The sequence below is a fragment of the Roseovarius azorensis genome, from assembly GCF_900109455.1.
GTDB lineage: Bacteria > Pseudomonadota > Alphaproteobacteria > Rhodobacterales > Rhodobacteraceae > Roseovarius > Roseovarius azorensis.
The window spans coordinates 109027-218213 of record NZ_FOAG01000002.1 but is presented as its reverse complement, the minus strand read 5'-3'; the positions used below and the strand labels follow the sequence as shown (position 1 = coordinate 218213).

The 109187-nt window shown below is 63.9% G+C and carries 114 protein-coding genes and 1 pseudogene (2 of these 115 only partly in view); 68 read left to right on the top strand and 47 right to left on the bottom strand.

All coding sequences use genetic code 11. The features are described from left to right. The 3 genes from BSG08_RS04335 to BSG08_RS04325 form a co-directional block, all read right to left on the bottom strand. Positions 1–674, bottom strand: partial view of an acyl-CoA dehydrogenase C-terminal domain-containing protein gene (locus BSG08_RS04335; protein WP_093032619.1) — the start only. It extends 1105 nt beyond the left edge of the window; 674 of the gene's 1779 nt are visible here — the first part of the coding sequence; it begins with the start codon at positions 672–674; its stop codon lies beyond the left edge, outside the window. Between the two features lie 33 nt (positions 675–707). After that, entirely contained in the window at positions 708–1109 is a 402-nt protein-coding gene (locus BSG08_RS04330; protein WP_093033301.1) for a MerR family transcriptional regulator, read from the bottom strand. A 171-nt stretch (positions 1110–1280) separates the two neighbouring features. Then, the gene (locus tag BSG08_RS04325; protein WP_093032617.1) at positions 1281–1649 is read right to left on the bottom strand and encodes a MerR family transcriptional regulator; all 369 of its coding nucleotides are present in this window, start codon (positions 1647–1649) and stop codon (positions 1281–1283) included. Between the two features lie 118 nt (positions 1650–1767). Between BSG08_RS04325 and BSG08_RS04320 the strand changes: the two genes are divergently transcribed. Genes BSG08_RS04320 through BSG08_RS04310 form a run of 3 tightly spaced genes read left to right on the top strand, consistent with a single transcriptional unit; the run spans position 1768 to position 4011 of the window. Continuing rightward, positions 1768–2190 (top strand): PaaI family thioesterase, encoded by a 423-nt coding sequence (locus BSG08_RS04320; protein WP_093032615.1) that lies wholly within the window; start codon positions 1768–1770, stop codon positions 2188–2190. Continuing rightward, positions 2190–2699: a PaaI family thioesterase gene (locus BSG08_RS04315; RefSeq protein WP_093032612.1), complete on the top strand. Its 510-nt coding sequence runs from the start codon at positions 2190–2192 to the stop codon at positions 2697–2699. The genes BSG08_RS04320 and BSG08_RS04315 overlap by 1 nt, the downstream gene beginning before the upstream one ends. Next, positions 2692–4011, top strand: coding sequence for an MATE family efflux transporter (locus tag BSG08_RS04310; protein WP_093032609.1), 1320 nt, complete (start codon positions 2692–2694; stop codon positions 4009–4011). Before BSG08_RS04315 ends, BSG08_RS04310 begins: the two co-directional genes overlap by 8 nt. Before the next feature lie 25 nt (positions 4012–4036). Here the strand turns inward: BSG08_RS04310 and BSG08_RS04305 are convergent, their stop codons facing one another. Both BSG08_RS04305 and BSG08_RS04300 read right to left on the bottom strand, forming a co-directional pair. Beyond that, the gene (locus BSG08_RS04305) at positions 4037–5671 is read right to left on the bottom strand and encodes an MFS transporter (protein ID WP_093033298.1); all 1635 of its coding nucleotides are present in this window, start codon (positions 5669–5671) and stop codon (positions 4037–4039) included. A 13-nt stretch (positions 5672–5684) separates the two neighbouring features. Next, the gene (locus BSG08_RS04300; protein ID WP_093032606.1) at positions 5685–6368 is read right to left on the bottom strand and encodes a thiamine diphosphokinase; all 684 of its coding nucleotides are present in this window, start codon (positions 6366–6368) and stop codon (positions 5685–5687) included. A gap of 233 nt (positions 6369–6601) precedes the next feature. Between BSG08_RS04300 and BSG08_RS04295 the strand changes: the two genes are divergently transcribed. The 8 genes from BSG08_RS04295 (at position 6602) to BSG08_RS04260 (ending at position 15530) form a co-directional block, all read left to right on the top strand. Next, the gene (locus tag BSG08_RS04295) at positions 6602–8461 is read left to right on the top strand and encodes an MSCRAMM family adhesin (protein ID WP_093032600.1); all 1860 of its coding nucleotides are present in this window, start codon (positions 6602–6604) and stop codon (positions 8459–8461) included. Between the two features lie 361 nt (positions 8462–8822). Further along, positions 8823–10250 (top strand): hypothetical protein, encoded by a 1428-nt coding sequence (locus BSG08_RS04290; protein WP_245770590.1) that lies wholly within the window; start codon positions 8823–8825, stop codon positions 10248–10250. A gap of 96 nt (positions 10251–10346) precedes the next feature. Beyond that, complete coding sequence (locus BSG08_RS04285; protein WP_093032596.1) at positions 10347–11639, top strand: ABC transporter substrate-binding protein; 1293 nt, start codon at positions 10347–10349, stop codon at positions 11637–11639. 1 nt (position 11640) lies between these two features. Further along, entirely contained in the window at positions 11641–12258 is a 618-nt protein-coding gene (locus tag BSG08_RS04280; RefSeq protein WP_093032594.1) for a hypothetical protein, read from the top strand. Between the two features lie 15 nt (positions 12259–12273). Beyond that, positions 12274–13200, top strand: a complete 927-nt coding sequence (locus BSG08_RS04275) for a branched-chain amino acid ABC transporter permease (protein WP_093032592.1) — start codon at positions 12274–12276, stop codon at positions 13198–13200. Then, positions 13197–14129 (top strand): branched-chain amino acid ABC transporter permease, encoded by a 933-nt coding sequence (locus tag BSG08_RS04270; protein WP_093032589.1) that lies wholly within the window; start codon positions 13197–13199, stop codon positions 14127–14129. The genes BSG08_RS04275 and BSG08_RS04270 overlap by 4 nt, the downstream gene beginning before the upstream one ends. Further along, complete coding sequence (locus BSG08_RS04265) at positions 14126–14851, top strand: ABC transporter ATP-binding protein (protein WP_245770589.1); 726 nt, start codon at positions 14126–14128, stop codon at positions 14849–14851. Before BSG08_RS04270 ends, BSG08_RS04265 begins: the two co-directional genes overlap by 4 nt. After that, positions 14835–15530 (top strand): ABC transporter ATP-binding protein, encoded by a 696-nt coding sequence (locus BSG08_RS04260; RefSeq protein ID WP_093032584.1) that lies wholly within the window; start codon positions 14835–14837, stop codon positions 15528–15530. Before BSG08_RS04265 ends, BSG08_RS04260 begins: the two co-directional genes overlap by 17 nt. A 219-nt stretch (positions 15531–15749) precedes the next feature. On the opposite strand, the gene BSG08_RS04255 is transcribed toward BSG08_RS04260, so the two are convergent. Both BSG08_RS04255 and BSG08_RS04250 read right to left on the bottom strand, forming a co-directional pair. Further along, positions 15750–16196: a GNAT family N-acetyltransferase gene (locus tag BSG08_RS04255; protein ID WP_093032576.1), complete on the bottom strand. Its 447-nt coding sequence runs from the start codon at positions 16194–16196 to the stop codon at positions 15750–15752. After that, positions 16193–18172 carry a protein meaA gene (locus BSG08_RS04250; RefSeq protein WP_093032575.1) on the bottom strand — a complete coding sequence of 660 codons (1980 nt, stop codon included), beginning with the start codon at positions 18170–18172 and terminating at the stop codon, positions 16193–16195. Before BSG08_RS04250 ends, BSG08_RS04255 begins: the two co-directional genes overlap by 4 nt. 137 nt (positions 18173–18309) lie before the next feature. Between BSG08_RS04250 and BSG08_RS04245 the strand changes: the two genes are divergently transcribed. The 3 genes from BSG08_RS04245 to BSG08_RS04235 all read left to right on the top strand — a co-directional run bounded on the left by BSG08_RS04245 (position 18310) and on the right by BSG08_RS04235 (position 22188). Next, a complete protein-coding gene (locus BSG08_RS04245; protein ID WP_093032574.1) occupies positions 18310–19683 on the top strand; it encodes a 1-acyl-sn-glycerol-3-phosphate acyltransferase in 1374 nt (457 codons plus the stop codon). Between the two features lie 136 nt (positions 19684–19819). Then, a complete protein-coding gene (gene ccrA, locus BSG08_RS04240; protein WP_093032573.1) occupies positions 19820–21106 on the top strand; it encodes a crotonyl-CoA carboxylase/reductase in 1287 nt (428 codons plus the stop codon). A gap of 356 nt (positions 21107–21462) precedes the next feature. Then, on the top strand, positions 21463–22188 hold the full coding sequence (locus BSG08_RS04235) for a helix-turn-helix transcriptional regulator (protein ID WP_093032572.1): 726 nt from the start codon (positions 21463–21465) through the stop codon (positions 22186–22188). A 67-nt stretch (positions 22189–22255) separates the two neighbouring features. On the opposite strand, the gene BSG08_RS04230 is transcribed toward BSG08_RS04235, so the two are convergent. Continuing rightward, complete coding sequence (locus tag BSG08_RS04230; RefSeq protein WP_093032571.1) at positions 22256–23176, bottom strand: manganese-dependent inorganic pyrophosphatase; 921 nt, start codon at positions 23174–23176, stop codon at positions 22256–22258. Between the two features lie 256 nt (positions 23177–23432). On the opposite strand from BSG08_RS04230, the gene groES reads away from it, so the two are divergent. The 3 genes from groES (at position 23433) to BSG08_RS04215 (ending at position 26473) form a co-directional block, all read left to right on the top strand. Next, positions 23433–23744, top strand: coding sequence for a co-chaperone GroES (gene groES / locus BSG08_RS04225; RefSeq protein WP_093032570.1), 312 nt, complete (start codon positions 23433–23435; stop codon positions 23742–23744). 55 nt (positions 23745–23799) lie between these two features. Then, positions 23800–25443, top strand: coding sequence for a chaperonin GroEL (gene groL / locus BSG08_RS04220; RefSeq protein ID WP_093032569.1), 1644 nt, complete (start codon positions 23800–23802; stop codon positions 25441–25443). Between the two features lie 166 nt (positions 25444–25609). Then, positions 25610–26473, top strand: coding sequence for a DMT family transporter (locus tag BSG08_RS04215; RefSeq protein WP_139274531.1), 864 nt, complete (start codon positions 25610–25612; stop codon positions 26471–26473). Here the strand turns inward: BSG08_RS04215 and BSG08_RS04210 are convergent. Further along, entirely contained in the window at positions 26457–26900 is a 444-nt protein-coding gene (locus tag BSG08_RS04210) for an NUDIX domain-containing protein (protein ID WP_093032567.1), read from the bottom strand. The two genes, BSG08_RS04215 and BSG08_RS04210, sit on opposite strands and share 17 nt — an antisense overlap. Before the next feature lie 139 nt (positions 26901–27039). Here BSG08_RS04210 and BSG08_RS04205 point away from each other — a divergent pair, with 139 nt between their 5' ends. Beyond that, entirely contained in the window at positions 27040–28725 is a 1686-nt protein-coding gene (locus tag BSG08_RS04205; RefSeq protein ID WP_093033295.1) for a thiamine pyrophosphate-dependent enzyme, read from the top strand. Between the two features lie 100 nt (positions 28726–28825). Here the strand turns inward: BSG08_RS04205 and BSG08_RS04200 are convergent, their stop codons facing one another. Beyond that, positions 28826–30376, bottom strand: coding sequence for a winged helix-turn-helix domain-containing tetratricopeptide repeat protein (locus tag BSG08_RS04200; RefSeq protein ID WP_093032540.1), 1551 nt, complete (start codon positions 30374–30376; stop codon positions 28826–28828). 239 nt (positions 30377–30615) lie between these two features. Between BSG08_RS04200 and BSG08_RS04195 the strand changes: the two genes are divergently transcribed. Genes BSG08_RS04195 through BSG08_RS04185 form a run of 3 tightly spaced genes read left to right on the top strand, consistent with a single transcriptional unit; the run spans position 30616 to position 32628 of the window. Then, complete coding sequence (locus tag BSG08_RS04195) at positions 30616–31704, top strand: PLP-dependent cysteine synthase family protein (RefSeq protein WP_093032538.1); 1089 nt, start codon at positions 30616–30618, stop codon at positions 31702–31704. A 38-nt stretch (positions 31705–31742) separates the two neighbouring features. Continuing rightward, a complete protein-coding gene (locus tag BSG08_RS04190) occupies positions 31743–32300 on the top strand; it encodes a hypothetical protein (protein WP_093032537.1) in 558 nt (185 codons plus the stop codon). A 43-nt stretch (positions 32301–32343) separates the two neighbouring features. Then, a complete protein-coding gene (locus BSG08_RS04185; protein ID WP_093032536.1) occupies positions 32344–32628 on the top strand; it encodes a nickel-binding protein in 285 nt (94 codons plus the stop codon). Between the two features lie 202 nt (positions 32629–32830). Here the strand turns inward: BSG08_RS04185 and BSG08_RS04180 are convergent, their stop codons facing one another. After that, positions 32831–33283, bottom strand: coding sequence for an Rrf2 family transcriptional regulator (locus BSG08_RS04180; RefSeq protein WP_093032535.1), 453 nt, complete (start codon positions 33281–33283; stop codon positions 32831–32833). A gap of 219 nt (positions 33284–33502) precedes the next feature. Between BSG08_RS04180 and ubiT the strand changes: the two genes are divergently transcribed. Genes ubiT through ubiV form a run of 3 tightly spaced genes read left to right on the top strand, consistent with a single transcriptional unit; the run spans position 33503 to position 35926 of the window. After that, complete coding sequence (gene ubiT / locus BSG08_RS04175; protein WP_093032534.1) at positions 33503–34003, top strand: ubiquinone anaerobic biosynthesis accessory factor UbiT; 501 nt, start codon at positions 33503–33505, stop codon at positions 34001–34003. Continuing rightward, a complete protein-coding gene (ubiU, locus tag BSG08_RS04170) occupies positions 34000–35010 on the top strand; it encodes a ubiquinone anaerobic biosynthesis protein UbiU (protein WP_093032527.1) in 1011 nt (336 codons plus the stop codon). Before ubiT ends, ubiU begins: the two co-directional genes overlap by 4 nt. A gap of 4 nt (positions 35011–35014) precedes the next feature. Next, positions 35015–35926, top strand: a complete 912-nt coding sequence (ubiV, locus tag BSG08_RS04165) for a ubiquinone anaerobic biosynthesis protein UbiV (RefSeq protein WP_093032524.1) — start codon at positions 35015–35017, stop codon at positions 35924–35926. Between the two features lie 22 nt (positions 35927–35948). Here the strand turns inward: ubiV and BSG08_RS04160 are convergent, their stop codons facing one another. Beyond that, the gene (locus BSG08_RS04160; protein WP_093032521.1) at positions 35949–36647 is read right to left on the bottom strand and encodes a cyclic nucleotide-binding domain-containing protein; all 699 of its coding nucleotides are present in this window, start codon (positions 36645–36647) and stop codon (positions 35949–35951) included. A gap of 258 nt (positions 36648–36905) precedes the next feature. Here BSG08_RS04160 and BSG08_RS04155 point away from each other — a divergent pair, with 258 nt between their 5' ends. From BSG08_RS04155 to BSG08_RS04115, 9 genes are all read left to right on the top strand, one after another. Then, entirely contained in the window at positions 36906–39629 is a 2724-nt protein-coding gene (locus tag BSG08_RS04155; protein ID WP_093032511.1) for a nitrate/nitrite transporter, read from the top strand. Between the two features lie 64 nt (positions 39630–39693). Beyond that, positions 39694–43428 carry a nitrate reductase subunit alpha gene (locus BSG08_RS04150; protein WP_093032509.1) on the top strand — a complete coding sequence of 1245 codons (3735 nt, stop codon included), beginning with the start codon at positions 39694–39696 and terminating at the stop codon, positions 43426–43428. Positions 43429–43431: 3 nt separating this feature from the next. After that, the gene (narH, locus tag BSG08_RS04145; protein ID WP_093032507.1) at positions 43432–44955 is read left to right on the top strand and encodes a nitrate reductase subunit beta; all 1524 of its coding nucleotides are present in this window, start codon (positions 43432–43434) and stop codon (positions 44953–44955) included. Further along, entirely contained in the window at positions 44955–45659 is a 705-nt protein-coding gene (gene narJ, locus BSG08_RS04140) for a nitrate reductase molybdenum cofactor assembly chaperone (RefSeq protein WP_093032502.1), read from the top strand. Before narH ends, narJ begins: the two co-directional genes overlap by 1 nt. Before the next feature lie 11 nt (positions 45660–45670). Further along, positions 45671–46471 (top strand): respiratory nitrate reductase subunit gamma, encoded by an 801-nt coding sequence (narI, locus tag BSG08_RS04135; RefSeq protein ID WP_093032498.1) that lies wholly within the window; start codon positions 45671–45673, stop codon positions 46469–46471. 5 nt (positions 46472–46476) lie between these two features. Next, on the top strand, positions 46477–47304 hold the full coding sequence (locus tag BSG08_RS04130; RefSeq protein ID WP_093032496.1) for a peptidylprolyl isomerase: 828 nt from the start codon (positions 46477–46479) through the stop codon (positions 47302–47304). Next, complete coding sequence (locus BSG08_RS04125; protein WP_093032495.1) at positions 47301–48581, top strand: molybdopterin molybdotransferase MoeA; 1281 nt, start codon at positions 47301–47303, stop codon at positions 48579–48581. The genes BSG08_RS04130 and BSG08_RS04125 overlap by 4 nt, the downstream gene beginning before the upstream one ends. A gap of 81 nt (positions 48582–48662) precedes the next feature. Next, a complete protein-coding gene (locus BSG08_RS04120) occupies positions 48663–49397 on the top strand; it encodes an esterase/lipase family protein (protein ID WP_139274530.1) in 735 nt (244 codons plus the stop codon). Beyond that, positions 49394–50566 carry an alpha-D-ribose 1-methylphosphonate 5-triphosphate diphosphatase gene (locus BSG08_RS04115; RefSeq protein ID WP_093032494.1) on the top strand — a complete coding sequence of 391 codons (1173 nt, stop codon included), beginning with the start codon at positions 49394–49396 and terminating at the stop codon, positions 50564–50566. Before BSG08_RS04120 ends, BSG08_RS04115 begins: the two co-directional genes overlap by 4 nt. A gap of 33 nt (positions 50567–50599) precedes the next feature. On the opposite strand, the gene BSG08_RS04110 is transcribed toward BSG08_RS04115, so the two are convergent. The 3 genes from BSG08_RS04110 to BSG08_RS04100 are packed head-to-tail and all read right to left on the bottom strand — an operon-like array spanning position 50600 to position 52431. Continuing rightward, entirely contained in the window at positions 50600–51679 is a 1080-nt protein-coding gene (locus BSG08_RS04110) for a 5-(carboxyamino)imidazole ribonucleotide synthase (protein WP_093032493.1), read from the bottom strand. Continuing rightward, a complete protein-coding gene (gene purE / locus BSG08_RS04105) occupies positions 51672–52160 on the bottom strand; it encodes a 5-(carboxyamino)imidazole ribonucleotide mutase (RefSeq protein ID WP_093032492.1) in 489 nt (162 codons plus the stop codon). The genes BSG08_RS04110 and purE overlap by 8 nt, the downstream gene beginning before the upstream one ends. A gap of 46 nt (positions 52161–52206) precedes the next feature. After that, positions 52207–52431, bottom strand: a complete 225-nt coding sequence (locus tag BSG08_RS04100; protein ID WP_093032491.1) for a YdcH family protein — start codon at positions 52429–52431, stop codon at positions 52207–52209. A gap of 160 nt (positions 52432–52591) precedes the next feature. On the opposite strand from BSG08_RS04100, the gene BSG08_RS04095 reads away from it, so the two are divergent. Both BSG08_RS04095 and BSG08_RS04090 read left to right on the top strand, forming a co-directional pair. Continuing rightward, a complete protein-coding gene (locus BSG08_RS04095) occupies positions 52592–53005 on the top strand; it encodes an Hsp20 family protein (protein ID WP_093032490.1) in 414 nt (137 codons plus the stop codon). A gap of 5 nt (positions 53006–53010) precedes the next feature. Further along, entirely contained in the window at positions 53011–53238 is a 228-nt protein-coding gene (locus BSG08_RS04090; RefSeq protein ID WP_093032487.1) for a DUF1150 family protein, read from the top strand. A gap of 69 nt (positions 53239–53307) precedes the next feature. On the opposite strand, the pseudogene BSG08_RS04085 reads toward BSG08_RS04090, so the two are convergent. After that, positions 53308–55014 (bottom strand): annotated as a pseudogene (locus tag BSG08_RS04085) (bifunctional sulfate adenylyltransferase/adenylylsulfate kinase). Between the two features lie 178 nt (positions 55015–55192). Next, entirely contained in the window at positions 55193–56137 is a 945-nt protein-coding gene (gene trxB / locus BSG08_RS04080; RefSeq protein ID WP_093032463.1) for a thioredoxin-disulfide reductase, read from the bottom strand. Between the two features lie 194 nt (positions 56138–56331). On the opposite strand from trxB, the gene BSG08_RS04075 reads away from it, so the two are divergent. Then, positions 56332–56832 carry an Lrp/AsnC family transcriptional regulator gene (locus BSG08_RS04075; protein ID WP_093032462.1) on the top strand — a complete coding sequence of 167 codons (501 nt, stop codon included), beginning with the start codon at positions 56332–56334 and terminating at the stop codon, positions 56830–56832. Between the two features lie 16 nt (positions 56833–56848). Here BSG08_RS04075 and BSG08_RS04070 read toward each other — a convergent pair whose 3' ends face one another. From BSG08_RS04070 to lgt, 5 genes are all read right to left on the bottom strand, one after another. Then, on the bottom strand, positions 56849–57613 hold the full coding sequence (locus BSG08_RS04070) for a Hint domain-containing protein (RefSeq protein ID WP_093032460.1): 765 nt from the start codon (positions 57611–57613) through the stop codon (positions 56849–56851). A gap of 270 nt (positions 57614–57883) precedes the next feature. Further along, on the bottom strand, positions 57884–58021 hold the full coding sequence (locus BSG08_RS19415; protein WP_175544684.1) for a hypothetical protein: 138 nt from the start codon (positions 58019–58021) through the stop codon (positions 57884–57886). Between the two features lie 168 nt (positions 58022–58189). Beyond that, on the bottom strand, positions 58190–58945 hold the full coding sequence (gene pgeF / locus BSG08_RS04065; RefSeq protein WP_093032458.1) for a peptidoglycan editing factor PgeF: 756 nt from the start codon (positions 58943–58945) through the stop codon (positions 58190–58192). Continuing rightward, positions 58942–60003, bottom strand: coding sequence for a class I SAM-dependent methyltransferase (locus tag BSG08_RS04060; RefSeq protein ID WP_093032456.1), 1062 nt, complete (start codon positions 60001–60003; stop codon positions 58942–58944). The genes pgeF and BSG08_RS04060 overlap by 4 nt, the downstream gene beginning before the upstream one ends. Then, on the bottom strand, positions 60000–60890 hold the full coding sequence (gene lgt, locus BSG08_RS04055; protein ID WP_093032454.1) for a prolipoprotein diacylglyceryl transferase: 891 nt from the start codon (positions 60888–60890) through the stop codon (positions 60000–60002). The genes BSG08_RS04060 and lgt overlap by 4 nt, the downstream gene beginning before the upstream one ends. A 96-nt stretch (positions 60891–60986) precedes the next feature. On the opposite strand from lgt, the gene BSG08_RS04050 reads away from it, so the two are divergent. Continuing rightward, positions 60987–61238 (top strand): accessory factor UbiK family protein, encoded by a 252-nt coding sequence (locus tag BSG08_RS04050; protein WP_093032452.1) that lies wholly within the window; start codon positions 60987–60989, stop codon positions 61236–61238. Positions 61239–61475: 237 nt separating this feature from the next. Here the strand turns inward: BSG08_RS04050 and rpmE are convergent, their stop codons facing one another. The 11 genes from rpmE to ffh form a co-directional block, all read right to left on the bottom strand. Then, positions 61476–61697, bottom strand: a complete 222-nt coding sequence (gene rpmE, locus BSG08_RS04045; protein WP_093032450.1) for a 50S ribosomal protein L31 — start codon at positions 61695–61697, stop codon at positions 61476–61478. Between the two features lie 11 nt (positions 61698–61708). Then, positions 61709–62092 carry a 50S ribosomal protein L19 gene (rplS, locus tag BSG08_RS04040; RefSeq protein ID WP_093032448.1) on the bottom strand — a complete coding sequence of 128 codons (384 nt, stop codon included), beginning with the start codon at positions 62090–62092 and terminating at the stop codon, positions 61709–61711. 249 nt (positions 62093–62341) lie between these two features. Continuing rightward, positions 62342–63145, bottom strand: a complete 804-nt coding sequence (trmD, locus tag BSG08_RS04035) for a tRNA (guanosine(37)-N1)-methyltransferase TrmD (protein ID WP_093032445.1) — start codon at positions 63143–63145, stop codon at positions 62342–62344. Positions 63146–63202: 57 nt separating this feature from the next. Then, positions 63203–63997: a hypothetical protein gene (locus tag BSG08_RS04030; protein ID WP_093032443.1), complete on the bottom strand. Its 795-nt coding sequence runs from the start codon at positions 63995–63997 to the stop codon at positions 63203–63205. 3 nt (positions 63998–64000) lie between these two features. Beyond that, positions 64001–64504: a ribosome maturation factor RimM gene (gene rimM / locus BSG08_RS04025; RefSeq protein ID WP_093032441.1), complete on the bottom strand. Its 504-nt coding sequence runs from the start codon at positions 64502–64504 to the stop codon at positions 64001–64003. Further along, positions 64497–64643 carry a hypothetical protein gene (locus BSG08_RS19410; RefSeq protein WP_175544683.1) on the bottom strand — a complete coding sequence of 49 codons (147 nt, stop codon included), beginning with the start codon at positions 64641–64643 and terminating at the stop codon, positions 64497–64499. The genes rimM and BSG08_RS19410 overlap by 8 nt, the downstream gene beginning before the upstream one ends. A 1-nt stretch (position 64644) precedes the next feature. Then, positions 64645–65274, bottom strand: coding sequence for a 5,6-dimethylbenzimidazole synthase (bluB, locus tag BSG08_RS04020; RefSeq protein ID WP_093032439.1), 630 nt, complete (start codon positions 65272–65274; stop codon positions 64645–64647). An 18-nt stretch (positions 65275–65292) separates the two neighbouring features. Beyond that, positions 65293–65694, bottom strand: coding sequence for a 30S ribosomal protein S16 (gene rpsP / locus BSG08_RS04015; RefSeq protein ID WP_093032437.1), 402 nt, complete (start codon positions 65692–65694; stop codon positions 65293–65295). 48 nt (positions 65695–65742) lie between these two features. Further along, complete coding sequence (locus BSG08_RS04010; RefSeq protein ID WP_093032434.1) at positions 65743–66039, bottom strand: chorismate mutase; 297 nt, start codon at positions 66037–66039, stop codon at positions 65743–65745. Positions 66040–66144: 105 nt separating this feature from the next. Beyond that, on the bottom strand, positions 66145–66708 hold the full coding sequence (locus BSG08_RS04005) for a GNAT family N-acetyltransferase (RefSeq protein ID WP_093032431.1): 564 nt from the start codon (positions 66706–66708) through the stop codon (positions 66145–66147). 73 nt (positions 66709–66781) lie between these two features. Further along, entirely contained in the window at positions 66782–68287 is a 1506-nt protein-coding gene (gene ffh / locus BSG08_RS04000) for a signal recognition particle protein (protein WP_093032428.1), read from the bottom strand. A gap of 262 nt (positions 68288–68549) precedes the next feature. Here ffh and BSG08_RS03995 point away from each other — a divergent pair, with 262 nt between their 5' ends. Together BSG08_RS03995 and BSG08_RS03990 are read left to right on the top strand one after the other, a co-directional pair. Next, positions 68550–69431 carry a LysR family transcriptional regulator gene (locus tag BSG08_RS03995; protein ID WP_093033289.1) on the top strand — a complete coding sequence of 294 codons (882 nt, stop codon included), beginning with the start codon at positions 68550–68552 and terminating at the stop codon, positions 69429–69431. Beyond that, the gene (locus BSG08_RS03990) at positions 69428–70321 is read left to right on the top strand and encodes a DMT family transporter (RefSeq protein WP_093032425.1); all 894 of its coding nucleotides are present in this window, start codon (positions 69428–69430) and stop codon (positions 70319–70321) included. The genes BSG08_RS03995 and BSG08_RS03990 overlap by 4 nt, the downstream gene beginning before the upstream one ends. On the opposite strand, the gene BSG08_RS03985 is transcribed toward BSG08_RS03990, so the two are convergent. Continuing rightward, positions 70314–71297: a glycosyltransferase family 61 protein gene (locus BSG08_RS03985; RefSeq protein ID WP_175544682.1), complete on the bottom strand. Its 984-nt coding sequence runs from the start codon at positions 71295–71297 to the stop codon at positions 70314–70316. The two genes, BSG08_RS03990 and BSG08_RS03985, sit on opposite strands and share 8 nt — an antisense overlap. Then, positions 71287–71622 (bottom strand): ArsR/SmtB family transcription factor, encoded by a 336-nt coding sequence (locus BSG08_RS03980; RefSeq protein WP_093032422.1) that lies wholly within the window; start codon positions 71620–71622, stop codon positions 71287–71289. The genes BSG08_RS03985 and BSG08_RS03980 overlap by 11 nt, the downstream gene beginning before the upstream one ends. 304 nt (positions 71623–71926) lie before the next feature. On the opposite strand from BSG08_RS03980, the gene BSG08_RS03975 reads away from it, so the two are divergent. The 14 genes from BSG08_RS03975 (at position 71927) to BSG08_RS03910 (ending at position 81600) form a co-directional block, all read left to right on the top strand. Further along, complete coding sequence (locus BSG08_RS03975) at positions 71927–72268, top strand: AtpZ/AtpI family protein (protein ID WP_093033283.1); 342 nt, start codon at positions 71927–71929, stop codon at positions 72266–72268. After that, positions 72258–73040 (top strand): F0F1 ATP synthase subunit A, encoded by a 783-nt coding sequence (locus BSG08_RS03970; RefSeq protein ID WP_093032419.1) that lies wholly within the window; start codon positions 72258–72260, stop codon positions 73038–73040. Before BSG08_RS03975 ends, BSG08_RS03970 begins: the two co-directional genes overlap by 11 nt. 79 nt (positions 73041–73119) lie before the next feature. Continuing rightward, positions 73120–73356 carry a F0F1 ATP synthase subunit C gene (locus tag BSG08_RS03965; RefSeq protein ID WP_093032417.1) on the top strand — a complete coding sequence of 79 codons (237 nt, stop codon included), beginning with the start codon at positions 73120–73122 and terminating at the stop codon, positions 73354–73356. Between the two features lie 86 nt (positions 73357–73442). Continuing rightward, entirely contained in the window at positions 73443–73964 is a 522-nt protein-coding gene (locus BSG08_RS03960) for a F0F1 ATP synthase subunit B' (protein ID WP_093032415.1), read from the top strand. 5 nt (positions 73965–73969) lie between these two features. Further along, positions 73970–74530: a F0F1 ATP synthase subunit B gene (locus BSG08_RS03955; RefSeq protein WP_093033280.1), complete on the top strand. Its 561-nt coding sequence runs from the start codon at positions 73970–73972 to the stop codon at positions 74528–74530. Between the two features lie 356 nt (positions 74531–74886). After that, positions 74887–75270 carry a succinate dehydrogenase, cytochrome b556 subunit gene (gene sdhC, locus BSG08_RS03950; protein ID WP_093032412.1) on the top strand — a complete coding sequence of 128 codons (384 nt, stop codon included), beginning with the start codon at positions 74887–74889 and terminating at the stop codon, positions 75268–75270. Positions 75271–75280: 10 nt separating this feature from the next. After that, on the top strand, positions 75281–75652 hold the full coding sequence (gene sdhD / locus BSG08_RS03945; protein WP_093032409.1) for a succinate dehydrogenase, hydrophobic membrane anchor protein: 372 nt from the start codon (positions 75281–75283) through the stop codon (positions 75650–75652). Positions 75653–75664: 12 nt separating this feature from the next. Beyond that, positions 75665–77467: a succinate dehydrogenase flavoprotein subunit gene (gene sdhA, locus BSG08_RS03940; RefSeq protein WP_093032406.1), complete on the top strand. Its 1803-nt coding sequence runs from the start codon at positions 75665–75667 to the stop codon at positions 77465–77467. Next, entirely contained in the window at positions 77467–77787 is a 321-nt protein-coding gene (locus BSG08_RS03935; RefSeq protein ID WP_093032403.1) for a succinate dehydrogenase, read from the top strand. Before sdhA ends, BSG08_RS03935 begins: the two co-directional genes overlap by 1 nt. Positions 77788–77801: 14 nt before the next feature. Then, entirely contained in the window at positions 77802–78581 is a 780-nt protein-coding gene (locus BSG08_RS03930; protein ID WP_093032400.1) for a succinate dehydrogenase iron-sulfur subunit, read from the top strand. Between the two features lie 88 nt (positions 78582–78669). Beyond that, on the top strand, positions 78670–79821 hold the full coding sequence (locus BSG08_RS03925; protein WP_093032397.1) for a beta propeller repeat protein: 1152 nt from the start codon (positions 78670–78672) through the stop codon (positions 79819–79821). Between the two features lie 136 nt (positions 79822–79957). Beyond that, positions 79958–80533, top strand: a complete 576-nt coding sequence (locus BSG08_RS03920; RefSeq protein ID WP_093032394.1) for a carboxymuconolactone decarboxylase family protein — start codon at positions 79958–79960, stop codon at positions 80531–80533. Between the two features lie 4 nt (positions 80534–80537). Next, the gene (locus tag BSG08_RS03915) at positions 80538–80753 is read left to right on the top strand and encodes a hypothetical protein (RefSeq protein ID WP_093032391.1); all 216 of its coding nucleotides are present in this window, start codon (positions 80538–80540) and stop codon (positions 80751–80753) included. A gap of 1 nt (position 80754) precedes the next feature. Beyond that, positions 80755–81600 carry an urea carboxylase-associated family protein gene (locus BSG08_RS03910; RefSeq protein ID WP_093032389.1) on the top strand — a complete coding sequence of 282 codons (846 nt, stop codon included), beginning with the start codon at positions 80755–80757 and terminating at the stop codon, positions 81598–81600. Positions 81601–81720: 120 nt separating this feature from the next. Here BSG08_RS03910 and BSG08_RS03905 read toward each other — a convergent pair whose 3' ends face one another. The 4 genes from BSG08_RS03905 to BSG08_RS03890 are packed head-to-tail and all read right to left on the bottom strand — an operon-like array spanning position 81721 to position 88409. Next, a complete protein-coding gene (locus BSG08_RS03905) occupies positions 81721–83769 on the bottom strand; it encodes a hypothetical protein (RefSeq protein ID WP_093032386.1) in 2049 nt (682 codons plus the stop codon). Beyond that, positions 83766–86522 (bottom strand): DUF4159 domain-containing protein, encoded by a 2757-nt coding sequence (locus BSG08_RS03900; RefSeq protein WP_175544681.1) that lies wholly within the window; start codon positions 86520–86522, stop codon positions 83766–83768. Before BSG08_RS03900 ends, BSG08_RS03905 begins: the two co-directional genes overlap by 4 nt. Further along, on the bottom strand, positions 86519–87400 hold the full coding sequence (locus BSG08_RS03895; RefSeq protein ID WP_093032380.1) for a DUF58 domain-containing protein: 882 nt from the start codon (positions 87398–87400) through the stop codon (positions 86519–86521). Before BSG08_RS03895 ends, BSG08_RS03900 begins: the two co-directional genes overlap by 4 nt. Position 87401: 1 nt before the next feature. Beyond that, positions 87402–88409 (bottom strand): AAA family ATPase, encoded by a 1008-nt coding sequence (locus BSG08_RS03890; RefSeq protein ID WP_093032377.1) that lies wholly within the window; start codon positions 88407–88409, stop codon positions 87402–87404. Between the two features lie 69 nt (positions 88410–88478). Between BSG08_RS03890 and BSG08_RS03885 the strand changes: the two genes are divergently transcribed. Then, the gene (locus BSG08_RS03885; protein ID WP_093032374.1) at positions 88479–89066 is read left to right on the top strand and encodes a DUF1285 domain-containing protein; all 588 of its coding nucleotides are present in this window, start codon (positions 88479–88481) and stop codon (positions 89064–89066) included. A 3-nt stretch (positions 89067–89069) separates the two neighbouring features. Continuing rightward, entirely contained in the window at positions 89070–89768 is a 699-nt protein-coding gene (locus BSG08_RS03880) for an SDR family NAD(P)-dependent oxidoreductase (RefSeq protein WP_093032372.1), read from the top strand. Here BSG08_RS03880 and BSG08_RS03875 read toward each other — a convergent pair whose 3' ends face one another. Beyond that, on the bottom strand, positions 89769–90701 hold the full coding sequence (locus BSG08_RS03875) for a DMT family transporter (protein ID WP_093032369.1): 933 nt from the start codon (positions 90699–90701) through the stop codon (positions 89769–89771). Further along, positions 90698–91507: an alpha/beta fold hydrolase gene (locus BSG08_RS03870; protein ID WP_093032366.1), complete on the bottom strand. Its 810-nt coding sequence runs from the start codon at positions 91505–91507 to the stop codon at positions 90698–90700. Before BSG08_RS03870 ends, BSG08_RS03875 begins: the two co-directional genes overlap by 4 nt. Before the next feature lie 202 nt (positions 91508–91709). Between BSG08_RS03870 and mscL the strand changes: the two genes are divergently transcribed. Then, positions 91710–92120, top strand: coding sequence for a large conductance mechanosensitive channel protein MscL (gene mscL, locus BSG08_RS03865; protein ID WP_093032363.1), 411 nt, complete (start codon positions 91710–91712; stop codon positions 92118–92120). An 88-nt stretch (positions 92121–92208) separates the two neighbouring features. Continuing rightward, positions 92209–93015: a mechanosensitive ion channel family protein gene (locus tag BSG08_RS03860; protein ID WP_093032361.1), complete on the top strand. Its 807-nt coding sequence runs from the start codon at positions 92209–92211 to the stop codon at positions 93013–93015. Between the two features lie 12 nt (positions 93016–93027). Here the strand turns inward: BSG08_RS03860 and rlmH are convergent, their stop codons facing one another. Together rlmH and rsfS are read right to left on the bottom strand one after the other, a co-directional pair. Then, on the bottom strand, positions 93028–93498 hold the full coding sequence (gene rlmH / locus BSG08_RS03855; protein ID WP_093032358.1) for a 23S rRNA (pseudouridine(1915)-N(3))-methyltransferase RlmH: 471 nt from the start codon (positions 93496–93498) through the stop codon (positions 93028–93030). After that, a complete protein-coding gene (gene rsfS, locus BSG08_RS03850; RefSeq protein WP_093032355.1) occupies positions 93499–93864 on the bottom strand; it encodes a ribosome silencing factor in 366 nt (121 codons plus the stop codon). A gap of 284 nt (positions 93865–94148) precedes the next feature. On the opposite strand from rsfS, the gene BSG08_RS03845 reads away from it, so the two are divergent. The 4 genes from BSG08_RS03845 to BSG08_RS03830 all read left to right on the top strand — a co-directional run bounded on the left by BSG08_RS03845 (position 94149) and on the right by BSG08_RS03830 (position 99099). Then, a complete protein-coding gene (locus BSG08_RS03845) occupies positions 94149–95078 on the top strand; it encodes a histone deacetylase family protein (RefSeq protein ID WP_093032352.1) in 930 nt (309 codons plus the stop codon). Positions 95079–95104: 26 nt separating this feature from the next. Beyond that, positions 95105–96277, top strand: a complete 1173-nt coding sequence (locus tag BSG08_RS03840; protein WP_093032349.1) for an MFS transporter — start codon at positions 95105–95107, stop codon at positions 96275–96277. Between the two features lie 72 nt (positions 96278–96349). After that, positions 96350–97372, top strand: a complete 1023-nt coding sequence (locus BSG08_RS03835) for an aspartate-semialdehyde dehydrogenase (protein ID WP_093032346.1) — start codon at positions 96350–96352, stop codon at positions 97370–97372. Positions 97373–97479: 107 nt separating this feature from the next. Next, on the top strand, positions 97480–99099 hold the full coding sequence (locus BSG08_RS03830) for a DUF4139 domain-containing protein (RefSeq protein WP_093032343.1): 1620 nt from the start codon (positions 97480–97482) through the stop codon (positions 99097–99099). A gap of 65 nt (positions 99100–99164) precedes the next feature. On the opposite strand, the gene BSG08_RS03825 is transcribed toward BSG08_RS03830, so the two are convergent. Next, positions 99165–99692 (bottom strand): invasion associated locus B family protein, encoded by a 528-nt coding sequence (locus tag BSG08_RS03825; RefSeq protein ID WP_175544680.1) that lies wholly within the window; start codon positions 99690–99692, stop codon positions 99165–99167. A 193-nt stretch (positions 99693–99885) separates the two neighbouring features. Between BSG08_RS03825 and BSG08_RS03820 the strand changes: the two genes are divergently transcribed. Together BSG08_RS03820 and BSG08_RS03815 are read left to right on the top strand one after the other, a co-directional pair. Further along, positions 99886–100881, top strand: a complete 996-nt coding sequence (locus tag BSG08_RS03820; protein ID WP_093032340.1) for an asparaginase — start codon at positions 99886–99888, stop codon at positions 100879–100881. 277 nt (positions 100882–101158) lie between these two features. Then, positions 101159–101410, top strand: a complete 252-nt coding sequence (locus BSG08_RS03815) for an EF-hand domain-containing protein (protein ID WP_093032337.1) — start codon at positions 101159–101161, stop codon at positions 101408–101410. Between the two features lie 64 nt (positions 101411–101474). Here the strand turns inward: BSG08_RS03815 and serB are convergent, their stop codons facing one another. Next, complete coding sequence (serB, locus tag BSG08_RS03810; RefSeq protein ID WP_093032334.1) at positions 101475–102359, bottom strand: phosphoserine phosphatase SerB; 885 nt, start codon at positions 102357–102359, stop codon at positions 101475–101477. A 158-nt stretch (positions 102360–102517) separates the two neighbouring features. On the opposite strand from serB, the gene BSG08_RS03805 reads away from it, so the two are divergent. From BSG08_RS03805 to BSG08_RS03785, 5 genes are all read left to right on the top strand, one after another. Next, positions 102518–103672 (top strand): phosphoserine transaminase, encoded by a 1155-nt coding sequence (locus BSG08_RS03805; RefSeq protein ID WP_093032331.1) that lies wholly within the window; start codon positions 102518–102520, stop codon positions 103670–103672. An 84-nt stretch (positions 103673–103756) separates the two neighbouring features. Further along, positions 103757–105355 carry a phosphoglycerate dehydrogenase gene (gene serA, locus BSG08_RS03800; RefSeq protein WP_093032328.1) on the top strand — a complete coding sequence of 533 codons (1599 nt, stop codon included), beginning with the start codon at positions 103757–103759 and terminating at the stop codon, positions 105353–105355. Positions 105356–105461: 106 nt separating this feature from the next. After that, positions 105462–106181 carry a metallophosphoesterase gene (locus tag BSG08_RS03795; RefSeq protein WP_093032325.1) on the top strand — a complete coding sequence of 240 codons (720 nt, stop codon included), beginning with the start codon at positions 105462–105464 and terminating at the stop codon, positions 106179–106181. A 71-nt stretch (positions 106182–106252) separates the two neighbouring features. Then, positions 106253–107428: an acetyl-CoA C-acyltransferase family protein gene (locus tag BSG08_RS03790; protein ID WP_093032321.1), complete on the top strand. Its 1176-nt coding sequence runs from the start codon at positions 106253–106255 to the stop codon at positions 107426–107428. Between the two features lie 90 nt (positions 107429–107518). After that, positions 107519–108223 (top strand): PAS-domain containing protein, encoded by a 705-nt coding sequence (locus BSG08_RS03785; RefSeq protein ID WP_093032318.1) that lies wholly within the window; start codon positions 107519–107521, stop codon positions 108221–108223. Here the strand turns inward: BSG08_RS03785 and yaaA are convergent. Together yaaA and recQ are read right to left on the bottom strand one after the other, a co-directional pair. Beyond that, a complete protein-coding gene (gene yaaA / locus BSG08_RS03780) occupies positions 108160–108924 on the bottom strand; it encodes a peroxide stress protein YaaA (protein WP_093032315.1) in 765 nt (254 codons plus the stop codon). The genes BSG08_RS03785 and yaaA overlap by 64 nt on opposite strands. Before the next feature lie 33 nt (positions 108925–108957). Next, positions 108958–109187 carry the 3' portion of a DNA helicase RecQ gene (gene recQ, locus BSG08_RS03775; protein WP_093032312.1) on the bottom strand. 1807 nt of this gene lie beyond the right edge of the window, so only the last 230 of its 2037 coding nucleotides appear in the window; its start codon lies off the right edge, out of view; the stop codon is at positions 108958–108960.

Genomic DNA, 109187 nt, shown 5'->3' with positions numbered 1-109187 from the left:
ACGCCCTTGATGCCCTCAGGCCCGCCGGGGATCCTGGCCAATACAAGATGGATGATGTTCTCGGCCATGTCATGTTCGCCCGCCGAGATAAAGATCTTCTGCCCGGTGATCCTGTAGCTGCTGTCGCCCTGCGGTTCGGCCTTGGTGCGCATCAGCCCCAGATCGGTGCCGCAATGCGGCTCGGTCAGGTTCATCGTGCCGGTCCAGTCGCAATTGGCCATCTTCGGCAGATAGGTTTGCTTTTGCTCTTCGGTGCCGTGCACGAGGATCGCCGAGGCCGCGCCATGGGTCAGACCCTGATACATGGTGAACGCCTGATTGGCGCCCGAGAACATCTCGCCCACCGCCGTGCCGAGGATATAGGGCATGTTCTGCCCGCCGAATTCCTCGGGCAGGTCGAGCGCGGTCCAGCCGCCCATCCGCACCTGATCGAAGGCCGCCTTGAAACCCCTGGGCGTGCGCACCACACCGTTTTCCAGATGACAACCCTCGGAATCGCCCACCGGGTTGAGCGGCGACAGCACCTCTGACGCGAGCTTGCCCGCCTCTTCCAGAACGGCCCTGGTGAAATCGGACTCCAACTCGGCATAGCCAGGGGTGTCCGAGGCCGATACGTTCAGAACCTCATGCAGAATGAATTGCATGTCGCGGGTCGGGGCGGTGTAGACAGGCATATATCTCTCCCTGAAATCAATTGTCGCGCCGGATCATTCGGCTGCGTTCCGGCTGGTCCTGAGCGAGGCCAGCATGCGCTCGCCCCATATCATCTGTTCGCGCAACTCCTTGATTGCGGCATCGAGTTCGTCACGCTGCCTTTCCATGTCGGCCAGGCGTTCCTGCGCCACCTCGTAGGCACGGGACATCTGGGTGAATTGCTGGTCGCCCTTGTCGTAGAGGTCGAGCAGCTGGCGCAGTTCTTCAAGGCTGAAGCCAAAGCGCTTGCCCCGCAGGATGAGCTTGAGGCGGGCCCGGTCGCGCCGGGTAAAGAGCCGCCGCTGCCCGATTCGCCGGGGCGAGAGCAGTTCCTTGGCCTCGTAGAACCGCAAGGTGCGGGGGGTTACGTCGAATGCCTCGCACATCTGGCGGATTGTCATTGTATCGTCGGTCATCGGTTTGCCCTTTGTCGCAGGTTTTGCGGACAATCTGCGGATCATGACGTTTGGTTACAACAATCGGATTGCTTTACGTAACTGCTACGTCACGTCACTTTCAGGTTGACGTAAGATCAGGCAAGGTCAGTGGGGGCTGCGGACAACTTTGTTTCCCCGGCGGGCAGACGATCAGTCGAGACCGGCCTCGGTCTCGTCGCGCAGCTGTTTCAGTTCGGCCATTGCCTGATCCAGCTGCGCGCGCTGCTCTGCCAGTTCCTCAAGCTGCCGGTCGGCAAGTGCGATCCAGCTGCGCATCTGCGCGTCGGTGCCCTCGTTTTCATAGATCAGCAGCCACTGGCGGATTTCCTCGAGCGCGAAACCGAATTTCCGGCCGCGCAAAATCAGGGTCATGCGGGCACGCTCGCGCGGGCCATAGTAACGCGCGCGGCCCTCGCGCTCGGGCTGGAGCAGTTCGATGTATTCGTAATAGCGGAGCGTACGCGGCGTGACATCGTATGCCGCGCACATTTCCTTGAAGGACAGTCGTTTTTCCGTCATGGGCGCGCCCCCTTCGGTTCAGAGGTTAGGAGCAAGCCGGAAAGAGCGCAACTGCCGCTCTTGCAGGTCCGGTAAAATCCGGCTCATAAAGGGCAGGAGGTGACCTGCGGGGACAAGGATGAGCGACCAGAAGAGCAAGATCGCCAAGCAGTTCATGGAGGCGATTCCGCATTCCCGCGCGCTTGGCATGCGGCTTACGCATGTGAGCGAGGGCAGGGCGGATATCGAGATGGATTATGACGCCCGGTTCATTGGTGATCCCGAGACGGGGGTGATTCATGGCGGGGCGATCTCGGCCCTGATGGACACCTGCTGCGGGGCGGCGGCGATGAGCCATCCGGCCTCGCCCGGCGGGACGGCGACAATCGACCTGCGTATCGACTACATGCGCCCGGCGACGCCGGGGCAGATGATTCGCGCGCATGCGGAATGCTATCACATCACCCGGTCCGTGGCCTTTGTGCGGGCGCGGGCGACCGATGACGACGACACGCTGCCGGTGGCGACCGCGACCGGCACCTTCACCGTGGAGGGCAAGTGATGGCGCGGCCCCGTCCCGAACCCGTACAGGTGATCAAGCAGCGGCGCGACGCGGCGCTCAATGCGCTGGTGCAGGGTGTGCCCTATATCCGTTTTCTGGGGGTCGCGTTCGACCGGCGCGGCGATGAGCTGACCGCGATCATGCCTTATGACGACAAGCTGATTGGCAATCCACTGCTGCCTGCGCTGCATGGCGGCGCGACGGCGGCGTTTCTCGAGATCACGGCGATCATCGGCCTCAGTTGGGGGATGCTCTGGGAAGAGATCGAAAGCGGCGCGTTCGATCCCGAGGCGATTGTCGGCGGCGCCCTGCCGCGCCTGCCGAAAACCATTGATTTCACCGTGGATTACCTGCGTTCCGGCCTACCGCGCGATGCCTATGCGCGGGCGCAGGTCAACCGATCCGGCCGCCGCTACGCCAGCGTGCATGTCGAGGCCTGGCAGGACAATCGCGGGCGGCCCTTTGCACAGGCGACGGGGCATTTCCTGATGCCGCGCCGGGATGGCTGAGGCGGTCCGGTCGATCACGCATGGCAGGGTTCTGAAAATAGCGCTGCCCATCGTGATCTCGAACGCCACGGTGCCGATCCTGGGCGCTGTGGATACCGGGGTTGTCGGACAGCTGGGTCTTGCCGCGCCGATCGGTGCGGTGGGGATCGGTGCGGTGATCCTGACCGGAATCTACTGGATCTTCGGCTTTCTGCGGATGGGCACGACCGGGCTGACCAGTCAGGCGCATGGGGCCGGGCAGGTGGGCGAGGTGGCGGCCCTGCTCACGCGCGCGCTGATGATCGGGTTTGCCGGGGGGCTGGTCATCATCATCCTGCAGGCTCCGGTTTTCTGGGCCGCCTTTCAGCTTGCCCCGGCCAGCGACGAGGTCGAGACGCTTGCCCGGCAGTATATGGCCATCCGGGTGTGGAGCGCGCCGGCGATGATCGCGCTTTTCGGCATGACCGGCTGGCTGATCGCGCAGGAGCGCACGCGCGCGGTGCTGGCCATTCAGGTGTTGATGAACGGTATCAACATCCTGCTGGACCTGTGGTTCGTGCTGGGGCTGGACTGGGGCGTGGCGGGGGTTGCGCGGGCGACGGTTCTGGCGGAATGGGGCGGTCTGGCGCTGGGTTTCTGGTTCTGCCGGGATGCCTTTGGGGTTCCTGCATGGCGGGACTGGCCACGGGTGTTCGATCCGGAGCGGCTTAGAAACATGGCCTCGGTCAATACCGATATTCTGCTCAGATCATTGATGCTGGAGGGCATTGTCATCTCGTTCCTGTTTCTGGGCAGCGATTTCGGCGATGTGACCCTGGCGGCCAATCAGGTGCTGTTGCAGTTCCTGCACATCACTGCGCATGCGCTCGACGGTTTTGCCTTTGCCGCCGAGGCGCTGGTTGGGCAGGCGGTGGGGGCAAGGAACCGCGCGGCCCTGCGGCAGGGCGCGTTGCGGACGAGCCAGTGGGGACTTGGCATCATCGTGCTGCTGGCGGTGGCATTCGCGCTCTGGGGTGGGGCATTGATCGACCTCATGGCCAAAGCGCATGAGGTTCAACAAGAGGCGCGCGTCTATCTGATCTACATGGTTTTCGCGCCCATCCTTGGGCTGGCAGCATGGATGTTCGACGGCATCTTCATCGGCGCCACACGCACACGGGACATGCGCAACATGATGGCGGTCAGCCTTGTGATCTATGTGATTTCGGTGATCGCTCTGGTGCCGTTGATCGGCAATCACGGGCTGTGGGTGGCGCTGCTGATCAGCTATGTAGCGCGCGGCATGACGCTGGCCCTGCGCTATCCCGCGCTGGAGCGGGCGACGGTGCGATAGGCGTCCCGCAGGGATGCCGCGCAGGTCAGTCGCGGCTTCGGAGACGGGAATTCTGCACGGCGTAAACCGCAAGGAGCGGCAGGCCAACGGTGATCAGCGTCACCAGGATCAGCAGGATCCCGAGATCGGTGTAATCGGCGGGCGTGGTGATCTGACCGCTGGCGGGATCGGTCACCTCGCGGGTGATGACAAGGATCTCGTTGAGATACCTGGTAAAGAGCGAACTGGCCGACAGCGCCAGGTTTGTAAACGAAGCCATGACGGCAAAGAACGTGGCCTTGAGATTGCCGGGCGCATTGCGCGCGATCCAGGCCAGCATCGGGATCATCGCGATCTGCCCGAGAGGCGATTCGAGCGCCGTATCCATGATCGCGATGAAGCGTGCATCGACCACGCCCCCGGTCAGCGGCGCGGTTACATCCTGAATTCCGTAATACAGCCCGATATTCGGCAGCGACAGCACAGCCCCCGCCACCGTCAGGATCACGATGATAAAGACGATCGTGTGATTGGCGATGAGCGGGCGCAGGATCATCATGCCGACAAGCGTCAGCACCGAGGCGATGAGCGAGAGCACCGAGAGGAATTGCTGGTCAAACCCCAGAACGTCAATGGAAAACCAGGTATAGCCATCCCCTACCCGTGGCGTGGCGCGAAAGATGAAGATGATGATTGCGGTGCCGATCAGGGCGCGGGCCTGCGCCGGGTCAAGCACCGACAGCAATTGACGCATGAGCAGCAGCACGATCAGCATGGACCCGGCAAAGATCATCTCTTGCCCGAAGGCGATATTGCTGAGGCCGATGGTGAGCGAGAGCGCGACAAACCCCGCCCCGCCGATGAAATACCATGGGTTCGGTGTGGTCTTCTCGTCCGGGCGTTCAAACAGGGTGTTGGCCTCGGCCGCCGACAGGCCGCGCGTCAGCAGGCCAAGGCGCAGGCGGTATTTCTGCACGGCGGCAAGAACCACGCCCGAAACCGAAACGAGAGGGATCAGAAGCGCGGTGAGATAGATCGTGGCGTAGGTCGCGCGCTTGGCCTCTGCGTCGAGAGCCTCGATCCCCGAAAACATGTAGATGTTGAGCATCGCCACCGCTACGGTGCCGGAGATCAATGCAAAGCGGCCAAGGGTCTGCATGGTGGTGTGCATGGCGCGGGACTGTTCGGGCGGGATCGCTCGGCCCGCTTCGTCAAAGCGCGGGACCGCCTCGACTGACATTGCGTCGGCCACGGCATCCTGGATCACAAGGCCGGAGGGCGCGAGCAGGTAGGAGGTGATGTACCACGCGCTCATCGGCATGATCGCGGTCATCATTTCGGTCTGCGTCAGAAGCAGATACATGATAAACACCGACAGGCCGATCAGCCCCGCCCCAAGGTAGACCAACAGCCATTTCCAGCGCCAGACGATATCGACCAGGTGCCCCAGCGGCATCTTGAGCGCCCAGGGCAACCCGGCCCAGAAGGCGAGACCGGCGAGAAAGGCGGCGGAAAGATCGAGGTATTCCTTTACGAAGAACGTGCCGACGATCATCGTCAGGCCCGAGAAACCGGCGGCGAAATAGACCATCAGCGGCGGCAGGAAGGTCCAGCGCATTTGCCGCCCGAGATCGAACACAACCGCGTCGAACCAGGTGGCGAAGAGTTTTGCCGGGGTCATCGGGGTATGCATTCTAGGGCGTGGCGGTTCCCGGCCAGCGGGCCGGTGTGTCGATCAGGGCGCGGGCGGCCAGTTCGAGAGTGGTTTCAGGCAGGATCACCAGCATCTTGGGCGCGGTGAGCGACAGGGATATCGGCCCGAGCGCCGCGTTCGAGGTGCCGCTGCGCCCGTCGGGAGCAAAGTTCACCCCGCCTATCGGCCATCTCAGCCCATCCGAGATACCCTCGACCGCGCCCATGGGAAAGAGCGAGACGGGACAGCCGGACTCCAGCGGCAGGCTGAGCGAGGGCGGGCAGAGAAACACCAGTTCTTCGCGCCCCAGAAGGATGCAGCGCTGCCAGGGGTGGCGTATGAGGCTGTTGCAGGCCGCCAGCTGGTGATCGAGCCGGTCGCCCGAAAAGCCCACACCGATGATCAGGGGGGCCGAGACATTTGCAAGGCATTTGTCGAAGTCGGTCGTGTCCTGATCGGACATCGGATGCTGGGCCGAGTAGGGGATGCGCGCCCGCGCGTGATCTGATATGCTGTCGAAGTCACCGATCACCGCGCCGGGCATGGTATCATGCGCCAGCGCGGCATCGGCACCGCCATCTGCGGCGATAATCACGGGGGCGAGTCTGCGAGCGCGTTCGAGGGCCGCGGGGCAGACTGTGGCACCACCAATCAGGGTGACTGGTTCCGTTTCGCGAACAATCATGATCCCCCGCCTCTTATCGTTGCCTTAACCAAGTAGATGTCACATTCTAACCATGAAATGATACGGTAAAATTCCAAGAATCGGGCCTCTTTCGACGTGGGTGTCATGGTAAACCCAGTTGTTGCAGATTGGCAAAGCGAGCATTGAATATGGTTGGTTCAAGTAAGATCCTGACGGTCTCATACGGTACGTTTTCATGTACGCTGGAAGGGTTTGATGATTCTTTCGAGACGATGAAGGCAATTGCGGAATACTTCCGCGATCTGGCCGCGGATGACCGCTATTTCGGAGCCGAACCGCCAACCCCCGACGCCGACATGCTGGCCCGGATCGCCGAGCGAGAGATCTCCCGGCGCGTTCAGGCGCATGAAGAGCATGGCCGGATTGTCCTGCGCGCGGAAACAACACAGGCGCTGATGAACGCCGCGCAGGCCGCCACCGAGACCAGGCAGGCAGAGCAGTCCCCCGAGGCCGGACCCGATGAACCCGACGAGACGGAGCGGGAAGCGGCGGCGGAGGCTGCGGCCGCACCCGCCAAGCCCGCTGAGTCCCCGGCAGAACCCGAGTTGCATGAAACTGCTGCAGAAGCCGAGAATGAGCCGGTTGAGACGGCATCGGACGAGGGAGAGAGCGACGCGGAATCCGAGATGGAGGGCACGCCGGAGCCAATAGCGGTTGTGGCCGAGGATGAGGCCCCGGAACCGATCACGGAAGACGAAGCTGACACGGCGGAGGCTGATGCGCAGGACGCGGCAGAGGACCATCCGGACCTGGTCGACGACAGCGACAGCATCGCCGCCAAGCTGAGTCTTATCCGCTCGGTCGCGCCAGAAAGCGCGCAGGACGAGACCGAGGAATATTCCGAGGACGAACATGCGCAGGATTTCCTCGACAGTGCGGCCGACGATCTGGATGCGGCGCTGGCCGCGGATGATCTGGCCGAGCGGTTTCGTGCCGATGCGGATCTGGAGGATGAGGCGCAAGAGGCTGATATCTCTGAGGATTATACCTCCGCTGCCGCAGCGCCCCCAGAACGTGACGATTTCGAGGATTCGCTGGCCGAGCTGTTGGCGGACGCCATGCCCGACACCGGGGCGGACGAGGCTATGACCGCCGTCGAGGAAAACGAGTTTGAGGCCAGACTGGCGAGCGAGTTGTTCGATGAGGACGAGACCGAGACAACGAATGCGCTCCGCAATCTCTTCAGCACTGGTCAGGCCGGGCTTGAGCCCGAGGATGAAGATGCGCTGCAGCGCGAACTGGCCGAGATTGAGGCTGATCTGAAGTCGGAATTGGACGATCTTTCCGAAGATGATGCCGATTTCGAAGAAGAGACGGATGCGGACGAACTGGTCAAGGATATAGACAACACTGAGGCAGCGGAGGCTGAAATATCTTCTCCGGATCGGCAAAAGTTCGGGCAGTCCGAAGAGTCCGGGGATCTGATGCGGTTTTTTGATGAGGCTGACACGCAGCTGGAGGCACCTGCCTCGAGCTTGCGGCGCAACGCGATTCAGCATCTGCGGGCGGCAGTGGCGGCGACACGGGCCGAACACAAGGCCGGCTCCGAATTGCGCCGCGATGTGGACGACAAACCCTATCGCAGCGATCTTGCCAATGTGGTGCGTCCGCGCCGACCGCAGGTGTCGTCAGACGGCGAACGCAGCATGCGACCCGAAGAGGCACGCCCTGCGCCACTCAAGCTGGTTGCGGAACAGCGTATCGACACCCCCCGCGAGCCGATCCGGCCCCGGCGCGTCGCAGGATCGGGAATGCGCGGCGATGTAGAAAGCGTGCAGATCGACAGCGGCTTTTCGGCCTTTGCCGAGGAGGTGGGAGCCGCGCGCCTGCCCGACCTGCTGGAAGCGGCCGCCGCCTATCTCGCGGATGTGGAAGGACGCCCGCAATTTTCGCGTCCGATGCTGATGGGCAAACTCAGGGAAGTCGAGGCGGAATCGTATTCGCGCGAGGATGGGCTGCGTTCGTTCGGACAACTGTTGCGCGAAGGCAAGCTGCAAAAGCTATCGGGCGGGCGGTTTTCCGTGACCGAGCTGACCGAATTCCGCGGGCAGGGCAAGCGGCAGGCGGGCTGAGTGGATCCCTGGCAGTAAAAGAAAGCCCCCGGTCAGGGACCGGGGGGCGGAGTAAACACGCCGATAGAATCGCGCCCGATCCCCTATCGGACTCTGGAGCGTTCAGCGACGCCTCTCCGGTGATTCCCTGTCCCGACCCTTGGTGCCTGACCGCCATGACATGTCATGTATTACATGTCATCCGGAAGTGGTCATAATCCTCCATCGCCTTCGACATAGAAGCTGGCGCGCCAGAACTCCGCCGCCTGTTTCCTGCCTGGTACCCTCTCGGGTTCCGGAGCGTTCGGCGACTCCTGCCCGGAGTTTTTCGGCCTTGCCCTTTGTCGGCAGTCTGGCGCACGGTTCTTTCGTTGCGGGAGCGATGATTGCCTCCCGCCTGGCGAGGGCGGGTCAGGATCGGGCGGGCACTGGCGAGAGGGGCGGGCGCATGCGGGTGATCGCGCTGAGCGGGATATGTCTGGCGCTGATGGCGGGGACGCTCTGGGCGCATGCGTCCGAGCAGGGCTTTGTGCTGTTGTTGCCGACGGATGTATATATCGCTGCCGGGGGCGTCACGGTGGCGCTGACGGTGGTCTTGCTGGCGGTTCTGCCCGGCGGCTTGGCGGAGGCGCTGTTCCGCCCCGCGCCGGTGCCATGGATGCGCCCGAGGGTGCGGCATGCGGCAAGCGTTCTGGCGGCGCTGCTGCTGGGCTGGCTGGTCTGGCGCGGGCTGGCGGGCACGCGCGATCCGCTGGTCAACCCCTTGCCCCTGGTGATCTGGGTGGTGTTCTGGATCGGGCTGGTCAGCGCGCAGGGGCTCTGGGGCGATCTCTGGCGCGGGATCAACCCATGGACCGGGCCTGCCGCGATAATGCGTCGGATCACGGGATGGCGCGCACCGTTGCGGTATCCGCGCAGGGCAGGCCACTGGTCGGGGGTTTTGGGGCTGTTGGGATTCGCCGGGTTTTTGCTGGCCGATCCCGCCCCTGCCGATCCGGGGCGACTGGCAATGGCGGTCGGGCTTTACTGGTGTGCGATGCTGGTCGGGCTGCTGGCGTTCGGCCCCGCCTGGCTGTTGCGCGCCGAAGCTGTGACGGTGCTGATGCGCGCCTATGCCCGGATGGGCATCGCCGGGCGCGCGGGCGGCAGGCTGGCGCTGGGGCTGCCCGGTTGGCAGGTGCTGGCGGCGCCAAAGGCGGGTGCCGGGCTGGCGGTGTTCATTCTCGTGATGCTGGGCAGCGGCAGCTTTGACGGACTCAACGAGACCTTCTGGTGGCTGGGCGTGCTGGGGCTCAACCCGCTGGAATTTCCCGGACGCTCGGCGGTTGTGCTGCCCAATCTGCTGGGCCTCATGGCCGCTAATGCAGCCCTGGTCGCCGCCTTTGCTGCGTGCCTGTGGCTGGGCGAGCGGATCGCCGGTGGGCAGGCATCGCTGCGCGCGCTGTTCTGTTTTTATGCACCTACCATCCTGCCGATCGCGCTGGCCTATCACATCGCGCATTACCTAACGGCGTTTCTGGTGGACGGGCAATATGTGCTCGCGGCGCTGAGCAATGCGCTGGGACTGGGGCATGTGCATGTTACCACAGGGTTTCTCAACACGCCCGGCCCGGTGCGGCTGATCTGGCTGGGGCAGGCCGGTGTGGTGGTGGCGGGGCATGTCATCGCGATCCTTCTGGCGCATGCGCTGGCGATGCGCACGGGGCGTGGTGCCCGGCGGGCGGTGCTGGGACAGGCACCGCTTGCGGCTTTCATGATCGCCTATACGGTGTTCGGTCTGTGGCTTCTGGCCGCGCCGCGCGGGGCATGAGGCGCAAAATGCTGGACAAGGCATCGGGGCTTGCGCAGACTGCGCGCACCCGGCACGCTGAGACCGTGGTGCAACGATCTGTTGGAGGATGTCCCGATGATCACCCCGAAATCCGGCCTCAAGGGCACAACCCGGCGCGCTGCGCTGAAAACGCTGGCGGGCGCTGCCGCAGGGGCGAGCCTGCCGCTCTGGGCGCGCTATACCCATGCGCAGACCGCAGCACCGATCAAGGTTGGCTTTCAGGTGCATCGTACCGGTATCGGCGCGGCCTATGGGCGCTGGTATGATCGCACCACGCAGGCGGCGGTAAAGCTGATCAACGAGGGTGGCGGCATCAATGGCCGGATGGTCGAGATTGTGGCCGAGGATGACGGCACTGATCCCAAGCGCGGCGCCGAGGTGGTCGAGAAATTCGCCAACCAGCATGGCTGTGACATCGGGTTCGGTACACTTTTCAGCCATGTGGTAATCGGTTCTGCCCCGCGCGCGGGCGAACTGAAACTGCCCTATTTCGTGGTCTCCGAGGGACATCACGTGGCGAGCGGAAAGCTCAACCGCTACACTTTGCAGCCGGGCATCACCGACGTGAAGAGTCAGGTTCAGGCAATGGCCCCCTATGTAGCGCAGAACCTGGGCAGGAAGGTCACGATGGTGTTCCCGGATTTTGCATTCGGTCACGATCACCGGGATTTCTTTACCGCGGCGATCGAGGCGCAGGGCGGCGAGGTTCTGGAACATATCGCCATCCCGCCGGCGGAAACCTCATTCACCAAGTATTTCCCCAAGATCCCGCGCGACACAGAGGTGCTTTATCACGTGATGGTCGGACCCGCCGTTCTGACCTTTGTCAAGGAACTGGGAGAGTTCTTTGGCGGCCAGGGACCGGCGCTTTTTGGCTTTATCGATAGTCTGGAAGCGGTGGCGATCGACAGCCCTGGTCTTGAATTCCTGGAAAACAGCTATTTCTGGGAGGGCATGTGCCGCCACAGGCAACCCGACGAGAGCGCGGATGAGACCTTTTATCGCGAGGCGGTCGGCGTGGACGATCGCGGCGCATCGGTCAGCGACGCCAGGGATGTCTCGACCTACGCGCATATGTTCGGCTGTTGGGAAACGCTGCATGTGGTCAAGGCGGGGATGGAGGCTTCGGGCTATGCCGGTCCGCAGGACCGCGCCGCATTGATCGAGGCGGTGGAGGCGATGACCGACATGCCCGCGGGCCGCGACCATCCGCAGGGGGCCAAACGGTTCAACGGTAAAACGCATCAGGTCTTTGGACATCAATATATCAGTCAGGTGCAGGGCGGGCAGCTGGTGCGGGTGCACACGACCTCGATCGAGGACACGCTCTATCCCGACGAGGTGGATTACACGACGCAAGCCTTCTGAGATGCGGCGAAACGTTCTGCGGATTTTCTGGGCTCTGGCGCTTGCGGCTCTGGCGGGATGCGGTGCGCCCCCGCCAGAGCCCGAGGCCGAGGAGGTGACGCGGCTGGCGGCCGCAATCCGTGCTTTGGGGCCGGAGGTGGACCCCGAAGAGGCCAGCCGTGCGGCGCGTATCGCCTATGAGCATACGCACCGGCTGGCACTGGAGTATCAGATCACTGATCCGCCGATCATCCACAACACCAAGGTCAACATGGGTCTGAAACCGCGCGGCCTGTGCTGGCACTGGGCGCGGGACATGGAGGACCGGCTTAAGCAGGAAAGGTTCCAGACGCTCGATCTGCACCGCGCCGTGGCAAATGCCGAGAATATCTTTCGGCTGGAGCACAGCACGGCGATCGTCAGTCGCAAGGGCGATGATTTCGACGAGGGCATCGTGCTCGATCCCTGGCGCAAGGGCGGGCGCCTGACATGGGTGCCGGTGACCGACGATGCCATGTACAACTGGGAGCCGCGCAACGAGGTGGTGGCCCGCGCGCTGGAGCGCAGGCACGGGCAGATCGTGACCCTGACCGAGGATCATCGGATCCTGATGGGCGGGCTGGAGTTCGCCGCGCAATGAGAAGAGGCCGCTGAAATGGACCTCGGCCCCTACCTGGTGCTGGCGACGCTTGAGGGGGCGGTGACGGCGGCGGTGCTGGCGCTGACGGCTGTCGGCCTCAGCCTGGTGTTCGGCGTGATGCGGGTGGTCAATATCGCGCATGGCGAATTCTTCATGCTGGGCGCGGTGATCGCCTGGGCCATCGCGCAGGCGGTGGCGGGGTATCCGGCGGTGGGCTTTGCGCTGGCGCTGGTTGCCGCGCCGCTGATCGTGGGGGCGCTGGCGGTGGCCGCCGACATGACAATCCTCAAGCGGCTGGAATATGATCCCGAACGCACCATCGTGGCCACCATCGGCCTGCTCTATATCATCCAGCAACTGACGCTGATGGGATATGGCCCGGATGCGCGTCCGGTGACGCCGCCGTTCAACACCCGGCTGGCGATTCCGTGGTTCGAGAAGGGGGCCGATGGCTGGGCGCTGATCTGGCCCTGGGGGCTGGGCACGACATCCTACAAGCTGGCGGTGATCGGGGCGGCGGTGGTGATCCTCTGCGCGGTCTGGGCGCTGATGGCGCGCACCCGGATCGGGCTGGTGATGCGCGCGACACAGGCGGACCGCGAGATGGCGCTCGCGTTCGGCATTCCGGTCGAGCGGGTCTATGCGCTGGTCTTTGGCTTGGGCGCGGGGCTGGCGGCGCTGGCCGCGGTGCTGATCGTGCCGATTCAGCAGGCGCATTACCTGATGGGGGCGGATCCCCTGCTGCTCAGTTTCATCGTCGTCATCATCGGCGGGCTGGGCAGTTTGCCGGGCACGGTCGTGGCTGCCGTGCTGATCGGCCTCAGCGACGGCATCATCTCGGTCTTTTTCTCGCCGACGCTGGCCAAGATCCTGGCGACGCTGCTGGTCGGGCTGGTGCTGGTGTTCCGCCCGCAGGGCCTGTTCGGGGGGCGCGGGGCATGAGGGTCTACGGGCTGCATGCCGGGCTGATCGCCCTGCTGCTGGCGCTGCACTTCGTGCTGCCGGCCTATCACCACGGCAATCTGGCGCGGGTGATGGTGCTGGCCAGCTATGCGATGGGGTATAACCTGCTCTTCGGCTACACCGGGCTGCTGAGTCTTGGACATGCGCTGTTTTTTGCCGCCGGCATGTACGGGATGGGTCTGGGCGTCCAGCATCTGGGCCTTAGCCCCGCACCTGCACTGCTGGCGGGACTGGGGGCGGGGGCTGTGGTGTCGGCGGGGCTGGCGGCGCTGGCGCTGCGCACTGGCGGCGTGGCCTTCATGATCGTGACGTTGATGTTCGCGCAGGCGGGATATCTGACGGTTCTCTATTTCGGGGCCTACACGCGCGGCGACGAGGGATTCGTGATCCAGCAGGCGCAGCGCATGCTCTGGGGCATCGACCTGAGCGATCCGGGCAACCGCTATCTGGCCGCGCTGATCCTGTTTGGCTGCTGCCTCATGCTCAGCCTCTGGCTGGTGCGCGCGCCGTTTGGCCGGGTGCTGGTGGCGATCCGTGAGAACGAGGAGCGGGTACGCATGCTGGGCTATGACGTCTTTGCCCACAAGTTCGCGGCGATGGTGATTTCCGGCACGATGGCCGGTGCGGCGGGCGCGGCCTATGGCCTGTTGTTCGGCTATGCGGGGGCGACCTTCGCGAGCGTGCAGTATTCGATCTTTCCGCTTCTCTGGGTGCTTCTGGGCGGGGCGGGGACGGTTCTGGGGCCGTTCATCGGCACGCTGTTCATGTTCTACCTGATCGACCTCAGTTCCGGGATCACGACCGCCTACATGCTGATCGCGGGCGTGGCGCTGGTGCTGCTCACGCTCTTTGCGCCGCAGGGGCTAATGGGCGAGGTGCGGCGGCGCCTCTGGCGGGGGCTGCCGTGATGCTGTTGTCGACGCGGGGATTGTCCAAACAGTTTGCCGGGTTGCGCGCCGTCGAAGGGGTGGATTTCGACCTGCCCAAGGGGGAAATCCATGCGCTGATCGGCCCCAACGGGGCGGGCAAGACGACGCTTGTCGGCATGATCTCGGGCCGCATCGCACCCACGGCGGGGCGGGTTCTGTTCGACGGTCAGGACATCACCCGCCTGCCCGCGCACCGGCGGATGCGGCTTGGCATGGCCTATACGTTCCAGATCACCTCTGTCTTTGCCCGCCTCAGCGTTGCCGAAAACGTGGCACTCGCGGCGCGGCGGCGGGCGCATGGGGGGCAGGTGAATGCCGTGATCGACGAGGTGCTGGAGCGTGTCGGATTGCCGGACCGCAAGGATCAGGAGGCGGGTGATCTGGCCTATGGGCACCAGCGATTGCTGGAGATTGCAATGGGCATCGCGCAGCGTCCGCGCCTGCTCATTCTCGACGAGCCGACACAGGGCCTGGCCGAGGGCGAGATCGAGGGGTTCAAGATCCTTATCCGCGATCTGGCGCAGGAGGCGACGATCCTGCTGATCGAACACAACATGCACGTGGTCATGGAACTGGCGGGACGGATCACGGTGATGAATTTCGGTGCGGTTCTCGCCGAGGGAACGCCAGAGCAGATCCGCGCCAGCCGCGAGGTGCAGGCCGCCTATCTGGGGGGGACATCCGATGCTGCGGCTGGATAGGGTGAGCGCCGGATACGGGCGTGCGCAGGTGCTGCGCCATCTCTCGCTTGAGGTGGCGCCGGGCGAGATCCTCTGCCTCATGGGACGCAACGGCGCGGGCAAGACCACCTGCATGCAGGCGATCATGGGGCTCTTGCCGCTGATGTCGGGCAGGATCTGGCTGGATCAGACGGAATTGAGCGCGCTGCCCGCCCACCGGGTGCCGCGCGCGGGCGTGGGCTATATCCCGCAGGGGCGCAGGCTGTTTGCCGAGTTGACGGTGGCGCAGAATCTCGAAATCGGCCTGATGGCGCGGGACAGCGGCCCGGAGGTGCGCGAAGAGGTGCTGGACCTCTTTCCGCGCCTGCGCGAACGCTATCATCAGCGTGCGCAGACCCTGTCGGGCGGCGAGCAGCAGATGCTGGCTACGGCGCGGGCGCTGTGCCTGCGGCCCCGGGCGCTGTTGCTGGACGAGCCGGCAGAGGGGTTGCAGCCCTCGATGATCGCCGCGATCCGCGAGGTGATCGTCAGGATGCGCGACGATGGGGTCGCGGTCCTGCTGGTCGAGCAGCGGGTCGATTCGGTGCTCGAAGTGGCGGACCGCGTGGCGTTCATCGAGAACGGTCAGGGCGGCGCGGTGATGCCCGCCGAGGCCCTGCGCGCCAATCATGCGATCATCGACCGCTATGTGGGCGTGTAGGGTGTGAATCCTGCGGGCGGCAGAAGATTGGCCTGATGCGGAGGGTGAGGCAAATCCCCGCGCGAAACAGCGCCGAAGGGGTCGCGCAGCACTTTGGAGTGATACGGGGTTTGCGGCATAAAGCGGCAGTTCCCACCCGTCGGATCGCCAGTCCCCGGCCCGACGACCGCGCGGGTTATCACCGGGATGTCAGGTGTCTGCCTCAGGCCCCAGGCCATCTCAGCGCGTATACTTCACGAAAGGCGTGAGTTTGCCGATTCTGTCATAGAGCTGACGCGCGGTTGCGTTGAATTCCTGCGTCAGCCAGTAGACCGCGGGGCAGCCATCTGCATCGGCGTGGGCATAGACCGCCTCGATCAGCGCACGGCCTACGCCGCATCCACGCGCCTCGGGGGCTGCGTAAAGGTCTTGCAGATAGCCGACCTGCTCCACCCGCCAGTTGTGCGCATGGTAGATGTAATGCACAAGGCCCGCCGGGCGATCGTCCAACAGCGCAATCAACCCGTTCTGGTCCGGGTGATCGGGCGAGAGGAGCCGGGCAAAGGTGGTGTCGTAAATCGTCTCGGGCAGGGCGGTCTCATAGAACGCCAAGTAGGCGCGCCAGAGATCGCCCCATGCGGGGCGGTCGCCGGGCTGGATCGGGCGGATCGTGAGCGCTCCGGTCATTCGGCGGCGACTGCCTGTGGATCGGCGAGGGCGACGATGTCCATCATGATCGTGTTCAGCTCGAAATCCTTTGGCGTGTAGATCCGCGCAACACCCATTTCGCGCAGGCGGCGGGAGTCGTCCTCGGGGATGATGCCGCCGACGATCACCGGCACGTCACCCAGACCGGCGGCGCGCATGCGTTGCATCAGTTCCTCGACCAGCGGCATATGGCTGCCGGACAGGATCGAGAGCCCGACCACATGGGCGCCGTCCGCAACGGCGGCGCGCACGATCTCTTCGGGCGTCAGGCGGATGCCCGCATAGCCTATATCCATGCCGCAATCGCGGGCACGGAACGCGATCTGCTCGGCGCCGTTGGAATGACCGTCCAGCCCCGGCTTGCCCACAAGGAACTTGAGGCGGCGGCCAAGCCGGTCAGAGACCGCATCGACGGCGGCGCGGATATCGTCAAGACCCTCGGTCCTGTTCGAGGGGCTGACAGAGACACCCGTCGGCCCGCGATATTCCCCGAAGACAGCGCGCATCTGCGCGGCCCATTCGCCGGTGGTGACCCCGGCGCGGGCGCAGGCAATTGAGGGTTCCATTACATTGCGCCCCTCCGCGGCGGCGGCGCGCAGGGCAGCGAGGGCGGATCTGACGGCGGCATCGTCGCGGGCGTTGCGCCAGTCTTGCAGGCGTGCGATCTGATCGGCCTCGACCGCCGGATCGACGACCATGATGCCACCATCCTCGGTCTGCAGTGGCGACGGTTCGCCCTCCTGCCAGCGGTTGACGCCGACGACGATCGTTTCGTTGCGCTCGATCCGGTTCAGCCGTTCGGCGTTGCTCTCGACCAGACGGGATTTCATGTACTCGATGGCGGAAACCGCGCCTCCCATGCTGTCGAGATTGGCCAGCTCATGCCGCGCGCCGTTTTTCAGGGCCTCGACCTTGGCGTCCACGGCGGGGTTGCCGTCAAAGAGGTCATCGAATTCCAGAAGGTCGGTTTCATAGGCGAGGATCTGTTGCATGCGCATGGACCACTGCTGATCCCATGGGCGCGGCAGGCCAAGCGCCTCGTTCCATGCAGGCAGTTGCACGGCGCGGGCGCGAGCCTTTTTCGACAGGGTCACGGCCAGCATCTCGATCAGGATGCGGTAGACGTTGTTTTCCGGCTGCTGCTCGGTCAGGCCAAGGGAATTGACCTGCACACCATAACGGAAGCGGCGGTGTTTCGGATCGTCCACGCCGTAGCGGTCGCGCAGGATCTCGTCCCAGAGATCGACGAAGGCGCGCATCTTGCACATCTCGGTGACAAAGCGGATGCCCGCGTTGACGAAGAACGAAATCCGCCCCGCCAGCGCCGGGAAATCCTCTGCCGCGACGCGCGGTTTCAACTCGTCCAGAACGGCGGTGGCGGTGGCCAGTGCAAAGGCCAGTTCCTGTTCCGGCGTGGCGCCCGCCTCTTGCAGGTGGTAGGAACAGACGTTCATCGGGTTCCATTTCGGGACGTGCTTGTAGCAATATTCGGCCACGTCGCCGATCATCCTGAGGCTGGGTGCGGGTGGGCAGATATAGGTGCCCCGGCTGAGATATTCCTTGATCAGGTCGTTCTGGACCGTGCCTTGCAGGGCGGTCACATCCGCGCCCTGTTCCTCGGCCACGGCGATATAGAGCGCCAGAAGCCAGGGGGCGGTGGCGTTGATCGTCATCGAGGTGTTCATCTGATCCAGCGGGATCGCATCAAAGAGCGTGCGCATGTCGCCCAGATGGCAGACCGGCACGCCGACCTTGCCGACCTCGCCGCGCGCGAGCACATGATCGCTGTCGTATCCTGTCTGGGTAGGCAGGTCGAAGGCCACAGAGAGGCCGGTTTGCCCCTTGACGAGATTGGCGCGGTAGAGCGCGTTGGATTTCGCGGCGGTGGAATGGCCCGCATAGGTGCGGATCAACCAAGGCTTGTCTTTCTGCGGCTGCGACTGGGTGTCCGACATGAGCGGCCTCGTGAATCAGGGTGCGCAATTTTGTTACGTTTCACGGCAGGGTATAGGCAAGAAGGTTACGCTGTCAATTCGCTGCATTGCGGCATGGGGGCATTTACCACAGCCCAAAACCCTGATTTGGTGCAGCGATGGGTCAAACGGTTGAAATGCCCCTCTGGGCGCTGGTGTTGCTGGTGGGGTTTGCGGCCGTCACCTTTGCCAGTCATTTCCTGTTTCCCTCGGTGCGCTGGTTCCTGCGGCGGAGGCTGGAGCGGGCGGTGGCGAAGCTGAATACGCGCTTGCAGCGCCCGATCGAGCCATTCAAGCTGGCGCGACGCTATGACATGATCCAGCGGCTGATCTATGATCCCGAGGTGAGCCGGGCCATCGCCGCGCATGCGCAGGCCGAGGGGGTTCCGGAGAACGTGGCCTTTGAAAAGGCCCGGCGCTATGCGCGCGAGATCGTTCCCAGCTTCTCCGCCACCGCCTATTTCGGCATCGCGATCAAACTGGCGAAATGGCTGAGCCGGTCGCTCTATCGCGTTCGGCTGGGGCATTTCGACGAGGAGGCGCTGGCACGGGTGGACCGTGAGGCGACGGTGGTTTTCGTGATGAACCATCGCAGCAATATGGATTACGTGCTGGTGACATGGCTGGCGGCGGAGCGGTCGGCGCTGAGCTATGCGGTGGGGGAATGGGCGCGGGTCTGGCCGCTGAGCCACCTGATCAAGGCGATGGGGGCCTATTTCATCCGTCGCAAATCACGCAATGATCTCTATCGCCGGGTGCTGGCCCGCTATGTCGGCATGGCGACCGATGGCGGCGTGACGCAGGCTATGTTCCCCGAGGGCGGGCTGAGCCTTGACGGGGCATTGCAGCCGCCCAAGCTGGGTCTGCTGTCCTACATGGTGGAAGAGCGCAGCGTGCAGGGGCGTGACGTGGTCTTTGTGCCGGTGGCGATCAATTACGACCGGGTTTTCGAGGATCGCCTGCTGGTCGCGGCAGGACAGGCGGGCGGGCGCAGATTTCCGGCGCGGATCAGCGTCGTGGCCCGCTTCGTGCTGAATCAGATATGGCTGCGATTGAAGGGCAAGTATCACCGGCACGGTTATGCTGCGGTCAGCTTTGGCGCGCCGGTGTCCCTGGCGGAGTTCCAGAGGGATTATCCCGCAGCGGGCGTCCGCGGGCTGGCGCAACTGCTGATGCGGCGGATCGGCGAGCAGGTGCCGGTGCTGCCGGTGCCGCTGGTGGCGCGGGCGCTGATCATGGCCGAGGAGCCGCTCAGCCGCGAGGCGGTGGATAAGGCGGTGACGCGGATGCTGGATGCGGTGCCGCGGGCGCATGTGCATATGCCGCGCGACAATCAGGGTTATGCGGCGCGGTTCGGCATTCAGGTGCTGCGCAAGCGCGGGATGATCGTGGAGCGTCAGGGCGTATTCACCGTGGTCGAGAAAGAGCGCGCGGTTCTGGCCTATTACGCCGCCTCTATCGCACATCTGTTTCGCATACGCAGCGAGGAATGAGGGATTTTCTGCAAACGCTCGGTCATAAAATTACAAAAAACACGCCTTTGATATTGCAATATTACGTCACCGTCACTATTCCCAAGTCAGATGCCCGCGATTCTGCGTCGCGGCAATTGCTGACAGGAGGCTGGTCATGGCATTGGATACGGAAATGGGCATCGCGCCCTACGACGCTCCCGAAAAGGATCTGTACGAGATCGGTGAAATGCCGCCGCTCGGCTATGTGCCAAGGCAGATGTATGCTTGGGCGATCCGCCGAGAGCGGCATGGCGAACCCGACAAGAGTTTTCAGGTCGAGGTGGTCGAAACGCCCAGACCGGACAGCAACGAGGTGCTGGTTCTGGTGATGGCGGCGGGCGTCAATTACAACGGCGTCTGGGCCGGTCTTGGCATTCCGATCAGCCCGTTTGACGTTCACAAGGCCGAATATCACATCGCCGGATCGGATGCGGCAGGCGTAGTCTGGGCCGTGGGCGACAAGGTCAAGCGCTGGAAGGTGGGCGACGAGGTGGTGATCCACTGCAACCAGGACGACGGCGACGACGAGGAATGCAACGGCGGCGATCCGATGTTTTCGCCCAGCCAACGGATCTGGGGCTATGAGACTCCCGATGGCAGCTTTGCCCAGTTCACCAATGTGCAGGCGCAGCAGCTGTTGCCGCGCCCCAGGCACCTGACATGGGAGGAAAGCGCCTGCTACACACTGACGCTGGCCACGGCCTATCGGATGCTGTTCGGGCATCAGCCGCATGATCTCAAGCCCGGACAGAACGTGCTGGTCTGGGGCGCGTCGGGCGGGCTGGGATCCTATGCGATCCAGCTGATCAACACGGCAGGGGCGAATGCGATTGCCGTGATCTCCGAGGAGGACAAGCGCGATTTTGTCATGAGCCTGGGCGCCAAGGGGGCGATCAACCGCAAGGAATTCAACTGCTGGGGCCAGTTGCCTAAGGTGAACACGCCGGAATACAACGACTGGCTCAAGGAGGCGCGCCGCTTTGGCAAGGCGATCTGGGATATCACCGGCAAGGGGGTGAGCGTCGACATGGTCTTTGAACATCCCGGCGAGGCGACCTTTCCGGTTTCGGCGCTGGTGTGCAAGAAGGGTGGCATGGTCGTGATCTGCGCGGGCACCACAGGGTTCAACTGCACCTTCGACGTGCGCTATATGTGGATGCATCAGAAGCGTTTGCAGGGCAGTCATTTCGCGCATCTCAAGCAGGCGTCCGCAGCGAACAAGCTGATGGTCGAGCGACGGTTGGATCCCTGCATGTCCGAGGTGTTCCCATGGGACGAGATCCCGCGCGCGCATCTCAAGATGCTGCGCAACGAACACAAGCCGGGCAACATGGCGGTGCTTGTGCAGGCCCCGCGCACCGGGCTGCGCACGGTCGGGGACGTGGTCGAGGCCGGTCGCTGAACGCAGGGCTCCCGGATCAGGCGGAAAGACCCGCAGGCCAGAAGATTGGCTTGCGGGTTTTGCATTCCGCAAGGGATTTCCGCAAAGCGGCCGATCCCGACACCGTCCCGCCATTTCGGGGGAAGAGAAAATGGTGAGTAACAATCGAGTAACTCACATGTTATGGTTGTGTTAACACATTATTAACCAGTGTTAAGTGAGGCTCGCGATGCGAAACCAATGGATACTCGACGTTCTTGCCGATCTGCAGACCTTTGCCCGCGACAACGGGTTGAGCGTTCTGGCCGAACAGCTGGATGACACAAGGCTGGTGGCCGCGACCGAGCTGGCGTTGACTGGGGAAGGACCTGCCGGGAATGAACGCGGCCCCGCCCGTGCGGCTGGAGACATTGCTGGAGGCTGTCGAACGGGCCTCTGATCTGGAGGATCTGCAACGGCTCATCGGGCAGCTGCGCGATTTTCACCGCGTCGATCACATGGTCTATCACTGGGTCAGCGCGACCGGGGACCAATATGGTTGCGGCACCTATCCGGACATCTGGGTGCGCCGCTATCTTGAACAGGATTATCTGCGGGTCGATCCGGTCGTACAGGGCTGTTACCAGCGGTTTCACCCGGTGGACTGGAAGCAACTGGATTGGTCAGGCAAGGCGGCGCGCGCCTTTCAGCAAGAGGCGATTTCCTATGGTATCGGCCATCAGGGCTATTCGGTGCCGGTGCGCGGACCCAACGGGCAATTTGCCCTGTTCACGGTCAGCCATGATTGCGATGACGCCAGTTGGGAGGCCTTTATCGCGCGCCACCGGCGCGATCTGGTGCTGATTGCCCATACGTTCAATCAAAGGGCGCTGGAATTCGAGCCGGACCGGGCCGCCGACAAGGTTCAGCCGTTATCGCCGCGCGAGGTGGACGGGCTGACGCTGCTGGCGATGGGATACAGCCGGGCGCAGGTGGCGCAGACGCTTAGCATCTCGGAGCATACGCTGAGGGTCTATATCGAATCGGCGCGATTCAAGCTGGGGGCGGTGAACACGGTGCATGCGGTTGCGCGGGCCACGGCACGCGGGCTGATCGTGATCTGATGCAATGACCTTTACGCGCTGAAAAAGGGGGCGCGCGCCCCCTCTCCGAAAGGCTGGTTGCGGTGCCTCAGAGCTTGAGGTTGGGAATGATCTGCTTCTTGCGGCTCATGATGCCCGGCAGAACCACCGTATCGCCCGAGACGCGCGCGCCAAAGCTCTTTTCGGCCAGCGTCCTGACCAGATCGTTGGGAATCAGAAGCGTCGCCTCTTCGTTCAGGATATCGACCACAAAGAGCAGCACCTGATCGACCCCATCCTCGGCGGCCACGGTTTTCATCGTTTCCACCAGGCTTGCCTTGCGGTCCAGCACGATGGTCGGGGCGGTGGTTTCCAGAACGCTGACGCGGAATTTCGTGCCGGCAACCTCGTATTCCTTGGAGTCCATCCGCAGCAGTTCGGCATCGGAAAAGGCCGAAACGTCGGATTTCGCGGCGAACATCTCGGCGGCATAGTCGGGGATCGAGATGCCCAGATCGGCAGCGAGGCGCTCGGCGGTCGCCCGATCATGCGGGGTGGTGGTGGGCGAGCGGAATGCGAGCGTGTCGCTGAGAATGCAGGTCAGCGCCGCACCCTTGGCCCAATCGGGCATCTGCGCGGCGGCCTCGCCCATCAGATCGAGCATGATCGTTGCGGTGCAGGCCAACGGGCGGATGGTAATGTCGATCGGCCCTTTGGTTTCCAGTCCGCCGACCAGTTTGTGATGGTCGATGATGGCCTGAATATCAGCGGCGTTGATCCGACCGGGCAACTCGGCGGGGTTATTGGTGTCGACGATCACGCAGGGCTGATCCGGGTCGATATCGGTGATGATGCGCGGTTTGGGCAGATCCCATTTCCGCAACATGAAGGTGGCCTCGGTGTTGGGCTCGCCCAGAAGCACGGCCTCGGCCTTGATGCCCTTTACCTCGTTCAGATACCAGGCCCAGAGAACAGGCGAGCCGGTGGAATCGGTGTCGGGCGACTTGTGGCCGAAAACGAGCGTGGTCATGAAGGGAATCCTGTGGTTGATACGAGGTTTCGGGCCTTATAGGCGGGGGCGAGGCCATTGTCACGTCGGGATGCTGCGCTGCGGCATGAAATCCCGCCGATGCGCCTGGTCGAAGAGGCAATTTTTATCGGATTTCAGTGTTGACTCGGCTCTTCTAAAACCCTAGCTATGCGCCGTTAGCACTCTATGGACCTGAGTGCTAACGATCCCCTCGGAGGGATCATAGGGAGTAACTTTGAGCCAAGGAGCCTCAGAGATGGCATTTAAACCGCTGCATGACCGCGTGCTTGTCCGCCGCGTTGAAAGCGAAGAGAAAACCGCAGGCGGGCTGATCATCCCCGACAGCGCAAAAGAAAAACCCAGCGAAGGTCAGGTTGTTGCCTGCGGCGAAGGCGCCCGCAAGGACAATGGCGAACTGATCGCGATGGCCGTCAAGGCCGGCGACCGTATCCTGTTCGGCAAATGGTCGGGCACCGAGGTGACGGTCGAGGGCGAAGAGCTGTTGATCATGAAAGAGAGCGACATTCTGGGCATCATCACCAGCGACAAGGCCGCGAAAGCCGCCTGAACGCCGCGCTTCGTGACATGAACCCGGACAATCAAGACAACAGGAGCACCTGAAAATGGCTGCAAAAGACGTACGTTTTAACACCGACGCCCGCAATCGCATGCTCAAAGGCGTCAACACCCTGGCCGATGCGGTCAAGGTCACGCTGGGCCCCAAGGGCCGCAACGTGGTGATCGACAAATCCTTTGGCTCGCCGCGCATCACCAAGGACGGTGTCACGGTCGCCAAGGAAATAGAACTGGAAGACAAGTTCGAGAACATGGGCGCGCAGATGGTCAAGGAAGTGGCCTCGCGCACCAATGACGAGGCTGGTGACGGCACTACCACCGCGACGGTTCTGGCACAGGCCATCGTCAGGGAAGGCATGAAGGCGGTTGCCGCAGGAATGAACCCGATGGACCTCAAGCGCGGGATTGATCTGGCAACCAGCAAGGTTGTCGAAGCCATCAAGGCCGCGTCGCGCCCGGTGAGCGACAGCGCCGAAGTGGCGCAAGTCGGCACCATCTCTGCCAATGGCGAGACCGAGATCGGCCGTCAGATCGCCGATGCGATGCAGAAGGTCGGCAACGAGGGTGTCATCACCGTCGAGGAAAACAAGGGCCTGGAAACCGAGACCGACGTGGTCGAGGGGATGCAATTCGACCGTGGCTATCTGAGCCCCTATTTCGTGACCAACGCCGACAAGATGGTTGCGGAACTCGAAGACTGTCTGATCCTGCTGCACGAAAAGAAACTGTCCTCGCTGCAACCGATGGTGCCGCTGCTTGAGCAGGTGATCCAGTCGCAGAAACCGTTGCTGATCATTGCCGAGGATGTCGAAGGCGAAGCGCTGGCAACCCTCGTGGTCAACAAGCTGCGCGGCGGCCTCAAGATCGCTGCCGTCAAGGCCCCTGGCTTTGGCGATCGCCGTAAGGCGATGCTGCAGGATATCGCGATCCTGACCGGCGGTCAGGTGATCAGCGAAGATCTGGGCATGAAGCTGGAAAATGTCGGCATGGACATGCTGGGCACCGCCAAGAAAATCTCGATCACCAAGGACGAAACCACTATCGTGGACGGCCATGGCGCAAAAGCCGAGATCGAAGCGCGCGTTGCTCAGATCCGTCAGCAGATCGAGGACACCACCTCGGACTACGACCGTGAAAAGCTGCAGGAGCGTGTTGCGAAACTCGCCGGTGGCGTGGCCGTGATCCGCGTTGGCGGCATGACCGAAACCGAGGTGAAAGAGCGCAAGGACCGTGTGGACGACGCGCTGAACGCAACCCGCGCCGCAGTGCAGGAGGGGATTGTTGTCGGTGGTGGCGTGTCTCTGGTGCAGGCAGCCAAGAAGCTGCAGGGCCTCGAAGGCGCCAATGCCGACCAGAACGCCGGCATCGCCATCGTGCGCAAGGCGCTGGAGGCGCCGCTGCGTCAGATCGCCGAGAACGCCGGTGTTGACGGTTCGGTCGTCGCTGGCAAGGTCCGTGAGAGCAGCGATCTCAAGTTCGGCTACAACGCGCAGACCGATGAATATGGCGACATGTTCAAGTTCGGCGTGATCGACCCGGCCAAGGTCGTTCGCACCGCACTCGAGGATGCGTCCTCGATCGCCGGCCTGCTGATCACCACCGAAGCGATGGTCGCCGACAAGCCCGCCAAGGAAGGCGCAGGTGCCGGTGGCGGCATGCCCGACATGGGCGGCATGGGCGGCATGATGTAAGCTCCCGTTCCGGGAAATACGAATTGGGGTCGCCTTCGGGCGGCCCTTTTTTGTTGTGTGTTGCGCGGGGCCGCGTTGCAGCATGAGTATTTTGGAACGGTGAAACGCCGGGGTTTTGCAACAGCATGGCTGTTCTATCTGGACAAAGTTGGATAGCAAGAGTGGTATGCGCCTGTTTCTTCTGATCGCCCTGACCATGACCGCCTTTGCCGCCAATTCGGTGCTGAACCGGATGGCGGTTGCCGGGGGCACGATCGATGACGTGACATTCGGCTCGGTCCGGCTGTTGGCCGGGGCCGTGATGCTGGGGGCGCTGTGCGTTCTGTTGCGCGGGGGGATCCGGCTGCGGGGACCGGGGCGGCTGGCCGGGGTGCTCTCGCTGCTGGTTTATATCTATGGGTTCTCGGGTGCCTACAGGGGGCTTGATGCCGGGCTTGGCGCGCTCATTCTGTTTGGCGTGGTGCAGATCACCATGTTCGCAGGCGGCATCATCGCGCGTGAGGCGATGCCGGGGCGGCGCTGGCTTGGGGCGGGGTTGGCGATTGGCGGGCTTGCCTGGCTTTTGTGGCCGGGTGCCGGACCGAACGTTAGCGCGCTGCACGGGTTCCTGATGGCGGCGGCGGGCGTGGGATGGGGTATCTATTCGCTGACCGGACGCAAGACCGGGGATGCGCTGACGGCGACGGCGGCGAATTTCATATGGGCGGCGCCGCTGGGGGTGGCGCTGGGGCTTGTCCTGCCTGCCGGGTCACAGGGTATGATCGCGAGCGCTGACGGCGTGCTGCTGGCGATCCTGTCGGGGGCGGTGACCTCGGGGCTGGGTTATGCGCTGTGGTATACGGTATTGCCGCGCCTGCCCGCGTCGGTGGCGGCGGTGGCGCAACTGACGGTGCCGGTGATCGCCATGGGTGGCGGCATGATATTCCTGGCCGAGAGCCTGAGCCTGGAATTCATCGCGGCCAGCGCCGTGGTCCTGGGCGGTGTGGCGATTTCGATTCTGCCCCTGCACAGGATCAGGGCGGCACGATGATTTCGAGCGGATCATAGCCCATGCCGCGGTTGAAGGCCACGTCGGCAAGGCTGTCGGGTTTGAACCGCAATCCCGCCATGCCGTCGCGGGTGATCCAGCGGCGGCGGGTCACGATATCCTCGGGATCCTGCCATGTGTCGCTGAGCATGCCCGAGATCAGGGTGCAGCGAAAGAACACCTCGACCTGATGAAATCCGGTCTCGGGGGAATGGAATTCGTTGACCAGGCAGGGCGCGCCGACGCGGATCTGCAGGCCCGTTTCTTCATGCACCTCGCGCATCAGGTTCTCGGGCAGGGATTGCCCCGCCACTACCCCGCCGCCGGGCGCACACCAGAGCGTGCTGGCGGCATCGGCATAGGCGTTCACCAATAGCAGGCGGTGGTCATGGACGATCACGGCGCGGGTGGCTAGGCGGGGTGAGGGCATGGCGTTTCTCACAGTGTCGGCGGCGGTATGGCGCGACTATGCGCAGTCCGGCAGCGGGCGGCAAGTGGGCGAAATCGGGGCTTGTCTTTGCCCCGCCCGATGGGTCAGCTTGGCGCGGAGCAAGAGAAAGGATCGGGTGATGTCGGACAACAGGCGCAATGGCGGTCAGCTTCTGGTGGACTGTTTGCTGGCGCTTGGGGCGCGACACACATTCGGTGTGCCGGGCGAAAGCTATCTGGCGGTGCTCGATGCGCTGCACGATACGGCGGGGCGTCTTGATTTCACGCTGTGCCGACAGGAGGGGGGTGCCGCCTTCATGGCCGCCGCCTATGGCAAGCTGACCGGATCACCCGGCATCTGCTGGGTCACGCGCGGGCCGGGGGCAACCAATGCCTCTATCGGTGTGCATACCGCGATGCAGGACAGCGCGCCGATGATCCTGTTCGTCGGGCAGGTGGCGACCTCCATGAAAGGGCGCGAGGCGTTTCAGGAGGTCGATTACCGCGCCGTGTTCGGCACGATGGTCAAGTGGGCGGTCGAGATCGACGATGTGACGCGCATCCCCGAGATCACCGCGCGGGCATGGAAAACCGCCCTGACCGGTCGGCCCGGCCCGGTGGTGGTTGCGCTGCCCGAGGACATGCTGACCAGCCTTACGGACATCGCGCCCCTGACCGGGCCGGGGGAGTATCCCGAGGCCGCACCCGCCACGGAGGCACTGCAAAAGGCGCGCAGGCTGCTGCAAGACGCGCAGCGACCCCTAATCCTTTATGGCGGTTGCAACTGGTCGGAGGCGGGCCGCGCGGCATTGCAGGCATTTGCCGAAGGGTCGGACATCCCGGTGGTGTCGGTCTTTCGCTATCAGGATCAGTTCGACAATCATTCATCCGTCTTTTGCGGTGAGGCGGGGGTGGGCATGGTGCCAGCGGTAAGGCGGCTGATCGCCGAGGCGGATGTGATCCTCGCGCTCAACAACCGCTTTGGCGAGAATTCGACCGATGGCTACACGCTGCTTGATGTGCCTCAGCCGAAACAGCGGCTGATCCACGTGCATGCCTCCGATCTGGAACTGGGCAAGGTGTATCAGCCGGTTCTGGGCATTCAGGCGGGGCCGAATGCCTTTGTCGGCGCGCTGGCGGCGGCGGGGCCGGTGCGGGGCGATTGGGCGACATGGCGCACAGAGGGGCGCGCGGCCTGGGAGGCGGGGTTCGATCTGCCGGATCTGCCCTCGCCGGTCGATATGGGCAAGGTGACGGCGCATCTGCGCGCGGTGCTGTCCGAGGATGCGATCATCACTAATGGTGCCGGAAATTTCGCGATCTGGTCGGGGCGATTCCTGAAATATGGCGCGCGCGCGCGATTGCTGGGGCCGCAATCGGGGGCGATGGGCTATGGCGTGCCGGCGGCGATCGCGGCCAAACTGGTTCACCCGGAGAGAGAGGTAGTCTGCTTCGCGGGTGACGGTGATTTCCAGATGACCTGTCAGGAACTGGCGACGGCCCGGCAGGCGGGTGCGCAACCAATCATTCTGGTGCTCAACAACGGCATTTACGGCACGATCCGCGCGCATCAGGAACGTAATTATCCGACGCGCGTGTCGGGGACGACGATGGTCAATCCCGATTTCGTGGCGCTGGCGCGGGCCTACGGGTTTCATGCCGAGCGGGTCGAGGATACCGAGGCGTTTGCGGCGGCGTTTGACCGCGCGCGCGCCTCCGATACCGGCGCGCTGCTCGATCTGGCGATTTCGCCCGAGGCGCTGACCCCGCGCGCCAGCCTTAGCCAGATGCGCGAAGCGGCGCTTGCCGCGCGGACGAAGGGTTAGATCGGGTTCATAGCTCCGGTCCTTGGTCAGGTCGTGGAAGCGTTTGTGATCGTTGCGGAAATTGCTGCGATCTTTCGCCGTGAGTGGCGATCTTCGTAGCTCAGAATCCCTGCCGCTGCAACTCGTCTTGAAGCTGGACGCGCGCGTCGCCGTCCACCATCGGGAACGCCGCGAGGAAATGGGTGGCGCAGGCTTCGGGCTTGCGACGGCGTGCTTCCTGTCGCCAGCGGGCGGCTTGCTGGTGGCGGCCGTCAAGACCGTTGGCGATGGCTGCGATCATCGCGATCAGATAATGCGCCCCTGGCGTTGTCGCGGCGCGGTCTGCCCAGCGGGCGGCCGCCCGCGTGTCACCGACCCGGAGCAGTGACAGCGCGCGCACCCCGTGCATGCCATAAAGCAGCGGATCGAGCGGACTAAGGCTGAGCGCGATATCGAGTCCGGTTCCGACCGCTGCGGTATTGCCGGTCAGCATAGCAGTGAAGGCACCGGCGTAATGGCCCTGCGCATAGTTCGGGTTCAATTCGACGGCGCGGTGCAACCATCCTGCCGCGACCTCGGGTTCGCCAGTCAACCAAAAAGAGCGGCCCATCGTGTAATGCGTGAAGGGGTCGAGCGGATCGAGTTCCAGACCCCATTCGGCATGGCGCCGCGCTGCCATGGACGCTTCCCGATCATCCGTGCCGAGGTGAAGAAAGGCATCCAGAAAGCGTGTGAATGACAGTCCCGCGTGGGCCCGTGCAAAGCGTGGATCCAGAGCGATCGCGCGTTGAAAATGACCTTTGGCAGTTTCGTTTGCCGCCGGGGTAAAGCGATAGAGCTGGCTCAGACCCAGGTGAAAGACCTTCCAGGCGTCAAGTTGTTCGACACCGGCCAGACTGGCGAGTCGTGCTTCGTTTTGCGGCACACGAAGGTCGAGCGCGGTCACGACTTGCGCGACGATGCGCTGTCGAAGCTCCTCGATCTCGGTTTTGGGGGCGGTCAACCGATCGCCCCAGATCACTTCGCCGCGCCCGGCATCGGCCAGTTCAAGAATGACGACGATGCTGTTGCCAGCCAATTCAATCGTACCGGAGAGGACATATCCCGCACCCAGTGCGGTGCCAACCAGATCGAGGTTGTTCCCGGACCCGCCGAAGCGAAAGGACGATCCGCGCGCGATCACCGCCAACCAGCGCAGACGCGACAGGGCCTGGATGATCTCATGCGGGATCGCCTCGGCAAGGACTGAAAGGTCGGGTGTGGCTCCGAGCGGGCGAAAGGGCAGCACCGCAATCGACGGGCGCGAAAACTCGGCATTTTCCGAACCCGCCGGTTGTTCGGTGCTTGCAGGCCGGGCTGCGACGATTTCGGTTACTTCGGCAAGAAAACGGAAACCGCGCCGATGAACCGTCCGGATGACGGTCTGGTCCTTTCCACTGTCGCAAAGTGCCTTGCGCGCCGACCGGATACGACTGGAGATGCTGGCGTCCGAGACAGGTCTTCCGTTCCAGACAACCCTTGCGATCTCGTCTTTGCTGACCATCCGGTCACGATGTCGGATCAGATGGATGACGAGATCCAGCACCTGCGGCTCTGCCCGAACCGGCTGTCCGTTCCGGCAGAGATCGAACCCGTCCGGGTCCAGTGTGAATTCGCCGAACCGCCATGCCATAAAGTAGAATACCGCAGAAATTCGGCTCTCTACAGGAAAACTTCAGAAAGGCGTCAAGCTTCTCGGGGGAAAATCGGTCAAGATTCCTTTAGTCATACCGTAATCGCCTTGGCCGAGGTGTCGTTCAACATGTCGATCCTGTCGGCGACGCGCGGATCAACTGGCGCTGTCCGGGTGTGACGCAGCGCTGCGATGGTCAGGCAAGCATAATCCAGTCAACCAACAGGGAGCGGACTCAGATGTTAAAGCAAGCGGGTATTCGGACCACGACCGGGCGCGGGCGCCTTTTCGACTCGATCCTCGACACGGTCGGTGACACGCCGGTGATCCGTGTGAACAATATCGCACCGGCAGGCGTCAGGGTTTACGTCAAGGCCGAGTTCTTCAACCCGCTGGCCTCGGTCAAGGATCGGCTGGCGCTGAATATCATCGAGGCGGCAGAGAGGGCGGGGACCCTGCGGCCAGGCCAGACCGTTGTCGAGGCGACCAGCGGCAATACCGGCATCGGGCTTGCGATGGTATGTGCGCAGAAGGGTTATCCACTGGTGGTGACCATGGCCGACAGCTTCTCGGTCGAACGGCGGCGACTGATGCGGATGCTGGGCGCGAAGGTGGTGCTGACGCCACGCGCGCAGAAAGGCACCGGCATGTACATGAAGGCGGTCGAACTCGCCGAAAAACACGGCTGGTTCCTTGCCCGCCAGTTCGAGACATCGGCCAATGCCGACATTCACGAAGCGACCACCGCCCGGGAGATCCTTGGTGATTTCGCGGGTGACCGGCTGGACTATGTGGTGACCGGATATGGTACAGGTGGCACGGTCACGGGGCTGGCCCGCGTGCTGCGCAGGGAGCGGCCGGAGACAAGGATCATTCTGAGCGAACCCGCGAATGCCGCACTGATCGCAAGCGGCGTGGCGCAGGAACGCGGCACGGACGGCTCGCCCGCAGTCAGCCATCCCGCCTTCGAGCCGCATCCGATCCAGGGCTGGACGCCCGATTTCATCCCGCTGGTGTTGCAGGAGGCGCTGGATAACGGGGGATACGACGATCTGATCGCGGTTTCTGGCGCGGACGGCATTGTCTGGGCGAAGAGGTTGGCGGCGCGCGAAGGCATCCTGACCGGCGTCTCGGGCGGGGCAAGCTTCGCCGTCGCCATGCAGATCGCGGAACGGGCACCAAAAGGATCGGTGATCCTCGCCATGTTGCCCGACACCGGCGAGCGGTATCTGACCACGCCGCTTTTCGAGGGTATTCCCGAAGACATGGATGACGAGGAGCACGCACTGTCGCTTTCGACGCCGGGATACCGGATGGCGACCGGCTGACACACAATATCAACCCACTATCATAAGGAATTTACGCAATGTTTCAGATCAACCACCCCGCCGTGAAAGGCGCGTTCGTTGCGTCACTTGTTTCACTGATAGCGTCCGGTGCAAATGCGGAAACGACCGCCGACAAGATCAAACGGGCCAGAACGGCAGCGCCGCCGGATATTTCTGATAACGCTACGTTTCTGGATCTTGATGGGACGCTCCTGCAGCAAGGAACGAATGGCTGGGTGTGTTTTCCCGGCATCCCTCTGATTCCGGGCGATACCCACCCGATGTGCAATGATGCCGTCTGGATGAAGTGGATGGAGGCGATATCGTCTGGCGGGACATTCACGACTGACGTGATCGGGATATCCTACATGCTGGCCGGCGACGCGATGGTCAACAACGCGGATCCGATGGCAACGGATCATAACGACGGCGGGGTCTGGGTTCAGGAAGGTCCGCATCTCATGATCCTTTTTCCTGACAAGGATATGGTGGCAGGGTTGCCGAACGATCCCTACGCAGGCGGACCATATGTCATGTGGAGTGATACGCCACTCTGGCATGTGATGGTCCCGATCGAGGCGAAAGACGCGCCATGATGGCGCGCCACTGGTCAAACACTCTCAGAAAGGAGCAATCAGCATGCAACTCTACATGATCCGCCGACCCAGTGCCTGGGCAAATCAGGCCGAACTCGAGAAGACGGCCGGGATTTCGGCGCGCATCGGCAATGAGGACATGCCCGACAAGGTGCGCTGGATACGATCCTACGTGTTGAACGAACATGACGGGCGACTGGGAACCTGCTGCATCTATGAGGCGGTGGATGAGGAGGCGCTGCGCGAGCATGCGCGCAGCGTTGGCATGCCGGGGGACGACATCATACCCATCGGCGCCACCGTGGTCGTGCGGCCCGATCCGGGTTGAACGACATTCTTGGCAGATTGCCGGCAGGGTATCGCACAGGAGATGGCACGAAAGGCGGCGCGATGACTTGAGATGAGTTCCGGCTCTGCGAACTGCGGGGCTGGGCGTGCGGATGCCGCTGATCCTGCGGTATCGCACATGTCACGCTAGTTTCAGTATGCGTCTTGTATCGAGCGATCAGCCAGGCTCCGTTCTGCATTCTTCACTTGCCGCCTGGCTGCGACTTTGGCGTGTGGAAAAGTGCGTGTTGTGCTGGCGGCAGGGCGATATCGGCCAGCGTTGCACTGTCGAGTTCGCCGAGAAACGCAGCCTCGGCGCGGCGTAGTTTCGTTTTCAGGCGACATCGCCCGTCCAGCGTGCAGGCTCCACCATCTGTGCCCATACATTCGACGAGCGATTGACCGGCTTCCAGTTGACGCACGATATCGCCAAGGCGGATATCCTGCGGCGCGTAGGCCAGCGTGGCACCGCCACCGCCGCCGCGCCGCGTCTCGATCAGCCCCGAATGAGCGAGATGCTGCATGATCTTGGCCAGATGATTGCGCGACAGGCCGAATTCCCCGGCCAGTTCGGTGGTTGAAAAGGCGCGTTCCGGGGCGCTGGCCATGCGCATCAGCATACGCAGGCCGAAATCTGTAAAGGAGGTGAGGCGCATGGTCGCTGGCTCTTTGCATGAATTGGTATTTACAATGCGTATTAGCAGATCTAGTCCAATCTGCAAAGGCGCTGACGGATCATCTGCTGGTGTTCTTGCCAGGCCGTTTCAACAAGGCGCAAAAATGCGATTTCTCTTTGGTTGTCTTGCCGCGCCTCATGTCCGTCCCTTCTGCAACAGCGGCCTGCGATGAGAGTATCTGACTGACCGGAGAGGAACATGACCGAGACTGCGACCCATAGCCCGGCCCGTCGCTGGCCGCACGTGCCCCTTGCGCCGCTGCGCGCGCTCTTGCAGCCGGTTCTGGCCCGCGTGGTGCGACGGATTGCGCGGCGGCACCCGGAGATGTTCGCGCGGATCGCGCCTTATCAGACGGCGGATTTCATGATCGTGGCGCGCGAGATGCCCTTTGCCCTGCATCTGCGGCCCGACCCTGACGCGCCGGTTTTCCGCGCGGTACCGCGGGATCCGCTGCCGGGCCATGATGCGCGGATCGAGGGACCGTTCCTGTTGCTCCTGAGCCTTGTCGATGGCGAGGAGGACGGCGATGCGGCGTTCTTTTCGCGCGATCTGGTGATTGCGGGTAATACCGAGGCGGTGGTTTCCCTGCGCAACGCGCTGGATGATGTGGAGGGCTCCATCGCGCAGGAAACGGCGGATCTGTTCGGTCCGCCGGGGCGCGCGGTGCTGGCGGCGCTGCGCCGGAGGGTCCTGGCATGAAACAGTTTTCGGAGGCCGGGGAACTCGTTTGCCCCGCCGGCACGCCCGCGGCGCTCCGCACGGCGGTGGATTCAGGCGCCGACAGCGTTTACTGCGGGTTTCGCAACGCCACAAACGCGCGCAATTTTCCGGGACTGAATTTCACGACCGAGGAATTGGAAGCGGCGGTCGCCTATGCCCATGCGCGCGGATCAAAGGTTCTTCTGGCGCTCAACACCTATCCGCCTGCGGGCAAGGTCGATCTGTGGCGTGATGCGGCGGCGATTGCGGCGCGGGTTGGGGTTGATGCCTGTATCGTCGCGGATATGGGGGTGGCGCGGCATGTTGCCGAAACCTACCCCCGATTGCGCCTGCATCTGTCCGTGCAGGCGGCGGCCTCGTCCCCCGAGGCGATCCGCTATTACTGCGCGCATTTCGGGGTGCGGCGCGTTGTACTGCCACGCATCCTGACGATCCCCGAAATCCGCGAGATCAGGCGCGAGATCCCCTGCGAGATCGAGACCTTCGTATTTGGCAATCACGGGCTGATGGTCGAGGGGCGGTGCAGCCTCACGAACTGGATGACGGGCGAGTCGACAAATATGGACGGTGTCTGCTCGCCCGCCGGGCAGGTGACCTATGAGGAGGACGCCGATGGCGCGCTGCGATCCTGCCTTGGGGGCTTTACCATCGACCGTTTCGCGCGGGGCGAGACGGCGGGCTATCCCACGATCTGCAAGGGGCGCTATACCGCGCCACACCGGCCCGAAGGCTATTATGCCTTCGAGGAACCGGTGAGCCTCAATCTCGCGCGGCTTTTGCCCGAGTTGATGGCGGCGGGGGTGCATGCCTTCAAGATCGAGGGGCGGCAGCGATCGAAATCCTACGTGCGCAAGGTGGTAGGAGCCTTCCGCGCCGCGGTGGATGCGATCCGCGCAGGCGCTGCGCCGGATCTGGCCGATCTGGTCGTCCTGACCGAAGGGCAAAAGGAAACGCAAGGCGCGTTTCAGACCAAGAAATGGAGGTAGGGCCGTGCACCTGACACTGGGGCCGCTGGCCTATCATTGGAGCGCCGAACGTCGCCGTGATTTCTACGCGCGCATCGCCGACGAGGCCCCGGTGGCAGAGGTCTGCCTGGGCGAGGTGATCTGTTCGAAACGCGCGCCTTTTCACGAACGGGAGTTGCCCGAGGTGATCGCCCGGCTGGAGCGGGGCGGCAAGCGGGTGATCCTGAGTTCTCTGGCCGAGGTGATGCTGAAACGCGAGCGGCAGGCGACGGCGGATCTGATGGAGATCGAGGCCCATGAGGTAGAGATCAACAATGCCGCCGGATTGCTGGCGCGCGGGTGCAGGGCGCATCGGGTGGGGCCGTTCCTGAACGCCTATAACGAGGACACGATTGCCTGGATGGCCGGGCGGGGCGCGACGCATGTCTGCCTGCCCACGGAAATGCCGGGCCATGCTGTCGCCGTGGCTGCGCGGGCGGCGACCGCGTTGGGGTTAGGGGTGGAGGTCCAGGTCTTTGGCCGCGCCCCGCTTGCGGTCTCGGCGCGCTGTTATCACGCGCGGGCGCACGGGCGTACCAGGGACAATTGCCGGTTCGTCTGTGAAGACGATGCCGATGGTATGCCTCTTGCCACCCGCGACGGGCAGGCCATTCTGCGGGTAAACGGAATTCAGACTCAATCCGAGAGCTATATCGAGTTGTTGGCGGAGTTGGCGGAGATGCCGGGCATGGGCGTCAGCCATGCGCGGATTCTGCCGCAGGACGTGGACATGGTGGCGGTGGCGCGGGTGTTCGACGCGGCGCTGCGCGGGACCGAAGAGGTTGCGGCTGCCCGTGCGCGGCTTGCGATCATTTGCGGCGGTACCGGTTTCAGCAACGGTTTCTGGCATGGCGAGGCGGGCTATCGCCACATCGCGCGGCGGTCGGACCCGACCTGAGATCGGGGCTGGCCCGCGTCCGTCAGGTCAGATCGCCGTCGATCAGCGGATCGGGTTTGGCAAAGCCTTCCAGATCTGTCTGATCGGTGATCGTTATTCGGTTGCCTTCTACCGCCACACCGTAGGGGCCAAGCCCCCTGAAGGCGCGGCTGAGATTCTCGGGGGTCATCCCGAGATAGGATGCGAGGCGGCGCTTGTCGGTTTCCAGTTCGAATGCCGCGTCACCGCCATTGCGCGCCTGATGCCGCAAAAGGTAATTGGCGAGCCGCTCCAGAGAGCTGCGCAGCTTGAGATCCTTTTGCATCTTGATGGTGGAGCGATAGCGCTGCGCCAGTTCGGCCACGATGGCGCGGGCGAATTGCACGTCCTCCTCAAAGGCGCTGCGCACATCCTGGCTGGGGATGAGGACGATGCGGCTCTTCTCCATCGTGCGGGCCGACATGAGATAGGGCTGGTCGCGGATCGTGGCGGCGAGGATGAAGGTGGAGACGGGGCGCACCGTCGCGAGGCTGGATTCGCGCCCGTTCCAGCGGGCGAACAGATCGACCGCGCCAGAGATCAGCACATGCAGGAAATCGCTGCTGTCGCCTTCGGTGATCAGCTCGATCTGGGGCGGAAAATTCTGCACATAGGCTCCGCGCATGAGGGCTGCAAAGCGGTCCTCCGCCATATCGGAAAAGAGATGTAACCGGCGGATTTCGGGGTGGAGCGAATCAGGCATGGTCTTGGGGAGCCTTCAATGTGATTGCGTTACCTGGGCCATATAATTGATAAATATCAAGCATAAGATTGCGAAGATCGCGTTCCGCTATTGCAATACTATTTCGGTCGGCATGACCGATTTGAAAGCGGCGTTTATTTCGCCTGCCCCATACTCTCTACATGATCCAGATCAAGTTTTCACTCCTCGACCTGTTCCAGATCGTTGGCATAGCCTCGAAAGAGGTGCCTTTGCGATGAAACGAACGGAGGCCCTGCCATGCAGTCGCACGCCAAAGTCCCCGCCGCGGATCAGACCCGCGCCCTGGGGCTGAGCACCGTCGCCTTTACCGCCTGTTTCGCGGTCTGGACGATCTTTTCCATTATCGGCGTGGCCATCAAGGCCGAATTGGGGCTGTCGGAGTCGCAATTCGGGATTCTGGTGGCGACGCCCATCCTGACCGGTTCGGTGACGCGACTGTTCCTTGGCGTCTGGACCGAAAAATATGGCGGGCGGCTGGTCTTTACCGCGCAGATGCTGCTCACGGCGGGGGCGGTGCTTCTGCTGACGCTGGCTGAGACCTATGTCATGTATCTCGTTGCCGCGCTGGGCGTGGGTCTGGCGGGCGGGTCGTTCATCATCGGTGTGGCTTATGTCAGCCGGTGGTATGACGCCGGCCATCAGGGCACGGCGCTGGGTATTTTCGGCGCGGGCAACGTAGGCGCGGCGGTGACCAAGTTCGTGGCCCCCTTCGTCATGGTGGCCTACGGCTGGCACGGGGTGGCCTATGTCTGGGCGGCGGGGCTGGCGATTGTCGGCGTGCTGTTCTTCCTGCTGGCCAAGGACGACCCGGAACTGGTGGAACGTCGCAAGTCGGGCGTGCGCGCCCCGACGCTGGCCGAGCAGTTCGCGCCCCTGAGAAACCTGCAGGTCTGGCGTTTCTCGCTCTATTATTTCTTTGTCTTCGGGGCTTTCGTCGCGCTGGCGTTGTGGATGCCGCACTACCTGATCGACGTCTATGGCGTGGATGTGAAGACCGCGGGCATGGCCGCAGCCTCGTTCAGCCTGTCGGCGTCGCTCTTTCGGGCCTACGGCGGACATCTGAGTGACAAGTTCGGTGCGCGGTCGGTCATGTACTGGACCTTCGGCTTTTCGCTGATCTTTCTCTTCATGCTGTCCTACCCGCCCACCGATTACATCATTCAGGGCAAGGACGGGCCGATCGCCTTTTCCACCTCGATGGGACTTTGGCCCTTCGTGATCATCCTGTTTGCGCTTGGTTTCTTCATGTCCCTCGGCAAGGCGGCGGTGTTCAAGCATATCCCGGTCTATTACCCGAACCATGTCGGCGCGGTCGGCGGGCTTGTCGGCATGATCGGCGGGCTTGGCGGTTTCGTGCTGCCGATCATCTTTGGCGCGACGCTGGATCTTACCGGGATCTACACGTCCTGCTTCGCCATCCTGTTCGCGCTGGTCGCCATCGCGCTGGCCTGGATGCACCTTTCGGTCCGCGCGATGGAGCGCAGAGCGCATGGTGTGGCACTCGACGCGCTGCCGCAACTGCCCGAGATGCAGGAGATCCACGACCCCGAGCGCACCGTCATGCCCCGCGTGCTGGAAGACTGGCGACCCGAGGATGGACAGTTCTGGAACGAAAAAGGCCGGGCGGTCGCACGGCGTAACCTCTGGATTTCGATCCCGGCGCTGCTTCTGGCCTTCTCGGTCTGGATGGTGTGGTCGATGGTGGTGGCCAAGTTGCCCGCCATCGGGTTTGATTTCACCACCTCTCAGCTGTTCTGGCTGGCGGCCCTGCCGGGGCTGTCTGGGGCATCGCTGAGGATATTCTACAGCTTCATGGTGCCAATCTTTGGCGGGCGGCTCTGGACGACGCTGTCCACCGCCTCGCTGCTCCTGCCGGCGCTCGGTATCGGCTATGCGGTGCAGAACCCGCAGACGCCTTACCTTATCTTCCTCACGCTGGCCCTCCTGTGCGGTTTGGGCGGGGGCAATTTTGCCTCGTCGATGGCCAATATCGCGTTCTTCTTTCCCAAGGCGGAAAAGGGCAATGCGCTGGCGCTTAACGCGGGTCTGGGCAATCTGGGTGTGTCGGTCATGCAGTTCCTGGTTCCCATCGTGATCACTCTCGGTGTGTTCGGGGCCATGGGCGGCGCGCCTGTTGTACTGACCGATGGCGGTGAGCTCTGGTTGCAGAACGCGGGCTTTGTCTGGGTGCCGTTCATCCTGATCGCCACCGTTGCTGCCTGGCTGGGCATGAATGACATCGCCGATGCGCGGGCCAGTTTCCGCGAGCAGGCGATCATCTTCAGCCGCAGACATAACTGGCTGATGTGCGTGCTCTACACCGGCACCTTCGGCAGCTTCATCGGTTATTCCGCCGGGTTCCCTCTCCTGACCAGGATCGCCTTTCCCGAGGTGAACGCGCTCAACTTCGTGTTCCTCGGCCCGCTTGTGGGCGCGCTGAGTCGCGCGGGCACCGGATGGGTTGCGGACAGGTTTGGCGGCGGGCGCGTTACCTTCTGGGTGTTCGCGGGCATGATGCTGGCGGTTCTGGGCGTCATCGCCTCGCTGGGGATGGGCAGCTTCCTGGGCTTCTTTGCCTGCTTCATGGTGCTTTTCTTCCTCACCGGCGTGGGCAATGCGTCCACCTTCCAGATGATCCCGATCATCATGGGTCGCGAAGTTCCGCGCCTGATGCCGGAACTGGACGCCGCCGCAAGTCGCAGGCAGGGCGAGCGTGAAAGCGCCGCGATCATCGCCTTCACTTCGGCCATCGCCGCCTATGGGGCCTTCTTCATCCCCAAGGCGTACGGCACGTCGATTGCGATGACCGGCTCGCCGGTGGGCGCGCTCTGGGGCTTTGTGATCTTCTACGGGATCTGCCTGGCGCTGACCTGGGCGGTCTACACGCGGCCCGGTGGCCTCTTGCATGACATCGAACACGGGCGCGCGCCGGTCAATCCCAAGGCGCAACCGGCCCACTGACGCCTCACATCCGGGCGGCGACATCCGCCACCCGGACCCGAAACACGACGAAAGGAAAGCGATCATGAGCCATCTGCTCGACAGGTTGAACTTTCTCCAGCCCAAGACGCTGGAGACGTTCTCGGACGGACACGGACAGGTCACGCGGGAAAACCGCGACTGGGAGGACACCTACAGAAACCGCTGGCGACACGACAAGATCGTGCGCTCTACCCATGGGGTGAACTGCACCGGATCGTGCTCGTGGAAGATTTATGTCAAATCCGGCATCGTGACATGGGAGACGCAGCAGACGGATTACCCGCGCACGCGCCCCGATCTGCCCAATCACGAGCCGCGCGGCTGTGCGAGGGGGGCGTCCTACAGCTGGTATCTTTATTCTGCCAATCGGGTGAAGAATCCGCTGGTGCGGGGCCGCCTGATGAAGGTCTGGCGCAAGATGCGCGAGACGATGACCCCCATTGAGGCCTGGGAGAAGCTGCAAGCCGATCCGATCCTGCGCGCCTCTTATGTCGAGACGCGCGGCAAGGGCGGGTTCGTGCGCGCAAGCTGGGATGAGGCGACAGAGATCGTGGCGGCGGCCAATGCCTATACCGCCAGGACCTATGGCCCCGACCGCGTATTCGGCTTCTCGCCGATCCCGGCAATGTCGATGGTCTCTTATGCCGCGGGCTCGCGTTATCTGTCGCTTCTGGGCGGGGTCTGCATGTCTTTCTACGACTGGTATTGCGACCTGCCGCCCGCCTCGCCGATGACATGGGGCGAGCAGACCGACGTGCCGGAATCGGCGGATTGGTATAACGCGGGCTACCTGCTGCTCTGGGGTTCCAACGTGCCGCAGACGCGGACGCCGGATGCGCATTTTTATACCGAGGTGCGCTACAAGGGCACCAAATCCGCCGTCATCTGCCCGGATTATTCCGAGGCCGCCAAGTTCGGCGATGTGTGGCTGAATGCCAAGCAGGGCACCGATGCGGCGCTGGCGATGGCCTTTGGCCATGTGATCCTGCGCGAATATCATCTCGATCGTCAGGCGGAGTATTTCGAGGAGTACTGCCGGAAATACTCGGATTTTCCGATGCTGGTGGCGCTGGAGGAAAAAGGCGACCGGTTGATACCGGGCCGGTTCCTGCGTGCTGACGATCTCGACGGCAAGCTTGGCGAGCAGAACAACCCGGAATGGAAAACCGTCGCCATCGACGAAAAGACCGGCGGCCTTGTCGCGCCCAATGGCTCGATCGGTTATCGCTGGGGTGAGGGCGGAGAGTGGAACCTGGAGGAGAAGGCGGCGGGCAAGGAGACGCGCCTCAAGATGACGCTGGTGCTGGACGGCGATCATGACGAAGTCGTGGGCGTCGATTTCCCCTATTTCGGCGGGCAGACCTATGGGCAGTTCAACACCGATGCCGACCACCCCGAGGTGCTGACGCGCAGCATCCCCGTGCGCCGGATCAAGACGGCGCAGGGTGAGGTGACGGTTGCCACGGTGTTTGACCTCTTTTGCGCCAACTATGGCCTGGACCGGGGTCTTGGCGGCGATTGGGTGACCGACAGCTACGACGACGAGATGCCCGGCACGCCCGCCTGGGCGGAAAGGATCACCGGCGTACCGCGTGACAAGATCATCCATGTTGCCCGCGAGTTCGCCGACAATGCGGAAAAGACCACCGGCAGGTCGATGATCATAATCGGCGCCGCGATGAACCATTGGTTCCACATGGACATGAACTATCGTGGTGTCATCAACATGCTGGTTATGTGCGGCTGCGTGGGTCAGTCGGGCGGCGGCTGGGCGCATTATGTGGGGCAGGAGAAACTGCGCCCGCAGACCGGCTGGGCACCGCTGGCCTTTGCGCTGGACTGGCTGCGTCCGCCACGGCACATGAATTCGACCTCGGCCTGGTATGCCCATACAGATCAATGGCGGTACGAAACGCTGGCGGCGTCCGAGATCCTGTCGCCCACGGCGCCCGAGGGCGATTGGGATGCAAGCCTGATCGACTACAACATCCGCGCCGAGCGGATGGGCTGGCTGCCCTCCGCGCCGCAACTCAGGACCAACCCACTGGAGGTGGCCAAGGCGGCCAAGGCAGCGGGGCAGGAACCGCGTGACTATGTGGCCGAGGCGCTCAAGGCCGGACGGCTGGAGATGTCCTGCGAAGACCCGGATGCGCCGGAAAACTGGCCACGCAACCTGTTTGTGTGGCGCTCGAACCTGCTGGGTTCCTCCGGCAAGGGGCATGAATATTTCCTCAGGCACCTTCTGGGCACCGATAATGGCGTGATGGGCCGCGATCTGGGCGAGGAAGGTCGGCAACTGCCCAAAGAGGCCAGGTGGCATGACCAAGGGCCACGCGGCAAGCTGGACCTGCTGGTGACGATTGATTTCCGCATGTCCACCACCTGCGTCTATTCCGACATCGTTCTGCCGACGGCCAGTTGGTACGAGAAGGACGACATGAACACGTCCGATATGCACCCGTTCATCCACCCGCTGCAGGCGGCGGTGGACCCGGCCTATGAGAGCAAATCGGACTGGGAAATCTTCAAGGCGATTGCGAAGAAGTTTTCCGAGATCGTGCCCGGCTATCTGGGGCAGGAGACCGATATCGTCGCCCTGCCGATCCTGCACGACACCCCCGCCGAAATCGCGCAGGATCAGGTGAAGGACTGGAAGAAGGGCGAATGCGACCTCATCCCCGGCAAGACCGCGCCGAATTTCATCGCCGTGGAGCGGGACTATCCGGCGCTCTATGAGCGGTTCACATCACTTGGCCCGCTCATGGACAAGCTTGGCAATGGCGGCAAGGGCATCACCTGGAACACGCAGGTCGAGGTCGACGATCTGGCTGCGCTCAATGGCGTGAAACTGGATGGTCCGGCCAAGGGGCGACCCGTCATTGAGACTGCCATCGACGCCTGCGAGGTGATCCTTATGCTTGCCCCCGAGACCAACGGTCACGTTGCGGTCAAGGCCTGGGAGGCTCTGGAAAAGGCCACCGGACGACATCACGCGCATCTGGCCGAGGGCGAGCATCACAACAAGATCCGTTTCCGCGATATAGCCGCGCAACCGCGCAAGATCATCTCGTCGCCCACATGGTCAGGCATCGAGAGCGAAAAGGTCAGCTATAACGCGGGCTATACCAATGTCCACGAACTGATCCCCTGGCGCACGCTCACGGGACGTCAACAACTCTATCAGGATCATTTGTGGATGCGGGCCTTTGGCGAGGGGTTCATGTCCTATCGCCCGCCGGTCGATCTCAAGACGGTGACGGCCGAGATCAACCAGGAGGCACGCGAAAATGCCCCCCATGTCGTGTTGAATTTCATCACGCCCCACCAGAAATGGGGGATTCACTCGACCTATTCCGACAACCTCTTGATGCTGACGCTCAATCGCGGCGGCCCGGTGATCTGGATTTCTGAGCATGACGCCAAAACGGCGGGGATCGTCGATAACGACTGGGTCGAGCTTTACAACGTGAACGGCGCGCTGACGGCGCGGGCGGTGGTCAGCCAGCGGATCAAGGATGGCACCACCTTCATGTATCACGCGCAGGAAAAGATCGTGAACACTCCCGGATCGGAAAAGACCGGGCTGCGCGGCGGCATCCACAATTCGGTCACGCGGGCGGTGCTGAAACCCACCCACATGATCGGCGGTTACGCCCAGCAATCCTACGGCTTCAACTATTACGGCACCGTTGGATCAAACCGGGACGAGTTCGTGATCGTCAGAAAGATGCAAAAGGTTGACTGGCTCGACCAACCCGCGACCGAGAAGGAGGCTTAGGACATGAGAATTCGAGCACAAATCGGCATGGTGCTGAACCTCGACAAATGTATCGGGTGCCACACCTGTTCCGTCACCTGCAAGAACGTCTGGACCAGCCGCGAGGGCGTGGAATACGCGTGGTTCAACAACGTCGAAACCAAGCCCGGCACCGGCTATCCGACCGACTGGGAAAACCAGAAACGCTGGAACGGCGGTTGGGAGCGGACAAAATCGGGAAAATTGCAGCCCAGACAAGGCAGCAAGTGGCGGATCCTGGCGAATATATTTGCCAACCCGGACCTGCCAGAGATCGATGATTACTACGAGCCGTTCGATTTCGACCATGACCACCTGAAATCCGCCCCCGAAATGCAGGCATTCCCGACCGCCCGCCCCTATTCCGTGATCACCGGCGAGCGGATCGAAAAGATCGAAAAAGGCCCGAACTGGGAGGAAATTCTGGGCGGCGAGTTTTCAAAGCGCTCCGAGGACTACAACTTTGAGGGTGTGCAGAAGCAGATTTACGGAGAGTATGAAAACACCTTCATGATGTATCTTCCGCGGCTCTGCGAGCATTGCCTGAACCCCACCTGCGTGGCGTCCTGCCCTTCGGGCGCGATCTACAAGCGCGAGGAGGACGGGATTGTCCTGATTGATCAGGAGAAATGCCGGGGCTGGCGGATGTGCGTCTCGGGGTGCCCCTACAAGAAGGTCTATTACAACTGGTCCACCGGAAAGTCGGAGAAATGCACGCTCTGCTACCCGCGCATCGAATCGGGCAACCCGACGGTATGCTCCGAAACCTGCGTCGGGCGCATCCGCTATCTGGGCGTGATGCTCTATGATGCCGACAAGATCGAGGAAGCGGCCAATACGGCGGCGGAAATGGATCTTTATGATGCGCAGCTTGGCGTGTTTCTCGATCCGAACGATCCGGTGATCATCGAGACTGCACGCGCCGATGGAATCCCCGAGGACTGGATCAGGGCCGCACAGCAAAGCCCGATCTGGAAGATGGCGATGGAGTGGAAAGTGGCCTTTCCGCTGCACCCCGAATACCGGACGCTGCCGATGGTGTGGTATATCCCACCGCTTTCGCCAATCCAAAATGCCGCGGAGGCGGGCAAGATCGGCGTCAACGGGGCCATGCCGGACGTCAAGAACCTGCGCATCCCGCTACGCTATCTCGCCAACATGCTGACGGCGGGGGATGAGGCGCCGGTGGCGCAGGCGCTGGAACGGATGCTGGCGATGCGCGCCTACATGCGCGCCAAATCCGTCGAGGGTGTGCGCGACGAGGCGATCGCGGCGCGCGTTGGCCTGAGCGGTCGGGTGATCGAGGACATGTACAAGATCATGGCGCTGGCCGATTACGAGGACCGTTTCGTGATCCCGACGACGCATCGCGAACAGGTCGAAGAGGCCTATGACCTCAAGGGCGGCTGCGGGTTCACCGATGGTAACGGTTGCTCCACCGGTGTCTCCAAGGGGTCACTTTTCGGCGGCTCCAAACGGCCGCTCAAGATGCCGCAAGAGGTGCAGTGATGGACCGCGCCGTGAAATCGCTTTCGCTCGTTCTCAGCTATCCGACGCGTGAATTGCAGGCGGCGATGCCGGAAATCGGCGGTGTTCTGGCGGCAGACAGCCGTCTCACCGCTGCCGCGCGGCGCGACCTGCGCCCGCTTGTGGCGCATCTGCAGGCGGGCGATATCTATGATCTCGAAGAGCAGTATGTGATGATCTTCGACCGCTCGCGCACCCTGAGCCTCAACCTCTTCGAGCATGTCCACGGCGAAAGCCGGGACCGGGGGGGCGCGATGGTGTCGCTGCTCGAAACCTATCGCGCTGGCGGGTTCGAGCCAGCCACGGCCGAATTGCCCGATCACCTGCCGGTGCTTCTGGAATTCCTGTCGTCCCGACCCCTGGCCGAGGCGCAAGAGATCCTCGCCGATGCCGCGCATATCCTCGTGGCGCTTGAGGAGCGGTTGACGCGGCGCGAAAGCCCCTATGCGGCGGTCTTTGCCGCGCTTGTGCAGCTTTCGGGCGCGCAGGCGGACGGCGCCGCGGTGGCCGAACTGTTGCAGCAGCCCGATACCGACCCCACCGATCTTGAGGCGCTGGATGAGGTCTGGGAGGAAACGGAGGTCCGGTTCGGTCCGGATCCTAATGCGGGCTGCCCCGCCGGTCGCGAGATGCTGGCGCGCATGGACCTGCCCAACACTGCCCCACCCTCTCATGCCGCCGAATAGGAGACTGACCCATGTTCGGAAATTTCGACATCAACTTCATCATCTTCGGGATCATGCCCTATGTGGCGCTGACGGTGCTTCTGGTGGGCTGCATCGCCCGCTACGAGCGCGATCCCTTCACCTGGAAATCCTCTTCCAGCCAGCTTTTGCGGCGCAGGCAACTGGTCTGGGGCTCGATCCTGTTTCATGTGGGCATCCTAACGGTGTTCTTCGGGCATCTCGTCGGCCTTTTCACGCCGGTCTGGGTGCTCGACATGCTGGGCGTGCCTTACTGGCTCAAGCAATGGATGGCCGTCCTGATCGGCGGCCCGGCGGGCATTGCTGCGCTCATCGGTGCGACCATGCTCTTGCACCGGCGGCTCGTTGATCCACGCATCCGCGTCACCTCGAGCCCCGCCGATATCGGCATCATGGGCCTGATCTGGCTGCAGCTGGTAATTGGCCTGCTGACCATCACGCAAACCTTGCAGCATATGGACGGCTCCGAAATGGTGCGCTTCATGACCTGGTCGCAGAGCGTGGTCACATGGAACCTCAACGCCTGGGTCACGGTTGTGGATGTGCATTGGCTCTACAAGCTGCACATCTTCCTCGGCCTCCTGATCACCATGCTGTTTCCGTTCACGCGGCTGGTGCATATGGTTTCGGGCTTTGCGGCCCCGATGCGCTATCTGTTGCGCTCGGGTTATCAGGTGGTGCGTTCGCGTCGGCAGCAGCCGCTGCAACCGGCCGACAAGGTGGTCGCGGCGGCACGCGCCCGCGCGCGTCATCACGCCCCGGCGGGCGCGTCCCGCGCCAAACCTGCGGAGTGAGCGCCATGACCACCGCCCTTTTCCCCGAACTGGTCGTCAATGGCGAGATCGTGCCGCAGGCGGTGATCGCCAGCGAGGCGCAGAACCACCATGCCCCAAAGGGCAAGCCGGGCCTGGCCTGGCGCAAGGCGGCGCGCGCTGTGGCCATGCGCACCCTGCTGTTGCAGGAGGCGCGGCGGCGCGGCCTTGCGCCCGATCCCGCCGAGGTTGGCCCGGGCCGCTTTGAAACCGGGGAGGAGGCTCTGATCCGGGGCCTTCTCGAAGAGGCGGTGGTGGCCGAACCGCTCGACGAGGACGCAATCCGCGCCGAGTGGGCACGCGATCCCGCCCGGTTTCGCGCGCCGCCGCTATGGGAGGTGTCTCATATCCTTGTCGCCTGTGATCCGCGCGACGCGGTCGCGACGGCGGCGGCAAGGACGCGCGCGCAGACCCTCGGCAAGGAGGCGTCGGGCAATCCGCAAGGCTTTGCCCGGCTGGCCGGGGCCGAGAGCGATTGCGGTTCGAAATCCTCGGGCGGCGCGTTGGGACAGCTCGGGCCGGGCGATACGGTGCCGGAATTCGAGGCAGCGCTGCACCGCCTGAAGGAAGGCGAAATCACGCCCGAGCCGGTGCTGACGCGCCACGGCTGGCACATCATCCGCATGGATGCCTGCGCGCCGGGCGCGGTGCTGCCCTATGAGAGCGTGCGCCACCGGATCGCTGCGGCGATGGAAAAGGCCGCATGGGCGCGTGCCGCGCGGGACTTCACGCAAACGCTGGTGGACCGGGCCGATATTCGCGGCGCGCAGATGCAGGTCGGGCCGGAACAACCAGAGGCGGAGACAGGTGAATGACGCTCGCCAACAGGCTCTCCGAACCGGGCTGTGGCTGCGATGCGCCGGAAAATGGCGGTTCGTTGCTGAGTATTGATGCGGCACTTGGACTGATTTCAGGGCATGCAAATGCCGTCGCGGGCACCGAGACGCTTGCGCCCGGTGCAGCGCGCGGGCGCATCCTCGCCCTGCCGGTTCTGGCAGAGACGATGCTGCCGCCGTTCGATAATGCGGCGATGGACGGCTATGCGCTGGATTGCGTCGCGCTGAAGGGGGACGGCCCGTGGCGGTTGACGATCACGCACCGTATCGCGGCGGGGCAGGCGGCGATGGACCCGGTCGGCGCCACGCAGGCCGCACGCATCTTTACCGGCGCGCCGATCCCGCCGGGGACGTCCGCCGTCGTGATGCAGGAAGAGGCCGACCGGACCGGCGATCAGATCCTGTTACGACGTCGACCCTCAGCGGGGCAGAACATCCGCCGTGCGGGCGAGGACATGATCGCCGGCACACAGATACTGGCGACCGGAGAGCGTCTTGACCTGCGTGAAATCGCGGCGTGCGCGGCGGCAGGATGCGCGCGGGTGACCGTGCGCCGACCGCTGCGCGTGGCGCTGCTGGTCACGGGGGATGAGGTGCGCGATGCGGGCGCAACGCTTGGTCCGGCGCAAATCCGGGATATCAACACACCGATGCTGCGCGCGGCTTTGTCCGGGGCCGGAGTGCACCTTGCGCATGTCGAACGGACCGCCGACCGTCGGTACGCCTTGCAGGCATGCCTCACGGCGCTGGCGGATGAGGTTGATCTCATCGTGACCACGGGGGGGGTCTCGGTCGGCGAAGAGGACCATGTGAAACCGGCGGTGACCGATGCGGGCGGCCGGATATTTTTTGCCGGCGTGGCGTTGAAGCCGGGCAAGCCGGTATCGTTTGGCCGGCTGGGCAGGGCCTTCTGGCTGGGTCTGCCGGGTAATCCGTTTTCCGCCATCGTTACATGGCAGCTTTTCGGTCTGGCCCTGCTGCGGCGGCTCTGCGGGCAGACCGGGGGCGCGGTCTTGCGCCGCCATGTGGTGACCGGAGCGCCGATCCGTCACCGACCGGGCCGGTGCGAGTTGCGCCCCGCGCGCCTTGCCGGGTTCGACGGGATGGGCCGCGAGGTGGCGCATTTCGAGACAGCCACTCATTCCGCGCGGGTTGCGGGCCTGTCGCAGGCTGACGGCCTGATCTTCATTCCGTCCGACGCCGATTATCTGCCCGAGGGGTCACTGGTCGAGTTTCAGCCATTCTGCGACCGCTGAGCATCACGAAATACGCATCGCCAATGACGGCCTGCGGCAACAGGGCTGTTCAGCGCACGCGTTTGATCCTATGTCAGCGCCATGAAACGACTGGCGATCATCATGGCCCTGGCCCTTGGCCTGAACGCAGCCCCGGCGCGCGCGGATTGCGTGGTGCTGCTGCACGGGCTGGCGCGGTCGGACACATCCTTTCTGGTGATGCAGGAGGTGCTGGAGGCGCAGGGCTATGACGTGTTCAGCCCCAGTTACCCTTCGACCAGAGCGGAAATCGCGCCGCTGGCCGAACGCACGTTGCCTCATGCACTGCGGGATTGTGGCGAGACGACCGTTCATTTCGTCACCCATTCGATGGGCGGCATCCTGCTGCGCGCCTGGCTCAGGGATAACCGCCCGGAACGGATGGGCCGGGTGGTGATGCTCGCGCCGCCGAATCATGGCAGCGAACTGGTGGATGAACTGGGTGGGCTCGAACTGTTCCGGTGGCTGCACGGGCCTGCGGGCGCGCAGCTTGTGACCGGCGCGGACGGGGTGCCCGAGAACCTGCCGCCGGTGGATTTCGAGCTGGGTGTGATCGCGGGCAACCGGTCGCTCAACCCGTATTTCTCCAGCCTCATCGAGGGGCCGGATGACGGCAAGGTGTCGGTTGCCTCGACCCGGGTCGAGGGCATGGCCGATCACATCATCCTGCCGGTCACGCATACGTTCCTGATGAACAACCCGCTGGTGATCGCGCAGGTGCAGGAATTCCTGACCCATGGCCGGTTCGATCACGATCTCACGCTGGGCGATATCCTGCTGGGGCGGCGCCGGGAATGAGCCCGGTCGAGATGACATTGCGCGGCGCCGAAGTGCTGTGGCCCGAAGGCCCGGGTCCGGGCGATCTGAGCCTGAGCGGCGGGGTGATCGCGGATGCGCCGGTAGGTCGGGTCGTCGATCTGAGCGGATTTTTGATACTGCCGGGAATCGTCGATTTGCATGGCGATGGGTTCGAGCGGCATCTGGCACCACGCCGCGGCGCAATGAAGGATCTGGATCAGGGGCTGATCGCCACCGAGGCGGAGCTGGCCGCCAATGGCGTCACTACCGCCATGCTGGCGCAGTTCTACAGCTGGGAGGGTGGCATGCGCGGGCCCGAGTTCGCCGAGCGCGTGTTCGCGGCGCTGACGCAGGTCCGGGCGCAGGTTGCCACCGATCTGCGGGCGCAATTGCGCCTCGAGGTGGCGATGACCGGGGATTACGCCGCCGCCGAACAGATGGTGGCGCGGCATGGCATCGGCTATGTGGTCTATAACGATCATCTGCCGCATGACGCGCTTGCGGCAGGCAAGCGACCGCAGGGGCTGACGGGGCAGGCGCTCAGGATCGGGCGAAATCCCGAGAAGCATCTCGAATTCATGCAGGATCTGCATGTGCGCATGGATCGGGTGGGACCTGCACTCGATGCCCTGAGCGCGCGTCTCATCGCGCAGGGCGTGCGGCTGGGCAGCCATGACGACCATACGGCGGAGGACCGTCAGAGGGCGCGCGCGCGCGGCATCGCGATTGCCGAATTCCCCGAAACGCTGGAGGCGGCGGAAGAGGCCCGGCGCGGCGGCGACGCGGTGATCATGGGCGCCCCCAATCTGGTGCGGGGCGCCTCGCACAAGGGCAACGTCAGCGCGCTTGAGATGGTGGCGATGGGGCTGGTGGATGCGCTGGCCTCGGACTATCACTATCCGTCGCTCAGGCGGGCGGCATTCCTGCTTGCGGATGGCGGGATTTGCGATCTGGCGGCGGCCTGGGCGCTGATTTCCAGCGGCCCGGCGCGGATCCTGGGACTGGCGGACCGTGGCGGGCTGCGGCCCGGCGCGCGCGCCGATCTGGTGGTGTTGGACGCGGGCAGCAAACGGGTGGCGGCGACCATCGCGGGCGGACGCGTGAGCTATCTGGCGGGCGACGCCGCAACGCGATTTCTGGGCAGCAAGTGCGGCGCAGTGAGTATTTGAAGAACGATGAAAGCGGGCCGTGCGCTGCGGGTCTCAGGTCTTTGCAGATCTGGTGATGCGGTTCACATGGCCCATCTTGCGGCCCGGTTTGACCTCGGCCTTGCCATAGAGATGCAGCGCGGTGTTGGGTGCCTTTGCAAGGTCGGGCACGCGGTCCATGTCAGCGCCGATCAGGTTCTCCATGGTCACATCCGCATAGCGCGTGCCGTCGCCCAGAGGCCAGCCGGTGATGGCGCGTATATGCTGTTCGAACTGGTCGATGGCACAGCCGGCCTGTGTCCAGTGCCCGGAATTGTGGACGCGCGGTGCGATCTCGTTGACGACAAGTCCCCCCGGCGTGACGAAAAGCTCGACCCCCATGACGCCGACATATTTGAGAGCATCCAGGATTCTAGCGGCAAGCAGAACGGCATCGGTGCGCTGCGAGGCGCTCAGCCGCGCGGGTACCGTGGTGGTGCGCAGGATACCGCCCACATGCACATTCTCGCCGGGGTCGTAACAGGCCACATCGCCCGCCTCGTTGCGCGCGGCGATGACCGATACCTCATGGCTGAAGTCGATGAATCCCTCGTAGATCGCCGGTTGCCCTGCCATATCCGCAAGCGCCCGCTCGGCGTCGGCAGGTGTCATGAGCCGCGCCTGCCCCTTGCCGTCATAGCCGAAACGGCGGGTTTTCAGGATCGCGGGCAGGCCGATCTCGATGATTGCCTCATCCATGTCCTCGGCATCGTCGACGGCGGCAAAGGGCGCGGTCGCGAGGCCGATATCTGACAGAAACGCCTTTTCGATCAGGCGGTCCTGGCTGACCTTCAGCGCTCTGCGCCCAGGTCGGACGGGCTTGAGCGGCTCGAGGATGTCAAGCGCCGAGGTCGGGATGTTCTCGAACTCATAGGTGATCACATCGACGCTGGCGGCAAAGCGGCGCAGCGCCGTCTCGTCCGTATAGTCGGCCTTGAAATGGTAATTGGCGACATGGCTGGCAGGGCAGTCGGAGCCGGGTTCGAAAATGCAGGTCTTGAACCCGAGCCGCGCGGCGGCGACAGACAGCATGCGGCCCAGTTGCCCGCCGCCCAGAATGCCGATGGTCGCGCCGGGGAAAAGGATCTCAGTCATCAACGGGCTCGTCGGGGATAGAGGCGGAGAGGGCGGTGCGCCAGTCCTCCAGGCGCTGCGCGAGGTCCGGGTCGGAATTGGCAAGGATCGCGGCGGCCATGAGACCGGCATTGGCCGCGCCTGCCGCACCGATCGCCATGGTGGCCACCGGAAAGCCACGCGGCATCTGGACGATGGAATAGAGGCTGTCGACACCCGCCAGCGCCCGGGTCTGCACTGGAACGCCGATCACCGGCAACCGCGTCTTGGACGCCATCATGCCGGGCAGATGCGCCGCCCCTCCCGCGCCCGCGATGATCACCTCGAGGCCGCGCGCGACCGCGGTTTTGCCATAGTCCCAGAGCCGGTCGGGGGTGCGGTGCGCCGAGACGATGCGCGTCTCGTAGGCGACGCCCAACTCGTCAAGAATCTGGGCGGCCTCGCGCATGGTGGTCCAGTCAGACTGGCTGCCCATGATGATGCCGATTTTCACGCCTGTCATATCACGCCCCCTTCAATGGAGCGCGCACTATACTGATCGACATGCGTTAGGCAATGATGTCCGGGTAAATCCGGTCCTCGATCCGGGCGATCATGTCGCGCAGCCAGAGTTTCTTCTTCTTGAGCCGTTGCAGGGTCAACTGATCGGCCGTCGCCTTTTCCTGAAGCGCGCGAATCGCCTCGTCCAGATCGCGGTGCTCGCGGCGGAATTCCTCCAGTTCGACGCGCAGCACATCCTCGGATTTCATCGAAAGGTCGCTGAAAGCGTTCATGACAAGCGATTCCCTTGGGGATTTGAAGGGATAAGATACTGAATTTGCGCCGCTCCGCATAGCCCTTGCGCGTATCGGGGCCAATCCCCATATTCATGCGGCAGGTTGCCGGAACGGGATCTGCGCCAATGGACGGTCGCTTACGATCAAGGACGTGTCGATGACAAAGCTTACTCTGGGGACGCACCCCTATATGCTGGGTTTCGAGCAGCTGGAACGTATGCTGGAACGCAGCGCGAAATCCGGGAACGAGGGCTATCCGCCCTTCAATATCGAACAGACTTCGCAGAATTCCTATCGGATCACGCTGGCGGTTGCCGGATTTGCCGAGGACGATCTGTCGATCACGGTCGAGGATCGACAGTTGGTGATCCGTGGCCGTCAGAGCGATGACGGGGAACACCGGCTCTATCTGCATCGCGGCATAGCCGCCCGGCAGTTCCAGCGCTCTTTCGTTCTGGCCGATGGTGTCGAGGTGGGCGAGGCAATCATGGAAAACGGGTTGCTGCATGTGGATCTGACCCGCGCGCAGCCCGAACCGGTGGTTCAGCGGATCAGGATCAACAAGGGGTAAGCGGCATGGACACAAAATACGATATCGGAGCTGACGAGAGCCGGGCTATCGTCTATGTGCGGCCCGTGAAGGTGGACGATCTGCCTGAGGACATGCGCGATCAGGTGCGCGGCGCGACCACGATCTATGCCGTGCACAGCGTGGACGGCGAGCGTCTGGCGCTGGTGCGCGATCGCAGGCTCGCCTTTCTGCTGGCCCGCCAGAACAATATGGAGCCGGTGACGGTTCACTGACGGCTGATCCTGACGCAAAAGGCCACCCCGATAACAGGGTGGCCTCTGTACCAGTCAGGGATTCGGCGATCAGCCCGCGATCAGGCCCATCTGCTCCAGCTTCAGGATCACCTGATGGGCGCAGTTGTCGACATCCACGTTTTCGGTATCGACGCGCAGTTCGGGATTTTCCGGCACGTCATAGGGATCGGAAATGCCGGTGAATTCCTTGATCTTGCCCTCGCGCGCCAGCTTGTAGAGCCCCTTGCGGTCGCGCCTTTCGCATTCCTCGATGCTGGTCGAGACATGCACTTCGACAAAGGCGCCGAACTGCTCGATCTCTTCGCGCACGGCGCGGCGGGTGGTGGCATAGGGCGCGATCGGCGCGCAAATGGCGATGCCACCGTTCTTGGTGATCTCGCTCGCGACATAGCCGATGCGGCGAATGTTGAGATCCCTGTGTTCCTTGGAGAATCCCAGCTCTGACGACAGGTTCTTGCGCACGATATCGCCATCCAGAAGAGTGACGGGACGCCCGCCCATTTCCATCAGCTTGACCATCAGCGCGTTGGCGATGGTCGACTTGCCCGAGCCGGAAAAGCCGGTGAAGAACACCGTGAAACCCTGCTGCGAGCGTGGTGGGCGGGTGCGGCGCAATTCGCTGACCACCTCGGGGAATGAGAACCAGTCGGGAATCTCCAGCCCCTCGGCCAGACGGCGGCGCAGCTCTGTGCCTGAAATATCCAGGATCGTGGCCCCCTCCGGCACTTCGGAAATGGGGAAATACTGCGCCTTTTCCTGAACATAGACCATGTGCTTGAAATCGACCATCTCGATGCCGATTTCACCCTGATACTGTTTGAACAGTTCCTGCGCGTCATAAGGGCCATAAAAATCCTTGCCCTGGCTGTTCTTGCCGGGGCCAGCGTGATCGCGTCCGACGATGAAATGGGTGCAGCCATGATTGGCGCGGATCAGGCCGTGCCAGACCGCCTCGCGCGGGCCGGCCATGCGCATCGCCAGATTGAGCAGGCTCATCGTCGTCGTCGCCTGCGGGTACTTGTCCAGCACCGCCTCATAACAGCGCACGCGGGTAAAATGATCGACATCGCCCGGCTTGGTCATGCCCACGACGGGATGGATGAGCAGGTTGGCCTGCGCCTCGCGCGCGGCGCGAAAGGTCAGTTCCTGATGCGCGCGATGCAGCGGGTTGCGGGTCTGGAACGCCACGACGCGGCGCTAGCCCAGCTTGCGGAAGAGCGCGCGCAATTCGTTGGGCGTGTCCCGCCTGCCGCGGAAATCGTAATGCACCGGCTGCTGGATGCCGGTCACAGGACCGCCGAGATAGACCTTGCCCGCGGTGTGGTGCAGGTAATTCACCGCCGGATGAGCGATGTCGTCGGCGCCGAACACCTTGGCCGCCTCATGGCTCTTGTCGGGGGTCCAGCGATCCGTCACCGTCATTGTCGCCAGGATCACGCCCTCCTGGTCGCGCAGGGCGATATCCTGTCCCAACTCCAGACTTTCGGCGAATTTTTCGGACACATCGAGGGTAATCGGCATTGGCCAGAGTGTGCCGTCAGCAAGGCGCATCGTGTCCACGACGCTTGTGTAATCGGCCTCGTTCAGGAACCCCTTGAGCGGGTTGAAGCCGCCATTCATCAACAGTTCGAGATCGCAAATCTGGCGCGGGGTCAGATCCCAACTGATCAGATCGGCGGCTTCGACCTTGAGTTTCTGGGCGCTCTCGTAGGATACGTAAAGCTCGGGAACGGGGGCAAGGTTCGGCTGTTGCATGGGATCCTCGGGCAAACTGCGATGTTGAATGTTGTTGCGGCAGGCAACGTGTTTATGCGCGGCTTAGCCCCGGTTCGAGACGGGATTCAAGGCAAACCCGCGTCGGGCGAATGAAAGAGGCGGAAATGCCGCGAAAAAGCTGCGCAAACGGAAGAATGTCACGCAGTTCTGGCCAAATTCAACCGTCTCGTTCCGCCAGCCAGTGTTCTGCGTCGAGCGCCGCCATACAGCCCATGCCCGCCGAGGTGACCGCCTGGCGATAGATATGGTCGGTCAGGTCTCCGGCGGCAAAGACGCCTGGTATGCTGGTGCGGGTGCTGCCTGGTTCGACCTTGACATAACCGCCGTTGTGCAGTTCCAGCGCATCCCTGACCAGTTCGCTTGCGGGTGCGTGGCCGATGGCAATGAACACGCCCTTGCAGGGAATTTCCGTGATCGCTCCGGTCTCGACATGTTTCACGCGCACGCCCTCGACGCCCTTGGGATCGTCGGTGCCGATGACCTCAGCCAGCGTGTGAAACCACAGCGTTTCGATCTTGGGGTGTTTGAACAGCCGCTCCTGCAGGATCTTTTCGGCGCGCAATTCGTCGCGGCGGTGGATCAGCGTCACCTTGGAGGCGAAATTGGTCAAGAACAGCGCCTCTTCGACGGCCGTGTTGCCACCGCCGATCACGACGATCTCCTGTCCGCGATAAAAGAACCCGTCGCAGGTGGCGCAGGCCGAAACGCCAAAACCCTTGAAGGCATCCTCGGACGGCAGGCCCAGCCATTTGGCGCGTGCCCCCGTGGCAAGAATCACGGCGTCGGCGGTATAGGTGGCGCCGCTGTCGCCACGGGCGACGAACGGACGGTTCTCCAGATCGAGCGAGGTGATGATATCGCCGACGACCTCGCAGCCCATCGCGCTGGCATGCGCCTCCATCCGCACCATCAGGTCCGGTCCCTGAACTTCGGTGTCGCCGGGCCAGTTCTCTACCTCGGTGGTGGTGGTCAGCTGCCCGCCCGGCTCGATCCCCTGCACGAGAACGGGTGAGAGCATCGCGCGCGCTGCATAGACGCCGGCGGTATACCCCGCAGGGCCGGAGCCGATGATCAGGCATTTGGTATGGCGGGTGTCGGGCATGTGGGTCTCTCTTGGTGAAGTGCTGAGTTCCGGCGAGATATAGCGGGGCGACACGGGGCTTGAAACCCCTTGCAAGACAGATATGCGTTACCGGCATACGGGCGTGCGGGAAATGATCTTGCGTAATGGTGAAAGATAATTGCGTGCGACGGTGGGCATGATATAACAATCGCGAAATTCAGGGAGAAAAGACCATGCCCGCCACCCGCCTTGACGATATCGACCGCAAGATTCTGGCCGAGCTTCAGGCCGATGGCCGTATGACCAATGTGGAACTGGCCCGGCGTGTCGGCATTTCCGCCCCGCCCTGTTTGCGGCGGGTGCGCACACTGGAAGAACAGGGTTATATCCGCGGCTATCACGCCGATATCGACCCTCGCGAACTGGGGTTCGAGGTGCAGGTTTTCGCCATGGTCGGCCTGCAAAGCCAGGCCGAGGCCGATCTCAGCGCCTTTGAGGCGCGTTGCCGGGCCTGGTCGCTGGTGCGCGAATGTCACATGCTCAACGGCGAGGTGGATTTCATCCTCAAATGCGTGGCCCCCGATCTGAGTACGTTCCAGCGATTTCTGACCGAGGAACTGACCGCGGCGGACAATGTGGCCAGCGTCAAGACCTCGCTGGTCATTCGCGGCGCCAAGGACGAGCCGGGCGTGCCCTTCGATGTACTTGAGGCGCGGCTGGTCCGTTCGGCCTGAACCCCGCGCCGATCCGTCAGGCAACCTCCAGCGTGTCGGGCGCGTCGAGCGGCAGGCGCATGTGACAGACCGGGCCGAACTGATGCGGCTCGTGGATATGCGGAAAGAACGACAGGAACCGGATCAGCATGTTCGGCCCCACTTGGCGCTCGAAATTCGCGCCGGGGTGAAAACTCTCGACCTCTAGGCCGTTGGCGGTGATCACCGCATGCCGACGCAGGCAGAGATGGTATAGTGTGACCGCTCTGGTTGGCGCGATGGTAAAGGCATGCTGCCCGTCGGCGAGGGCATGCGCGGGGGTCAGCACCTGATCGGTGCCGGTGCTGGCGCGCAGGTTGCGTGGCCGGGTCAGGATGCGCGCGCCGGGACCGACCATGAAATCCGCCATCGGGCGGCTGATGCCAAAGGCGTCTGCCATGATCCGGGTCAGCCTGGCGGCGTTGTGCCCGTCCCCGCCGGGCATCAGCGTCATTGACCCGATCCACAGGAGCGGCAGCGCACTGTGCGCGGTGGTGGTCAGGCAATCCCCGGGCAGCAGATCCTCGACCGCGACAGGGCCGCGCGTGGTGGCGATCAGCGTGCCGTGGGCAAACGCGGAATGCGCCGCGTCAAACAGCGGCAGGGCCGGTGCGACCTGCTCGGCCTCCTGAATCTGGCCATCGCTCGTCTGCCACAGGCTACGGTATCTGCGCTGTTGCAGACTGATGTCGCGGGACGGGGCAGAGACGGCTTGCGCCGTGACATCGCGCGAAGGATGCGCGGTAAAACGGGGGATACTCATGTTGTGTCACCTCGAACTTAAGGTTGTCACAACCGCGTCGGCCCCCACCGACAACGACAGATGGACAAGATCTGTTATCTGGACGTCGACTATGCCGAGGGCTGTAGATTTCCGTCAAGAAATGCATGTAATTGTCTCTGTATGAGCGCCAATGTCGCGATGTTGCTGCCTTTGTTGATCTGTCTCTGTCTGACCTGCCATAATTGCGCGGCACCCTGCGAATCACGGCGACCGTCCACAAAGCTCGCCCGGACTGCACCGGCGAAAGCCTCAGGCACTCTTGACGCGCCAGTGCAGGGGGACGGGGCGGTTGCGCATGACAGCCTGCCGCTTGCTGCGGTGATAGGGCAGGATCAACGCCTGTTTACCAGAGTGTTTGACGATCGAGGCCAGCCAGCGTCGTTTCATATTCGTTACCTTCTCCACGCCAGAGAAACAGCGTGGCCCATTGTGTTTCGTTGATCATAATCATGCCCGGTGTTTGAGGCCAAGTTTGGGCCGAACTGGTAAAGATAATGTCAAAATGCGGGATTTCGCGGATATGCCGGGGGGATCCGCCCCCGCGCCAGGCCACCCTCAGAGACGGATGACAGAGATCAACCGCCCGTAATCCGCCTCGCCCGCGTGCGCGCTGCGGCGGTAGGAATAGAACCGGTCGGGATCGTCATAGGTGCAATGTCGCGTCCACTCGGCGTGCCCTACGCCCGCGTTGCGCAGGCGATGCAGGCCATAGGCGGGCAGGTCGAACTGATAGCGGTCGCCCTGGCCATTGGTGAAAAAGCGGCCGTTGCCGGCATCTTCGGCGAGAAAGGCGTCGAGAAATTCGGGACCGACCTCATAGGCGGCCTGACTGATCGTGGGGCCGATGACGGCAGTGATCGCCTCGCGCTGCGCGCCAAGCGATTCCATCGCATCAATCGTGGCCTCAAGCACGCCGTCGAGAGTGCCGCGCCAGCCGGCATGGGCCGCGCCAATGACCTGTGCGTTGCTGTCGGCAAACAGCACCGGCTGGCAATCCGCGGTCAGCACGGCCAGCGCCATGCCCGGTGTGGCGGTAACCATCGCGTCGGCGCGTGGGCGCGCCGACAATGGGCCGGTGACGGGCACCACATCGGCGGAATGCACCTGATGCACGGTGATCAGGCGATCGGGCGCGACCTGCATCGCCTCGGCGACGCGGGCGCGGTTGATGCTGACGATCTCGGACTGATCCGACGATCCGGCACCGCAATTGAGCCCCGAGAACACGCCTGAAGAGGCCCCGCCGCGTCGGGTGAAGAATCCGTGGCGCAGCGGTAACAGACTTTCGGCGGTGAGAATCTCGAGCGTCATGGGTCCAGTCCGGGTGGCGGCGCGGCGCTTGCGGGATAGAGCGCCAGCACCTTGAAGAGCCTCCCCATTTCGGCAGGGGCGGTCAAGCGGTGATATGCGGCCATGTGACTGTCGCGTGCAGTATCGGCAAGCGTGCGCCCGAGGATCTCTGCCCGCTGTGCAATCCCGAGCCGTTGAAGGAATGTGCCCTGTGGTGTGAGCCGGGAGTGGGCGCAGGGGGCGGCCTGCGCCAATGCCTCGAAATCCACATGCGCGGTCAGGTCGGCCTGACCGGGATCGGCCAGCGGATCGGCGGGAGCGTGGCCGCGCAGCGCCTGAAACGTATCCCCCAGCGAACGCCAGTCGCCATAGTCGATGATCAGCGCTGCGCCACCATGTTCTGCGATGCGCGCGCCGATGCCGGCGGCGATGGCCTGACCCGGTGCGCAGGTCTCGACGATGTCGCCTTCCTGTGTGTCGGCAAGCCGATGGGCAAGGCCGGGTGGCGAGATCGGCCCGCCAAGGCCAAGGGCAAGCGCGCCATCGCGCAGGCCGACGAGGCGCTCGCACCAGCCTTTGCCCCTGCGCTGAAACTGGCGGATGGGCAGCGCGTCGAAGAATTCGTTGGCGACCAGAAAAAGCGGCGCGTCGGGCAGGGTCTCGACATGATCATGCCATGTAATGTCCGCGCGCGCGATGGTCAGTGCCTGCCGGCTGCGCAGGGTCGGCGATGTCTCGATCAGATGCAGGCGCAGCGCGTTGTGGAACCCCGGCACGGCGCGCGTGGCGCGCAGCATGTCCGCCATAAGCGTGCCGCGCCCCGGCCCCGCCTCGGCAAGGGTGAAGGGGGTGGGTGCGCCCTGATCTAGCCAAGTCTGCGCCAGACAAAGGCCGATCACCTCGCCGAACATCTGGCTGATCTCCGGTGCGGTGGTGAAATCCCCCGCCTTCCCGAACGGATCGCGGGTGGAATAATAGCCGTGCAGGGGATGCATCAGGCAGGTGGTCATGTAGTCGGCCAGCGTCATCGGCCCGCTGGCCCGGATGCGGGCAATCAGGTGATCGCCAAGCGCATTCATGTCGGGCGCGGACGCCGTGCCCAGGCGATCATGCCCAAGCCAAAGGCGATCATCGGCAGCGACAGGATCTGCCCCATGCTCAGCCCCATGCTGCCCGCGTGGATCACATGTCCGATCGGGTTGTCCGGGGTGATGAACTGCGGATCAGCCTGCCGTACGAATTCGACAACAAACCGTGACAGGCCGTAGCCCGCGAAAAACACTCCCGTCAGCGTCCCCGGCAGGCGCAGTGCGCCGCGCCGCCACCCCAGCCACAGAAGAACCGCACCAAGGATCAGCCCCTCAAGCGCCGCCTCGTAGAGTTGCGAGGGATGCCGCGCACAAAGTCCGATCACTCCGGGGCAATCCTGTGCCGCGGCTCCGGGAAACACCACGCCCCAGGGCAGATCCGTGGGCCGCCCCCATAGTTCTGCGTTGATGAAATTGGCGATCCGGCCCAGCAACAGGCCCACGGGCGTCACCATGCAGAGCACATCCGCCACTGAAATCCAGGGGATACCGTTTCGTTTCGAATACAGAATGCAGGCCAGCACTACACCCAGAAGGCCGCCGTGAAAGGCCATGCCACCCTCCCACAGCACCAGGATCTGACCGGGATTCGAAAGGTAATAGCCGGGCTGATAGAACAGCACATAGCCCAGCCTGCCACCAAGGATCACGCCCAGGATAACCCATGTCAGCAAATCCTCGACATTGCGCGGGGTCATCACGGCAGTGGCGCCAAGCCAGAGCGCGGGGCGTCTGACGGTAGCCACCACAAGCCGCCAGCCGATTAGAATTCCGACGATATAGGCGAGCGCATACCAGCGCAGCGCGAATTCCATCCCGAAGAGCGGGATCGTGAAAATCTCGGGCGAGATGTCGGGAAAGGGGATCATCATCTGCATATGCGTGCCTGTGCCTGTTGTGATCGGTCAAAGTCAACCTTGTGATGTGCCTACGTGCGCCCATATAAAACGACAAGTCACATAACGGAGAACCTGATGCAGACCCGCAACAAGGTGCTGGACGATCTGAGCCAGCTAATGACCAACGCCATGGGCGTGGCCCAAGGTGCCCGACAGGAGGCCGAGACGGCGATGAAATCGCTCATCGACCGCTGGCTGGCCGACCGTGATTTCGTCACGCGCGAAGAATTCGATGCGGTCCGCGCCATGGCGCAGAAGGCGCGCGAAGAGAACGAGGCCCTCAGGGCGCGGATCGAAGCGCTGGAAAAAGGTGCCGCTGGCGACTGAGGCGTTTCATGTCGGTGGCGATCATCCGGCTTTTGATGGGACTATAAGTTCCTGAAAAAGAAAGACCCTGCGAAGCAGCAACTTCGCAGGGTCACGTTTTCGGTGCTCAGACTGAAAACAACTTTCGGATGTCTTTGATATTGCCGATTCCTCGCCAAAAAGTAAAGCGTTGGTCGGGAAAAATCAAAAACGCCGCCCCGAGGGACGGCGTTTCCGGTGATTGTCGCGACCGCGTCTTCAGAACCCGAGGCCGGCGTATTTGTTCTTGAACTTCGACACACGGCCGCCGGCATCCATCAGGCGCGAACTGCCGCCGGTCCAGGCGGGATGCACCGAAGGGTCGATGTCGAGCGAGAGCGTGTCGCCCTCCTTGCCCCAGGTCGAGCGCATCTGCACGATCGTGCCGTCGGTCATCTTGACGTCGATGACGTGGTAATCGGGGTGAATGTCTTTTTTCATCTTGCCAATCCTTAAGCGGACGCGCCCGAGACGGGCTTGTAGGTGGAATCCTCGGCGATCCGCGCCGATTTGCCGCGGCGCGAGCGCAGGTAGTAGAGCTTGGCGCGGCGAACGCGGCCACGACGCACCACTTCGATGCTGTCGATATTGGTCGAATAGAGCGGGAACATCCGTTCCACACCTTCACCAAAGGAAATCTTGCGGACGGTGAACGCCCCGGCGATGCCATGCCCGCCCTTGCGGCTGATGCACACGCCCTCGAAATTCTGCACACGGGTGCGGGTGCCTTCGGTCACCTTATAGCCGACGCGGATCGTGTCGCCGGCCTTGAAATCGGGAATTTCCTTCCCGAGCGAGGCGATCTGTTCCGCCTCCAACTGAGCGATAATATCCATCGCTTTTCTCCTGAACTGCTTGCGGTTCGATCCGCAAAGGTGTCTCGCGTCCTTGAGAGCTCTTGGTCTTCTTCCGGGTCCGCAGATGCGCCCGCCAGAGATCAGGTCGTCATTGTCTGTGAAGTGTCCGCCGCAGCGTCCGCAGGCGACCGAAGAAGGTCAGGCGGAAAAGGATGCAAATAGCAAACACGCCCGGAAACGCAAAACGATTCCAGACGAGGCGGTTTATAAGAGGAATTGGGGGGCGGATCAAGCCTTGTCTGCTTGGGATTTCCGATGTCTGTCCCACAAATCCGGGCGGCGTTCGGCGGTCAGGCGCTCGGACATCTCGCGCCGCCATCTCTCGACCTTCGAATGATCGCCTGAGGTCAGCACCTCGGGAATGGTCCGGCCCATCCATTCGGCGGGGCGGGTGTACTGCGGATGCTCCAGCAGGCCGTTGGAATGGCTTTCGTCCTGCGCGCTCTCGGCATTGCCCAGAACGCCGGGCAGCAGGCGCACGCAGGCGTCGATCACGGCCTGCGCGGCGATTTCGCCGCCGGTCATCACGAAATCGCCAAGGCTAACTTCTTTGATGCCGTAATGTTCGATCACACGCTCGTCCAGCCCCTCGAACCGGCCACAGATGAGGGTCACGCCGGGTCCCTGCGACAAATGCCGCGCCATCTGCTGATCGAACCGCCGCCCGCGCGGGCTGAGATAGATCAGCGGCCAGCCGAGCGATGTGCCAGCCATTGCCTCGTCAATCGCGCGGCCCATCACATCGGCGCGCAGCACCATTCCGGCACCGCCCCCGGCGGGGGTGTCATCAACGTTGCGATGCCTGCCCTCGCCAAAGGGGCGCAGGTCGATGGTATCCAGCGCCCACAGCCCCTCTTGCAGCGCGCGGCCCGTCAGGCTCTCGCCCAGCACGCCGGGAAAGGCTTGCGGCAGCAAGGTGATCACCCGCGCCGTCCATGCGCCCGCAAGCTCGGGCGTGGACGTTATCAGCTCGCGGGGCCGCAGGCTGGCGCGGATGGATTTGCGTCCGTGGGATCTGGCGGGGTCTGTCATGGCTCTGCGGCATAACCTGCGGATCGGGGCGCGGGCAAGGGGTTTCGAAACGGTGGCTCAGTCCTCGGGTACGGATGTGCGGCGGTATTTGCGCAATACCGCGCGCTTGGCCTCTGCCAGCGCATTATCCGCCAGCGCAGAGCGGTTGAGCGCCAGCAGTTCGCTCGCGGCATCCTCTGGTTGCAGGTTGTGGCGTGGCAGCGGCGCCAGGTGATCTCCGGACAGCCCCAGCAAATCCAGCGCCGCCCCAAGCGGGCCAAGCGGTGTGGCGCCACAGGTCTCGATGTCGCAGGATTGCACCTCGGCCTCGGACCCCACCATGTCGCGGGTTTCGCCGACGATACGGGCGTGATCGGCGGCGGGCGCAAGACACGCGCGAAAGGTCTCGAAATCGTCGGTCAGCCGCTGCGCCCGCAGGTTCTGCCAGTAAAGGCTTTGCAGCCATGGCGCGGCTGCGCGCGTGGTGAACCAGACGGTAATTTCCGCCCGCGCCCCGAAACGCGCGCGCAGCACGGCGACGGCAGCATGCACAAGCGCCGGTGCGGCAAGGTAGGTGGTCACGTCACGCAGACCGGGCAGGTGGCCGCCCAGATCCTCGGAACTGATCATCAGGGCGCGCGGGTCATGGGCATCAAGTTGCCGGATCGCCGCCGCGAATTCGTCGGAGAACCGGGCCATGGTCCGGGCGGATCTCTGTGCCGAATAGCGCCGGGCGGCGCGGGCGGCACCGGGGATGCCGGGTGTCAGCAGCACCCGCAGGTGCGGGTCAAGGTCATGCGCACGCGCCAGCGCGCCGCGTTGCAGACTCGAGGTTCCGGTCTTGTGAAATCCCGGATGCAACAGGATGCGCATTGCCTAGAACAGCCCTTCGGGCGGATCGGCGATGATGCGGCCCGCTGTCAGATCGACGGTCGGCACAGCCTGCCGGGTGAAGGGCAGCAGAACCGTCGCGGACTGACCGGGCATTTCGATCTCCAGCAGGTCCGAGGCCCCGTGATTGAGCACCGCCCGGACCCGGCCCAGAGCCGTGCCGCCGGTGTCGAAAACCTCGAGACCGATCAGATCGGCATGATAGAATTCATCGTCCGGCAGCCCCGGCAGCCGGTCGCGCGGCACATAGAGGCGCGCACCGCGCAGGGCGTCGGCCTGTTCCTTGGTCGCCACACCGGACAGCCGGGCGGTAAACCCGTTCTTGGTCTGCCCGGTAAGCGTGATTTCGAATGCGCGCGTGCCGTCCTCGGTCGTCAGCGGCGCATAGCTGGCAATGTCCTCGGGGGTTGCGGTGAAACTCTTGAGGCGCACCTCGCCATGAACGCCAAAGGCACCGGCGATGGCTCCTATGCAGATCATTTCAGCCATGTGCCGCGCCCTCGCAAATCGAGCCTTTCAGATTACCGCCGGCGGCAAGACATTTATCGGCCTGCGCCTGACGTTCGAAAAACACACCGGCGATAAAGGCAATCAGACACAGGATGACGAGGCGGGCAAGGCGGAACATCTCAGCGCTCCTCGACCGGCAGGGCACCGCGGCGCGTCTCCCATCCGGCCTGTTCCAGTTCGGGTGTATCGCTCGCCTCTTCGGGCCAACCGACGCACAGATAGGCAACCAGCGCCCAATCGCGCGGAATATCAAGATCCCTGACCAGCCGCGCAGGATCCATGATCGACACCCAGCCCACGCCCAGACCACGCGCGCGGGCGGTCAGCCAGAAATGGGTGATGGCCCCCACCACGGAATAACGCCGGGTTTCCGGCATGGTCGCGGCACCAAGACCCGCGCCCTTGTCGGTGGTCTCGTCGCAAAAGATGGCCAGTTGCACCGGGGCCTCTTGCATCCCCGAGAGTTTCAGCTTGCTGTAGAGCATGGCTTTTTCGCCGTCATACCCGGCAAGAGCCTCTGCGTTGGCAAGGCTGAAATTGGCCAGCGCCGCGGCGCGGGCGGCGGCGGACCGCACCCGGATCACGCGCCAGGGCTCGCTCAGCCCCACCGAGGGCGAGAGCAGGAATGTGTCGAGACAATCCTGCAGGATTGTCTCGTTCACAGGATCCGTGCGGAAGCGGCGCACATCGCGCCGCCACCGCATGAGATCGTGCAGTTTGGACTGGAAGTCTTTTGAAAACTCTGACATTCCAGCGCCTTGCCTGTCTTATTCTTCGGCCGTTGCCGCCTCGGCGGGCGCTTCGGCAGGGGCGTTCGCGGCCTCGGCCGCAGCTTCTGCCTTGGCGGCTTTCTCCGCGGCGCGCTCCTGCGCTTTCTTGCCGGGGACCGCCTTTTTCAGGTTGGCGCGCTCTTTCTTCGCGATCACACCGGCGGCTTCGAGCATGCGGCTGATACGGTCGGTGGGTTGTGCGCCCTGACCCAGCCAATGCTGGATGCGCTCGACGTCCATCTTGACGCGATCCTCGCTGTCCTTGGGCAGCAGCGGGTTATAGGTGCCCAGCTTCTCGATGAAGCGGCCATCGCGCGGCATGCGGCTGTCGGCGGCGACGATACGGTAGAAGGGGCGTTTCTTGCTGCCACCACGGGCGAGACGGATTTTCATGGCCATTTGATTTCTCCTTTGAATGGCGTGGGATTGGCGGGGTGAAACCCCGCCCTACGATTGCTGTTGCTGGTGATGCCGGATCACCTCGGCGATGATGAAGTTGAGGAACTTCTTGGCGAATTCGGGGTCCAGGTCGGCCTCTTTCGCCAGGGCTTCGAGCCGTGCGATCTGTTGCGCCTCGCGCGCCGGATCGGACGGGGGAAGGTCGTGTTCGGCCTTGAGACGCCCAACGGCCTGGGTATGCTTGAAGCGTTCGCCAAGCGTATAGACGAGGATCGCATCGAGCCGGTCGATGCTCTCGCGATGCTCTTTCAGCAATTGGGCGGCAAGGCTGGTCGGGTCAGACATCAAGGCCTCCTGCGAATGAGACAAGCCGTATGGTTCGCGCGCTGAATCGTACAGTTCGGGCAAAGCCGGTCGCGGCGGTTGCCGGGATATACAAGCTGTGCGTGGTCATGCGTAGGCCTCGACCGAGCCGTCATCGTCGCGCCCCTCGCCGGCCTCGGGGCCGGGATGGCGATAGAGCAGATCGTGGCCCATGTGGATATTGTCATACTCGCGCTCGAACCACGCGCCCAGCCGTTCGGCGAGGGCAATCGAGCGGGTGTTGCCCGGCACGATGTTCGAGGTCAGCGTGTCAAAACCCAGATCCTCATAGGCATAACGGCGGGCGCGATGTGCCGCCTCATAGGCGATGCCCCGCCCCTCGAAACCCTCGAAAAGCGCCCAACCCAGTTCCGGTTCGGGCCAGCCCTCGGGGTTCCAGATGCCGGCGATGCCTGCGGTCTCGCCGGTGTCCTTCATCTCAATCGTGAAATAGCCGTAACCGTGAATATGCCAGTGGCCCACGTTGAGCGCGAACCAGCGCCAGGCCTCGCCTCGGTTGGGAGAGGAGCCAAAGCCCTCGGACCGTTCCCGGTCGAGCAGAAAGGCGATGGTGGGGTCAATGTCGCGCGGCTCCGGCCCGCGCAGGATCAGGCGCGGGGTTTCCAGAACGGGGGCCTGGGTCAGGTTCATCGCTGCGCCCTCCCCCGGCGAGGTGCCGGTTGCGGGGATGTTGCGGGGTATTTTCGCCAAGAAGAAACCATGGTCATTTCTTCTTGCCAAAGCCTGAGAGGCCGGGTGGCAGGCCCATGCCGCCGCCAAGGCCCGGCAGGCCGCCGCCCAGACCGCCCGGCAGTTTGCCGCCCATGGCGCGCGCCGCCTCTTCCATCGCCTTGGGGTCGTTCATGTCGGGCATGGCGCCCTTGCCGAACATGCCCTTCATGGCTTGTCTGAGCATCCCGCCCTTTCCCATCTTGCCCATTTTCTTCATCATGTCCGCCATCTGGCGGTGCATTTTCAGCAGTTTGTTGAGATCCGACACATCCTGCCCCGCCCCCGCCGCGATGCGTTTCTTGCGGCTGGCCTGCAACAGGGCGGGGTTGGCGCGTTCCTTCTTGGTCATCGACTGGATGAGGGCGATCTGGTGCAAAAGCATCCGGTCGTCAAAACCCGCCTCCTGCGCCTGCTTGGCCATCTTGCCCATGCCGGGCATCATGCCCATCAGCCCTTCCATGCCGCCCATCTTCTGCATCTGCTCAAGCTGGCTGCGCAGGTCGTTCATGTTGAACTGACCTTTGGCCATGCGGCGCATCATCTTTTCGGCTTCGGCGGCCTCGATGGTTTCCTGCGCCTTTTCCACGAGAGCGACGATATCGCCCATGCCAAGGATGCGGCCGGCGATGCGCTCGGGATCGAAAGTCTCGAGCGCGTCCATCTTTTCGCCAAGGCCGACGAAGCGGATCGGCCTGCCTGTCACCGCGCGCATCGAGAGTGCCGCGCCACCGCGCCCGTCGCCGTCCATCCGGGTGAGCACCACGCCGGTCACGCCGATCTTGTCGTCGAATTCGGTGGCGACATTGACCGCGTCCTGGCCTGTCAGGCCATCGACCACCAGCAGCGTCTCGCGCGGTTTGGCGACATCGCGCACGGCGGCCGCCTGTGCAATCAGTTCTGCGTCGATATGCAGGCGGCCCGCGGTATCCAGCATGTAGACGTCGTAGCCACCGAGCGCAGCCTGCGTCTTGGCGCGCCTGGCGATGGCGACGGGGTCTTCGCCCTTGACTATGGGCAGGGTATCGACGCCGATCTGCTTGCCCAGAATGGCGAGCTGTTCCATCGCCGCCGGGCGATTGGTGTCGAGCGAGGCCATGAGAACACGCTTGCCTTCGCGGTCCTTGAGACGCTTGGCGAGCTTGGCTGTAGTGGTGGTCTTGCCCGAGCCTTGCAGGCCCACCATGAGGATCGGCGCGGGTGGGTTGTCGATCTTGAGCGCGCCCGGATCACCCTCGCCGCGCAGAGTGTCGATCAGGGCGTCATGCACGATCTTGACGACCTGCTGGCCGGGCGTGATGGATCGGGTGACCGCCTGGCCGGTGGCGCGTTCCTGCACGCGCGCCACGAAATCGCGGGCGACGGGCAGCGAGACATCGGCCTCGAGCAGCGCGACGCGCACCTCGCGCAGGGCGGTCTGCACGTCCTCTTCGGAAAGCGCGCCCTGTTTGGTGAGCCGGTCGAAGACGCCGGAGAGGCGTTCGGAAAGATTTTCAAACATCGCTCGGGCTCCTTGCGCCGGTTTCGGTCTGCCGCCCCGACTATAGGGGCAACGGTTCAAACGATAAACGCCCCCGTGGGCGCGACGCGCTGACGGGGGGCGATCCCGACGCAAGGCCGGGACCGGAAGCACTGGCCTCCGGGGTTGGAGGGCGTTTACGTGCGGGGCGAGGTGGAGTCAAGCCGCTGTGCGATTGCAACTGCTGCGGCACCACAGCATAGTGGCGCGGGATGAGCGGATAGCGGACGGGGTGGCCGGGATGATGGAAAACTGGGACGAGGTGCGCACCGCCTATAACGTGGCGCGGATCGGCACCGTAAGCGGGGCGGCGGAGGTGCTGGGCGTGCATCATGCCACGGTGATCCGCCATATCGACGCTCTGGAGGAGCGGCTGGGCGTCAAGCTTTTCCAGCGGCATGCGCGGGGCTATACACCCACCGAGGCGGGCGACGATCTGTTGCGGGTGGCGCAGGCCACCGATGAACAGTTCAGCCAGTTGGCGGGGCGCATCAAGGGGCGCGGCAATGCGGTGTCGGGTGAGCTGGTCGTCACCTCGATCGGCGGTCTGAGCCATCTGCTGGCGCCGGTGCTGGCGGATTTCCAGCAGGAATTTCCGACGCTGTCGGTGCGCTATCTGACGGGCGATCGCCTGTTCCGGCTGGAATATGGCGAGGCGCATGTGGCGGTGCGGGCGGGCGCCGCGCCGGATCAGCCGGACAACGTGGTGCAGCCGTTTTTCCGGAATGAGTTTGCGCTTTATGCGAGCGAGGTCTATGCGGCGCGGCACGGTCTGCCCAAGGGGTGTGAGGAGTTCGGCCAGCACCGGTTTGTCGGACCGGCAGATCCGAAGACGCGCGCGCCGTTTCACCGTTGGTTGCAGGACAATGTCGCACCGGAGAATATCATGTTTCGCAGCGGCGATGTGCATGCGCAGCGCAACGCGATCCTGGCCGGGGCGGGGATCGGTTTTGCCTCTGTCCTGCAGGCGGCCGAGATGCCGGATCTGATTCAGGTAATGCCGCCGCGCCCCGAGTGGGCAGCACCTCTGTGGCTGGTCACGCATATGGATCTGCACCGCACCACCAAGGTGCAGGCATTTCTGAGCTATCTCAAGGAACGCGCCCGCGCGTGGCAGGCGGAATGACCCCAGCCTTGCGGGGGCATCTGGCGATGCTGTGTTTCTCCGGCCTCGTGGCGGGGTCGTTCGCGCTGGGATCCATGGCGGCGCAGCATATCGAACCTGCCGCGCTCAATGCACCGCGCTTTTTGCTGGCGGCGGTGATCGTTGGGGCGGGCGCGATGCTGAGCAGTGGCATCCCGCGCGAGACCTGGCGCGCGCCGTGGCGCTATCTGGCGCTGGGCGGGGCGATGGGGCTGTATTTCGTGCTGATGTTCGAGGGACTCAAGACCGCGCCGCCGGTGTCAGCCGCGGCGGTTTTCACCCTTACACCGATCCTGTCGGGGATCGCAGGTTATCTGATGCTGCGCCAGATAACCACGCCGCGCATGGCGCTGGCGCTGACAGTGGGGGCGATGGGGGCGCTCTGGGTGATCTTTCGTGCCGATCCTGCGGCGCTGATGACGTTCGAGGTGGGGCGCGGCGAGATGATCTATTTCTGGGGCTGCGCCGCGCATGCGATCTATACGCCGCTGGTGCGGCGGCTCAATCGCGGCGAGCGACCGGTGGTGTTCTCGTTCGGCACGGTGCTGGGCGCGGCGGTGCTGGTGACGGCGGCAGGCTGGAGCGATATCCGGGCGACGGACTGGGCAGACCTGCCCGCGATCGTCTGGATTACCATTCTCTACACCGCGGTCTTTGCCACGGCGGCGACGTTCATCCTGTTGCAATACGCCAGCCTCAACCTGCCCAGCGCCAAGGTCATGGCCTATACCTATCTGGTGCCCACATGGGTGGCGGTCTGGCAGGTGGCGCTGGGCCATGCGCTGCCGCCGGTGATGGTGCTGACGGGCGTGGCGCTGACGGTGGCGGCGCTGGTGCTTCTGCTCAAGGATGAACACCCGCCGGTCAGATGAATCCACCCTCGGTCAGATCGGTGCGCAACTGGCATAATTCGGGCGGCAGGCTCGCAATATCATCCGTCGCTTGCGGATCATCGTGAAACCGGGCGAGGGCGGCGCTGGTCCACAGATTGGCCTGTCCGAAGCTGGTGATCTGCCGGGCGATGGCGTCAAACACCGGCTGGCGAGTGCGGCGCTGAATGAGGCCCACCCGCGTGCCGGGCTGCATCACCATGGCCGCGAGGTGAAAGGCCGATCCGTCGGGGCCGACGATTACACGCGCGGCGCGGTAGCGGGCGATCTGTTCGGGGATCGGGTGACGCTCCGGGTGAAAGACGGTGAATCCCGCATCGGACATCCAGTGTTCGATCTGTTGCTCATGCGGCACCTGCCTGGCGCGGCTCTTGAGGCGGCGGCGCGAGATATAAATTCGCTCTGGCCCGTCGGGGGACACGGCGGCGCAGAGGTGGCGGCGCATGTAGGTGCGGAATTCGGGCGTACCCGCGCTCCAGTGCAGGTGGCCAAACCCTTGTGAGGGCAGGATCAACTCGTCCACTTGTGTCGGCCTGTCGATCAGATGCACAGGCAATCCCTGGCAAAGTATGTCGAGAAGTGGGCCAAGCCTGCGACGGATGACGGCGGCGATGTCGCGGCCCGCCATCGGGATGAGGGCGATGCCGTCCACCGGCCGTGCCACATGGTCGAACGCCCAGAGGCGAGGCGTCGCCTCTAGCAGGAAGTGCCCGAAATGGTGCCGCCCCACCCCGGCAAAGAGCCAGCGACCGGGCAGATGCGCGAGGGTCGCGGCGGGCGGCGCGGGATCCGGGGTGAAGCGCCCCCCCGACAGCAGCGTGCGGCCCGCAGGCAAGGGCTGGCCCGTGGCCGAGAGCACACCGCAGGCGTGGCCCGCCGCGCCGGTCATCGGGACAAGGGTGGCGTTCGGCTCGTAACCGATCCATGCCTTGGGCAATCGTGCCGCATCAGGTATCATCGGGCAACTCGACGCGCAGGAAACGCTCGAACGCATCGAGGTTCACCGCCTCGAACTGGCCAAAGCCCTGCATCCAGATCGAAGCGTCGCGCAGCGCGTCGGGTTCCAGCCTGCACCATGTCACCCGCCCGCGCCGGTCCTGACTGATCAGCCCGGCACGGCTGAGAATGCCGAGGTGTTTGGAAATCGCGGCGAGGCTCATCTCGAAGGGTTCGGCCACATCCGTGACCGCCATATCATCCTCCAGCAGCATCGACAGGATCGCGCGGCGGGTGGGATCGGCGAGCGCCGCAAAGACTGTATCGAGGGATGGGGCGTTATCCATACCTTTCATAAGCCCAAGGGCGCGGCCTGCGTCAACGGGTTTTGCCCCTGACGTGGCTATGTCAGGCCGGACCATCCGGGGCGATGGTCTCGTGTCGTGCAGACGCTCAACCATCCGGTTGAATATGGTCAATCCGCGCCTATCGGCGGTCAGGGCGGTTGCGGCAGGTCCGTTCCTGATTTCGCCTTTCTGAAAATCCTTGAAATATCAAAATACTAAAGAGAGATAGCCGATGCGGATCGCGTGCTTGACTCATGCGCCCCGCCGCCGTAGCACATGCGCAACCTTTCTGGGGGGCGATGGCGTGGCGGATCCGGACCAAAGCGAGCGGCTGGCGCAGCTTGAGGCACGGATCAAAAAGCTGAAGGCCAAGGGTGCGCCCAAGCCCCATCAGGAGGAACATTATTCGCAGGCGCAACTTGCCTGGAGAATGGTGATCGAACTGGTGGCCGGTCTGTTGATCGGCTTTGGCATTGGATACGGGCTTGATACCCTTTTGGGCACGATCCCGGTTTTCCTTGTCATATTCACATTGCTGGGGCTGGCTGCGGGCGTCAAGACGATGATGCGCAGCGCTGCCGAGATCCAGCGGGACATTGACAGGCCCGGCAAGGGCGGGGACGAGAGGGCAAAAGATGGCGACTGAGGCGCAAGGTGCCGCTGAGGGCGGTCTGGTGTTTCACCCGATGGATCAGTTCATGGTCAAGCCGCTCTTTGGTGATGGCGCGGTGGGCATCTTCACGCTGACCAATGTCACATTCTGGATGGCGCTGACCGTGCTGGCGATCTTTGGCCTGCTGGTGCTGGGTACCTCGGGGCGCGCCACGATCCCGACCCGAACACAGTCGATTGCCGAACTGGCCTATGATTTCATCCGCAAGATGGTCGAGGATGTGGCGGGCAAGGACGGGCTGGTTTTCTTTCCCTATATCATGACGCTGTTTCTGTTCATCCTCTTCGCCAACATTCTCGGGCTGTTGCCGATGGCCTTTACCACCACTTCGCATATTGCGGTGACGGCGGTTCTGGCGATGCTGGTTTTCCTGACGGTGACGATCGTGGGCTTTGTCAAGAATGGCGCCGGGTTTCTGGGACTGTTCTGGGTCAGTTCCGCACCACTGCCGCTGCGCCCCATTCTGGCGCTGATCGAGGTGATTTCCTACTTCGTGCGCCCTGTCAGCCACTCTATCCGTCTTGCCGGCAACATGATGGCCGGGCACGCGGTGATCAAGGTATTCGCGGCCTTTGCGCCGATGATCGTGATCTCGACCGGCATCGGTCTGGTGGTCACGCCGCTGTCGATCTTGGCGATTTCGACGATCTATGCGCTCGAGGTGCTGGTGGCCTGCATTCAGGCCTACGTCTTTACCATTCTGACCTGTGTGTATCTCAAGGATGCGCTGCATCCGCACCACTAGGGACATCCAAATCACGGTGCGCCAGGGCGCACCCTGCGATCCACGAACCAACGCAAATTCCAACGTAAGGAGACATCTCATGGAAGGCGATATCGTACAAATGGGCGCATATATCGGTGCTGGCCTCGCATGCACGGGCATGGGCGGCGCGGCACTGGGTGTGGGCCATGTGGCCGGCAACTTTCTCGCGGGCGCGCTGCGCAACCCGTCGGCGGCAGGTGGTCAGACCGCGACCTTGTTCATCGGCATCGCATTCGCCGAAGCGCTGGGGATCTTCTCGTTCCTCGTTGCCCTTCTGCTGATGTTCGCTGTCTGAGCCTTTCGGGTAGCTGATCCTTACGGCCGGGGGGTGGCGTGCTGCCGCCGCCCGGTGTGATCGGACAAATTTCCCAGGAGGACGTCATGGCAACCGCACCGCAAGAGGCCGCATCCGGGCCGGGCCTGCCCCAACTGGATTTCACGACATTCGGCAACCAGATTTTCTGGCTGGCGATCGCGCTGGTCGCGACCTATTTCATCCTGTCGCGCATCGCGCTGCCGCGCATCGCGGCGGTGCTGGCCGAGCGTCAGGGTTCCATCACCAATGATCTGGCTGCGGCAGAGGATCTGAAGGCCAAGGCGGTGGAGGCCGAAGCGGCCTATAACAAGGCGCTGGCCGATGCCCGCGCCGAGGCGCAGACGATCATTGCGCAGGCCAAGGCCGAGATCAAAGCCGACCTGGACAAGGCCATGGCCAAGGCGGATGCCGAGATTTCCGCCCGCGCCGCCGAGGGCGAAAAGAAGATCGCCGAGATTCGCGCCAATGCCATGGAAAGCGTCAAGGCCGTGGCCAAGGACACAGCTGCCGAGATCGTGGCCGCCATGGGTGGCAAGGCCGATGGCCGCACGGTCACCGCAGCCGTCAACGCCCGGATGAAAGGATGACCGCCATGCGCAAGCTGATCCTGATCATGGCCACGGGCCTCAGCGCCGGGCCGGCGCTGGCCGCATCCGGCCCGTTCATTTCACTGGGCAACACGGATTTCGTGGTGCTCGTCGCGTTTCTCATCTTTGTGGGTTTCCTGGTCTATGTGAAGGTTCCGGGCCTGCTGGGCCGGAAACTTGATGAGCGCGCTGCGGGCATCAAGGCGGAACTCGACGAGGCGCGCGCGCTGCGTGAAGAGGCGCAAACCCTGCTGGCCAGCTATGAGCGAAAGCAAAAGGACGTGCAGGCGCAGGCAGAACGGATCATCGCCCACGCCAAGGAAGAGGCCAATCTGGCCGCTGCCGAGGCCAAGGAAGAGATCAAGGCCTCGATCGCGCGCCGTTTGCAGGCCGCCGAGGAACAGATCGCCAACGCCGAGGCGCGCGCCATTCGTGACGTGCGCGATCAGGCCGTGACGGTGGCGGTGGCCGCCGCCCGCGATGTGATCGCCAGGCAGATGACCGCCGCCGATGGCAATGCGCTGATCGACGCGGCGATTGCCGAGATGGATGCCAAGCTGCATTGAGGCATGGTGCCTGACAGGATCGACCCGGGTTGGAAACAGCTCGGGTCTTTGCATGTGGCGATGGACGACCTGTTTTGTGATCACAAGGCAACATCACGCTGTTCCTGCGCTTATTGCCGTCCTGGCCTGTCCCGGAGAGACTCAACCATGGTCCGGGGATGTGGATGCGCCAATCGTAGCAAGTATGTGATCACACGATTATTTTCGTGATCACAAAGCGATATTTTTTGCAGTGAATTTGCTCTAATCGCCGGGATTTGCACGCTGGGCAGGTGACAAAGCCGGAAAATAGTCTCAAAACAGGTGCAGCCCGAGCAGGCCGATGCGCCGCCCGCCAATCGCAAAGGAGGTTCTCCATGGCCGAGACCAAACAGGTTGACCGCCCGCTTTCGCCGCACTTGCAGATCTATCGCCCGCAACTGACCTCGATCACGTCGATTCTGACGCGGCTCACCGGCAATGCCCTTGTTGTGGCGGCGGTCCTGATCGTGTGGTGGCTATTTGCTGCCTCGACCTCGGACACCTATTTCGCCATCGCCGATGCCGTTGTGACCTCGTGGTTCGGCAATCTGGTGTTGACGCTCTCTCTCTGGGCCGTGTGGTATCACTATCTGGCCGGGTTGCGGCATTTCTATTTCGATGCCGGCAAGGGCATGGACATCCCCACGGCGGAGAAACTGGGCTGGGCTGTCATCATCGGCTCGGTCGTGCTGACCGTCATTACGCTGTTGCTGGTCTGAGGAGGCGGACATGCGGTATCTGACAGATCGTAAACGTGCCGAAGGCAAAGGGGCCGCGGGCACCGGGACCGAACATTTCTGGCACATGAAGATGAGCGGCGTGGGCCTTGCTCTGATCATGCCGGTGTTTCTGGTGGCCATTGGCCGCGCTCTGGGTGGCAGCCGCGCCGAGGTGCTGGAGGCCTTTGCCCACCCCGGTATGGCGATCCTGACCGGGCTGGTGATCTTTTTCGGACTGCGGCATTTCGCGAATGGCGCACAGACGATGATCGAAGATTACAGTCATGGCACGACGCGCCGGATCCTGATTATCGCCGTGAGGATTCTAAGTTACGGGCTGATCGCCACCGGGCTCTTTGCCCTTGCCAAGATCGCGCTGTGAGGAACTGAATAAATGGCTGCTTATGAATACGAGACGCATGATTATGACGTCGTGGTTGTGGGCGCGGGCGGCGCCGGGCTGCGGGCGACGCTGGGCATGGCCGAACAGGGCCTGCGCACGGCCTGTGTGACCAAGGTGTTCCCGACACGCTCGCACACCGTCGCCGCGCAGGGTGGCATCGCCGCATCGCTTGGTAACATGGGCCCCGATAGCTGGCAGTGGCATATGTATGACACGGTCAAGGGTTCGGATTGGCTGGGCGATACCGACGCGATGGAATATCTGGCGCGTGAGGCCCCCAAGGCGGTCTATGAGCTGGAACATTACGGCGTACCGTTCAGCCGCACCGAAGAGGGCAAGATCTATCAGCGCCCGTTCGGTGGGCATACGACCGAGTTTGGCGATGGTCCGCCGGTGCAACGCACATGCGCCGCCGCCGACCGCACCGGCCATGCGATCCTGCACACGCTTTATGGGCAGAGTCTGAAGCAGAGGGCGGAATTCTATATCGAATATTTCGCCATCGACCTGATCATGACCGATGGGGCCTGCACCGGCGTCGTCTGCTGGAAACTGGACGATGGCACGATCCATGTGTTCAACGCCAAGATGGTGGTGCTGGCCACCGGTGGCTATGGCCGGGCCTATTTCTCGGCCACCTCGGCGCATACCTGCACCGGCGACGGCAACGGTATGGTCGCGCGCGCGGGCCTGCCGCTTCAGGACATGGAATTCGTGCAGTTCCATCCGACCGGCATTTTCGGCGCCGGATGCCTCATCACAGAGGGCGCGCGTGGCGAGGGCGGGTATCTGACCAACTCCGAGGGCGAGCGGTTCATGGAACGCTATGCTCCCAATTACAAGGATCTGGCCCCCCGCGACTATGTCAGCCGTTGCATGACAATGGAAATCCGCGAGGGGCGCGGTGTTGGTGCTGATGGCGATCACATCCATCTCAACCTCAGCCACCTGCCGCCCGAGGCGTTGAAACTGCGGCTGCCGGGGATTTCAGAATCCGCGCGTATCTTTGCCGGCGTCGATGTCACCAAGGAACCGATCCCGGTGCTGCCCACCGTGCATTACAACATGGGCGGTATCCCGACGAACTATTGGGGCGAGGTGATCAACCCCACCAAGGACGATCCGCACGCGGTCGTGCCGGGCCTTATGGCCGTGGGTGAGGCCGCCTGCGCCTCGGTGCATGGCGCGAATCGTCTCGGATCGAATTCGCTCATTGACCTTGTGGTGTTTGGCCGCGCGGCGGCCATTCGCGCAGGCAAGGTGGTGGATGCCGAAAGCGCAGTGCCGGGAACCAACACAGCGCAGGTGGACAAGGCGCTGGACCGTTTCGACGGGCTGCGCCATGCCGACGGCGCGGTGCCGACCGCCGATCTGCGGCTGGAGATGCAACGCACCATGCAGGCAGACGCCGCCGTGTTCCGGACCTCGAAAACGCTGGCCGAAGGGGTCGAAAAGATGGATGCCGTGGCGGCCAAGATGGATGACCTCAAGGTCACCGACCGCTCGCTCATCTGGAATTCGGATCTGATGGAGACGCTGGAACTGACCAACCTGATGCCCAACGCGCTGACCACCATCGTCAGCGCCGAGGCGCGCAAGGAAAGCCGTGGCGCCCACGCGCACGAGGATTTCCCCAAGCGCGATGACAAGAAGTGGCGGATGCACACCATCGCGCGGATCGAGGGATGCAAGGTCGATCTCAGCTATCGCCCGGTGATCACGGACCCGCTGACCGCTGAGGATGCGGGGGGGATCAGTCTCAAGAAGATCGCGCCGAAAGCGCGGACGTTCTGATGCGGCTGGTGCTGGCATGTCTGGCGCTGGCCGGATTGGCCGCCTGCGAGGCGGGAAATCAGGTCGCCGACGCGCTGGCCCGGGAACGTGCCAAGGCCGTGGTCAATACGGTCGTGGCACAGCGCCTTCCCGGCGTGAATGCGGCGCCGATTACGGATTGCATCATTGATGCAGCCTCGGCCCGCGAGATTGTCCAGATCGCCAGTGCGAGCGTCACCGGGGTGACGCCGGAGGTGGCGCAACAGGTCATCGGCATCGCACAGCGCCCCGAGGCCGTGCAATGTATTGCCCAGAATAGCCTGATCCTGCTGGGCGGCTGACAAGGAGTAACAAGATGGTTCAATTCACCCTGCCCAAAAATTCGAAGATCACCACGGGCAAGACATGGCCCAGGCCCGAAGGAGCCACGAATGTCCGCAAGTTCCAGATCTACCGCTGGAACCCGGATGACGGGCAGAACCCGCGTGTCGATACCTATTTCGTGGATATGGACACCTGCGGGCCGATGATTCTGGATGCGTTGATCAAGATCAAGAACGAGATCGACCCGACACTGACCTTCCGCCGCTCCTGCCGCGAGGGGATCTGCGGTTCCTGTGCGATGAATATCGACGGGATCAACACGCTGGCCTGCATTTACGGGATGGATGAGATCAAGGGCGATGTGAAGATCTATCCGCTGCCGCATATGCCGGTGGTCAAGGATCTGATCCCCGACCTCACGCATTTCTATGCGCAGCATGCGTCGATCATGCCTTGGCTGGAAACCAAGACCAATCGCCCGGCGAAAGAGTGGAAGCAATCCATCGAGGATCGTGAAAAGCTGGATGGTCTTTATGAATGCGTGATGTGCGCGTCCTGTTCGACCGCCTGCCCGTCCTATTGGTGGAACGGTGACAAATACCTTGGGCCGGCAGCCTTGCTGCATGCCTATCGCTGGATCATCGATTCACGCGATGAGGCGACCGGCGAGCGGCTGGATGATCTGGAAGATCCGTTCAAACTGTATCGCTGCCACACGATCATGAACTGCACCAAGACCTGCCCCAAGGGCCTGAACCCCGCCAAGGCGATTGCCGAGATCAAGAAGATGATGGTCGATCGGCATCTGTGATCGGGCGGAGAACAGCGCAGGCTGCAACGACTCTTTGAACGCGGTCACGCGGTCGTGATACCCTGCCCGAAAAGGGAGGGACACCGGCATGACCACGACAATCATGGTCGGTACGACCAAAGGCGCATTCCTGCTCCGGTCCGGTGACGGGCGGCAAAGCTGGACTGTCACGGCTCCGCTGTGCGACGGCTGGCCGATCAATCATGTGGTCGGTGATCCCCGGACCGGGCGTCTCTGGGCCGCAGGCGGTGGAGACTGGCATGGCGCGGGCGTCTGGCGCTCGGAGGATGACGGGGCAAGCTGGACCCTGTCCAAGCTGTCCAACGGACAGTTTGACGAATGGGCCGCCAATGATCCGCAGATGGCCGAGATGTTCGGGTGGAAGCCTGTGGAGGCACCGTTTTCCGGTGAGGTGGCCGCGATCTGGTCGCTGCATCATGCGCACGGCACCATCTATGCCGGGGCCAAGCCCGCGACGCTGTTTGCCAGCCGGGACGGCGGGGCAAGCTGGGAGCGGGTGGAGGGGCTGAGCAACCATCCCTCGCGCGACAGCTGGAACCCCGGCGCGGCGGGGCTGGTGCTGCACACGATCATCAGCGACCCGGAAGACCCCGGCAAGCTGTGGCTGGGCATCTCGGCGGCGGGGGTGTTCGCGACCGAGGACGGTGGCGCGACATGGGAACGACGCAACAGATTGTCCAACGAGGAGCCCTGCACGCATCATCCCCATCCAGCCGCGCCTCGCGATGGTGAGACCGGGCATTGTGTGCATAACCTTGTACGCGCACCGGGCCATGACCTGCTCTATCAGCAAAATCATCATGGCGTGTATCGCAGCCCGGACGGCGGGCGGAACTGGCACGATATCACCACGGGCCTGCCGTCGACATTCGGGTTTCCAATTGCCGTGCATCCGCGCGACCCCCGCACGATCTGGGTATTGCCGCTGAACAGCGATATTGCCGGGCGGTATCCGCCGGATGCCTCGGCCGCAGTCTGGAAATCGGTCGATGGTGGGGACAGCTGGGTCGACAAGCGTGCGGGGCTGCCTGCGGAGAATTGCTATTTCACCGTGCTGCGGCAGGCGATGGCAACCGATACCGCCACCCCCGCCGGTGTCTATTTCGGCACCAACACCGGCTCGGTCTTTGCCAGCCGGGACGAGGGCGAAAGCTGGGACGAGATCGCCCGCCACCTGCCGACCGTCCTGTCGGTCGAGGTGATGCAGCGCGGCGGCTGAGCGTACCGGGTCAGATTCACGCCTGTGATACCGCCTGAGCACCGCTCACGGAAATGTGCCATCCTGCCGGAGACGGCGGGGGGTTTCCTTTTGGCCCCGGTTGCAGGATGGTCGCGCGAAAACAGGAGATACCCCCATGCTGTTACTGCCCAGCCTGCCAAACCCCGCGCATCTGAAGGACCTGTATGTTCGGTTTCCGCAGAATGTGCGCCCGTTGATGGACTACACCGACGGCCTCTTGCGCAGTGAAGGAGAACTGAGCGTGGGAGAACGCGAGCTCATCGCCACCTATGTTTCGGCTCTAAACGCCTGCACGTTCTGCGCGGGCGCGCATCGGATCTATGCCGAGGTGTTCGGTATCGACGTAGCACTCATCGACGCGCTGATCGACAATCCCGACAGTGCCCCGGTGGACGAGAGGTTGCGCCCGGTGCTGGCCTATGTGGCCAAGCTCAATACCCTGCCCAGCAGGTTGGTGCAGGCGGATGCGCAGGCCGTCTATGACGCGGGTTGGTCCGAGGCGGCGCTCTACGAGGCGGTGCAGGTCTGTGCGCTCTTCAACATGATGAACCGGATCATCGAAGGGACGGGCGTGAATTTCGATTATGCCGAGGCCCCCGGAGGGCATCCGGCGGCGGGGTCCACACCCGAAGAGCAGGCGCGCAGCTACGGTGCCTTTGGTGAAATGGTCGAGGCGATGGCGAGGGGGTGAACCGTTGCTGATCGTTGTCGGGTTGATCATCGCCTTTGTGCTGGTGCTGATCCTGTCCAACCGGCGCACACGGAATTGCCGGTGGCGGGCGGACCGGCGACAGGATAGGGACGGGCAGTCTTGCTATCTCTGCATGGCTTGTGGCGCGCGGGTCTTTACATCGACGGGCAAACCGCCTTTGGATTGTGTGGTGAACGGACGCGATGCCAAAGAGGACTGACATGACCCAACCCCCCGCCGATGCCGGGGTCCGCCGCGCGGTGGCCCCCGTGATCTGCTATCCCAACGACACGCTGCCACGGCCTGATCTTGCGCTCTTTGCCGCTGCGCGCGAGGGGGCGCACAAGGTGGCGGAGGTCGTGGTGCCGCCGCGCGAAGCGGCGTGTTTTCACGCCTCTGCGGGGCAGTTTTTCCGGATCACCAGCGTCGAGGGGCCACAGGTGGGCGATCTCAATCTATGGAATGCGAACGATCTTTCCGAACGATTCTATTCCGGAAAAACGCGGGCGCTGCATGGCACGCATGTTACCACCGGCGAACAGCTCTGGTCCTCTTTCCCGCATCTGCGGCCGATGGCGACGATCGTTCAGGATACTTTGGACTGGTATGGGATCGACGAATTCGGCGGTTCGGTGCATGACGTGATCGGCACGCGCTGCGATCCTTATACGGGCAACCTGCTTGGGGGCGTGCAGTATCACCATTGCTGTCATTCCAACCTGACGCGGGCGCTCGCGGATGAATTGGGGATGCCGCTGGCAGAGGCAGAGGGCCATGTGCACGACGTGCTTAACGTCTTCATGTGCACCGGCTTTACCCGCGACACGGGCCAGTATTTCATGAAGGCAAGCCCCGTGCGCCCCGGCGACTATCTGGAGTTTTTCGCGGAGATTGATCTGCTTGGCGCACTCAGCGCCTGCCCCGGTGGAGATTGTTCGGCAGAGCACACGAGCGATGCCGCGGTCTGTCATCCGCTGCTGGTCGAGCTGTTTCAGCCCAAAAGCGGCGTTCTTGAGGATTGGCAGAGTCCGGCGCGCAACGGGTATGACGGGAGCCATGGGCGATGAGGGCGATATGGATGCCCAGCGCCGCCCCGAAGGGGGGCGCTTTTACGAGGTTGCAATCCATCGAGAAGGCGAAAGCGTGTGGCAGGCACGAACTGCCTGGTCCTCCTGCCGGAACAACCCTTACCGCCGCCCCTCGCGCAGCCAGCCCGCAAGGATCAGCCCCGAGACCAGAAGCAGCACCAGCCAAGGCGGCAGCAATGCCATCTGGCTCACGCTCTGCGTTTCATAGGCGCCGCGCGGGGTGATCCCGATCCAGCCGCGTCCGGCGGCGGGACGACCGGCGCGCACCTCGCGGATAGCGGGCAGACCATCCTCGAGCGCCCGAACCCCGCCGTCGGTGGCGTCGATCACCGGCTGGAGCGCCTCGGCGCTGGCGATTGTGCGCTCGAATTCCACCGGAGCCGCCGGGCCAAGCCCGATCACGGCGCTCTGGTCGTCGTTTTCCAGCCGGTAGAGCCCGATGTCCGGACCGTCGTAGACAGTCTCGAACCGGCCCGGCGAGACCTCTTCGAGATCACGCTCGACCACGTCGCCCGAGGGCGTGGTGATCGTGACCGGCCCCACGTCATCGCCAAGCGAGCGACGGATCACACGCATCTGCTGGCCGGTGGCCTCGGCCCAGAGCGCCTCTTCCTCCAGTTCCGGTTCCTTCATCATCCAGTGCGCCAGGCGGCGCAGCAGTTCGAGTTGCGGCCCGCCGCCCTCGAACCCGCGCCCCCAGAGCCAGGCGTGATCCGACGCGAGCAGCGCCACACGCCCCTCGCCGACCCGGTCCAGAAGCAGAAGCGGTCGTTCGTCCACACCGGACATCACCACATCGCCGCTGTTCTGCGTTACCTCGATCTGCCGCAGCCAGCGGCCCCAGTCGCCGCCGAACGCCTGTTCCAACCCCGCCGTTACCGGGTGGCGCTGGCCAAGGTTCGTGATCCTGGGAAGATATCCCTCTTCGACCACCCGCGCGGTGGGGCGCGCGGGCACGATGGCCTCGAACGGCCCGCGATAGATGCTCTCGGCCCCGGCGAAATCAGGTCCGGCGGCAAACAGCACCGCGCCGCCGTTCTCGACATACTGGCGGATATTCTCGAGATAGATCGTCGGCAGGATGCCCCGCCGCCGGTAGCGGTCAAAGATGATAAGGTCGAAATCGTCGATCTTTTCCAGGAACAGCTCGCGCGTTGGAAAGGCGATCAGGGACAGTTCGCGCACCGGCACGCCGTCTTGTTTCTCCGGCGGGCGCAGAATCGTGAAATGCACCAAGTCGACCGAGCTGTCGGATTTCAGCAGGTTTCGCCATGTCCGCGTGCCGGGATGGGGCTGGCCGGAAACCAGCAGGACGCTGAGCCGGTCGCGCACGCCGTTGATCTGGACCAGCGCGGTGTTGTTGCGGTCGGTCAGCTCTCCCGGAGCGGTCGGGGTGGTGAATTGCAGCACGTTGCGCCCGCCATGCGGCAGGGTGACGGGCAGGGTGATCTCCTCGCCCAGTGGCACGTCGAAACGGCGCGGTTCCGCGCCGTCGACCGAGATGTCGAGCGGCACGGTGGTCACGCCCTCGGGGGCGGCGCCGTCATCGGTGATGATCAGCGTCATCTGCACCTCTTCACCCAGAATGGCGAAGGCGGGCGCGTTGTCGATCCGCAGGCGCCGGTCCCAGTCGTCGCTGCGCCCGCTGTGCAGAAGGTGCAGGGGGGCAGGCAGATCGGGGGTGCGGTCCGCGTCATGCACGCGCCCGTCCGAGAGCACGATCACCCCGGCGATACGGCCCAGTGGCTCTTCGGCCATGGCCTGCGCCAGCGCTGTCATCGCCAGTGTTCCACCGTTCTCGGGCGCATCCGGCACGGTGATGCGGCGCACCTCGGTATTCTCGCGCGCCTCGAGTCGGGCGGCGAGCGCATCGGCGGCCTCTGCCGTTATTGCGGCGCGATCTGCGAGGTCCTGGCTGGCGCTCTTGTCCTCGACCAGAAGCACGATGTCGCTGAGCGGTATGCGGTCCTCCTGCTGATAGGCGGGGCCCATCAGTGCGGCCAGAATGGCCAGACCCGCCAGCGCGCGAAACGCCCAGCCCGACAGGCCCCGCCAGAGCGCGAGGATCAGCCCCGTCGTCGCCAGCATTGCCAGCCCGGCAATCAGCCATTCAGGCAGAAGAGGGTCGAAGATCACGCTGCCGGTCATTGGCCCAGCCTGTCGAGCAGGGCGGGCACATGGACCTGATCGGATTTGTAATTGCCGGTCAGCACATGCATCACCAGATTGACGCCGAAGCGGTAGGCCAGTTCGCGCTGGCGTTCGCCCGCATAGCCGCGCCCCACGGGAAACAGGGCATCGCCGCGTTCGTTCACCGCCCAGGCGGCGGCCCAGTCATTGCCACCGATCACCACCGGCGTCACCCCGTCGTTGAGGTTGCGGAACGGCATGCCCTCGATCTGTTCGGCGTCCGCAGGGGCCGCCTCGACCCAGACCGCGCGGCCCATGTAGCGGCCCGGAAAATCGCTGAGCAGGTAGAATGCGCGGGTCAGCACGTGATCCTCTGGCACTGGTTCCAACGGCGGGATATCGAGCGGTGCCGCCAGTCGTTGCAGCCGTGCGCCATTGGGCGAGGCCGCGCCAAAGCCGGCTACATCGGCATCGCGCGTGTCAAAGAGGATCAGCCCGCCGTTGCGCAGATAGTCGTTGAGCCTGACATAGGCCTCTGCCGAAGGCGTCGGCTGATCCGGGGTGACCGGCCAGTAGAGGATCGGGTAAAAGGCTAGTTCGTCGGTTTCCAGATCGACACTGATCGGTTCCGCCGGTTCGACCGAGGTGCGGAAACTGAGCACCCGGCCAAGGCCGCGCAACCCGGCGCGCGCCGCGTCGTCGAGCGCGGCATCGCCGGTGATCACATGCGCCAGAACCACCTCGGACGTTGCCTCTATGGCGCGAAGATCGTCCTGCGCCATGGCCTGTTCCGGCGCGCCGAGGCTGAGCGCCAACAACAGCCCCGCCGCGGCCCGCGCGGGCCAGAGCCGCCCCGACAGCGCGAGGGACGCCAGAATATCAGCGCTGAGCAGCAGCAAGGCAGCCGCCAGAAGCCAACCGCCAAGCGGCGTTTCGGGCTGACGTTCCAGCCCCTCGACGGGTACCCGCGCGGGCCATTCCATCGGCGCAAGCGTGGCATCGGGCGCGATCACATTGCGCGCCACGCGCCGTTCGGGCCCGTCATACAACCCCGGCAGGAGGTCAGGGCCAAGTGCGGCGTCAAGCAGACGTTCGCCCGGCACGCCCGGCATCGTGCCGGCATCCCTGAGCCTGCCGAATCCGTCCAGCACCTCGACCGGCTGCCAGATCGTGTCTGCCAGTTCCGCAGTATCGGGCGGCGTTATGGCAGAGGCGACGGCCAGCCGCTCCAGCATCTGCACGAAGAGGCCCGAGAGCGGCAGGCTGGACCATTCGGCATTCGCGGTGACGTGAAAGAGCACCACCTGCCCTGCGCCGATCCGCTTGCGCGTGACCAGCGGGGTGCCGTCGGTGAGTTGCGCGATCACCCGTTCGGCGAGGGTCGGATCGGGCTGGGCCATCACCTGTGCGCTGACCGTCACGTCATCGGGGATCGCGAGGCCCTGGAACGGGCTGCCTTCGGGGAAGGGGGCGAGAGCCTTGGGTTCGCCCCAGCTCATCGCGCCGCCCACTGTACGCCCGCCCGCTCGCAGCCGCACCGGCATCAGCGGGGCCTCTTCCGAGCGCGACACGTCGCTTGCCGCAACCCGCGGACCGGCAAATCGCAGGAGCATCCCGCCCGCCTCGGTCCAGTCGAGCAAGGCTGTCTGTTCGGCCCCCGAGAGCGTGGCCACATCCGCCAGCACGATGACATCCGGGTTGGCGGGCAACACGTCCGTCAGCGCGCCGTCGAGCAGATCGGCGGTGGGGATCAGCGCCTGTTCGAGGTAATGCAGCGGCGAGAGCAGTTCCAGCCCCTCGCGATCCTCGCGGCCGGCGATCAGGGCCACCTCGCGCCGTTTGAGTCCATCATCGGTAAGGGTTACGGCCCCGGCTGTCGCCTCGCCCGCGATCTCGAAGCGGGTGAGCCGGGCGCGCAGTTCGGGCGGCAGAGATAGAGCGCCGCTGGCTTCTGTCGCGCCTTCGTCAAATCTGAGCGGCAGGCTGGCCAGCACCCGCGGCACGCCCGCAGGGTCAAGCCCGTGCGCCTGCACGGTGATCTCGCGCATCCCGTCCGCGCGAGCGCGCAGGGCGCGCAGGGTGATCTGTCCGCCGTCCAGCACTGCCGGGCGCAGCGCCAGCACCGGGCGCGGGCTTTCATGCACGGTAACGGGGCCTTGTGCCTCGAGCGCGGCAAGCAGCGCCGCACGCCCCGGATGCGCGAGCCCGTCCGAGAGCCAGCGGGTTTCGAACCCGTCTTCGCCCAGCAGGCCGGCGGTGCGTTCCATCGCCTCTGGTGTTGCCGCCCATGGCGCGGGGGTCAGTCCCGGAAGCTGGTTGCGCCAGCTTTCCGCGGCCCGGAACACGGGGGCTGCGGGGGCGTTCAGTTGCATCAGCGCCACCGGGCGTCCGGCGCGACCCGCTTCGGCCAGCAATCCGTCGAGCACGGCGATCTGCGCGGCCCAGTCGCGGGCGCTGGCCCAACTGTTGTCGGTTACGATCAGCAGCGGGCCGGTGGCGCGCGCCTCGCCCTCGTCGCGCGGGTTCAGCACCGGTCCCGCAAGCCCGACGATCACCGCCGCCATCGCCAGCATCCGCAACAGCAAGAGCCACCACGGCGTGCGGTCGGTGACGCTGTCCTCGTCCTTGAGACCCAGAAGCAGCGCCACGCCCGGAAACCGCCGCCGGATCGGCGCGGGCGGTACGGCGCGCAGGATGATCCAGAGGATTGGCAGCGCGACCAGCGCCAGAAGCAGCCATGGCGCGGCAAATCCGATTGGCCCGAGGATCATGTTGCCGTCCCCCCGTCCATCGCGCGGTAGAGCCAGAGTAGTGCTGATTGCGCGCTCTCGCTCGTGTGGTGCAGGCCCAGTCGCCAGCCGGTGGCATGGCAGAGGCGGGAAAGTTCCGACTTGCGTTCGGCCAGTCGCGCAAGGTAACGCTCGCGCAATTCGTTGGCCTTGAGGGTCTCATGCGCCAGCGTGCCACCGACGCTTTCGAATATGGTGCGCCCGCGATAGGGGAACACCTCTTCGGCCGGGTCGAGCACCTGATAGAGCAGTCCACGCACGCCGCGATCCGCCGCCGCCGTCAGCGCCGCGCGCAGGCCCGCGAGATCGCCCATGAAATCGGAAATCAGCAACGCCCGCCCATGCGGCAGCAGTCCCGCCATATCGGGGCTGGCGTAATCCGCGTCGCTGTCCTGCATCAGCGCCAGCGCAAGGCGCGCCAGCTGTGCCTGTCCACGCCGCGGCGGCAGGGTGGTGCCGGTCAGCCCCACCCTTTCACCGCCGCGCAGCAGCAGCACCGCCATGGCCAGCGCCAGCAGTCGTGCCCGATCCGCCTTTTCCGGCAGGTTGCGGTCGGAGGTGAAACGCATCGACGCGGCGGGATCGGCCCAGAGCATAACGCTCTGCGCGATCTGCCATTCGCGCTGTTTGACGTATTGCATGTCCGATCGCGCCGAGCGCCGCCAGTCGATCATCTGGCGGCTGTCGCCGGGCTGTGCCGGGCGGTATTGCCAGAAATCATCGCCCTGTCCCGCCCTGCGGCGGCCATGTTCGCCCAGCAGGACCGTGCCGGCCAGATGCTCGGCCTGCGCCAGCAGCGGCGGCAGGCGGGCGGCCTCGGCCTCGGCGCGGGCGCGCAGGGGTGGGGGGGCGATGCCCATCTCAGGCGGCGGCTTGCACTTGGGTGATATCCTCGACCATGCTTGCGATCAGTCCGCTCAGGCTGTCGCCGCGTGCGCGGGCCGCGAAATTCAGCGCCATGCGGTGCGCCAGCACCGGCTGCGCCATCGCCGCCACGTCGCTTGCGTCGGGCGCCAGGCGGCCCTGCAGCATCGCCCGCGCGCGCACCGTCAGCATCAGCGCCTGCGCTGCGCGCGGCCCCGGACCCCAGGCGACGCTCTCGCGCACTGTGGAGCTGGCGGTCGCATCTTCGGGACGGCAGGCGCGCACGAGGTCGAGGATAACCTCCATCACCTTTTCGCCCACCGGCATGCGCCGCAGCATCCGTTGCGCGGCGATCAGTTCGGTGGGGTCAAAGACAGCATGCGCCTCATCTTCTTCTGCGCCGGTCGTGGCGAGCAGGATCGCGCGTTCCGTGTCGCGGTCGGGATAGGGCACCTCGATCTGCACCAGAAAGCGGTCAAGCTGTGCCTCGGGCAGGGGATAGGTGCCCTCCTGTTCGATCGGGTTCTGGGTGGCGAGCACATGAAACGGTGGGGCGAGCGGCCGGTTCATCCCGGCCACCGTCACCTGCCGCTCCTGCATCGCCTGCAAAAGCGCCGATTGTGTGCGCGGGCTGGCGCGGTTGATCTCGTCGGCCATCAGAAGCTGGCAGAAAATCGGCCCGTCGATGAACTTGAAGGCGCGCTTGCCATCCTCGGAGGTTTCCAGCACCTCACTGCCCAGGATGTCGGCGGGCATCAGGTCGGGCGTGAACTGCACCCGGTTGGTGTGCAGGCCCATCACCGTGCCCAGCGTTTCGACCAGCCGGGTCTTGCCCAGACCAGGCAGACCGATCAACAGGCCATGTCCGCCGCACAGAAGCGCGGACAATGACAGATCGACCACCCGCTCCTGCCCGATGAACCGCCGCGTGATCGAGGCGCGCGCGAGGGCGAGTTTGCCTTCCAGCGCATCGAGATCGGCCAGAAGATCGGTGTCGTCGGTCATGGCAATACTCCCTTTCGGACTGTATCCTAAGGGTAGAGTGTATAGCGCGATAGAGAAATGGCAAAAGCAATGAGCAAGGACTCTCTCACAACCCCGTCAGCCGAGGGAATTGCCGCCTCTGCCCGCGTTGCCGCAAAGAAGAACAGGGGCCTGCCGCCCGTGCATCTGTGGAATCCGCCGTTCTGTGGCGATCTGGATATCAGGATTGCCCGCGATGGCACATGGTTCTATCTCGGTTCGCCGATCCGCCGACCCGAACTGGTGCGGCTGTTCTCCGGCATCCTGCGGCGCGAGGGGGATGCCTATTTTCTGGTCACCCCGGTGGAAAAGGTGGGCATAACCGTCGATGACGCGCCGTTCGTGGCGGTGGATTTCGAGGCGACGGGCCGTGGCGCAGCGCAGTCCCTGCGATTCGAGACCAATGTCGGCGATCATGTCACCGCCGGCCCTGAGCACCCGATTCGCGTGGTGCGGGATGCGGCAAGCGGAGAACCCGCGCCCTATGTGATGGTGCGCGCGGGGCTTGAGGCGCTGATCGACCGCAAGAGTTTCTATCGGCTGGTCGAGATCGGCCAGCACCATGAGGGATGGTTCGGCCTCTGGTCGGGGGGCGAATTTTATCGCATCATCCCAGAGAATGAGTTGCCGGAGGGCTGAGACATGACCAAACCTGTTGCCGTGATCGTCGGGGTGGGCGACGGCCTGTCGGCCTCTCTCGCGCGGCTATTGGCGGCGGAGGGCCATGCGCTGACGCTTGCCGCGCGCGACGCGGCCAAGCTGGATGCGCTGGCGCGGGAGACTGGCGCGCGGGCGGTGGCGCTGGATGCGCGCGATCCGGCGGCGATGGCGCGGCTGTTCGACGATCTGCCCGATACGCCACGCGTGGCCGTCTACAACCCGTCGCAGCGTGTGCGTGGCCCGGTGACGGATCTGGATCCGGAGGAAGTGCGCGCGGCGGTCGAGGTGACGGCGCTTGGGGCGTTTTACATGGCGCAGGCGGCGGCGCGGCGGATGCTGGCGGCGGGGCCGGTCAACGGCGTGTGCGGCACGATCCTGTTCACCGGGGCCTCGGCGGGGGTCAAGGGATTTGCCAAGTCGGCCACCTTCGCCATGGGGAAATTCGCGCAGCGCGGTCTGGCGCAGAGCATGGCGCGTGAATTGCACCCGCAGGGCATTCATGTGGCCTGGATCAATATCGATGGGGCGATCCGCAATCCGGGACGGACAGAGCCGCCGGACAACCCCGATTCGATGCTGGATCCGGACGCCATCGCACGGGCCTATCTGGATCTGATCCGTCAGGACCGATCAGCATGGAGCGACGAGATCACCCTGCGCCCCTGGGTCGAACGGTTCTGATCACGCGCGGGCAAAGAGCGCGCGCAGCCGGGGCCAGTACAGCTCTACCAGCACGCAACCGGTGACCAGCACGATCGCCAGCATCTGCAATATGGTTGGAAATGAGCCGAGGATCAGGATCGCCAACGCCGCGGCGATGATCGGCTTGAGGAAAAAGAGATACGAGGCGCGGGTGATGTCCGGTGCCGCCGACAGCCCGCCGAACCACATCAACTGCGTGATCGTGGTGTTCCACAACGCCAGTATCACCAGCGACCAGGCGGCCAGCGCCGGTTTCTCGGCGATGCTGACCGGGTTGACCCAGGTGCCCCAGGCCACGCCTACAAGCAGCCACAGACCGATGCCGCCGATCATCATGGTCAGCGCGATGATCCTGAGACCCCCGTGCCGCCCCATTACCGGCTTGATCAGCACCGCGTAGAACGACCCGAACGCGGCACAGCCAATCGCCAGCAGCACGCCCGGCAGCGTGCCCGCCTCGCCCGCCAGTGTCGTCAGAGCGCCGTCGGTCAGCAGCACCGCGATGCCCAGCACCGCCAGGACGCCGGTCACCATCTTGACCGTGCCCGGATGCACGCCGTTCAACAGCCAGTTGGCGATGCCGACAAAGATCGGGATCGTCGTGGTGACGGTGGCCACCTGAATGACGGTCGCGTAATCCAACGCCCAGTGGAAGAAAAGATAGGTCACGGTGACGCCCATCACTGACAGCCAGACGATATTCAGCCCCTCCTTGCGCAGCGGGGTTATGAGATCCCGGCTGTCGCGGTCCCAGAGCGCCCAGAGGATAAGGCCGAAACCGCCCAGAAGGTAGCGCCAGACAGAGGTTTCTGGCCCGGCGACGCCGCTCAGCTTGGCGAAGAATTCAGAACTTGCGTGCCCGCAGACGCCGATCATCACCGCCGGATAGGCCCATTTTTCGGGGATGTTCATGCGACGGTCTCCGTTGCGAAACGTGCAAGGCTGGCCGCCAGCCGGTCCGGCGCCTCCTGTGGCAGAAGATGCCCTGCCTCGGCCCAGTCCTCGCGCCGGGCGTCGGGCAGGGTGGCATAGAGCCGATTGACGATGTCGCGGTCTAGGAATACCCGGTCCTGAAGTCCGGTGATGACCAGAACCGGCAGTGTCAGCGCGCTGTAGTCAAGGTTCCAGTCGGTCGCGGCGGCATTGCGCATGAGGTTCATGTGCCCGTGTTCCGGCGGCAGGGGCGTGTAATCGCCTCTGAGGAAATTGGCTCGCGCCTTAGCGGCAAAATCGCCATTGACCAGCAGCGGAAAGAGTGCGTCGAGAAACAGCCCGACGCCACCATGCGCGACGATCCGCGCCATCGCGGTGTTGACCCAGTCGATGCGCGGTCCGATCTCGCGCAGCGTGTTGAGCAGCACCAGCCCCGCGGCCCCGGCCCCGTTCAGGACGGCGCGGGCGGCGTAAAGTCCGCCGATGGACAGGCCCACCAGAATGGGCCGCGCGGGCTTCAATTCGGCCAGTAACCGTTCCAGGTCCGCCACGATCACCTGGTCGGTCAGTTCCAGCGCCGGACCGAAGGGCGAATCCGCTTGCCCGCGAAAATTGTAACTGAGCGTGCCGAAGCCTTGGGCGCGCAGGGCGGGGGCGACAGATGCCTCCCACGCATCGGTCGATCCGGTCAGCGCGTTCACGAACACAAAGGTCGGCGCGCCGGGCTGTGTGGGGGGGTGGTGCAGGTAGAACAGGGCGTCATTTTCACTCAGGGCAAGGTGCATCCGACTCTCCTGCGTGGTTTATGTTCGATCACGCTAGGCGGCGGCGCGGGCGGGATCAAGACGCAAGGGTGTGATGGCGGGGAGGATCGCCGGGTTTCTCCGCGTCTGCGCGCTGAATTTCGACGCCATGTTCATTGCAAAATATGGTAAATGCCGTCGCGCGTGACGCAAAGCGCCAATATTCAGTGAGAAAGGGACAAAAATGATTCAGGAGTTCAAGGAATTCATCGCCAGGGGCAATGTCATGGATATGGCTGTCGGTATCATCATCGGCGCGGCCTTTACGGCGATTGTCAGTTCTCTGGTTGCCGATCTGATCAATCCGATCATCAGCCTGTTCCTGGGCGGAATTGATTTCTCGGGCCTTTATGTGCTGCTCGGTTCGGGCGACTACCCCTCGATTGCCGCCGCCGAAGAGGCCGGGGCCGCCGTGTTCGCCTATGGCCGGTTCATCATGGCGGTGATCAATTTCCTGATCATCGCATGGGTGGTCTTTCTGCTGGTCAAGGCGGTCAACCGCGCCCGGCCCGCCAAGGCAGAGGCGCCGGTCGAGGATCCGGGTCCCACAGAACTGGACATCCTGATGGAAATCCGCGATTCTCTGAAGAAATAAGTTAGCTGCACGGCTGAGGGTCCGCTACCCGGCGGACCCTTTTGCATGCCCTGCGGCTGGCGCTCAGAGTTCAGGAAAGGAGAATGCGATGCAAGAGCTGACATCCGAAATCGGCGCCTATGGCCCGCTGGTGCTGAACGCCGCGAAGGCGTTTGCCGTTCTGGTTGCGGGCTGGATGGTAGCCGGGATCCTGAGCGGCATTGTCCGTCGCCGGGTGAACGCCAGCAAGCGGATCGACCAGACGATCGGAAGCTTTGCGGCCTCTATCGTCAAGTGGGCGATCCTCGCCATGGTGCTGGTTGCGGTTCTGGGGATATTCGGCATCGAGGCGACAAGCATCGTCGCGGTTCTGGGCGCGGCGACGCTGGCCGTTGGTCTGGCATTGCAGGGGACGCTCAGCAATCTGGCGGCGGGACTCATGCTGGTGCTGTTCCGCCCCTACAAGCTGGGTCAATACGTGGATATCGGGGGCACTTCGGGCACGGTTGTCGATCTGAACCTGTTTTTCACCGAACTGGCCACGCCGGACAATGTGCAGATCATCATGCCCAATGGTCTGGCATGGGGCGCGGTGATCAACAACTATTCGCATCATCCGACGCGGCGCTGCGATCTGAGTTTCGGGATTGATTACGCCGATGACGCGGATCAGGCGATCGCGATCATTCTGGATCTGGCGCGCGCCGATGGCCGGGTGCATGCCGACCCCGAGCCCTGGGCGCGGGTGGTCAGTCTGGGCGACAGCAGCGTCAACATCGGTGTGCGGCTCTGGTGCGATGCGGCGGATTACTGGAATCTGAAATTCGCCATGACCAGGGCGGTGAAAGAGGCGTTCGACAAGGGCGGGGTCACGATCCCCTATCCGCATTCGGTCGAGATACAGAAACCGGCCTGAGCCCGTACCCTCTCAGGCCCTGTGATAGGGGCTACCCGCGAGAATGGACGCCGCGCGATAGAGCTGTTCGGCCAGCATCACGCGGGCCAGCATATGCGGCCAGACCATGCGGCCGAAGGACAGGCAGAAATCGGCGCGGGCGCGCAGATCGGGTGCAATCCCGTCCGCCCCGCCGATGACAAGGGCCAGATCGCCACAACCGGCATCGCGCCAGCCCGCGAGATGTTCGGAGAACTCCGGCGAGGTCAGCAGCGTGCCCCGCTCATCCAGCGCCACGATCACCGATCCGTTCGGTATCGCACGCGCGAGCAGCGCCGCCTCCGCGGCGATACCGCCGCCCTTTTTATCCTCGACCTCGTGCAGGCGCAGCGGGCCAAGTCCGAGTGCGCGCCCCGTTCGGTCGAACCGGGTGAGATAGTCGTCGATCAATGCGCGTTCCGGGCCGGTCCGCAACCGGCCCACGGCGCAGATGTGAACCCGCATTCAGACCTGAGACGCTGCCGTCTGCCCGGTGGGCAGCCACATCTTCTCAAGCTGATAGAATTCGCGCACCTCGGGGCGAAAGACGTGGACGATCACATCGCCGGTGTCGATCAGCACCCAGTCGCCGGTTTCCTTGCCCTCGGTGCGGGCGAGAACACCGTGCTCCTGCTTGAGCCGGTCCACCAGTTTTTCCGCAATCGCCGAGACCTGGCGCGAGGATCGGCCCGAGCAGACCACCATGTAATCGCCAATTGCAGTCTTGCCGCGCAGGTCGATCTGCACGACATCTTCGGCCTTGTCATCGTCAAGTGAGGTCAGGATCGCCGCAAGCTGCGCTTCGCTGTCTGCGGTCATCACGGGCACCATCGCAAGTGCCCCATGGTCAGCGGCTCCGGCCGCGTGGGTCGTAAAAGACAGGACATTGTCCTCCTTGGCTGCGCACCGCACAACCCCGGTGCCGGGTATGAGATCAACTTAGCAAGAGCAATGTGACTTTTCAATGAACCGTAACGCCAAGGTGAAAGATCGCGCGCCAATGTGCTGCAAATTTGCCCAGATGCTGGATTGACATGCGGTCGGCCCCCTCACAAGGCCGCACTGAACAAGCGACGAAAATCAGGTTCTTTTCTGCGGCGCAGACGGAGGAGACCATGACCACAGCCCTGATTACCCATCCCGATTGCCTGGGTCACGAAACACCCCCCGGTCATCCCGAACAGGTGGCCCGGCTGGAGCGCATCCTGACCGCGCTCGAGGACAGGGATCTGGTCCGGGTCAGCGCGCCGCTGGTGGCCGAGGACGATCTGCTGCGCGTTCATCCCCGGCGCCACGTCGAGGCGGTCCGTGCCGCGGCGCCCATCTCTGGAATCGCGCAGCTTGATCCAGACACATGGATGTCATCGGGCACCCTTGCCGCAGCGCATCGTGCCGCCGGGGGGGCGGTGCGCGCCGTCGATCTGGTCCTGTCGGGCGAGGTGCGCAATGCCTTTGTCGCCGTGCGCCCGCCGGGGCATCATGCCGAGCGCGAGACGGCCATGGGCTTTTGCCTGTTCGGGAATGTTGCGGTGGCGGCAAAACACGCGCTGGTGCATCACGGGCTGGCGCGCGTCGCGGTTGTGGATTTCGATGTGCATCACGGCAATGGCACGCAGGACCTGCTGGAGGACGAGCCACGCGCACTATTCGTTTCGTCGCACCAGTTTCCGCTCTGGCCTGGCACGGGAACAGCGGACGAGACGGGACCGCATGACACGATCCTCAACCTGCCGCTCGCGCCTGGCACCGGCGGCGCGGAGTTTCGCCGCGCCTACGAGGAAAAGGTATTCCCCCGCGTGCAGGCGTTCAAACCCGATCTGATCCTTGTCTCTGCCGGGTTCGACGCGCATCGCGATGACCCGCTGGCCGAACTGATGCTGGATACCGGGGATTTCGCCTGGGTCACCGAGCGGCTCTGCGATCTGGCGGATACGCTGAGCGGCGGTAGGCTGGTGAGTTGTCTTGAGGGTGGCTACAACCTCCATGCCCTGGCCGAGAGCGTGGCGGCGCATGTCGATGTGCTGATCGCGCGTGGTGCAGCATAACCCCGTCCTACAAGGAAAAACAATAGATGCGTGCCGGTCTTGCCCTTCTGTGCCTTGCCTATGTGCTCAGCCAGTTCTTTCGCGCCTTTCTGGCGGTGCTCAGCGGACCGCTGGCGCGTGACATCGGCGCCACGTCTGACGATCTTGCCTTTGCCTCGGGGCTGTGGTTCCTAGTCTTTGCGGCGATGCAATTGCCGGTGGGCTGGGCGCTCGACCGGGTGGGGCCGCGCCGCAGCACGGCGGCACTGCTGTTGGTCGGCGGTGGCGGAGGGGCTGCGCTGTTTGCGCTGGCCACGACACCGCTGCACATAAACATCGCCATGGCGCTCATCGGCGTCGGCTGTTCGCCGGTGCTGATGGCGTCCTATTACATCTTCGCCAGACAGTTCCCGCCCGCAAAATTCGCCACGCTGGCGGCGCTGATGCTGGGGGTTGGTTCGGTCGGCAATCTGGTCGCCTCTTATCCGATGGCCTGGGCGGCCGAGACGATGGGCTGGCGCGCGGCGCTCTGGGGGCTGGCGGGGATTTCGGGCGCGGTGGCGCTGGGCATTCATCTGCTGGTGCGCGACCCCGACGCGGTGACCGGCGAGGCGCGCGGTTCGGTTCTGGATCTGATGAAAATGCCTGCGCTCTGGGCGATCCTGCCCCTTATGTTCGTGGCCTATGCCCCGGCGGCAGCGCTGCGCGGCCTCTGGGCCGGACCCTATCTGCATGACATATTCGGGCTTGATATCGGTCAGGTCGGGCAGGCGACGCTGGTGATGGGCCTTGCCATGATCGCCGGAACGCTGGTCTATGGTCCGCTGGACCGGGTGTTCAACAGCCGAAAATGGGTGATCTTCACGGGCAACCTGATCTGCGCCCTGGCCACGCTGACGCTGATGGTGCTGCCCGACAAGAGTCTTGCGCTGTCGGTCGCGCTGCTGGCTGTCATCGGGTTTTCCGGGGCATCGTTCCCGGTCATCGTTGCGCATGGCCGCAGCTTTATCCCCGCTCATCTGGCGGGGCGCGGTGTGACGCTGCTCAATCTCTTTGGCATCGGCGGGGTGGGTGTGGCGCAGTTCGCATCGGGGCCGCTATATGCTTCTGCCGCCGCTACCGGGGCGCTTGCGGGCTACATCGCGCTGTTCGCGCTGTTTGGTCTCGCCCTCGTTATTGGTCTTGTGATCTATCTCTTCAGCCGCGACAGTATGGGGTGACCCCCCTTTCACCTTGACCGCAATCCCTGTATGACGCGCCTCGCAACCCCCGGTTCAGGAGGCATGAAACACATGGGTTACAGAATCGCCGTCGTCGGCGCCACGGGCAACGTGGGGCGCGAAATGCTGAACATTCTGGCCGAGCGCCAGTTTCCGGCCGATGAGATCGTGGCGCTGGCCAGCCGCCGCTCTCTGGGCACCGAGGTCAGTTTTGGCGAGCGCACTCTCAAGACCAAGGATCTGGATACGTTCGACTTCACCGGCTGGGATATTGCGCTATTCGCCATCGGCTCGGACGCAACCAAGACCTATGCGCCCAAGGCGGCCAAGGCGGGCTGTATCGTGATCGACAACTCCTCGTTTTACCGCTACGACCCGGATGTGCCGCTGGTGGTTCCGGAAGTGAATGCCGAGGCGGTCGAGGGCTATGCGAAGAAGAATATCATCGCCAATCCCAACTGTTCCACCGCGCAGATGGTGGTGGCGCTCAAGCCGCTGCATGACCGCGCGCGTATCAAGCGCGTCGTCGTCTCGACCTATCAGTCGGTCTCGGGTGCGGGCAAGGAGGGTATGGACGAACTCTGGGATCAGACCAAGGCGGTCTACAACCCGACCGATGACAAGCCCGCCAAGAAATTCACCAAGCAGATCGCGTTCAACGTGATCCCGCATATCGATGTGTTCCTCGAGGACGGCCAGACCAAGGAAGAATGGAAGATGGTCGCCGAGACCAAGAAGATCCTCGATTCCGCAATCAAGGTCACCGCGACCTGCGTGCGCGTGCCGGTGTTTGTGGGCCATTCCGAGGCGATCAACATCGAGTTCGAGGATCACCTTGACGAGGCGGAGGCGCGCGACATCCTGCGCGAGGCCCCCGGCATCATGGTGATCGACAAGCGCGAGGATGGCGGATACGTGACGCCCATCGAGTGCGTGGGCGATTACGCCACCTTCATCAGCCGCATCCGTCAGGACCCGACGATCGACAACGGTATCAACCTGTGGTGCGTCAGCGACAACCTGCGCAAGGGTGCGGCCTTGAATGCGGTGCAGATCGCTGAAACGCTGGGGCAGCGGGTGCTGAAAAAGGGCTGATTTTCGCCTATGCTCAATGTTTTCAAAGGGGTGCCCAACGGCACCCCTTGTCTTTTTGTCCCTGTCCTGAGCAGTTTCGTGCAGATGGCTACCGAACGGAGTGTTCCATGCGTGCCCTGACCCTGATGCTTGCTCTTGCCCCCGTCCCGCTCTGGGCGGGGGATATCCCGCTGACCAGCCGCGTGAGCGCCGTCACGCTCTATCCGCAGGGTGCGACGGTGACCCGCGAGGCACCGTTTGCCGCCCCTGCCGGTCAGCACGACCTGATCCTGGCCGATCTGCCGCGCGATACACCGCTGGCCTCTGTCCGGGTGACGGCGGATGGCGCGCGCCTTGGGGGCGTGACCACCCGCAGCGATTACGTGCCACCTCGCGACGCGGCGGACAGCCCCGCGCTGGTCGCGGCCCGCGCCGAGGTGGAGCGACTGGAGGATGCCCTGCGGGAGGCGCGGGCGGGCATCGAGGATATCGCGCTCGAGGCCGAGGCGGCGCGCGCGCGCATCGCCTTTCTCGACCGGATCGGGCAGGCAGAGGGCGCGGCGGCGCTTGGCACTGACCGCCTGCGCGAACTGGCGGAAATGATCGGTGCGGAAACGCTGGCCGCCTGGCAGGCCGAGGCCGAGGCCACGCGCCGCGCAGAGGCGGCGGAACGCGCGCTCAAGGATCAGAAAGAGGCGCTCGACAAGGCGCGCCAAGCGCTGAACGCCCTTGTGCCCGAGCAGGAGGCGCGCGCCATGCTGGCGGTGACGGTCAGCACTGAGGCTGCGGCGACAGGCACGCTGAGCGTGACCTATACCATTGCCGACGCGGGCTGGCAGCCGCTCTATGATCTGCATCTGGCGCGCGACACGGGCGCGCTCAGGATCGAGCGGGGGGCATTCGTGCAGCAAGCCACCGGCGAGAACTGGCAGGATGTGGCGCTAACGCTTTCCACCCTGCGCCCGTCGGAACAGACCGAGCCGGGCCGGATCTGGCCGTGGATTCCGCGCATCGAGGATCCCGACACGATCCGCCCCCTGGCCCGCAAGGAGGCCGATGGCGGGCTGATGTCGATGGCAGCGCCGATGGCCGAAGCCGCAGCCCCCGAGGTGGCAAGCGCCAGCTTTGACGGGCTGTCGGTGACCTACAGCTATCCCGTGCCGGTAAGTGTCGCTACCGGCGCGGATCGCGTGCGGCTGATGCTGGGACCGCTGGAAACCAGCGCCGATCTGGTTGCGCAGGCGGTGCCGATGCTGGATCAGACCGCCTATCTGGTGGCGCGGTTCACCAATGACACCGGCGAGTTGCTGTTGCCGACGCCCGAGGCTCGATTCTACATGGATGGCCGTTATGTCGGGCAGCGCTGGGTGGACATGATGGCGGCGGGCGCGGAGGCCGATCTGTCGTTCGGCCCGATCGAGGGGCTGCGCCTGTCACGGCTGGTGACGGACCGTAACGAAGGCGACCGGGGGTTGATCACCAGATCGAACGAGGTGACCGAAAGCGTCGAGGTCGAGGTGGAGAACCTGACCGATCAGGCATGGCCTCTGCGGGTGCTGGATCGGGTGCCCGTCTCTGAACAGGAGGATCTGAAGATCACATGGCAGGCCAGCCCCGTCCCCACTGTTCAGGATGTGGAGGGACAGCGCGGCATCCTCGCATGGGAGTTTGACCTGCCCTCGGGCGACACCCGGACAATCGGTCTGCAAACACGCATGGCATGGCCCGAGGACAAGGTTCTGCGCTGAGAGGACATGAAAAAGGCGGCAGCGTCATATCGAAGCTGCCGCCTGTCATGTGATGCCCCTGCGTCTTACCCGCAGCGCTTTTCGGCCTCTTCCACCGCGGCGGTGTAGCCCAGCAGGGAAAACGTGTCCTTGGTCTGGGTGCCGCGCGCCGAACGCGCCGTCAGCACCGCGTCGGTGCCGCGTTTCATCGCGGCAAGAACCCTTGCGTCATCCTCGGTGCTGGCGGGCCAGGCCCATTCACCTTCGGTGAACATCTCGAATTCAGAGTCTCCGATTTTGAGGTTCACCGTCGAGCCGCCCGCAAACGGGTAGCCGCCGGTAAAGGTGATCTGTCCCTGCACCCCCGCGCCGGGGCGAAAGAACGTCATCAGCAGGATATCCCCGCGCCGCACCGCAACCACGCGCCCATCCTTGGTGTTGACGGTTTCGGTCGGGGCGGATACTGCCCAGCATTCGCGCGGATCGTTATCCTCGAACACGCTCCATGCGGTATTCGTCGCGACCTGATTCGTGCTGGTTTCCTGTGCTGCTGCACCAGTTGTCATAACCCCGGCCAGCGCCAGGGCGATTGCACCCGCAAATCGTGATACCATATGTCCAGCCTCCAAGCTGTCCTGAGCCTCAATTCTTATCAGGTTGCCAGCGTCCCTTTACGGGATTCTTTTTTTGTGCAACCAGTCCGTTCTCGACACTGCAACATTAGACAGAAACAGGCGAGATGTGAAAGGCGCAATTGGCGGAATTTCGCACAATCCGCCGTGATCCTGCCTTTGCCGGAGACAACCCATGACACAGCCCGTTCCCCTGACCGAAATCTGGCGCGGCCCACGGCCCGAGAGCGTGCATCTGGGACATGCGGTGATCTGCGACGCCGGAGGTGGGATTGTCGAAGCATGGGGCAACCCGTCCGAGGTGATTTTGCCGCGCTCTTCGGCCAAGATGATTCAGGCGCTGCCGCTGGTGACCAGTGGCGCTGCGGATGCGCATGGGCTGACACCTGCGCAACTGGCGCTTGCCTGCGCCTCGCATAGCGGGGCGGCGATTCACACCGAGCGGGTGCAGGGCTGGCTTGCAGCGCTCGGCCTTGATGACGACGACCTGCGGTGTGGCGCACATTACCCGCAGGACAGGGAGGCGAACAAGGCGCTGGTCTGTTCAGACAGCGCGCCCTGTCAGGTCCATAACAACTGTTCCGGCAAGCATTCCGGTTTCCTGACCCTCAACCGTCATCTGGGCGGCGGACCCGAATATATCGACCCGGCCCATCCGGTCCAAAAGGCGGTGTTTGAGGCGTTCGAGACGGTGACGCGGGAAACCTCGCCGTTTTACGGCATCGACGGCTGTTCCGCCCCCAACCCGGCCTGCACGCTGCACGGCATGGCGCGTGCAATGGCGTGGTTTGCCGGGGCCTCGGACAGTGGCACTGTGGTCGAGCGTGCGGCGGTGCGGCTCTGGCAGGCGATGGTCGCGCATCCCGATCTGGTGGCGGGCGAGGGGCGTGCCTGCACAGACCTCATGCGCGCCTGCTCCGAGCCGGTGGCGCTCAAGACCGGGGCCGAGGCGTTTTTCATTGCCATCCTGCCGCAGCGGGGCCTTGGCGTGGCGCTCAAGGTGATCGACGGCGGCACGCGCGGCGCGGAATGCGCCATTGCCTCGATCCTCGTGCGGCTTGGCGTTCTGGACTCCGAGCATCCGGCGGCGCTCAAATACCGCAACGCGCCCGTCGTCAACTGGCGCGGGATCGAGACCGGAATGATCAGACCGGCGGCGGCAATTGCCTGAGTTGCGATGTCTGTGCGCGGCTCGGCGACGATCCTCTCATGCTTTGCGCCACCCGTTCCGGCGGGGGTCTGCCCAAACTCTGCCGCGTCGCAGGCAGACTGCCGCCTGCCGGATTTTCGCGGCAAGTGTCCGCGCATGAAACCCATTGATTCTGGCGTCTTTTTGCGGATTTTCCCACCCTTTCGAAAGGCTGCGGGACAAACCCGCCCGTGGCACCCATCTTCGGCTCAGGCGGCGCAACCGCGCCTCCTTAACCGAAACGAAAGGAAGACCGAACATGACCAAGGAATTCATTGCAGCCAGCCTTGCCATCGCCATGACCCTGCCTGCGGTGGCCCTCGCGGCAGATTACGCGGCAATGGACGCGGATGGCGACGGCACCATCTCGATGGCTGAGTTCCAGGAGGCGATGCCCGACGCGCCCGCTGATACGTTCATGGCGGCGGATACGGATGGCGACGGCCTGCTGAGCGAGGAAGAGATCACGGCCGCACAGGACGCGGGCATCCTGCCCGCAAGCGACGGCTGATCCGCGATCTTCGTTCCGAACGGGGCGGGTTTTGACCCGCCCCGTTTGCGTGCGCACGCGGTTCTCAATCCTGACGGGCAGGTGTGACAAACTCATCCTTGGCATAGCCCTGAAGATAGAGCAGCGCGGTCAGATCGCCGTGGTTGATGCGGATATCGCATTGCGCGGCCACGGATGGTTTGGCATGCAGCGCCACGCCCGAGCCTGCGCGCGCCAGCATGCCCAGATCGTTCGCGCCGTCGCCCACGGCGATGACATCCGCGCAAGATATCCCCAGCCTTGCGCTGATTTCCTCCAGGGTTTGCACTTTTGCCGCACGACTCAGAATGGGTCGCGCCACGTCGCCCAGCAATCTTCCGCCTTTGGTCAGAAGCGTGTTGGCGCGGTTCTCGTCAAACCCCAGCGTCGCAGCTACCGCCTGCGTGAACACCGTGAACCCGCCCGAGACAAGCGCGGCATAGGCCCCGTTCGCGCGCATCGTCGCCACCAGCTCGGCGCCGCCGGGCATATAGGTGATCCGGCTTGCCAGCACCTCGCCGATCACGCTCTGGGGCAGATCCCGGAGCAGCGCGACCCGTTCCAGAAGTGCGCCCTCGAAATCGAGTTCGCCATTCATCGCCCGCGCGGTGATCTCGCGCACATGCGCGCCCACGCCCGCCACCTCGGCCAGTTCGTCGATACATTCCTGTTCGATCATCGTGCTGTCCATGTCAGCCAGCAGCATCTTCTTGCGACGCCCCTCTGAGGGCTGCACCACCAGATCCACGCCTTGCTCCTGCACCTCGGTCCAGATGTCCCATCGGTTGCCCGGCACTTCGGGCATGGTGAATTCCGCGGCCTCGTCGGGGGCGAGCCACAGGGCCGCGCCGCCCCCCCAGGCATTGCGCAGCGCCTCGACAAGCGCAGGCTCCAGCGCACCCGGCGTGGCGATCAATGTGACTGTGAACATGGGGCAGGTTTCCGATCGTAGGCGCGCGGTGTCGCATTTTCTCACTCAAGCGGCGTTCTAGCGTCATTTCTGCACTTGCGAAAGGCCCCGCGTGGCCGTAATCCCGCAGGTGGGACACCCCTCCCCAACGAGGGGCGCTTATCTGAAAGGGTAGCTGCATGGCTATTGAAGCACCGGCAACGCGGCCGGGAAATCCGCGTTTTTCCTCTGGCCCCTGTGCCAAGATCCCCACATTCACCCTGGACAAACTATCTGACGCCCCGCTGGGCCGGAGCCATCGCGCGGCTGTAGGCAAGGCGCGTCTCAAGACCGCTATCGAGCAGACCCGCGCCATTCTCGGCGTGCCCGCCGATTACCGGATCGGCATCGTGCCCGCCTCCGACACAGGCGCCGTGGAAATGGCGATGTGGAACCTGCTGGGCGCGCGCCCGGTGGAAATGCTGGCATGGGAGAGCTTTGGCGCGGGCTGGGTCACCGATGTGGTCAAGCAGCTGAAACTCGACGCGGTGGTCAAGACCGCCGATTACGGCCAGATCGTTGACCTTGCCACGGTCGATACGGACAAGGATGTCGTCTTTACCTGGAATGGCACCACCTCTGGCGTGCGCGTGCCGAATGGCGACTGGATCAAGGCGGATCGGGAGGGGCTGACGATCTGTGATGCGACCTCTGCCGCCTTTGCGCAGGATCTGCCCTGGGACAAGCTCGACGCGACCACGTTCTCCTGGCAGAAGGTGCTGGGCGGCGAAGCGGCGCATGGCATGCTGATCCTCAGCCCCCGCGCGGTGGAGCGGCTGGAAAGCTACACGCCGCCCTGGCCGATGCCCAAGATTTTCCGCCTGACCAAGAGTGGCAAGCTGATCGAGGGCATCTTTGTGGGCGAGACGATCAACACGCCGTCGATGCTGGCGGTCGAGGATTATCTCCTGGCGCTCGACTGGGCCGCCTCTGTCGGGGGACTCAAGGGGCTGCGCGCCCGCGCCGACGCCAATCTGGCGGTGGTGGACGCATTCGTGGGGCGGCATGATTGGCTGTCCTTTCTGGCCAGTGATCCGGCCATCCGCTCGAATACCTCGGTCTGTCTCACGTTCGGGGATGCGCGGATCACCGACGGCGCTGCCTTTGCCAAGGCGGTTGCCAAGCGGCTGGAAACTGCAGGTGTGGCCTATGACATCGGCGCCTATCGCGACGCGCCCGCCGGTTTGCGGATCTGGTGTGGCGGAACGGTCGAGACGCCGGATGTGAGCGCGCTCATGCCCTGGATCGAATGGGCGTTCTACGCTGAGATCGCGGCGCTGTCCGTCAACGCATGATGGTGGGTTTCATCCACCCTACAGACCAAATGTAGGGTGGGCGCCACCAACCGCCTTCCGATATTCTCAAAAGGACCAATGAAAATGGCCCCCAAGGTACTCGTATCCGACAAACTCTCTGAAACCGCCGTCCAGATATTTCGGGATCGCGGCATCGAGGTGGATTTCCGCCCCGACCTGGGCAAGGACAAGGACAAGCTGGCCGAGGTGATCGGCGAGTATGACGGCCTCGCCATCCGCTCTGCCACCAAGGTGACGGCAAAGATTCTCGCCAATGCCCACAGGCTCAAGGTGATCGCCCGCGCCGGTATCGGCACCGACAATATCGACAAGGAAGCGGCGAGCAAGAAAGGCGTGATCGTGATGAACACGCCCTTTGGCAACATGATAACCACTGCCGAACATGCGATCGCGATGATGTTCGCGGTGGCGCGTCAGCTGCCCGAGGCCTCGGCCTCGACCCATGCGGGCAAATGGGAGAAGTCCCGGTTCATGGGCGTGGAACTGACCGGCAAGACGCTGGGTGTGATCGGCGCGGGCAATATCGGCGGCATCGTCTGCGACCGTGCCCGCGGTCTGCGGATGAAGGTGGTGGCCTACGACCCGTTCCTGAGCCACGAAAAGGCCGACAAGATGGGTGTGGAAAAGCTCGATCATCTCGACGATCTGCTTAAACGCGCCGATTTCATCACGCTGCACGTGCCGCTGACAGATCATACCCGCAACATCCTGAGCCGCGAGAACCTTGAAAAAACCAAAAAGGGCGTGCGCATCATCAACTGCGCGCGTGGCGGTCTGGTGGATGAGCAGGCGCTGGCGGACCTTTTGAAATCCGGCCATGTGGCGGGCGCGGGCTTTGACGTCTTCGCCGAGGAACCGGCAACGGAAAACCCGCTGTTCAACCTGCCCAACGTGGTCTGCACGCCGCATCTGGGGGCCGCCACCACCGAGGCGCAGGAAAACGTCGCCCTGCAGGTGGCCGAGCAGATGTCCGATTACCTGCTTACCGGGGCCGTGACCAACGCCCTCAACATGCCCTCGGTCACCGCCGAAGAGGCGCGGGTGATGGGGCCGTGGATCAAACTGGCGGAGCATCTGGGCAATTTCGTCGGTCAGATGACCGACGAGCCGCTCAAGGCGATCAATATCCTCTATGACGGGGTCGTCTCGGAGATGAACCTTGGCGCGCTCACATCGGCCGCCGTGGCCGGCATCATGAAATCGGTCAACCCCGAGGTCAACATGGTCTCGGCTCCCGTCGTGGCCAAGGAGCGGGGCGTCAAGATCTCGACCACGAAACAGGACAAATCCGGCGCTTTCGAGGGCTATATCAAGCTGACGGTGGTCACCGACAAGCGCGAGCGTTCTATCGGCGGCACGGTGTTTTCCGACGGCAAGCCGCGGTTCATCCAGATCAAGGGCATCAATATCGACGCCGAGATCGGCCGCCACATGCTCTATACCACCAACGAGGATGTGCCCGGCATCATCGGTACGCTGGGGCAGACGATGGGCGAGAACGGTGTCAACATCGCCAACTTTACCCTTGGCCGGGCCGATGCGGGGGGCGAGGCGATTGCCCTGCTCTATGTGGACGAGCCGGTACCGGCCAAGGCCATCGCGGCACTGCACGCCACCGGCAAGTTCCGGCAGATTCGCCCGCTGCAATTCGATATCGGCTGAATGGCGCGATGGGACCGGACGGCGCGACCGCTCCCCTGACAGGCGGCGGCGGTCGCGCCGCGAACCTGCTGGACATTCCCCGCCCGATTGCGATTTACATGCGCCCATGACCCGACCGATCTATGCCATTCCCGATATTCACGGGCAGGACGACCTGCTTGAGGCCGCACTCGATCGTGTCGAGCGGGATGGCGGTGCGGGGGCGTGTATCGTCTTTCTCGGCGATCTGGTGGATCGCGGGGCGGGCAGCCGGACGGTGATCGAGCGGCTGATGACCGCGCAGGCCGAGGGGCGCGACTGGACCGTGCTGCGCGGCAATCACGACCAGTTGTTCGTGGATTTTCTCGATCATGGCGGGACCGGATCACCGCGGATGCGTGCCGGGCTGACATGGCTGAACGAGCGGCTTGGCGGGGCGCAAACGCTGGCCTCTTACGGGGTGTCCGCCTCTGAGGCGCTGCATGATCCGGCCGTGGCGCGCGCCGCCGTGCCGCGCGGGCATCGCGACTGGCTGGCGGGTCTGCCGCTCTGGCAGGAGGTGGGCGATCTGCTGTTCGTGCATGCGGGCATCCGCCCCGGATTGCCGATGAGAATGCAGGATCCCTCTGACCTGATGTGGATCCGCGAGGGGTTTCTCGAACACGAGGCGCCGCATCCCTGGCTGGTGGTGCATGGTCACACCGCGCTTGATGTGCCGCAGCATTTCGGCAACCGCATCGACCTGGACGGCGGCGCGGGTTATGGTCGCCCGCTGTGGCCCGCGGTGTTCGAGGGGCAGGACTGCTGGCTGCTGACCGACAGGGGACGGGTGCCGCTGCGTCCGTGACCGCAGGTCGCCATTGCCACCCGGCGCGCATAGACGCTAGGGTCCGGCCAACTGACATCTGGAGGATACCCATGACCGATATCGTGATTCTGGACGGCTGCCGTACGGCGATCGGCACCTTTGGCGGTGCCCTGGCGGGGACGCCGCCCACCACGCTCGGGACCATCGTCGCCAAAGAGGCGCTGGCGCGGTCGGGGGTCGAGGGCGGGCAGATCGGCACCGTGGTCTTTGGCCATGTGATCAACACCGAACCGCGCGACATGTATGTCAGCCGCGTCGCGGCGATGGATGCGAGTATCCCGGAAACCACGCCCGCGATGAACGTCAACCGGCTTTGCGGTTCCGGGGCGCAGGCCATTGTTTCGGTGGTGCAATCCCTGATGCTGGGGGATGCCGATTTCGGTCTTGCGGGTGGTGCCGAAAACATGAGCCGCTCACCCTTCGTCATCCCCGATCAGCGCTGGGGGGCGAAGATGGGCGATGTCAGATCGCTCGACATGATGCTGGGCGCGCTCAACTGCCCCTTTGGTACCGGGCATATGGGGGTTACGGCGGAAAACGTGGCGGCAGAGCATGACATCAGCCGCATTGATCAGGATGCCTTTGCGCTGGAAAGCCAGCGGCGCGCGGCAGAGGCGATTGCCGAAGGGCGGTTCAGGTCGCAGATCGTGCCGGTCGAGGTGCGCATCAAGCGCGACATGGTGGCATTTGACACGGATGAGCACCCCAAGGCCACGAGCGCCGAGGCGCTCGCTGGTCTGAGGCCGGTGTTCCAGAAGGAGGGCAGCGTCACGGCGGGCAATGCCAGCGGGATCAACGACGGCGCGGCGGCATTGGTGCTGGCGCGCGCCGGGGCGGCGGAGGCCGCTGGTCTGAAACCCCGCGCGCGGGTGCTGGGCTATGCCCATGCCGGGGTGCGCCCCGAGGTGATGGGAATAGGTCCGGTGCCTGCGGTGAAGAAGCTGCTGGCAAGGACCGGGCTGGGCGTTGCGGATTTCGACGTGATCGAATCGAACGAGGCCTTTGCCGCGCAGGCCCTTGCGGTCAACAAGGCGCTCGGTCTGGATGCCGGGCGGGTCAATCCCAATGGCGGCGCCATTGCACTTGGCCATCCGGTCGGCGCGACCGGCGCGATCCTGACCGTCAAGGCGCTTTATGAGCTGGAGCGCACGGGTGGCAGGCGGGCGCTGATCACCATGTGCATCGGCGGCGGACAGGGCATCGCGCTCGCCATCGAGCGGCTCTGAATCCTGACATAAAAGGGATCGACCTTAAGCAGTTCTTCACGACGATACCGGATTGTGGCCCGATCACATCCGGCATGTCGGAGGACTGGCATGAGCCTTGTCAACAAGCTGGCACAGGAACGGCGCGCCCGGTTGGCCGCTGAACGGTTGCTGGAACAGAAACAGGCCGAATTGCAGGCCGCCAACCGCAAGCTGGGCAAGCACGCGCGCGCCCTGTCCGACGAGATTGTCGAGACGCGCGCCGAGGTGCGATCCGTGCGCGACGAGAACCTGCGCGTCAGATCCGACCTCGATTCGGCCAATCACCGGGCCGAGGTTATCCAACGTCGTCTCGGGCATGTGATTGAGACTATTCAGGGTGGATTCGCCGTCTTCGACGCCGACAGCCGACTGATCGCAGCCAACCGCGCCTGGCTTGCGGTGTTTGATGGGCTCGAGGCCGTGCGACCGGGGATCAGCTATGCCGAAATCCTGCAGTGCATCACCGAAGAGGGGATTTTCGACATCGGCGATCTCAGGCCGCAGGACTGGCATGAGCGGATGCTGGACCGCTGGCAGAGGCCGACCCCCGGACCGGAAGTCGTCAGGCTGTGGAACGGGCAATACATCAGGCTGACCGACCGGCGCGGACAGGACGGCGATGTCGTGGGCCTTGCGCTGAACATCACCAGAACCATCCGCCATCAGAAGAAACCGGAGGCGGCACGCCACAAGGCCGAGGCGGATTCGGCTCAGGCGGCGGGATGGTCGCGCAAAAAGACCCAGCTGTCGCCGCCGGACATATCCGCGCTGTAGCGGTAACCGCCGGTATCGAAATCCTTGAGCGCCTCGGGGGCGGTCAGGCGGTGCTGGATCACGAAACGCGCCATCGCGCCGCGCGCCCGCTTGGCGTAAAAGCTGACGATGCACGGCGTGCCCGCCTTGTCCTCCATGAACACGGGCGTGATCACCCGCGGTTTGAGCGCCGCGCGATCCACCGCGCCGAAATATTCCTGACTGGCGCAGTTGATCAGCGTGGCGGTGCCCAGCGTTTCGGCCTGGGCATTGAGTGCCTCGGAGATGCGCGCGCCCCAGTAGTCATAAAGCGTTCTGCCGCGCGCGGTCCGCAGGCGGCTGCCCATTTCCAGCCGATAGGGTTGGATCGCGTCGAGCGGGCGCAGGATCCCGTAAAGGCCCGACAGGATGCGCAGGTGGTCCTGCGCCCATGTCATCTCTTCTGGATCGAGCGAGCCTGCCTCAAGCCCCAGATAGGTGTCACCGGCAAAGGCGATCGCGGCCGGCTTTTCCTCCATCCGACCGAAATCGGCAAAGCGCCCGGCGTTGAGCCGCGCCAGATTCTCGCTGATTCCCATCAGTTTTTGCAGGTCGCCCACGTCGAGGTCGCGCGCTGTCTCGGCCAGTTCATGAGCCTCGGTCTGAAAGACGGGGTGCGTGGCTTTGATCCCTTCCACGGGGGTCATGTCGAGTTTCTTGGCGGGTGATAGGGTGACCAACATTCCTGTATCCTTCTTGTCGGCAATGCGCCTGATCTAGGACGCTGCGCGCAGAACGTCCAGAAATGCCGGGCCGAAACGTTCAGCGTATTTCTCGCCCAGCAGGCGGGTCATGTCCTGTGCGGTGTGCGGGCGCTGACTGGCCACCTTGGCCAGAAGTGATGCCGAACAGCTGAGCGGGCGGTCGATGCCATCCGGGCCATGCACCAGCTCTGCCTGCACCTGCACAAGCTGATCGTACAGATCGCCCGCCGCGCGCCCGGCCA

What these genes read in the sequence shown, in the direction of transcription:
- BSG08_RS04330 (WP_093033301.1), bottom strand. Translation starts at nt 1,109, where the DNA reads ATGACCGACGATACAATGACAATCCGCCAGATGTGCGAGGCATTCGAC.
- BSG08_RS04325 (WP_093032617.1), bottom strand. Translation starts at nt 1,649, where the DNA reads ATGACGGAAAAACGACTGTCCTTCAAGGAAATGTGCGCGGCATACGAT.
- BSG08_RS04320 (WP_093032615.1), top strand. Translation starts at nt 1,768, where the DNA reads ATGAGCGACCAGAAGAGCAAGATCGCCAAGCAGTTCATGGAGGCGATT.
- BSG08_RS04315 (WP_093032612.1), top strand. Translation starts at nt 2,190, where the DNA reads ATGGCGCGGCCCCGTCCCGAACCCGTACAGGTGATCAAGCAGCGGCGC.
- BSG08_RS04310 (WP_093032609.1), top strand. Translation starts at nt 2,692, where the DNA reads ATGGCTGAGGCGGTCCGGTCGATCACGCATGGCAGGGTTCTGAAAATA.
- BSG08_RS04305 (WP_093033298.1), bottom strand. Translation starts at nt 5,671, where the DNA reads ATGACCCCGGCAAAACTCTTCGCCACCTGGTTCGACGCGGTTGTGTTC.
- BSG08_RS04300 (WP_093032606.1), bottom strand. Translation starts at nt 6,368, where the DNA reads ATGATTGTTCGCGAAACGGAACCAGTCACCCTGATTGGTGGTGCCACA.
- BSG08_RS04295 (WP_093032600.1), top strand. Translation starts at nt 6,602, where the DNA reads ATGAAGGCAATTGCGGAATACTTCCGCGATCTGGCCGCGGATGACCGC.
- BSG08_RS04290 (WP_245770590.1), top strand. Translation starts at nt 8,823, where the DNA reads ATGATTGCCTCCCGCCTGGCGAGGGCGGGTCAGGATCGGGCGGGCACT.
- BSG08_RS04285 (WP_093032596.1), top strand. Translation starts at nt 10,347, where the DNA reads ATGATCACCCCGAAATCCGGCCTCAAGGGCACAACCCGGCGCGCTGCG.
- BSG08_RS04280 (WP_093032594.1), top strand. Translation starts at nt 11,641, where the DNA reads ATGCGGCGAAACGTTCTGCGGATTTTCTGGGCTCTGGCGCTTGCGGCT.
- BSG08_RS04275 (WP_093032592.1), top strand. Translation starts at nt 12,274, where the DNA reads ATGGACCTCGGCCCCTACCTGGTGCTGGCGACGCTTGAGGGGGCGGTG.
- BSG08_RS04270 (WP_093032589.1), top strand. Translation starts at nt 13,197, where the DNA reads ATGAGGGTCTACGGGCTGCATGCCGGGCTGATCGCCCTGCTGCTGGCG.
- BSG08_RS04260 (WP_093032584.1), top strand. Translation starts at nt 14,835, where the DNA reads ATGCTGCGGCTGGATAGGGTGAGCGCCGGATACGGGCGTGCGCAGGTG.
- BSG08_RS04255 (WP_093032576.1), bottom strand. Translation starts at nt 16,196, where the DNA reads ATGACCGGAGCGCTCACGATCCGCCCGATCCAGCCCGGCGACCGCCCC.
- BSG08_RS04250 (WP_093032575.1), bottom strand. Translation starts at nt 18,172, where the DNA reads ATGTCGGACACCCAGTCGCAGCCGCAGAAAGACAAGCCTTGGTTGATC.
- BSG08_RS04245 (WP_093032574.1), top strand. Translation starts at nt 18,310, where the DNA reads ATGGGTCAAACGGTTGAAATGCCCCTCTGGGCGCTGGTGTTGCTGGTG.
- ccrA (WP_093032573.1), top strand. Translation starts at nt 19,820, where the DNA reads ATGGCATTGGATACGGAAATGGGCATCGCGCCCTACGACGCTCCCGAA.
- BSG08_RS04235 (WP_093032572.1), top strand. Translation starts at nt 21,463, where the DNA reads ATGAACGCGGCCCCGCCCGTGCGGCTGGAGACATTGCTGGAGGCTGTC.
- BSG08_RS04230 (WP_093032571.1), bottom strand. Translation starts at nt 23,176, where the DNA reads ATGACCACGCTCGTTTTCGGCCACAAGTCGCCCGACACCGATTCCACC.
- groES (WP_093032570.1), top strand. Translation starts at nt 23,433, where the DNA reads ATGGCATTTAAACCGCTGCATGACCGCGTGCTTGTCCGCCGCGTTGAA.
- groL (WP_093032569.1), top strand. Translation starts at nt 23,800, where the DNA reads ATGGCTGCAAAAGACGTACGTTTTAACACCGACGCCCGCAATCGCATG.
- BSG08_RS04215 (WP_139274531.1), top strand. Translation starts at nt 25,610, where the DNA reads ATGCGCCTGTTTCTTCTGATCGCCCTGACCATGACCGCCTTTGCCGCC.
- BSG08_RS04210 (WP_093032567.1), bottom strand. Translation starts at nt 26,900, where the DNA reads ATGCCCTCACCCCGCCTAGCCACCCGCGCCGTGATCGTCCATGACCAC.
- BSG08_RS04205 (WP_093033295.1), top strand. Translation starts at nt 27,040, where the DNA reads ATGTCGGACAACAGGCGCAATGGCGGTCAGCTTCTGGTGGACTGTTTG.
- BSG08_RS04200 (WP_093032540.1), bottom strand. Translation starts at nt 30,376, where the DNA reads ATGGCATGGCGGTTCGGCGAATTCACACTGGACCCGGACGGGTTCGAT.
- BSG08_RS04195 (WP_093032538.1), top strand. Translation starts at nt 30,616, where the DNA reads ATGTTAAAGCAAGCGGGTATTCGGACCACGACCGGGCGCGGGCGCCTT.
- BSG08_RS04190 (WP_093032537.1), top strand. Translation starts at nt 31,743, where the DNA reads ATGTTTCAGATCAACCACCCCGCCGTGAAAGGCGCGTTCGTTGCGTCA.
- BSG08_RS04185 (WP_093032536.1), top strand. Translation starts at nt 32,344, where the DNA reads ATGCAACTCTACATGATCCGCCGACCCAGTGCCTGGGCAAATCAGGCC.
- BSG08_RS04180 (WP_093032535.1), bottom strand. Translation starts at nt 33,283, where the DNA reads ATGCGCCTCACCTCCTTTACAGATTTCGGCCTGCGTATGCTGATGCGC.
- ubiT (WP_093032534.1), top strand. Translation starts at nt 33,503, where the DNA reads ATGACCGAGACTGCGACCCATAGCCCGGCCCGTCGCTGGCCGCACGTG.
- ubiU (WP_093032527.1), top strand. Translation starts at nt 34,000, where the DNA reads ATGAAACAGTTTTCGGAGGCCGGGGAACTCGTTTGCCCCGCCGGCACG.
- BSG08_RS04160 (WP_093032521.1), bottom strand. Translation starts at nt 36,647, where the DNA reads ATGCCTGATTCGCTCCACCCCGAAATCCGCCGGTTACATCTCTTTTCC.
- BSG08_RS04155 (WP_093032511.1), top strand. Translation starts at nt 36,906, where the DNA reads ATGCAGTCGCACGCCAAAGTCCCCGCCGCGGATCAGACCCGCGCCCTG.
- BSG08_RS04150 (WP_093032509.1), top strand. Translation starts at nt 39,694, where the DNA reads ATGAGCCATCTGCTCGACAGGTTGAACTTTCTCCAGCCCAAGACGCTG.
- narH (WP_093032507.1), top strand. Translation starts at nt 43,432, where the DNA reads ATGAGAATTCGAGCACAAATCGGCATGGTGCTGAACCTCGACAAATGT.
- narJ (WP_093032502.1), top strand. Translation starts at nt 44,955, where the DNA reads ATGGACCGCGCCGTGAAATCGCTTTCGCTCGTTCTCAGCTATCCGACG.
- narI (WP_093032498.1), top strand. Translation starts at nt 45,671, where the DNA reads ATGTTCGGAAATTTCGACATCAACTTCATCATCTTCGGGATCATGCCC.
- BSG08_RS04130 (WP_093032496.1), top strand. Translation starts at nt 46,477, where the DNA reads ATGACCACCGCCCTTTTCCCCGAACTGGTCGTCAATGGCGAGATCGTG.
- BSG08_RS04125 (WP_093032495.1), top strand. Translation starts at nt 47,301, where the DNA reads ATGACGCTCGCCAACAGGCTCTCCGAACCGGGCTGTGGCTGCGATGCG.
- BSG08_RS04120 (WP_139274530.1), top strand. Translation starts at nt 48,663, where the DNA reads ATGAAACGACTGGCGATCATCATGGCCCTGGCCCTTGGCCTGAACGCA.
- BSG08_RS04115 (WP_093032494.1), top strand. Translation starts at nt 49,394, where the DNA reads ATGAGCCCGGTCGAGATGACATTGCGCGGCGCCGAAGTGCTGTGGCCC.
- BSG08_RS04110 (WP_093032493.1), bottom strand. Translation starts at nt 51,679, where the DNA reads ATGACTGAGATCCTTTTCCCCGGCGCGACCATCGGCATTCTGGGCGGC.
- purE (WP_093032492.1), bottom strand. Translation starts at nt 52,160, where the DNA reads ATGACAGGCGTGAAAATCGGCATCATCATGGGCAGCCAGTCTGACTGG.
- BSG08_RS04100 (WP_093032491.1), bottom strand. Translation starts at nt 52,431, where the DNA reads ATGAACGCTTTCAGCGACCTTTCGATGAAATCCGAGGATGTGCTGCGC.
- BSG08_RS04095 (WP_093032490.1), top strand. Translation starts at nt 52,592, where the DNA reads ATGACAAAGCTTACTCTGGGGACGCACCCCTATATGCTGGGTTTCGAG.
- BSG08_RS04090 (WP_093032487.1), top strand. Translation starts at nt 53,011, where the DNA reads ATGGACACAAAATACGATATCGGAGCTGACGAGAGCCGGGCTATCGTC.
- trxB (WP_093032463.1), bottom strand. Translation starts at nt 56,137, where the DNA reads ATGCCCGACACCCGCCATACCAAATGCCTGATCATCGGCTCCGGCCCT.
- BSG08_RS04075 (WP_093032462.1), top strand. Translation starts at nt 56,332, where the DNA reads ATGCCCGCCACCCGCCTTGACGATATCGACCGCAAGATTCTGGCCGAG.
- BSG08_RS04070 (WP_093032460.1), bottom strand. Translation starts at nt 57,613, where the DNA reads ATGAGTATCCCCCGTTTTACCGCGCATCCTTCGCGCGATGTCACGGCG.
- BSG08_RS19415 (WP_175544684.1), bottom strand. Translation starts at nt 58,021, where the DNA reads ATGAAACGACGCTGGCTGGCCTCGATCGTCAAACACTCTGGTAAACAG.
- pgeF (WP_093032458.1), bottom strand. Translation starts at nt 58,945, where the DNA reads ATGACGCTCGAGATTCTCACCGCCGAAAGTCTGTTACCGCTGCGCCAC.
- BSG08_RS04060 (WP_093032456.1), bottom strand. Translation starts at nt 60,003, where the DNA reads ATGAATGCGCTTGGCGATCACCTGATTGCCCGCATCCGGGCCAGCGGG.
- lgt (WP_093032454.1), bottom strand. Translation starts at nt 60,890, where the DNA reads ATGCAGATGATGATCCCCTTTCCCGACATCTCGCCCGAGATTTTCACG.
- BSG08_RS04050 (WP_093032452.1), top strand. Translation starts at nt 60,987, where the DNA reads ATGCAGACCCGCAACAAGGTGCTGGACGATCTGAGCCAGCTAATGACC.
- rpmE (WP_093032450.1), bottom strand. Translation starts at nt 61,697, where the DNA reads ATGAAAAAAGACATTCACCCCGATTACCACGTCATCGACGTCAAGATG.
- rplS (WP_093032448.1), bottom strand. Translation starts at nt 62,092, where the DNA reads ATGGATATTATCGCTCAGTTGGAGGCGGAACAGATCGCCTCGCTCGGG.
- trmD (WP_093032445.1), bottom strand. Translation starts at nt 63,145, where the DNA reads ATGACAGACCCCGCCAGATCCCACGGACGCAAATCCATCCGCGCCAGC.
- BSG08_RS04030 (WP_093032443.1), bottom strand. Translation starts at nt 63,997, where the DNA reads ATGCGCATCCTGTTGCATCCGGGATTTCACAAGACCGGAACCTCGAGT.
- rimM (WP_093032441.1), bottom strand. Translation starts at nt 64,504, where the DNA reads ATGGCTGAAATGATCTGCATAGGAGCCATCGCCGGTGCCTTTGGCGTT.
- BSG08_RS19410 (WP_175544683.1), bottom strand. Translation starts at nt 64,643, where the DNA reads ATGTTCCGCCTTGCCCGCCTCGTCATCCTGTGTCTGATTGCCTTTATC.
- bluB (WP_093032439.1), bottom strand. Translation starts at nt 65,274, where the DNA reads ATGTCAGAGTTTTCAAAAGACTTCCAGTCCAAACTGCACGATCTCATG.
- rpsP (WP_093032437.1), bottom strand. Translation starts at nt 65,694, where the DNA reads ATGGCCATGAAAATCCGTCTCGCCCGTGGTGGCAGCAAGAAACGCCCC.
- BSG08_RS04010 (WP_093032434.1), bottom strand. Translation starts at nt 66,039, where the DNA reads ATGTCTGACCCGACCAGCCTTGCCGCCCAATTGCTGAAAGAGCATCGC.
- BSG08_RS04005 (WP_093032431.1), bottom strand. Translation starts at nt 66,708, where the DNA reads ATGAACCTGACCCAGGCCCCCGTTCTGGAAACCCCGCGCCTGATCCTG.
- ffh (WP_093032428.1), bottom strand. Translation starts at nt 68,287, where the DNA reads ATGTTTGAAAATCTTTCCGAACGCCTCTCCGGCGTCTTCGACCGGCTC.
- BSG08_RS03995 (WP_093033289.1), top strand. Translation starts at nt 68,550, where the DNA reads ATGGAAAACTGGGACGAGGTGCGCACCGCCTATAACGTGGCGCGGATC.
- BSG08_RS03990 (WP_093032425.1), top strand. Translation starts at nt 69,428, where the DNA reads ATGACCCCAGCCTTGCGGGGGCATCTGGCGATGCTGTGTTTCTCCGGC.
- BSG08_RS03985 (WP_175544682.1), bottom strand. Translation starts at nt 71,297, where the DNA reads ATGATACCTGATGCGGCACGATTGCCCAAGGCATGGATCGGTTACGAG.
- BSG08_RS03980 (WP_093032422.1), bottom strand. Translation starts at nt 71,622, where the DNA reads ATGGATAACGCCCCATCCCTCGATACAGTCTTTGCGGCGCTCGCCGAT.
- BSG08_RS03970 (WP_093032419.1), top strand. Translation starts at nt 72,258, where the DNA reads ATGGCGACTGAGGCGCAAGGTGCCGCTGAGGGCGGTCTGGTGTTTCAC.
- BSG08_RS03965 (WP_093032417.1), top strand. Translation starts at nt 73,120, where the DNA reads ATGGAAGGCGATATCGTACAAATGGGCGCATATATCGGTGCTGGCCTC.
- BSG08_RS03960 (WP_093032415.1), top strand. Translation starts at nt 73,443, where the DNA reads ATGGCAACCGCACCGCAAGAGGCCGCATCCGGGCCGGGCCTGCCCCAA.
- BSG08_RS03955 (WP_093033280.1), top strand. Translation starts at nt 73,970, where the DNA reads ATGCGCAAGCTGATCCTGATCATGGCCACGGGCCTCAGCGCCGGGCCG.
- sdhC (WP_093032412.1), top strand. Translation starts at nt 74,887, where the DNA reads ATGGCCGAGACCAAACAGGTTGACCGCCCGCTTTCGCCGCACTTGCAG.
- sdhD (WP_093032409.1), top strand. Translation starts at nt 75,281, where the DNA reads ATGCGGTATCTGACAGATCGTAAACGTGCCGAAGGCAAAGGGGCCGCG.
- sdhA (WP_093032406.1), top strand. Translation starts at nt 75,665, where the DNA reads ATGGCTGCTTATGAATACGAGACGCATGATTATGACGTCGTGGTTGTG.
- BSG08_RS03935 (WP_093032403.1), top strand. Translation starts at nt 77,467, where the DNA reads ATGCGGCTGGTGCTGGCATGTCTGGCGCTGGCCGGATTGGCCGCCTGC.
- BSG08_RS03930 (WP_093032400.1), top strand. Translation starts at nt 77,802, where the DNA reads ATGGTTCAATTCACCCTGCCCAAAAATTCGAAGATCACCACGGGCAAG.
- BSG08_RS03925 (WP_093032397.1), top strand. Translation starts at nt 78,670, where the DNA reads ATGACCACGACAATCATGGTCGGTACGACCAAAGGCGCATTCCTGCTC.
- BSG08_RS03920 (WP_093032394.1), top strand. Translation starts at nt 79,958, where the DNA reads ATGCTGTTACTGCCCAGCCTGCCAAACCCCGCGCATCTGAAGGACCTG.
- BSG08_RS03910 (WP_093032389.1), top strand. Translation starts at nt 80,755, where the DNA reads ATGACCCAACCCCCCGCCGATGCCGGGGTCCGCCGCGCGGTGGCCCCC.
- BSG08_RS03905 (WP_093032386.1), bottom strand. Translation starts at nt 83,769, where the DNA reads ATGACCGGCAGCGTGATCTTCGACCCTCTTCTGCCTGAATGGCTGATT.
- BSG08_RS03900 (WP_175544681.1), bottom strand. Translation starts at nt 86,522, where the DNA reads ATGATCCTCGGGCCAATCGGATTTGCCGCGCCATGGCTGCTTCTGGCG.
- BSG08_RS03895 (WP_093032380.1), bottom strand. Translation starts at nt 87,400, where the DNA reads ATGGGCATCGCCCCCCCACCCCTGCGCGCCCGCGCCGAGGCCGAGGCC.
- BSG08_RS03890 (WP_093032377.1), bottom strand. Translation starts at nt 88,409, where the DNA reads ATGACCGACGACACCGATCTTCTGGCCGATCTCGATGCGCTGGAAGGC.
- BSG08_RS03885 (WP_093032374.1), top strand. Translation starts at nt 88,479, where the DNA reads ATGAGCAAGGACTCTCTCACAACCCCGTCAGCCGAGGGAATTGCCGCC.
- BSG08_RS03880 (WP_093032372.1), top strand. Translation starts at nt 89,070, where the DNA reads ATGACCAAACCTGTTGCCGTGATCGTCGGGGTGGGCGACGGCCTGTCG.
- BSG08_RS03875 (WP_093032369.1), bottom strand. Translation starts at nt 90,701, where the DNA reads ATGAACATCCCCGAAAAATGGGCCTATCCGGCGGTGATGATCGGCGTC.
- BSG08_RS03870 (WP_093032366.1), bottom strand. Translation starts at nt 91,507, where the DNA reads ATGCACCTTGCCCTGAGTGAAAATGACGCCCTGTTCTACCTGCACCAC.
- mscL (WP_093032363.1), top strand. Translation starts at nt 91,710, where the DNA reads ATGATTCAGGAGTTCAAGGAATTCATCGCCAGGGGCAATGTCATGGAT.
- BSG08_RS03860 (WP_093032361.1), top strand. Translation starts at nt 92,209, where the DNA reads ATGCAAGAGCTGACATCCGAAATCGGCGCCTATGGCCCGCTGGTGCTG.
- rlmH (WP_093032358.1), bottom strand. Translation starts at nt 93,498, where the DNA reads ATGCGGGTTCACATCTGCGCCGTGGGCCGGTTGCGGACCGGCCCGGAA.
- rsfS (WP_093032355.1), bottom strand. Translation starts at nt 93,864, where the DNA reads ATGGTGCCCGTGATGACCGCAGACAGCGAAGCGCAGCTTGCGGCGATC.
- BSG08_RS03845 (WP_093032352.1), top strand. Translation starts at nt 94,149, where the DNA reads ATGACCACAGCCCTGATTACCCATCCCGATTGCCTGGGTCACGAAACA.
- BSG08_RS03840 (WP_093032349.1), top strand. Translation starts at nt 95,105, where the DNA reads ATGCGTGCCGGTCTTGCCCTTCTGTGCCTTGCCTATGTGCTCAGCCAG.
- BSG08_RS03835 (WP_093032346.1), top strand. Translation starts at nt 96,350, where the DNA reads ATGGGTTACAGAATCGCCGTCGTCGGCGCCACGGGCAACGTGGGGCGC.
- BSG08_RS03830 (WP_093032343.1), top strand. Translation starts at nt 97,480, where the DNA reads ATGCGTGCCCTGACCCTGATGCTTGCTCTTGCCCCCGTCCCGCTCTGG.
- BSG08_RS03825 (WP_175544680.1), bottom strand. Translation starts at nt 99,692, where the DNA reads ATGGTATCACGATTTGCGGGTGCAATCGCCCTGGCGCTGGCCGGGGTT.
- BSG08_RS03820 (WP_093032340.1), top strand. Translation starts at nt 99,886, where the DNA reads ATGACACAGCCCGTTCCCCTGACCGAAATCTGGCGCGGCCCACGGCCC.
- BSG08_RS03815 (WP_093032337.1), top strand. Translation starts at nt 101,159, where the DNA reads ATGACCAAGGAATTCATTGCAGCCAGCCTTGCCATCGCCATGACCCTG.
- serB (WP_093032334.1), bottom strand. Translation starts at nt 102,359, where the DNA reads ATGTTCACAGTCACATTGATCGCCACGCCGGGTGCGCTGGAGCCTGCG.
- BSG08_RS03805 (WP_093032331.1), top strand. Translation starts at nt 102,518, where the DNA reads ATGGCTATTGAAGCACCGGCAACGCGGCCGGGAAATCCGCGTTTTTCC.
- serA (WP_093032328.1), top strand. Translation starts at nt 103,757, where the DNA reads ATGGCCCCCAAGGTACTCGTATCCGACAAACTCTCTGAAACCGCCGTC.
- BSG08_RS03795 (WP_093032325.1), top strand. Translation starts at nt 105,462, where the DNA reads ATGACCCGACCGATCTATGCCATTCCCGATATTCACGGGCAGGACGAC.
- BSG08_RS03790 (WP_093032321.1), top strand. Translation starts at nt 106,253, where the DNA reads ATGACCGATATCGTGATTCTGGACGGCTGCCGTACGGCGATCGGCACC.
- BSG08_RS03785 (WP_093032318.1), top strand. Translation starts at nt 107,519, where the DNA reads ATGAGCCTTGTCAACAAGCTGGCACAGGAACGGCGCGCCCGGTTGGCC.
- yaaA (WP_093032315.1), bottom strand. Translation starts at nt 108,924, where the DNA reads ATGTTGGTCACCCTATCACCCGCCAAGAAACTCGACATGACCCCCGTG.